Source organism: Streptomyces sp. NPDC002817, from assembly GCF_053592055.1.
Genome location: NZ_JBSFUY010000004.1, coordinates 204,313 through 314,492, shown reverse-complemented (window position 1 = coordinate 314,492; position 110,180 = coordinate 204,313). Strand labels below are relative to the sequence as shown.

Below are 110,180 nucleotides of genomic sequence, written 5' to 3'. Positions count from 1 at the left end.
CCGGAGTGCTGCTGGCGATGGGCCTGGGCCTGGTAGCCGCGGTCGTCTGCGGCCTCTGGAACGGCTTCCTGGTCGCCCGTATGGGCATCCAGCCGATCATCGCGACGCTGATCATCATGGTCGCCGGCCGAGGCGTGGCCCAGCTGATCACCGACGGCCAGATCATCACCATCAACAGCGAGCCGTACAAGCTGATCGGCGGCGGCTACTGGCTGACCCTGCCCTTCTCCATCTTCGTCGTGGCCGCGGTGGTGGCCATCACGGTGGCGCTGACCCGCCGCACGGCCCTCGGCCTGCTGGTCGAGTCCGTCGGCGGCAACGCCGAGGCCAGCCGCCTGGTCGGCATCCGCTCCCGTCGTATCAAGATCATGGTGTACGTCTTCTGCGCCCTGTGCGCGGGCATCGCGGGCCTGATGATCAGCTCCAACACCTCGGCCGCGGACGGCAACAACGCCGGCCTGTGGATCGAACTCGACGCGATCCTCGCCGTGGTGATCGGCGGCACCTCGCTGCTCGGCGGCCGGTTCTCGATCGGCGGCACGGTGGTCGGAGCCCTGGTCATCCAGACCCTGACCACCACGATCTACACGATCGGCGTCCCGACCCAGACCAACCTGGTCTTCAAGGCCGCCGTCGTCATCGTCGTCTGCCTCCTCCAGTCCCCGAAGTTCCGCGCCAAGGTCTTCGGCGCCCGCGCGAAGGCCGCGGCCCCTGCGGCGCCCGCCGCGGTCGCCGAGCCCGCCGACTCCGCTCCCAAGATGGAGGTGTCGTGATGAGTACGACCACCAAGACCCCCACGACGCCGCAGACCCGTACGCCGTCCAACGCCGCGCGCCTGCTCGGTGACCGGCGGCTGCCCGTCCTGGTCACGGCGGCGTTGTTCCTCGCGATGTACATCGGCGGACTGAGCCGCTATGTGAACTACGGCTTCGGTGACTCGCAGGTGTTCCTCAACCTGTTCATCGACAACAGCTATCTGCTGGTCGCCGCCGTCGGAGCCACCTTCGTCATCATGTCCGGCGGCATCGACCTGTCCGTGGGCTCGGTGATCGGCTTCACGACGATGCTCACGGCGTGGCTGGTGCAGGACGTGGGGCTGCCGCTGCTCGTCGTCGTCCCCATATCCCTGGGCGTGGGAGCGTTCGGCGGCTTCCTCATGGGCTATGTGATCCACAACTTCGAGATCCAGCCGTTCATCGTGACGCTGGCAGGCCTCTTCCTGTTCCGGGGCCTGTGCCTGGTGATCAGCAAGGAGTCGATCGCCATCACCGACTCGGCCGTGAGCAGTCTGGCCGAGACGCGGGTGCCGCTGGGCGTGGGGGACCTGTCGATCGGTGCCATCGTGGCCCTGCTCGTCCTCGCCGGGGCGTTCTACCTCCTCCACTACACCCGCTTCGGACGCCGGATCTACGCCATCGGCGGCAACGAGCAGTCGGCCCTGCTGATGGGCCTGCCGCTGGGCGGCACGAAGATCGCGGTCTACACGATGAGCGGCTTCTGCTCGGCCCTCGCCGGCCTGCTCTTCATGCTCTACATCCAGTCCGGCGACCCGCTGCACGCCGTGGGCATGGAGCTCGACGCGATCGCCGCGGTGGTCATCGGCGGCACGCTGCTGACGGGTGGTTCGGGTTATGTCGTGGGCACGCTGTTCGGCGTTCTCGTCCTGGGTCTGATCAAGAGCATCATCCAGTTCGAGGGCACGCTCAGCTCCTGGTGGACGAAGATCGCCACGGGTGTGCTGCTGTGCGCGTTCATCCTGATCCAGCGCGTCATGACGACCCGTAAGGAGACGTGAGCGGAGGGGGAGCCGGTCCGCTGCGGCGCGATGTCGCTTTCGATGCGATGAGGTGGGTTGAGGGCAGAACATCCTCAACTCGCCGCGCCGGAACGGCCGGTTCCCCACACAACCTTCACAGCTGCCTCTAGGAACGCCGCCGCTCAGGAACTTAATCTTCCCGCGTCATGGACTACTGCCTCCCGTGCCGAAGGCACCTCAACGGAGCCCTCGCCTGCCCGGGCTGCGGCACCTCAGCTCAACAACTCCACGCGTACGCGGCCCAGCCGCATGCCGCCGCCCAGCCGCATGCCGCCGCCCAGCAACAGCCGCAGCAGCTGCATATGCAGCAGCAGGCGGGTGCGGGGGCGTATGACGGCGGGTATGCGGGTGTGCCGTACGGGGACGGCCACGCGGGTGAGCCCCAGGTCGGCGGTGCGGAGAGTGGTGAACAGGCTGACGAGCGGGTCGAAGAGGCCGAGCCCGTGGGTGTGCCCGCGGGTGGTGGTCGGGCGGCGCGAAGACGTGCGCGGGGCCGGGGTGGCAGGGCTGCCGAAGTCGATGAGGAGCCCGAGGGCTACGACGACTCCGACGAGTTCGAGGACGACGACGAGGACGGTGCCGTCGGTGGCACGAGTCGCCGTGATCGCAAAGCGGCGGCGCATCGGCGTCGGCGCCGCCGGACCCTGCTGATCGCGGCGGGCTTCATACTCGCCGCCGGTGGTCTGAGCCTGGCGGAGCTCGGCATGGACGCTCCCGGCTCGTCGTCGACGCCTGCCGCGGCGGGGGGTGAATCGGCGGAGGGTGCGGCCGAGGCGGAGGCGAGCCAGACGGCCGAGCCGCTGACCGACGAGAACGGAACCGTCCCTTCGGTCTCCGAATCACCGGACGCCTCGACGTCCCCGTCGGCCTCGGCGTCGGAGTCCGAGGACGACAAGGACCCCGACAAGGACGCCCAGTCCGCGGCGGCCTCCGCCCCGAACCTCACCACATCCGCCCCGGCGGCAACGACCCCGGTGTCCTCTGCGCCCTCCACGTCGGACCCGACGACATCGGACCCGACAGCGGCCCCGTCCCCGACCGAGACGTGCGAACGCTTCCTGTGGTGGTGCACCTAGGCGGGTGGATACCCCCCGGTACGTCCCCTGCTCGCCGTTGCGCGAGTGTGGGTGGTGCCCCGTCTGGGGTCGCAGGAGACGGCTCTAGGGGCCGGCCGGCCCGCGTCTTTCAGCCCGTCCGGCGTTTGAGGACGAGGCCCTTCGGGCCGATGGGGGTCCAGGGGGCTCCGCCCCCTGGGAGCGGGGTCGAAGGGGCGGCAGCCCCTGGTGGATGGGACGGGTAGGGGCGGCGGGGGCGAGAAAAGCCCGGCGCGTGCCCCTCGTCTCAAGACCCCAGCATCCGCCGCAGCAGATCCCGGAAAACCGTCCGCTCCGCATCGGACAACCCCGCCAACGGCTCCCGGGCGAACCGCAGCGACTCCCGAAGGCTGCGGGCCACCGCCCGCCCTTCCTCCGTCACCGCCGCCAGCTTGACCCGACGATCCGCAGGATCAGGCCGCCGCTCCACCAGCCCCCGCGACTCCAGCCGATCCACGATCCCGGTGACATTGGACGGCTCGCATCGCAGCTTGTCCGCCAGCTTCCGCATCGGCAACGGCTCCAGCGACAGCAGACTCACCAGCCGAGCCTGCGCCCCGGTCAGCGCGTGCTCCGCCGCCGCCTCCTCGAAATCCGCGTAGAAACGGGCCACGACGTCCCCGATCAGCTCGACGACCTCAAGGGTCAGCGCATCGGGACGAGCGGTCTTCTGTGGTGTGGCCATGGCCCCAGCGTACCCCCATTACTTGACAACATGAAATATTCAGGAGCATGGTTGTTTCAGGTACTGAAGTAAATCTGAAAGGTTCCGTCATGATCAACCGCGAGTGGCACCTCCTCTCCCGCCCCGTCGGCTGGCCCAAGCCCGAGGACTTCGCCCTGGTCGAGGCGGAGATCCGGCAGCCCGCCGAGGGACAGGTCCTCGTACGGAACAAGTACCTGTCCGTCGACCCGTACATGCGCGGCCGCATGAGCGCCGCGAAGTCCTACGTCGCCCCCTTCGAGCTCGGCAAGGTGATGCAGGGCGGCGCGGTCGGCGAGGTCGTCGCCTCCGAGGCGGAGGGCATAGCCGTCGGCGACCACGTCCTGCACTTCGGCGGCTGGCGCGAGTACGCCACGTTCGACGCCGCGCAGGCCGTGAAGGTCGACCCGGAGGCCGCGCCCCTGTCGACGTACCTCGGCGTCCTCGGCATGACCGGCCTCACCGCCTACGCCGGCCTCCTGCGCACCGCCGTCTTCAAGGAGGGCGACAGCGTCTTCGTGTCCGGCGCGGCCGGTGCCGTCGGCAGCCAGGTCGGTCAGATCGCCAAGCTCAAGGGCGCCTCGCGCGTCATCGGCTCGGCCGGCTCCGACGACAAGGTCAAGCTCCTCGTCGAGGAGTACGGCTTCGACGCCGCCTTCAACTACAAGAACGGCTCGGTCAGCGAGCAGCTGCGCGCCGCCGCCCCCGACGGCGTCGACGTCTACTTCGACAACGTCGGCGGTGACCACCTGGAGGCCGCCATCGGTTCCCTCAACGAGGGTGGTCGCATCGCCGTCTGCGGCATGATCTCCGTCTACAACAGCACCGAGCCCGTCGCCGGCCCGAAGAACCTCGCCCGCCTCATCGCGACCCGCGGCCGCATCGAGGGCTTCCTGGTCAGCGACCACTACGACCTCCAGTCCCAGTTCGTCCAGGAGGTCGGCCCGTGGGTCGCCTCGGGCGCGCTGAAGTACCGCGAGACCGTCGTCGAGGGCATCGAGAACAACCTGGAAGCCTTCCTCGGCGTCCTGCGCGGCGACAACACCGGGAAGATGATCGTCAAGGTCTGACATCTTCTGTCGGTTTCCGGCATGCGGTAACTTCTTTCCGAAACCCGTCGTCGATCGTGGGCGCGAGCGCGGCGGACCTAGGAGGAAGACACCGCATGACCATCCAGCAGACCGACGTCCTCTACACCGCCGTCGCCACCGCCGAGAACGGTCGCGACGGCCGGGTGGCCACCGAGGACGGCAGGCTCGACGTCGTCGTGAACCCGCCCAAGGAGATGGGCGGCAGCGGCGAGGGCACCAACCCGGAGCAGCTGTTCGCCGCTGGCTACAGCGCCTGCTTCCAGGGCGCCCTCGGCGTCGTCGCCCGCCTGGAGAAGGCCGACATCTCCGGCTCGACGGTCACCGCGAAGGTCGGCATCGGCAAGAACGACGACGGCTTCGGGATCATCGTCGAGATCTCGGCCCGGATCCCGAACGTCGACGCCGAGACCGCCAAGGACCTCCTCGAGAAGGCCCACCAGGTCTGCCCGTACTCGAAGGCGACCCGCGGCAACATCAGCGTGACGCTGGTCTGACCCGTTCGTTGCGTACGACGGAGGCCGCACCCCTGGACGTGGGGTGCGGCCTTCTCGGTTGCCGTCGATCAGCTCGCCAGCGCCGCGGCGTGCACCGCCTTCACCAGCCGGTCGTTCTCCGGTGCCGCCCCGCCCGGGAAGGCGAGCCGGCGCCGGGTGTAACCGTAGGCGAGGCCGCTCCACGGGTCGGCGAAGGCCTGGGAGCCGCCCGCGCCGCTGTGCCCGAAGGTGCCGGCGCCCAGGAACGGGTGACGGCTGTCGGCGATCGCCTGGAAGCCCAGGCCGAAGGAGCGGTGCTGGCGGGCCACCAGGTCGTAGCCGGTGGAGTGGATCTGGCCGACCTCGGCGATCGTGTCCGGCTTCAGGAGCGGTGGCCGGTCGGCCATCTCGCTGATCGCCGCCGCGTACATTCCGGCGAGCCCGCGCGCGGCCGCCACCCCGCCCGCCGACGCCGGGCCCTTGGCGCGCACGGTACGGGAGTTGATGTACTCCAGCAGGTCACCCGGGTCCGGCACGTGTGCGTTGAACGCGATCGACGCCAGGGTGTGCGGGCCGGTGGCGGTGGCATCGATCTCGGCCTGCTGGACGGGGGTGGGGATCATCGGCTGCGCGGAGCGGTACCGCGGTTCCAGGGCCGCGGGCAGACCCAGATGGAAGTCCAGCCCGTACGGAGCCCGGATCCGCTCCTCCCACAGCTCCTGGATCGAGCGGCCCGTCGCCCGGCGTACGACCTCGCCGGTGAGCGCGCCGATCACCAGGGCGTGGTAGCCGAAGGCCGTGCCCGGGCGCCAGAACGGCCGCTGGTCGGCGAGGCGTTCGGCGATCGCCCGGTCGTCGGCCAGCTCGTCCCGGGTGAACCCGGCGTCGAGACCGACCAGCCCGGCCCGGTGCGTGATCAGCTCGCGCAGGGTCAGCGCACCCTTGCCCTCGGCCGCGAACTCCGGCCAGTAGTACGTCACCTTGCGGTCCAGTTCGAGCGTGCCGTCCTGGACGAGGAGAGCGGCCACGAGATGCGCGGCACCCTTCGTCGACGAGAACACGGCGTGGAGGGAGTCGGCGTCGTTGCCGTCGCCCGTCCACAGGTCCACGACCCTGCGGCCGTGGACGTACGCGCACAACTGGCCCTCGTAGTCGGGGCGTTCACCGGCCACGAACGCGGCGAACTCCTCGCGCACCGCCTCGAAGCCATCGGCGACGGTGCCGTGTATCTCCTGTGTCATCCGCTCTCCTTGACTGATCTACACCGCTAGCCGGCGCTGGCCATACTGAACAGCGCCCCTGCGACCTGCGGGAATTCCCCCTTCGGATGATCCCGGAAGAGGGGTTCGGTGCCGAAGAGGACCGACTGCGGACCGCTGACGACCGAGGGCTGTCCGGCTGCGGCCGAAGGTCCGCCGCTGCCGTCCGCCGACGGGCGCCAGTGCCCGGAGACGAGAGGGTTCCCGGTCGCGTACGACTGCTCCACGCGGACCTGCGGGCCGAGGTCCGTGAACCAGACGGGCGCGTACACGAAACCGTGCCCGGGAGCGCCGGCCGTCACCGGTCCCGAGTTCACCACCCGCACCACACCGTTGGCGTCCCCGTTGCCCTCGACCGGCTTCGCGGCCAGCAGGCCGGTGGCGGTGGCGAGTTCGGCTCCGGTGACGCCGCGCCCGACGAGACCGTGACCGGCGTCGAGGAAGGCGTCCAGGGCCGTGCGGGCGGACGTGGTGAGATCGCCGTACTCCAGCCCGGTGGACACGAACAGGACGTCCGCCGACGACCAGTCGAAGCCCGCGTTGGCGACGGCCGTCGAGACCGGGGTGACCTCGAAGTTCATCTCGCGCAGCGCGAAGAGCTCGCCGGGGGTCACGGCGGCGGCGACCCGGGTGCGGTGCAGTTCCTGGGCGCCGGTGAGGGTCGTCGCGTCGAAGGTCACGTCGTACGTCCGGGCCAGTTCGGCCGCCTTCTTCCGCGCCGACGCCGGGACGATCGCGCTGCCGCCGTCGGCCGTCCGCCGTACCGGAACACCTTGCTGGAGAAGGGAGTTGACGGCGGAGATCGCCTGCGGGTCGTCCAGGCGCAGCCGCAGGGCGCCGCGCGGGGCGACGTGACCGACGGCCGTGGCCTCGCCGATCGACCGCAGCGGCAGGCCCTTGAGGGTCCCGGTCGTCACCGGCTCCACCGTGGCGCCCCACAGCCGGCCCAGGCTCCAGCCCGAGATGTCGTACATCACCGAGACCTTGTCGCTGATGTCCCGTCCGTCGGCGAGCAGCACATTGGCCAGGCCCCGCTTGGGCTGGTGCATGTCGACGACGTACGAGCCCTTCGCGTACGTCTTTGCGCCGAGCCGGAAGGCGTGGCTCGCGCGGGTGACGCGGACGTCGTTGGCGAGGAGGTGGTCGACCAGCCGGGCGGTGGCGGTGGCCTTCGTGGTGCCGGGCAGGACGTAGGCGCGCGGGAAGGTGGTCGTGTAGACGTCCTCGGGGCCGATGCCGGGGACTCCGGGAACCGTCTCGGAGGAGACGGGGACCTGCGCGGCGCCCGTGGCCCCACGGCGGAAGACCTCGATCTGGTCGTTCACCAGCGCGGTGCGGTTGGCCCGGACGAAGTCGAGTGTGGCGCGGACGGCCGCACCGGCGACGTCCACGTTGACGGCCGAGCGGCGTCGCAGCTCCTCCACCGGCAGGCTGTTGTAGGCCGCGTTGTTCACCTGCAACGGGATCTCGACCGTGTGCGCGGCGACCGTGCCGTGGAAGGCCGCGTACTGCGGGGTGAAGATCGGGGGCCAGTCGTCCCAGCCCTCCTCCTGGTCCCGGAAGGGGATCTGCGCGGGCTGCACCCCGTCCTTCGCGGGCGTGTAGCCGAGGCCGTTGACGGCGGCCTCCATACCGAGGGCGTTGGCGTAGGTGTTCTTCAGGAAGAGGTCGTACTCGTAGTTCTCGCCGTGCGGGGGAGTGGTGGGCTCGATGAGGGTGCCGTTGACGTAGCCGTGCAGGTCGAGCATGACGGCGGGCTGCTTGTCGATCTCGATCCGCCGCATCGCCCGAACCTCGGGCTGCGAGGCGGTGACGAAGTCCCGGTTCATGTCGAAACCGTTGGCGTTGGCACGGGTGCCGGCGATACGGCCGTCCGGGTTGGCGGTGATGTTGAAGTAGAGCCGGGAGTGGGCGAGCAGGTCCCGGGTCCTGGCGTCCGTGGCGGTGGCGAGCTGCTCGATGAGCTTCAGGGAGGCGTCGGTGCCCTCCCACTCGTTGCCGTGGATGTTGTTGTTGAAGAAGACGGGCGCCTTGTAACCGGCCTTGATCTCGGGCGACTCGGCGGCCTGCGCGGGGGAGTTCTCGATCAGGTCGCGCATCCGCTCCTGGGCGCGGGCCTGGCGGACCGTCTCGGGCGCGGTGACGGTCACGAGGTAGAGCCGGTGTCCGCCGGCCGACCGTCCGGCGACCTCGACGCTGACGCGGTCGCCGAGGGCCTGTACGGCGTTCAGCTTCGGGGCGATCGCGTGGTACGGAGTGAGGCCGAGCTTGATGGACTTGTCGGCGGGGTTCTCGGGGTCGAGGGAGAGGACCTGCTCGCGGGGGTAGCCGCGGATCGCGCCACCGGTCACCTGTTCGTCGGCGAGGGCCCTCTTGGCGGCGCTCGCGGGGGCCTGTGCGGCCCGCTGGTCGAGTGGGGCCTCGTCCCGGGTGACGGGCGGTGCGGGTTCCGCGCCGGCCGTATGCGGGGTGAGCAGCAGTGAGCCTGCCGCGGTGAGGGCGAGGGTGGCGATCAGTACGGGTCTCGCGGGTGCGGTTCTCGTGGTGCGCACGCGTCGTACCTCCTCCGGGAGCTTCCTGAGATCGGTACGGCGACATGTACCTGTTCGACTCAACCGGAACAAGAGGGAGTTCGTGTCACGGATGCCCCGGATGGCGCATCCCGAGGGGTCCGGACGGGGCATGCTGAGCTCGGGACACCCGGCGACGGACCCGGCGACGGCGGCTTGTCAGGCGACGCGAGGAGAGCTCCTCATGGCACCGATCCCCCCTCTCCCCAGCAGGGAAGACGTACTGCGCATGGCGCGCAGCACCGGCGACATCACCGGCCAACTCCTGGACACGGCCGGGAACATCACCAAGATCGCGATCAACACCTTCGACCCCAGGGACGGTTCGGGTCAGGAGGTGCTGCGGGTCCTGCGCGAGACGACGGCGGAGCTGGCGGAGGCGAGCGCGTCGCCGCAGGCGCAGGAGGCGTTCTACCGGATCGTGGACACCCTGACCCGGCTCGGCACGAGCGGCGCTCCACTGGCCGTCCACCCGGTCAGCGAACCGGCCCAGGCCCTGCTGACGGCACTGGGCGACAGCCTGCTGCCGGTGCTGGACGCGGTGGAGCCGGCGGTGGAGGAGTTCGCGACCGCGCTGGGCGACCTGGTGGAGGCGATGTCCCCGCTGCTGCCCGCGGCGGCCGGGCTGGCGGCGGGCACCCTCCTCGCGTTGACCCCGGTGATCCGTACGGCGGCGGAGATCCTCCGCGATTCCTCCCCCGAACTCCGGCGCATCGCCGACGCGTTGACCGCGGCGCTGGCCCCGCTGATGCCGCTCCAGCTCGCCCTGGCGGAACGCGCGGCCGCCGCGGGCGCGGGCGTGGTCCGCGCTTCCCTCCAGCCCCTCGCCGACCTCACCGAAGCGGCGGCGGCGACCACCAAGGCGGCCCGTCCCGTGCTGATCGCCGGGGAAGAGCTGCTGGTGACGGGCCTTGAACAGCTCCAGCCGGTGCTGCTGGCCGGGGCGTCGCGTGCGGGCCGGGTGGCCCGGGCGGCGGCGGTACGGATACAGGCGGCGGTGAGTCCGGCGGACGAGCGGGGGGTCGTGGTGGCGGTGGTGCCGGGGTGACCGGAAGAGGGCCTCGCTGAGGGGGAGCGATCAGAACGGGGGGCCGGCGGACCACGGGTCGTCGGGGTCCGTCGGTGTGTGCCCCCGCACGACGGGCACGGTGGCCCTCCCGGTCAGGAGCGTGACGGCTTCCTCGACGCACCCTTGCAGGATCCTCACGTGCGCCAGGTCGGTCACGTGTCCGCCGGTGAGGGGCCCGGATTCCAGGAACTCGGCTGCTTCGTCGAGCCGCCCGAGGCCGATGAGGATCTTCGTGAGCTCCCCGGCCACGTACGAGTTGTCGGCGTCCGGATGGGCACGCAGTTCGGCGAGCGCCTGTTCCTGTCGGCCGGATCGGACCAGCAGTCCCACACGTTGCGGGAAGAACTCGGCCGGCATGCCGCCGTTCGCCTCAGCGATGGCGTCGATGACCGCGAGCGCCTCGTCGGCCCGCCCTTGGCCGGCCAGCAGGTTTCCCAGACCGTGGACGATCCAGTCGTCGCCGCACCCCGGCTCCGGCCGCAGCACCTCGATCGCCTCGTCGATCCGGCCGTTCCGCCGCAGCAGCTCGGCCGTCTCCCACGCGGCGTTGGGCGAGCCCTCGTCGACGAACGGCCGGAGCACGCCGACGGCTTCGTCCACGCGCCCCTGCTCTGCCAGCCACTTGGCCAGGCGATGGGCGGCGTCATCGCCCCCGTCCCCGGCGATGAACTCCCGCAGCTCAGTCTCCCGCCCGTGCCGCGCCAGCACGTCGGCGAGCTGCTCGACGACGTTGACGTACTTGCCGCCGCAGCACGTCACAGCAGGGCGCAGCAGGGCCACAGCCTCATCCACCCGTCCCTGCCGCTCCAGCACTCTGGCCGTCAGTTCCGTCGCGTTCCAGGCGTCGCCCCAGAAGGCGGGGCACTGGCAGCCGGCCTCGACAGGGGGCAGCAGCCCGGCCACCTCGTCGTCGCGCCGGTGGCCTTCGGTCAGCTCGACCAGGGCCTGGGCGTAGGACTGGTTGGCGGTGCGCGGGCCGAGCAGCGCGATCACCTCGTCGATCCGCCCCTGCCGGGCGAGTAGCTCCGCGAGCAGCGGCACCGCCCGCCACTCCCTGCCGTCCATGCGCGTACGGACGAGTGCGAGTGCCTCCTCCGGGCGCCCCCGTTCCTCCAGCAGCAGGGCCACGGTTCGCGCCGCGTCCCACCACCCGCTGTCGACGAACGGCCGCAGCACCCCGAGCGCCTCGTCCTCGTCGAGCAGCTCCGCCACCTTCCGCGCGCAGAACCAGTCCCCGTCCTCGGCCTGTCGCCGCACCTCGTCCACATGCCCGTGCTCCACGAGCAGCGAGACGATCCAGGTCGGTATCCACCCGTCGGAGGTCCGGGCGCGTCGGTCGAGTTCAGCGGCGTCCACGACCGGCAACCCTATCCCCGGCGCCCGATAGAGTTCCCCCATGCGCGATCTTGGGGTGGGCTTCACATATCTGCTGAAGGGCCAGCGGTGGGTGGCCCGGCACGGCAAGCAGTACGGCTTCGGGCTGATCCCGGGTCTGATCACCCTCGTCCTCTACGCGGCGGCGCTCGTCTCGCTCGCGGTATGGGGCGAGGACTTCGTCGGCTGGGCCACCCCCTTCGCCGACGACTGGTCCAGCCCCTGGCTCGGTCTCTTCCGCGGTTTCCTCACCGTCGTGCTGTGGGCCCTCGCCCTCCTCCTCGCGGTCCTGACCTTCACCGCGGTCACGCTCCTGATCGGCCAGCCCTTCTACGAGAGCCTCTCGGAGACGGTCGACCGCGATGTGTCGCCGGACGGCACCGCCCCCGAGTCCGGCCTCCCCCTCTGGCGCGAGCTGTGGATCTCGGGCCGTGACAGCCTGCGGATCGTGGTCCGTGCCCTGCTCTGGGCGGTCCTGCTCTTCGCCCTCGGCTTCATCCCGTTCGCCGGCCAGACCGTCGTCCCGGTGATCGGGTTCTTCGTCACCGGCTTCTTCCTCACCGAGGAACTCGCCGCCGTGGCCCTCCAGCGCCGCGGCGTCGAACTCCGCGACCGGCTCGCCCTGTTCCGCTCCCGCAAGACCCTGATCTGGGGCTTCGGCACCCCCCTCGCCGTGGCCTTCCTGGTTCCGTTCGTCGCGGTGTTCCTGATGCCGGGCGCGGTCGCGGGCGCCACTCTGCTGGCCCGCGAACTGCTCGGGGAAGAGACCCGCGAGGACTCGGACGACAACGACAACGACGTGGCGGGGATCACCTCTTGACCGAGATACTCGCCGTCGCCGTCATCACCGTCCTGGCCGTCATCGCCCCCGGCGCCGACTTCGCCATGGTTGTCCGCAACAGCTACCTCCACGGCCGCCGCACCGGCCTGCTCGCCGCGATCGGCGTCGCCGCCGGAGTCCTCGTGCACGTCACCTACACGATGCTCGGCGTGGGCCTGCTGATCGCCTCCTCCACCTTCCTGTTCACGGTGATCAAGCTGGTCGGCGCGGCCTACCTCGTCTACATCGGCGTCCGCACCTTCCGCACCCGCGGCGAGGTCCAGGTCGACCTGGAGACCACGTCGGACCTGACCCCGCTCAAGGCCCTGCGCGCCGGCTTCCTCACCAACGTCCTCAACCCGAAGACGACCCTCTTCGTCGTCTCGACCTTCGCCCAGGTCGTCAGCCCCGGCACCCCGGTCCACCAGCAGGTGGGCTACGGCCTGTTCATGTCGCTGGCCCACCTGCTGTGGTTCGGCGTCGTCGCGGTCTTCTTCTCGCACGACCGCATGCGCACCCTGATGCTCCGCGGGCAGAAGATCCTCAACAAGGTGATCGGCTCGGTCCTCGCCGGCCTCGGCGTCAGCCTCGCGTTCGCCCCGTCTCACTGACCGCCACGGTCACGATCGACCGCACCTGGGCGATGATGTCCAGCCGGTTCCGCACGAAGTCGGGGTCGGTGACCTCGGTGGTGTTGCCGGTGGCGAACTGCAGCACCGGCGTGTGCACATGGCCGCCGGGCAGTTCGTCGTGCAGCCCCGACCGGTCGCGCAACAGCGTCGCCCGGTAGGCGATCTCGTTCGACAGGTAGTCCCCACCGCCCCCGGCCCGGGCCGTCGACCCCTCCGTCGGCCCATCGGCCCGTACGACGGGTTCCGTCCCGCCCGCCGGGATCTCGGTCACGCTCGTGTTGTCGTACACGGGGAAGCGCCCGGTGCTCGCCGCCACGATCGCCTTGTACGGCAACGTCGTCGTCGTCCACTGCGGCTGCGAGCCCGGATCGGTGACGGGGACGGTCTCCTTCCGGGAGATGTTCTCGTTGTCCGGGAATCCGCCCCGCCAGGCCCCGTTGGTGCGCTCGATGTCGAACCGTCCGACCCGCCCCTGGCTGACCGTGGTGAAGAGGTCGACCTTCTTCAGATACGGCCGCAACGTCCGCTCCACCGTCCCCTGCGCGAAGTCCTGCCAGCGCACGGGGAACACGGCCGTCTCCACCCGCGCCGGCCCCTGTGCCGTCTCGATCACCGTGCCGTCGAGCGCGAGCGCGGTCGCCCCGGACGGATTGGAGATCCGGATGTCCCGGTCCAGCGTGAACGGATCGAACCCGGTGACGAGGATCCGCTTGATCCCCTTCCCGGACGGATACCGGATGGCGGTCTGCCCTCGCGAGGTCCGCTCCAACTCGCCGAGCAGCGCGGCCCGTTGCCTGTCACCCAGCCCGAACCCCGGCTCCCAGGTCCGCACCTGCCGCGTCATCCCCAACCGCGCCCAGTACAACGGCCGGTCGTCGTCCCGGCTCAGATCACCCCCGGCCGGTCCCCGCCCCTGCGCCCGGTCGACGGCCCGCTTCCACAGCGCGGATCCTTCGCGTACGACGATCCGGCGGGCCTGCGCATAGGTGCGCGCCGAGCCGAGCTCCCGCGCGAACTGCGGTGCCACGGAGTCGAATCCGGAGCGTCGCAGTATCTCCTGTGGCACGGCCTTGTCGAGCCGCAGTTCCTCGACGGTGGCGGTGGGAGCCGCCTCGGCGGCCTGGGGTATCGCGAGCCCGGCCATCAGGGCGAACCCGATCACACCGACTCGAACGCGTAGGGAATTCAAGGGAGTTCAGCCTTCCGTCGCCGTGGGGAGCGTGGTGGTGCCGACGGCGGCAGTATGCGTGACGGAAGTGGTCTACGCCATGGGGTGTGACCCGGTGGATCAGGAGGGGCTCATGAGCGCCATCAGCGCGAGTACCGGGATCACCTGGAAGGCGGCCGCTCCCCACAGCCGGGCGAGCAGCAGCGCGACGCCGATGGCCGCCACCACCGCGCACGCCGTGCCCAGTTCCGCCATCGGCGGCTCGTACGGCTCCTCGTTCCAGTTCGCCGCCCATCCGGCCCAGCCGGCGGCCCACCATCCGTAGGCCACGACAAGGAAGTCGACCGGAAGAAGCGCCAGTACCGTGACGGTGTTCTTCGCCTTCATGTCGATCATCCTGGTAGAAACAGGAGGGCGACCGCCTGAGTATCCGTACCTAACCCGGGATACGCCCGGCGGCCTCCCGCAGCGCCCCCACGAACGCCTCCACCGCGGGCGCCGGCGCCCGTCCCCGTGCCGTCGCCGCGTACACCGCCCGCGCCGGCGCCCCCTCGTCCAGTACCGGCAGCAGGGCGACGTCCGGCCGTACCGACTCCGCCGCCAGCGCCGGGACCAGCGTCACGCCGAGGCCCGCGGCGACGTAGCCCTGCTTGGCGGTCCACTCGGCGACGACATGTGCGACGCGCGGCCGGAAGCCCTGGCGCAGGGCCGCGTCCAGCAGCGTGCCCTCCGGGCGGGCGCTGCCGGAGATCCAGTCGGCGTCGGCGAGTCGGCCGAGGCGGACCGGACCGCCGTCCGCCAGCGGATGCGCGGCCGGGACGGCGACGTACAGGGACTCGTCGAGGAGGTGGTGGAGGACGTACGGCTCCAGCGGAGCGCCGCCCGTCGTGGACACCACCGCCAGGTCCAGATGCCCGGCGGCGAGCCGGTCCAGGAGGCCGGGGGTGAACCCCTCCTCGCGGGAGACCCGCACACGCGGATGGCGGTCGCGGAAGGCACCGAGCGCACGCGGCACCAGCGCCGCGTCGGCCGTGGCGAACGCCCCGAACCTCAGCCGTCCGCCCGCCACTTCGCGCAACGCCGCCAGCTCGCGCCCGGCCCCGTGCAGTGCCTCGACGACGGCCTCCGCGTGCGGCATGAGCACCCGGCCCGCCTCGGTGAGCCGTACGCCCCGCGGCAGTCGGTCGAAGAGCGGGGCCCCGCCCAGCGCCGACTCCAGCGAGGAGATCTGCCGGGACACCGCGGACTGGGTCCAGCCGAGGGTCCGCGCGGCGACCGTGAAGGAACCCTGGCGGGCGACTTCCAGGAAGGCGCGCAGCCAGACGGTGGAGAGATCGAGAGACTCATGCGGAGGCGGCATGGGACCCATGCTAGACATTCGCTTGTCGCATCGCAGGGGTGAACATAGCGTCGGTGCCATGGAGCACATCGCATTCCTCGGCCTGGGGCACATGGGCGCCCCCATGGCCCGCCGACTCCTCGTCGCAGGACACCCGTTGACCGTCTGGAACCGCACCGCCGAGAAGGCCGGACCGCTCGTAGCCGCGGGCGCCGGGCTCGCCGCCTCCCCGGCCGACGCCGTCCGGGACGCCGACGTCGTCATCACCATGCTCGCCGGCCCCGACGCGCTGGAGACGGTGGCAGGGGCCGCCGCGGAAGCCCTGCGGCCCGGCGTCCACTGGATCGAGATGTCGACCGTCGGCCCGGATGCCGTACACCGACTCGCGGCCCGACTGCCCGAAGGCGTCACCCTCGTCGACGCCCCCGTCATGGGCAGCACCGACAAGGCGGCCTCGGGTGCCCTCGGCATCCTCGCCGGCGGTGACACGACCGGCGTCGAGCACCTCCTCGCCCGCCTCGGCAACGTCACCCGCACCGGGCCCCTCGGCTCCGGCGCCGCCCTCAAGCTCGTCCTCAACTCGGCCGTCATCAGCGGGATCGCGGTGGTCGCCGAAGCCCTGCGGCTCGCCGACGCCCTCGGCCTGGACGGAGCCACGGCCCGCACCGCCCTCGCGAACGGCCCCCTCGCCGGAGTCGTCGCCCGCGCCCACGCCGAGGGCGTGCACTTCGACGCCACGCTCGCGGTGAAGGACCTCGACCTGGCCACGAAGACGGCACGACTGCCCGTCATCGAGGCCGCGTCGGAGCACTACCGCCGTGTCGCCGAACCCGGCGAGGACATCTCCCGGGCCGCGGCCCGCATCCGCACCGCCTGAACCCGCAGACAAGGGAGCCCCATGAAGGTCACCATCGACAGCCCCGCCTCCGCACCCCAGCCCCTGAGCCCCTACTACTCCCAGGTCGCCCGAGTCGAACAGGCCGACGGCGGCGCCCTGTTGTTCGTCTCCGGACAGATCGCCGAGGGGGAGACCCTCGCCGAGCAGAGCCGAGGCGTCTTCGAGACGATCGACGCCCTGCTGAAGGCCCACGGCGGCACCCTCACGGACGTCATCAACATCCGCACGTACCTCACCGACATCGACAGGCTCCAGGAATACGGCGCCGTACGAAGGGAGTTCCTCACCGGGACCCCGCCCACCAGCATGACCTTCGAGGTGCCGAAGCTGTTCCGGCCGGAGGCGCAGATAGAGGTGGAGGTGGTCGCCGCGGTCAGTCCAGGTTCTCGGGGCTCTCGGGGTTCTCGCCCAGCAGCCTGAGGAAGTCCCGGAACGCTCCCGGCATGTCCACCGACTCGGGGTCCAGGAGCCACTGGTACTGCAGCCCGTCCATGACCGCCACCAGCAACGGCGCCGTGCGCTCGGGCGTCAGCCCGTTCGGCAGCCGGTCCCCGTACTCGGCACGCAGCACCGCCGCCATGCCCTCGCGCACCTGCGCATAGCGCTCGGTGAAGTACGCGCGCGCCGGATGCCCGTCCGTCACGCTCTCGCCGAGCAGTGCCGAGAAGGTCTGGATGATGCCGGGCCGCATCGCGTTGTACTCGACGAGCGAGGCGAGCAGGTCGATCCGCCACTGGGTGTCCGGCACCGCGTCCCACTGGTCCCGCTCCTTGAGCACGGCGACCAACAGCGCTTCCTTCGTGGGGAAGTGGTGCAGCAGCCCTTGCTGGGTGAGCCCGACGCGCTCCGCGACGGCGGCGAGGCTCGCCCCGCGGTAGCCGCGCTCGGCGATCACCTCCAGGGCCGCCCGGACGATCTCCGCGCGCCGTTCCTCGCTCCTGACCCTGGCGTTCATGGGGTCACCGTACGGCATGACCGTATGCCCAATATAACGGCCAGATAACGAAACCTACCGGTCTACAGGTAACGGGTGCACGATGGGGGAACGGCACGGACCCGAAACCAGGAGGACCCCATGGCGGGCACCCGCTCCACCCCGGCGGACCAGGCGCGCGAGGCTGCCGTGGAGGCGGCCCTCGGCAAGCTCGACCTGGATGCGAAGGCCCGGCTGCTGGCCGGCCAGGACATGTGGACGCTGCCCACCCTGCCCGAGATCGGCCTCGAGTCCCTCGTCATGTCCGACGGGCCGATCGGCGTCCGAGGCGTGCGCTGGACCGCCGACGACCCCTCGATCGCGCTGCCGTCCCCGACCGCGCTCGGCGCCACCTGGGACCCCGAACTCGCTCGCCGCGCCGGTGCGCTGCTCGCCCAGGAGGCCCGCCGCAAGGGCGTCCACGTCCTGCTCGCCCCCACCGTCAATCTGCACCGCTCCCCGCTCGGCGGCCGCCACTTCGAGGCCTACAGCGAGGACCCGTACCTCACGGGACTCATCGGCGCGGGCTATGTGAACGGCGTCCAGTCCGGCGGAGTCGGCACCACCGTCAAGCACTTCGTCGCCAACGACGCCGAGACCGACCGCTTCACGGTCAACAACGTCGTCTCCGAGCGCGCCCTGCGCGAGCTCTACCTGCGGCCCTTCGAGCTCATCGTCGAGAACGCCCGCCCGTGGGGCATCATGACCGCGTACAACCAGGTCAACGGCGTGACGATGACCGAGCACCACCACCTCGTGAACGAGATCGCGCGCGGCGAGTGGGGCTTCGACGGCTACAACGTCTCCGACTGGATGGCCGCCCGCTCCACGAAGGGCGCCATCGAGGGCGGCCTCGACGTCGCCATGCCGGGCCCGCAGACCGTGTACGGCGAGGCCCTCGCCCAGGCCGTCCGCGACGGCGAGGTCGAGGAGGCCAAGGTCGACGAGGCGGTACGCAACGTCCTGCGGCTCGCCGCCCGCGTGGGCATCCTGGAGAGCGCCGAGCCGGCCGTCACCGAACTCCCCGACACCATCGACGGCGAGGCGCTGGCCCGCGAGATCGCCCGCCGCGCCTTCGTCCTGGTCCGCAACGAGGTACGCGACGGGAACAGCGCGCTGCCGCTGAAGCAGGGCACCGTGGCGTTGATCGGAGCCGCCGCCCGCGACGCCCGCGTCCTCGGCGGCGGCTCCGCCACCGTCTTCCCGCCCCGCATCGTCTCCCCGCTCGACGGCCTCACCGCCGCCCTCCCCGCGGGCACCCTCACCTTCGCCGTCGGCGCCGACCCCAACACCGAACTCGCGGTCGCCGACAAGGGGTTCACCCTGCGCGCCGTCTGCCGCGACATCGACGGCAACGTCATCGGCACCGGCAACGCCCCCAACGGCCAGATCCAGTGGATGGGCAACGACCTTCCCGAGGGCGTCACCCACGACACCCTCCACACCATCGAGCTGACCGGTACCTTCACCCCGCGCGACAGCGGCACCCACACCTTCGGCATCAAGGGCGTCGGCGCCTTCACCCTCACCGTCGACGGCACGACGTACCACGACGACCTCCAGCTCCCCGCCGACACCAGCGACCCCTTCGAGGCCTTCTTCGGCTCCCCGGTGCCCCACGGCGAGGTCGAACTGACCGCGGGCGAGCCGGTCGAGGTCTCCCTCACCCATGTCTTCCAGCTGCCCGAAGGCATCCCGTTCATGGTCATCGCCTTCGCGCTGGCCCACCAGGAGCCGCGGCGCGACGCCGACGAACTGATCGCCGAGGCCGTCGAGGCCGCCCGCAACGCCGACACCGCGGTCGTCGTGGTCGCCACCACCGACCGCGTCGAGTCCGAGGGCTTCGACCGGGGGGACCTCGAACTGCCCGGCCGCCAGGACGATCTCGTCCGCGCCGTCGCCGCCGCCAACCCGAACACCGTGGTCGTGGTCAACTCCGGCTCCCCGGTCGAACTGCCCTGGCGCGACGACGTCGCCGCCGTACTCCTGAGCTGGTTCCCCGGCCAGGAGGGCGGTGCCGCCCTCGCCGACGTCCTCACCGGCGCCCACGAGCCCGGCGGTCGCCTGCCCACCACCTGGGGCTCCCTGGACGCCGCCCCGGTCACCCGGGTGATCCCCGCCGACGGTGAACTCCCGTACACCGAGGACGTCTTCATCGGCTACCGCGCCTGGACGAAGGAGGGCCGCACCCCCTCGTACCCCTTCGGCCACGGCCTCGGCTACACCGACTGGACCTACGAGTCCGTCCAGGTCGAGGGCACCACGATCCGCGTCCGCCTCCGCAACTCCGGCGAGCGCACCGGCCGCGAGGTCGTCCAGGTCTACCTCGCCCCCGCCGACGCTCCCGGCCCCGACCGCCCCGAGCGCCTGCTGGCCGGATTCGCCGGCGTCGAGGCCGCGCCCGGCGAGAGCACCGAGGTCACCGTCGAGATCCCGCGCCGCGCCTTCGAGACATGGACCGGGGGAGAGGACGCGGAGGGCTCGTGGTCGTTTGTGAAGGGTTCGTACGAGATCCAGGTCGGCCGCTCGATCACGGACCGTCGCCTCACCGCCACGATTAACGTCTGATCCGGGATAAGTCTCCCCACGAGCAGCCCCGGCCCGGGACCTGACACCCGGGCCGGGGCTTGTCGCTTTCCGAAACCCTCGGCGGGGTCTCAGCGCGTGGAGAACGCGTACACCGTCTCCGACCGGAACACCTCGCCCGGCCGCAGCACCGTGCTCGGGAACTCCGGCCGGTTCGGGGAGTCCGGGAAGTGCTGGGTCTCCAGCGCGACACCCTCGCAGGGCGCGAAGGGCTCCTCCAGGTGGTCCGCGGTGTACAGCTGCAGGCCCGGCTCGGTGGTGGACACCGTCAGCACCCGCCCGGTGGAGGGGTCGTGCAGCTCGGCGACCTCGGCCGGCTCCTCGGTCACACCCTTGTCGAGCACGAAGTTGTGGTCGTACCCCGAGCCCACCTTCCGGCTCTCCCGGAAGTCGAAGTGCCCGCCGGTCACGTCCTGAAGCACCCCGGTCGGGATCCGGTCCGCGTCGACCGGAGTGAACCGGGAGGCGGCGATCCGCAGTTCATGGCCGCTCGCGTCCCCGGAGCCGGCCAGGTTGAAGTAGCTGTGGTTCGTCAGGGCGAGAACCGTCGGTGCGTCCGTCACCGCCTCGTACGCGATCCGCAGCGCACCGTCCGCGTTCAGCGTGTACGTCGCCGAGAGCTCCAGCCGGCCCGGGAAGCCCTCCTCGCCGTGCGGACTGACCCGGGAGAGCCGGATGCCGTGCTCGACGGGCGCCACGTCCCACACCCGCTTGTCGAAGCCGCGCTCGCCGCCGTGCAGGCAGTTCGGCGCGTTGTTGGGCGCCAGCGCGTACGTCACCCCGTCCAGCGGGAAGCGGCCGCCGGCGATCCGGTTCGCGTACCGGCCGATCAGCGCACCGAAGTAGGGCCCGGTGTGCGTGAGATATCCGTCCAGGTCCGCGAACCCCAGCACCACGTTCCCGGCGCTTCCGTCCCGGTCCGGGACCTCGGCGGACTGCACGATCCCGCCGTACGACAGCACCCTGACCCGCACGCCGGCCCGCTCCAGCGTCCAGCGGTGGACCGGGCTGCCGTCGGAAAGTGTGCCGAAGAGTTCGTTCATGTTCAAAACTCTAGGTCACGCCCTCTTGGCCGTGACCTCCCGGTAGGCGATCTCGGCCAGCCTGGCCTGCCCGTTCACACTCGGGTGGAACCAGTCGATATGGCTGAGCTGGTCCGTGCCGAACCGGAACTCGTACACCGCGCCCCCGTCGAAACGGCATCGCTCGTCCTTGGCGCAGACCTCCTCCAGGACCTTGTTGTACGCCTCCACCCGGTCCAGCACGGTGTCGCGCCGCTCGGTCGCCGCCGTGTCCACGGCATCCGCGTCGCCCAGCATCGACGGGCATATCCCGAGCTTCCACACCTGCTTGCCCATCGGGTTGGTGCGCCCCTCGGACCACAGCCGCTTCAGGTTCGGCACGCTCGCCACGTACACCTGCGCCTTCGGCGCCGCGTCGCGCAGGGTGCTCATCGCGTCCTCGAACTGTGCCCGGAAGTCGGCCACGGACGTCATCGCCGAGGTGGAGTCCCGGCACGCGTCGTTGGCCCCCGCCATCACCGTCACCAGCCCGGGCCGCTTCGCCGCGGCCTGCGCCATCTGCCCGGCCAGATCGGTCATCCGGGCCCCGCTGACCGCGTAGTTCCAGCTGTTGGAGGCCGCCTTCGCCGACCCCAGCAGCCGTACGGCGAGACTGTCGACCTCGGCGCGGCTGCCGGTCGCCCAGGAGGCCTCCGGGCAGTCCTGGAGGAGCGAACAGGCGTCGAAGCCGCGGGTGATGGAGTCGCCCACGGCGGCGAGGGAGGACGGACTGGAGTCCCAGGCGGGCGTCGTCGGACTGGGGGAGGGCTTCACTCTCTGCGCCTCGGTGCCCGAGCCGGACGGCGCCGACTCGTTGCCGCCGACGGCGTCACAGCCGGCGGCGCCCAGGACGGCCGCCGTCGCGACGGCGAGTACGGCACGCGAGCGGTGGCTTCGCTTCCGCATCCCTTTGGTGATCCCCTCGGTCGACATGCAATCCCCTGCGAACTTCGTCCCCCTCCATAACAACGCACGGGAGTTCCCGACCTTCGCCGCGCAACGGCTCACCCCCGTCCTAGCGTCCTGCCGGGTGAATGGCGGGCGTTTCACGGCACCGGGACCGACGGTACGTCACACTCCTTGCGCCGCCGCACGGTAGCCTCGCCATCAACGTGGCTGCCGCCACCACCGTTCCGTCCATTCGCACAATGGTCCCGCTCTGCCCGGAGGTCCCGGTGACGACACGTGGAGTTCTGTACGTGCACTCCGCGCCGCGCGCGCTGTGCCCACACGTCGAGTGGGCCGTCGCCGGGGTGCTCGGCACGCGCGTCAACCTCGACTGGATCCGGCAGCCGGCGGCCCCTGGCACCTGGCGCTCGGAGTTCTCCTGGAAGGGCGAGGTGGGCACGGCGTCGAAGCTGGCGTCGGCCCTGCGCGGCTGGCACCTGTTGCGCTTCGAGGTGACGGCCGAGCCCTGTCCCACCGCCGAGGGCGAGCGCTACAGCTGCACCCCCGACCTCGGCATCTACCACGCGGTGACGGGCATCCACGGCGACATCCTGATCCCCGAGGACCGACTGAGAGCGGCACTGGCCCGCTCACAGGGCGGCGAGACCAACCTGGAAGCAGAGATCGCCAAGCTCCTGGGCAAGCCGTGGGACGACGAACTGGAGCCGTTCAGATACGCGGGTGAGGGCGCCCCGGTGCGCTGGCTTCACCAGGTCGTCTAGGAATCCAGGCATGCCGAAGGGCCCCCATCGACCGGTGGGGGCCCTTCAGTTGCGTACGGAGGTCTCTCAGACCGTACGGAACGCCAGCACCACGTTGTGGCCGCCGAACCCGAACGAGTCGTTCAGCGCGGCGATACGGCCCTCGACGGGCAGCTTGCGCGCCTCACCACGGACGATGTCGGCGTTGGCCTCCGCCTCCGGGTCGAGGTTCTCGACGTTGATGGTCGGCGGGGCGAGACGGTTGTACAGGGCGAGGATCGTCGCCACGGACTCCACACCACCGGCGCCACCCAGCAGGTGACCCGTCATGGACTTCGTGGCGGACACCGCGAAGTGGTCGGCATCGTCGCCGAACACCTTGCGCAGCGCCTTCAGCTCGGCCACGTCACCGGCCGGCGTCGAGGTGGCGTGCGCGTTGACGTGCACGATCTCCGCCGGGTTCAGATCGGAGTTGTCGAGCAGGTTCTGCAGGGCCTGGGCGATACCGCGACCCTCCGGCTCGGGCTGCACGATGTCGTGGCCGTCGGCGGAGATGCCCTGGCCGACCGCCTCGGCGTACACGCGCGCACCGCGCTCGGCGGCGTGCTCCGCGGACTCCAGGACGATCACGCCGGCGCCCTCGCCGAGGACGAAGCCGTCGCGCGCGGTGTCGTAGGGACGCGAGGCGCCCTGCGGGTCGTCGTTGTTCTTGGACATCGCCATCATGTTGCCGAACGCGGCGATCGGCAGCGGGTGGATCGCCGCCTCCGTGCCGCCCGCGATGACGACGTCGGCGCGGCCGGTGCGGATCATCTCGATGGCGTAGCCGATGGCCTCGGCGCCCGAGGCGCACGCGGAGACCGGGGTGTGCACACCGGCGCGGGCGCCCACGAGGAGACCCACGTTGGCGGACGGGCCGTTGGGCATGAGCATGGGGACGGTGTGCGGGGAGACGCGGCGGACGCCCTTCTCCTTCAGCACGTCGTACTGGTCGAGCAGTGTCGTGACGCCACCGATGCCGGAGGCGATGACCGCGCCGAGGCGGTCGGCGTCGACGGCGGTGTCCTCACCGGCCCTGCCGGTGAAGCCCGCGTCGGCCCACGCCTCCTTGGCGGCGACCAGCGCGAACTGCGCCGACCGGTCCAGGCGCCGGGCCTGCGGCCGCGGGATGACCTCGGTCGGCTCCACGGCGACGGGCGCCGCGATACGGACGGCCTGGTCGGCCGCCCACTCCTGCTCCAGGGGCTTCACACCGGACTTGCCGGCGACCAGACCCTCCCAGGTAGAGGCTGCGTCGCCACCCAGCGGTGTGGTTGCGCCGATACCGGTGACGACCACGGTGCGATTGGTCGGGCTCACGGGAAATCTTTCTCCAACGATTACGAGGATTCAGCGGCGCCACCGCCGGGTGGCGGGGCAATGGACTGATCCGGGGATCAGCCCTGGTTCTTCAGGATGTAGTCGGTGGCGTCGCCGACCGTCTTGAGGTTCTTGACGTCCTCGTCCGGGATCTTGACGTCGAAGCGCTCTTCGGCGGCGACGACGACCTCGACCATGGACAGCGAGTCGACGTCCAGGTCGTCGGTGAAGGACTTGTCCAGCTGGACGTCCTCGACCGGGATGCCGGCGATCTCGTTGACGATGTCGGCGAGACCGGCGACGATCTCTTCCTGAGTGGCGGCCATGTGAGGCGCTCCTTCGTTGTTGTCCAGAGGGTTGGCAGTACGTTCCGGACCGGACCGTTGCTGATCCGGCACGGAGTGCCTAGGGGAGGGTAACGACAGTCGCGGCGTAGACGAGACCCGCCCCGAAGCCGATGACGAGCGCGGTGTCGCCGCTCTTCGCCTCGCCGGTCGCCAGGAGCCGCTCCATCGCGAGCGGGATCGAGGCGGCCGAGGTGTTGCCGGTGGTGCGTACGTCACGCGCGACCGTGACGGACTCCGGCAGCTTGAGTGTCTTCACCATCGAGTCGATGATCCGCTCGTTGGCCTGGTGCGGAATGAAGACGTCCAGTTCGTCCGCGGTGATGCCGGCGACGTCCAGCGCCTCCTTGGCGACCTTCGCCATCTCGAAGACGGCCCAGCGGAACACCGCCTGGCCCTCCTGTGTGATGGCGGGGAACTTGCCCGTGCTGTCGTACTCGGTCCACGCCACGGTCTGCTTGATCGTGTCGGACTTGTCGCCCTCGGAGCCCCACACGGTCGGGCCGATGGCCGGCTCCTGGGAGGGGCCCACGACGACCGCGCCGGCACCGTCACCGAACAGGAAGGCCGTGGCCCGGTCCTCCAGGTCGGTCAGGTCCGACAGCCGCTCGACACCGATGACCAGGACGTACTCCGCCGAGCCCTCGACGACCATGCCCTTGGCGAGGGTCAGGCCGTAGCCGAAGCCCGCGCAGCCGGCCGAGATGTCGAAGGCGGCCGCCTTGTCCGTGCCGAGCTTGTGGGCGATCTCGGTGGCGACGGCCGGAGTCTGCTTGAAGTGCGAGACGGTCGAGACGATCACGCCACCGATCTGCTCGGCGGAGATCCCGGCGTCGGCGATCGCCTTGCCGGACGCCTCGATCGACATCGCGGCGACGGTCTCCTCGTCGCTCGCCCAGTGCCGGGTCTCGATGCCGGAGCGCGAGCGGATCCACTCGTCGGACGAGTCGATCGTCTCGAGGATCACCTCGTTCGGCACGACCCTCGTCGGCCGGTAGCCACCGACACCGAGGATGCGCGCGTACGGGGCGCCCTTGCTGGGCTTGATCTTCGACATTGCTCTCTGGCTCCTTTTCAGGCGCTGTGCTCTGCGATGAGCTCGCGAGCAGCGTCGAGGTCGTCGGGGGACTTGAGCGCCAGCGTCTTCACGCCGGGCAGCGCGCGCTTGGCGAGACCGGTGAGGGTGCCGCCGGGGCACACCTCGACCAGCGCCGTGACACCGAGCTCCTTGAAGGTCTCCATGCACAGGTCCCAGCGGACCGGGTTGGCGACCTGGCCGACCAGACGCGCAAGGACCTCGGCGCCGGTGGCGACCGTCTGCCCGTCCTTGTTCGAGACGTAGGGGAGCTTCGGGTCGGCGGGCGTGAGGGCCTCGGCGGCCTTCGCCAGCGCGTCGACCGCGGGACTCATGTGGTGCGTGTGGAAGGCGCCGGCCACCTTCAGCGGGACGACCTTGCGGACGCCCTCGGGCTTGTCCTCGTTCAGCGCGGCGAGCTCCTCCATGGTGCCGGCGGCCACGATCTGGCCGGCGCCGTTCACGTTCGCCGGAGTCAGACCCAGCTTCTCCAGGTGCGCGACGCTCACCTCGGGGTCGCCGCCGAGCAGCGCCGACATCCCGGTCTCGGTGATCGCGGCGGCCTCGGCCATGGCCAGACCGCGCTTGCGTACGAGGGTCAGTGCGGCGGTGTCGTCGAGGACACCGGCGAAGGAGGCGGCGGTGATCTCACCGACGCTGTGGCCCGCGACGGCGCCCGGCGTCACGGCACCGAGTGCCGAGGCGGACAGGATTCCGGCGGCGACCAGCAGCGGCTGGGCCACCGAGGTGTCACGGATCTCGTCCGCGTCGGCCTGGGTGCCGTAGTGGGCGAGGTCCAGGCCGATGGCGTCCGACCACGCGGCGACGCGGTCGGCGGCACCGGGGAGTTCGAGCCAGGGGGTCAGGAAGCCGGGCGTCTGGGCGCCCTGGCCGGGAGCGACGAGTACGAGCACTCTCACACTCTCTCTTGTGGACGGGCACGGCCGCCCGTGGGGACAGGGACGAAGAACACGAGGGGGTTTTGTGGACCCCCGACAAAAGCCTAGAGCTGGATATCCCCGTCGACCAGACGCCCCAGGATGAGGGCGATCCGCAGCGTGAACGCGGATCGTACGTCGGAGGGTGACCAGCCGGTGACGTCAGTCACACGTCGAAGCCGGTAGCGCACGGTGTTGGGATGGACGAAGAGCATCCGGGCGGCGCCTTCGAGACTGCTCGCCTGTTCGAGATAGACCGAGAGCGTCTCGAGGAGAGCTGAACCGGCTTCCTCCAGTGGTCTGTAGATCTCCTCCACCAGCTGCTCGCGCGCGCTCGGGTCACCCGCGATGGCGCGCTCCGGAAGAAGATCGTCGGCCAGTACCGGGCGCGGGGCGTCCTGCCAGGCAGTACCGGCTTTGAGCCCTGCCGCGGCGGCCTGCGCGGAGCGGGTGGCGGCCAGCAGATCGGGTACGACGGGCCCGGCGACCACGGGTCCCGCGGCATAGGGCCCGATCAGCGACTTGGCGACGGCGAGCGGGTTGTCGCTGCCGCCGGCGATCACGACGAGCCGATCGCCGAGGACCCCGGTGAGCACCTGGAGCTTGGCGTGCCGGGCGGCCCTCCGAATGGCCTCGACGGTGAGCTCGGAGTCACCGTCGGGCGCGGTGCCGAGGACGACGCACACGTGCTCGGGCGCGTTCCAGCCCAGCGCGGCGGCCCGGCTGACGGCCCCCTCGTCGGCCTCACCGCTGAGCACGGCGTTGACGACAAGCGATTCCAGGCGGGCGTCCCAGGCACCGCGTGCCTCGGCGGCCTGGGCGTAGACCTGGGCGGTGGCGAAGGCGATCTCGCGGGCGTAGACGAGGAGGGCCTCGCGCAGGATGGACTCGTCACCGGGAGCGGCCACCTCGTCGATGGCGGACTCCATGACCTCGATGGTGGTGCGCACCATCTCCACGGTCTGCCGCAGTGTGATGGCCCGGGTCAGCTCGCGCGGAGCGGTGCCGAACACATCGGTGGAGATCGCCTGCGGGGCGTCGGGGTGCCGGAACCACTCGGTGAACGCGGCGATACCGGCCTGTGCGACCAGCCCGATCCAGGAACGGTTCTCCGGGGGCATGGCCCGGTACCACGACAGCGTCTCGTCCATCCGCGCGATGGCCTGCGCGGCCAGGGACCCGGCCGACTTCTCCAGCCGCTTCAGGGTCGCCGAGTGCGGATGGGAGTCACGTGCGAAGGCTTCGGTGTTGCTGGCTTCGGGTTCGGGCACGGGGACAAGACTGCCTTATCCGGACGTGAGTGCGCTCCGCCGGGTACCGGGTGAGGGCTACGGTGGGGTCCGTGATGGACGTACGGCGCGCCGCTGAGCGCTACCCAGGGGGCGATCCGGCGACCGGGATCGAGTCGTTCCACGCCTTCTCCTTCGGCCCGCACTACGACCCCGACAACCTTCGTTTCGGTGCGGTGATCGCCTGCAACGAGGAGCGGCTCGGCCCCGGCGCCGGGTTCGACGAGCATCCGCACAGCCACACCGAGATCGTGACGTGGGTGGTCGAGGGCGAGCTCACCCACCGGGACTCGACGGGCCACGAGACGACCGTGCGGGCCGGGGACGTGCAGCGCCTCAGCTCGGCCGCGGGCGTCCGCCACGTGGAGCGCAACGACGGCGAGACCCCCCTGACCTTCGTGCAGATGTGGCTGGCCCCTCTGGAGCCCGGCGGCGAACCGTCCTACGAGATCGTCCGCGGCATCGCCGACTCGACGCCGTACGCCGTCCCGGGGGCGGCGGCGATGCTGCACGTACGCCGGCTCGCGGTCGGTGAGCGGACGGCGGTGCCGGACGGTCGACACCTGTACGTCCATGTCGTACGCGGCGAAGTGCAGCTGAACGGCGAACATCTGCACCCAGGCGACGCGGCCCGCGTCACGAACGCCGAGGGCCTGGACACGGTGGGTCTGACGGCAGCGGAACTGCTGATCTGGGAGATGTCGGACCCCATCGGTTCGTGAGACGCCAGTTCTCGCCGCCCCTACCCAGGGGGCGCCGCCCCCTGGACCCCCGCTCCTCGAACGCCGGAGGGGCTGCATTCAGCGGACGAGGCTGACGCCGTCCCGACCCCCCACCCACCCGCCGGGGGCTTCGCTTCTCGACGCCGGTTCAGGCATCTCAGCCCGTCCGGCGTTTGAGGACGAGGCCCGTTCAGGGCCGAAGCGGGGGTCTGGGGGCGGCAGCCCCCAGGGAGGGGAACGGGTAGGGGCGGCGGGGGCGAGGAAAAGCGGCCTCAGCCCCGCAGGTCCGTGAGTACCGCGTCCGTGAAGGCCGGCCATGCCTCGATCGCCCAGGGGCCGAAGGCGCGGTCGGTGAGGGCTACGCAGGCCGCGCCCGCGACGGGGTCGATCCACAGGAAGGTGCCGGACTGGCCGAAGTGGCCGAAGGTGCGGGGGGAGGACGAAGACCCCGTCCAGTGCGGGGACTTGGAGTCACGGATCTCGAAGCCGAGCCCCCAGTCGTTGGGGCTCTGATGGCCGTACCCCGGCAGAACACCCTTGGTACCCGGGTACTGGACCGTCATCGCGTCCGCGACCGTACGGGGATCCAGCAGACGGGGCGCCTGGACCTCCGCGGCGAACCGGACCAGATCCTCGACCGTCGAGATCCCGTCCTTGGCCGGCGACCCCTCCAGCGAGGTCGACACCATGCCCAGCGGCTCCAGCACGGCCTGCCGCAGATATTCCGCGAACGCGATGTCCGTCGCCTTCGCGATGTGGTCGCCCAACTGCTCGAACCCGGCGTTGGAGTACAGCCGCCGCTCACCGGCCGGTGCCGTCACCCGGTGCTCGTCGAAGGCGAGCCCCGAGGTGTGCGCCAGCAGATGCCGCACCGTCGACCCCGTGGGCCCGGCGGGCTCGTCGAGCTCGATCGCACCCTCCTCGTACGCGACGAGCGCCGCGTACGCCGCGAGCGGCTTGGTGACCGATGCCAGCGGGAACCGGTGCCCGACAGGACCGTGCGTACCGAGCAGGGTCCCGTCCGCCCGCACGACGGCCGCGGCGGCGGTCGGAACGGGCCAGTTCTCGATCAGGGCGAGGCTCTTCAGCGACATGCCGTCGAGACTATGCCGGTCACAGTGCCAGCCGCATCGAGGGGTCCGGCTTGCGGACGAAGCCGAGGGAGGCGTAGAGCGGCTCGGCCTCCGCGGAGGCGTTCAGGTCGACGTGGGCGGCGCCCCGCTCGCGGAGCCACGTCAGCAGTTCCGTCATGCACGCCCGCGCGTAACCGCGACGGCGGGCGTCGGGGTCGGTCGCGACGCTGAAGACGTACCCGACCCGCCCGTGCGGATTGTCCGCCCGCCCGATCCGGTACTCCAGCGTCCCGGCCGCCATCGCCGCCGCTCCCGGCCGCTCCGGATGATCCACGACGAACACCGCGAAGTCCCCGTCCGGGTCCGCCAGCCGCTCCTTGAGGGCGGGCAGTGATCCGGCATGCCAATGGGCGGACGGGTCGGTGCCGGCCATCGAGTCGATCATCACCTGCCGGAGCCGCAGCACTTCCCCGGCGTCCTCGGCCCTGGCACGTCGTACGAGACTCATGTCCCGCACGCTAGCCACCCCGCCCGGTCGACGTCCCGCGAATTCTTACCGGTTTCGCTTGCTTGGAGTGCACTCCAAGGTCATAGCGTTGAGGTCATGACGGTGATGGAGACCACCACGACGGGTACCAGGACCGACAGCTGCAGCGCCCCGCCGCACCCGCACCGGCGCCCCCAGGGCCAGGACAGCTACACGATCAGCGAGGTCGTCGCCTTCACCGGGCTGACCGCGCACACGCTGCGCTGGTACGAGCGCATCGGCCTGATGCCGCACATCGACCGCTCGCACACCGGTCAGCGCCGCTACAGCAACCGCGACCTGGACTGGCTCGACTTCGTCGGCAAGCTCCGGCTCACAGGGATGCCGGTCGCCGACATGGTGCGCTACGCGGAACTGGTCCGCGAGGGCGACCACACCTTCGGCGAGCGCTTCGAACTGCTGGAGTCGACCCGCCGGGACGTTCTGACCCGGATCACGGAACTGCAGGACACGCTCGCCGTGCTCGACCGGAAGATCAGCTTCTACGCCGATGCCGGTCACCGCTACGAAACGGAGAAGGCCGGATGACCGACAGCAGGATCCCGACCGCACGACTGGGCGCCGACGGCCCCGAGGTGGGGGTGCAGGGCCTGGGCTGCATGGGTATGAGCTTCGCGTACGGCCCCGCGGACACGGGCGAGTCCCGGGCGACCCTGGAGCGCGCGCTGGAGCTGGGCGTCACGCTGTACGACACGGCGGACATGTACGGCGCCGGGGAGAACGAGAAGTTCCTCGCCCCGTTCTTCCAGGCACACCGGGACGAGGTGGTGATCGCCACCAAGTTCGCCCTGGCGATCTCGCCGGACGACCCCACCCGGCGGATCATCCGCAACGACGCGCCGTACGTCCGTCAGGCCGTCGAGGCCAGCCTGAAGCGACTCGGCGTCGACGTGATCGACCTCTACTACATGCACCGGCGCGATGTGGACGTGCCGATCGAGGAGACCGTCGGCGTCATGGCCGAGCTGATCCGCGAGGGCAAGGTCAAGCACCTGGGGCTGAGCGAGGTCACGGGCACGGAACTGCGTACGGCCCAGGCGGTGCACCCGATCGCGGCGGTGCAGTCGGAGTGGTCGCTGTTCAGCCGCGACATCGAGACGGGTGTCGTTCCGGCCGCCCGCGACCTGGGCGTCGCCCTCGTCCCGTACTCCCCGCTGGGCCGAGGCTTCCTGACCGGCTCCTTCGCCAACGCCGACAAGGATCTGACAGCCGACGACTTCCGCCGCCAGCAGCCCCGCTTCACCGGCGACAACGCGGCCGCGAACGCGGCCCTCCTGGACCCGATCCGCACGATCGCCGAGGCCCACGGTGCCTCCCCGGGCCAGATAGCCCTGGCCTGGGTCCAGCACCAGGCCGACGCTCACGGCCTGACGGTCGTCCCGATCCCGGGCACGACGAAGGTCAGCCGGATAGAGGAGAACACCGCGGCGACCAGGATCGAACTCACGCAAGAGCAGCTGGCGTTGCTGGAGCCGATCGCAGGCAAGGTGGCAGGCGACCGCTACGCAGACATGACGTTCACCTCTGCCGGACGTGAGTAGAACGTCCCAGGGGCGCGGGGAACTGCGCGAGCAACCCCCACGACCCGCAGTCGACGCACTACCTCAGAGCTCCGCCAGCAACTCCGCCTTCTTCACGGAGAACTCCTCATCCGTGACAAGCCCCGCCTGGTGCAGCTCCCCCAGATGACGAATGCGCTCGGCGATGTCGGCCGGATCGCGCCTCGGCGCACTGGCCGGCACCGCCGCGACAGGCCCCCGCTCCCGAACCGCCGCCAAGACCGCCGCAGCGAACGGCAACGACTCGTGCACCGGCCCGTACCCCAGCCCGAACACCACGGCGGCCGGATCCTGGTCGGCCTGCACCGGCTGCCCGTCACCGTCCCGCGGGATCAGCCGCAGATGCCCCTCGAACACCTCGGGCGAGCGCCATTCCACCCCACCGAGGTCGGTGACCGGGAAACTCTGGTCGCCGGCCTTCCACTTCGCCGAGGACGCGCCCGTCCAGAACCACCGGAAGTGCACGGTCTTCCCGTCGAAGGACGCCTTCCCGTCGTACGCCTTGAAGGACAGCGGCACTTCGGGCGCCGGCACCAGAAACCGCTCGGCCGGCTCACCGTCGTCCGGCTTCAGCAGGGCACGCAACTCGTCGGCGTAGTACTCGGCGAGCACCTCCCGCTCGGCGGGCAGCACGAGGCGGTACGGATCGCACCCTTCCTTGAGCTGCCCCGCGGCCGCCTCCATCAACGGATCGGCGCCGGGGCGGGGTTCGGCGCGCAGCACCACCGTGCCGCGCTTGCCGGGGGTCAGTGTCACGCCGGACAGTGCCGAGAGGGGGATCCGTCGCTCTCCCAGGGACTGGAAGAGCTTGGGTGTTCGAATCCCCCGTTCGTAACGGATGATGACGGAGTCGGACTCGAACTCCCAGGCGGCATGAAATCCGGCCAGTACGTCACCCATGCGGCTCATCGTATGCGGCACGAGCTCCTCCGTCGCCTCCCTGCGCAGACCGCAATTCCTGCGTCTCTACGCGCGTCAGCCCGCCACGGTGCCGGACAAACCGGCGCGGCAGGCTTCGTCGTCCTTGGCACAGTGCACCGAGCGATATGCGCCGACGCCGATCTCGGCGAAGTTCAGCAGGCTCTCGGTGCCCGGCTCGAAATAGCCGCTGTGCCCCTTCGCGTCCTCCGCCGAAAGCACCCGTGCCCCGAACGCGGAGGACACCGGGTCGGCACCGTGGCCCAGGCCGCCGAGTTCCAGGTACGGCACGTCCTGGATCCAGTCGTCGGCGTCCCGCATCGCCCACACCTGGGCCGAGGTGTGCAGCTGGGCGGCGTTGGCGACCCGCATCCCGGGGCTGCCGGCCACCGCGATGTCGGCCACCCGCTCCGGCAGGGTGTGCGCGGCGACCCCGCACACCACCGAGCCGTAGCTGTGGCAGAACAGGGAAACGGGCGTGCTGCCGGGCAGCGCCCGCACCAGTGCGTTCAGCCGGACGGCACCGCCCTCGGCGCGCGTCGCGGTCGCCGAGTCGAGGCCGAGGCCGCCGGGGGCGGTGTAGTCGGCCCAGGCGATGACGGCCGTACGCGTCGAGGGGCTCGCCGCCTTCTCCGCGGCGTACAGCGACTTGGCCATGCCGACCGGGGCCGAGTACTTGCGGGAGGTGCGCTGGAAGGTGAGCAGATCGGTGTCGACGCCGGGGACGACGACCGAGATCCGCTGCGCCTTGTTCAGATCACCGAAGACCTCGGCGACCCGCCCGGAGCCCTCCGGGTCGAAGGCGAGGATCTTGCGCTTGCTGTTCATCAGCGCCTCGAAGCGCTGCATACGGTGGCCCGCCTGGCGTTGCCCGTCGGCCGAGAGCCGGCTGTCGTGCATGCGTTTCAGCTCGACCTTGCGGGCCTGGCCGAGCGCGATGCGGTTGGCGCGGTAGCGCAGGTCGACGGGGGCGCCGTTCATGTTGCCGACCGCGAGGGGATAGCGGCGGGCGAGGGCGGAGCGCTGCTGAGCGGTCAGCGAGGCGAAGAAGCGCGAGAGCGCGGCGGAGGTCGAGTCGTCCGGGTCCGGCAGCCGGTGTCCGCCTATCCGGCCGTGCTCCCAGGAGCTGAGCGAGCTCTGGAGCGGGGTCGTGTTCCGCTGGTTGCGCAGGGCGGTCCAGCCGGTGGTCGCGAGCATCACGAACACCACGGCCAGCGCGAGCAGTGTGCGCCAGACGTTCAGTTGGGGAGAGGTGTCGAAGGAAGTCACTGAAAGGACACACTAGGAGAACGAGAGGGTCTCGCGTTAACCGAGTGACAGAGGTCACGTTTCGGTGTATGTGGCGATGACCTCAGTGTGTTCGCCAGTTCTCCGTCAGTGCTGGACCCACCTGTTCGAGATACGAAACGGTGAGCGTCCGCATCGCGTCCAGGCTGAAGTCCGCGGCCGCGCTCCACTGCCGTTCCGTCACCCGCATCACCCCGCTGAAGACGGCCACCGCGAGCCGCGGCCGCGGGTCGGCCGCCACGTCGAGGCCCTCGCGCTCGGCGATCACGCGCGCCAGGGTCTCCTCGACCTCCATGGAGCGTCGCAGATGGGCGGCGAGCAGCACCGGCGTCGACTCGATCACCCGGTACATCTGCAGGTAGAGCTCCACGGGTACGACGGACTCGATGACGTCGTTGAGCGAGTCCCAGCCCTCCAGGACCGCCTGACGCATCGCCTCCAGCGGCGCCTCGTGCGGCGGCCGCTCGCGCACCGCCTCGATGAAGTGCACCACGGCCATCTCCACGACGGCGAGGGCGGCCTCCTCCTTGTTCGCGAAGTAGCGGAAGAAGGTGCGCTGCGAGACCTCGACGGCTTCCACGATGTCGTCGACGGTCGTCCCGTCGTAGCCCCGGGTGGTGAACAGCTCGAGGGCGGCTCGGATCAGAGCCTCTCGGGTGCGCTGCTTCTTGCGGTCGCGCAGGGTTTCCATGCTGTGTCAGTTACCGACTTATGAAACTGTTTGTCAACTGTCAGTGGCTGTCACTAGCCTCGACGTATGACTAGTCAGACCACGCTCGACAAGACGGGGCCGGGGGACGGCAGGCCGGCCGCCCCGTCAGAGGGGGCGCGGGCCTCAGGGCTGCGCGGCCACCCCTGGTTCACCCTCATCACCGTCGCCGTAGGCGTCATGATGGTGGCCCTCGACGGCACCATCGTCGCCATCGCCAACCCGGCCATCCAACAGGACCTCGGCGCCACCTTCGCCGAGGTGCAGTGGATCACCAACGGGTACTTCCTCGCCCTCGCGGTCTCCCTGATCACCGCTGGCAAGCTCGGTGACCGCTTCGGCCACCGCCAGACCTTCCTGATAGGCGTGGTCGGCTTCGCGGCCGCCTCGGGTGCCATCGGCCTGTCCGACAGCATCGCGTTCGTCGTGACCTTCCGGGTGTTGCAGGGTCTGTTCGGCGCCCTGCTGATGCCGGCCGCGCTCGGCCTGCTGCGGGCGACCTTCCCGGCCGAGAAGCTCAACATGGCCATCGGTATCTGGGGCATGGTCATCGGTGCCTCCACCGCGGGCGGCCCGATCCTCGGCGGTGTCCTCGTCGAGCACGTCAGCTGGCAGTCGGTGTTCTTCATCAACGTGCCGGTCGGCATCCTCGCCGCGGTCCTGGGCGTCGTGATCCTGCTGGACCACCGCGCCGAGAACGCCCCGCGCTCCTTCGACATCCTGGGCATCGCCCTGCTGTCGGGCGCGATGTTCTGCCTGGTCTGGGCCCTCATCAAGGCCCCGGCGTGGGGCTGGGGCGACGGACAGACGTGGACCTTCATCGCCGCGTCGCTCCTGGGCTTCGGACTCTTCGCCTTCTGGGAGACCAAGGTGAAGGAGCCGCTGATCCCGCTGGGCCTGTTCCGTTCGGTCGCGCTGTCCGCGGGTGTGGTCCTGATGGTCCTCATGGCCATCGCCTTCATGGGCGGCCTGTTCTTCGTGACGTTCTACCTCCAGAACGTGCACGGGATGAGCCCGATCGACGCCGGCCTCCACCTGCTCCCGCTCACCGGCATGATGATCGTCGGCTCCCCGCTCGCGGGCGTGATGATCACCAAGCTGGGCCCGCGCATCCCGCTGGCCGGCGGCATGGCGGCCACCGCCATCGCCATGTACGGCATGTCGACGCTGGAGACGGACACCGGCAGCGCCGTGATGTCCCTCTGGTTCGCCCTGCTGGGCCTGGGCCTCGCCCCGGTCATGGTCGGCGCGACCGAGGTCATCGTGGGCAACGCACCGCTGGAGCTCTCCGGTGTCGCCGGCGGTCTCCAGCAGGCCGCGATGCAGATCGGCGGCAGCCTCGGCACCGCCGTCCTGGGCGCCGTGATGGCGTCGAAGGTCGACAGCGACCTCGCCGGCAACTGGAAGGACGCGGGACTGCCGCCGCTCACCGCGGCCCAGGAGGCCCAGGCCTCCGAGGCGGTCCAGGTCGGTATGCCACCGGTCGCCAAGGGCACCCCGGAGGCGATCGCCGCGAAGATCACCGACGTCGCGCACGACACCTTCATCTCCGGCATGAGCCTGGCGTCCCTGGTCGCCGCCGGAGTCGCCGCCATCGCCGTCTTCGTCGCCCTGCTCACCAAGCGCGGCGAGAACGCGGAGGCGGGCGCGGGAGTGGGCCACGTCTGACGGGTCCTGTCCCGTCGGGGTTTCCGCAGGTCGAAACTGACGGGATTTCAGGCGACTTCGCCTATCAGGGTGAAGACGCTAAAGATTCCTCGCCCCCGGTACGCGCCGCAGGTCACAGTTAGTCAAGCCCTCCGCACGGCAGTGCATATGCCGCGGAGGGCGGCCGGTGCTGCGGCGCGCTGCCGGAGGGGGGCGGCGCGCCGCAAGGCCGGAGGATTGAGCCCCGCAGCGGGGGTACTCGCCCTCTCGAACCCAATCTGCCTAGGGGTTCAGGGAGTTGTTGGAGATGGCGGGTTTCGGAAACGGCACGCGCACGCGCAGGCACCCCCGCTCACGTGGCCGGACGTGGTCACGGACCGGGCCGGATCGCGCGACGCTCGGAATCGTCGGTGTCATCTGTGCGGTCGCGGGGTTCTTCGTACTGGGGATCATCCTCGGCCCGATCGCGATCGTGGCCGGCTGGCTCGGAATGGGCCGTAGCTGGACGGGCTCCCGCCCGGTGGCGGCCCTGGTCGCCGTCGTACTGGGCGCCATAGACACGCTCCTGGCCGTCATCTGGCTGGCCGGAGCGGCATCCCCCGGAAGCGGCATGTTCTGAGCCGGGGGGAGTGAGGGGAGGGCCCCCGGTGGATGGGCCGGGGGCCCACCTCAGTGTCTGACCGACTGCTGCTCCTGCAACGCGGTCACCTGGGCCCGCAGGGCCTTCACTTCCTCGGTCAGCGCGACGATCGCCTCCGTCTGGCGCCGCTCCTCCACGTCGTCCTTCTCGAAGCGGGCGATGAACCAGGCCGCGATGTTCGCGGTGACGACACCGAGCAGCGCGATGCCGGAGAGCATCAGTCCCACCGCGATGATCCGGCCCAGTCCGGTGGTCGGCGCGTGGTCCCCGTACCCCACGGTCGTCATCGTGGTGAACGACCACCACACCGCGTCACCCAGCGTCCGGATGTTCCCGTCCGGCGAGTCCCGCTCCACCGAGAGCACCGCGAGCGAACCGAACATCAGCAACCCGACCACCGCGCCCGCGACATACGTCGTCAGCCGGATCTGCGAGGCCATCCGCGCCCGCCGCTGCACCAGCAGCAGTGTGGCGACGACCCGCAGCAGCCGCAGCGGCTGAAGCAGCGGCAGCAGCACCGCACACAGGTCCAGCCAGTGCCGACGGACGAACCTCCACCGGTCCTGCGAGAGCGACAGCCGTACGAGGTAGTCGACGGCGAACGCCCCCCACACCCCCCACTCGACCGCCGTGCACACGGTCGTGAGCGGCCGGCCGGCCGTGTCCGCCACGATCGGCACGGCATAGGCGACCGCGAACAGCACCGCGAGCGCCATCAGAGGCCGCTGGGTCAGGCGTTCCCAACGGACCTGCGCCGGTTGTTCCTTCATGAGCGCATCGTAAAGAAGCGGTAAGGGCGGTGGGGCCATGAGCCCCACCGCCCTTCACATCACCGCGTTGCCTACGCGTCGCCTCCGGCGGCGCCCGGGTCGGCCGCCGACACGTCGAGCAGCTGGTACCGGTCGATGGCCTGCTTCAGCACGGACCGGTCGACCTTGCCCTCCCGGGCCAGCTCGGTCAGCACGCCCACCACGATCGACTGCGCGTCGATGTGGAAGAACCGCCGCGCAGCGCCCCGGGTGTCCGCGAAGCCGAACCCGTCCGCGCCCAGCGACTGGTACGTCCCCGGCACCCAGCGCGCGATCTGGTCCGGCACCGCCCGCATCCAGTCGGACACGGCGACGAACGGCCCCTGCGCACCCGACAGCTTCCGCGTCACGTACGGCACCCGCTGCTCCTCCTCGGGGTGCAACAGGTTGTGCCGCTCGACGTCGACCGCCTCGCGCCGCAGCTCGTTCCAGGAGGTCGCCGACCAGACGTCCGCCTTGACGTTCCACTCCTCGGCGAGGATCTTCTGCGCCTCGATGGCCCACGGCACGGCGACACCGGACGCGATGACCTGCGCCGGGATGGTGCCCGAAGTGCCCTCGCGGTAGCGGTGGATGCCCTTGAGGATGCCCTCGACGTCCACGTTCTCCGGTTCGGCCGGGTGCTGGATCGGCTCGTTGTAGACGGTGAGGTAGTAGAAGACGTCCTCACTGTCCGGGCCGTACATCCGCCGCAGACCGTCCTGCACGATGTGCGCGATCTCGAAGCCGTACGCCGGGTCGTAGGCGACACAGCCCGGGTTGGTCGAGGCGAGCAGCTGCGAGTGGCCGTCGGCGTGCTGCAGACCCTCACCGGTCAGAGTCGTACGTCCGGCGGTCGCACCCAGGACGAAACCGCGCGCCAGCTGGTCGGCCATCTGCCAGAACTGGTCGCCAGTGCGCTGGAAACCGAACATCGAGTAGAAGACATAGACCGGGATGAGCGGCTCGCCGTGCGTGGCGTAGGCCGAGCCCGCCGCGATCAGCGAGGCCGTGCAGCCCGCCTCGGAGATGCCGTCGTGCAGCATCTGGCCCGTCGGCGACTCCTTGTAGGCGAGGAGCAGATCGCGGTCCACGGCCTCGTACTGCTGGCCGAGCGGGTTGTAGATCTTCGCACTCGGGAAGAAGGAGTCCATACCGAAGGTGCGGTACTCGTCCGGCGCGATCAGTACGAACCGCTTGCCGAGTTCCTTGTCCCGCATGAGGTCCTTGAGCAGTCGTACGAAGGCCATGGTGGTGGCGATCGACTGGTGCCCGGAACCCTTCTTCACGGTCGCGTACGTCTTGTCGTCCGGCAGCGCGAGGGGCTTCGCGCGCACGACACGGGTGGGGACGTAACCGCCGAGCGAGTTGCGGCGGTCGTGCATGTACTGGATCTCCTCCGAGTCCCGGCCCGGGTGGTAGTACGGCGGGGCGCCGGACTCCAGCTCCTGGTCGGTGATCGGGATGTGCAGCCGGTCGCGGAAGCCCTTGAGGTCGTCGACCGTCAGCTTCTTCATCTGGTGCGTGGCGTTGCGGCCCTCGAAGTTCGGACCCAGCGTCCAGCCCTTGACGGTCTTGGCGAGGATGACCGTGGGCTGGCCCTTGTGCTCGACGGCCGCCTTGAACGCCGCGTAGATCTTCTTGTGGTCGTGACCGCCGCGTCCCAGGTGCAGGATCTGGTCGTCGGTCATGCCCTCGACCATCGCGCGCAGCCGCTGGTCGTCACCGAAGAAGTGCTCGCGGATGTAGGAGCCGGACTCGGTGGCGTACGTCTGGAACTGGCCGTCCGGAGTGGTGTTCATCCGGTTGACCAGCAGGCCGTCGCGGTCCTGCGCGAGCAGCGGGTCCCAGGAACGGTCCCAGACCAGCTTGATGACGTTCCAGCCGGCGCCCCGGAAGACCGACTCCAGCTCCTGGATGACCTTGCCGTTGCCGCGCACCGGCCCGTCCAGGCGCTGAAGGTTGCAGTTGACGACGAAGGTCAGGTTGTCCAGGCCCTCACGCGCGGCGATGGTCAGCTGGCCGAGCGACTCGGGCTCGTCCATCTCGCCGTCGCCGAGGAAGGCCCACACATGCGACTTGGAGGTGTCGGCGATCTCGCGCGCGTGCATGTAGCGGTTCATCCGCGCCTGGTAGATCGCGCCGATCGGGCCGAGACCCATCGACACGGTCGGGAACTCCCAGAAGTCCGGCATCAGCCGCGGGTGGGGGTACGAGGACAGTCCGTACGGCGCCTTCGACTTCTCCTGGCGGAAGGCGTCCAGGTTCTGCTCGCTGAGTCGGTCGAGCAGGAACGCGCGGGCGTAGATGCCCGGTGAGGCGTGGCCCTGGAAGAAGACCTGGTCGCCGCCGTCGCCCTCGTCCTTGCCGCGGAAGAAGTGGTTGAAGCCGACGTCGTAGAGCGACGCGGAGGAGGCGAAGGTGGCGATGTGGCCGCCGACGCCGATCCCGGGCCGCTGGGCGCGCGAGACCATCACCGCGGCGTTCCAGCGGGTCGCGTTCAGGACCTTCCGCTCGATCTCCTCGTTGCCCGGGAAGAACGGCTCCGCCTTGGTCGGGATCGTGTTGACGTAGTCCGTGCTGCGCATCTCAGGCACGGCCACGCGCTTCTCACGGGCCCGCTCGATCAGCCGCAGCATCAGGTAGCGGGCCCGCTCGCGGCCGCGCTCGTCCACGGCGGCGTCGAGGGAGTCGAGCCACTCCTGGGTTTCCTCGGGATCGAAGTCAGGAACCTGACTCGGAAGGCCGCCAATGATGATCGGATTGCGATCGGATCCGGAAGCCACGCTGTTCCTTCGCTGTCAGAGGGCTGTTTTCCATGGGTATGCGGGATGTCTGCACCGCTCCCCATCGTGTACCTCGGAAAAGCAAACGTCATCTCTACTGATTGGTAACCAGGGCTCTTCACGGGTTCCTCGAGCTTCACTCGGGTTCCTAATGCCGCAAACCGGGCAGAACGGTGTGGTGTAGGTCACTTATGGCCACAATCGTGTGCCTGGAGTTGCGGTGACACGGCCAGGAACGTCACCGTTTCGGCGGTCTGAACGGCCGGGTACTTGCGCGATCCGTCCCGCCCGTGTGGACTACGGCCAATGCTTCGCGCACGCGCGTGGCTGAGTTATTCCCGAAACATGATCAGGAGGCAACCCGTGAGCGCGACCGCGGACCACGCGGAGGAGCGGACGAACCCTGCCGCAAGGCTGGGGTTCCAGCCCGAGCAGGTGGTCCAGGAGATCGGCTACGACGACGACGTCGACCAGGAGCTCCGCGAGTCCATTGAGGAAGTCATCGGCAGCGAGCTGATGGACGAGGAATACGACGACGTCGCCGATGCCGTAGTGCTTTGGTTCCGCGACGACGACGGCGACCTCACCGACGTACTGGTGGACGCCACCACGTACATCGAGGAGGGCGGCTCGATCCTGCTGCTGACGCCGAAGACCGGCCGCGACGGCTACGTCGAGCCCAGCGACATCTCCGAAGCCGCGACGACGGCGGGGCTCTCCGCCTCCAAGAGCGTCAGCGTCGGCAAGGACTGGAGCGGCAGCCGGCTGGTGACGCCGAAGGCAGCCAAGTCCAAGCGGTGACCCTCCGCTAGTCATTACCGGACGGGCTGAGTTCCACTCAGCCCGTCCGTCAGTCTGTCGTGATCGCTGCGTAGGGTGTTCTCACCCGAACAGTCCACCCGAGAGGGATTCACGACGATGGCGATCCAGGCCGGCGAAAAGGCCCCCGACTTCGAGCTCAAGGACAACCACGGTGCGACCGTGAAGCTGTCGGACTTCCGCGGCAGCAAGAACGTCGTCCTGCTCTTCTACCCCTTCGCCTTCACCGGGGTGTGCACCGGCGAGCTCTGCGAGCTGCGCGACAACCTGCCGCAGTTCTCCGACCGCGACACCCAGCTGCTCGCCGTCTCCAACGACTCCATCCACACCCTGCGCGTCTTCGCCGAGCAGGAGGGCCTGGAATACCCGCTGCTCAGCGACTTCTGGCCGCACGGCGAGGTCTCGCGCGCCTACGGCGTCTTCGCCGAGGACAAGGGCTGCGCGGTCCGCGGCACCTTCGTCATCGACAAGGAGGGCGTGGTCCGCTGGACCGTCGTCAACGCCCTTCCGGACGCCCGTGACCTGAACGAGTACGTGAAGGCACTCGACACCCTGTGATTGTTAGGTTCCAAGCCCTGCGTAGGGCGGGAACCCGTCACTAGGATCGACTCGTTGATCCGGTATCAAACGCATGGCGGGGCTCCCCGCCCCTGGACACCAATGGAGGACTCGTGGGAGTCAGCCTCAGCAAGGGCGGCAACGTATCGCTGACCAAGGAGGCCCCCGGCCTGACTGCGGTCATCATCGGTCTCGGGTGGGACGTCCGCACCACGACCGGCACCGACTTCGACCTGGACGCCAGCGCGCTGCTGATCGACGGCTCGGGCAAGGTGAGCAGCGACGCGAACTTCGTCTTCTTCAACAACCTGAAGAGCCCCGACGGCTCGGTCGAGCACACCGGCGACAACATCACCGGTGAGGGCGAGGGCGACGACGAGCAGATCAAGGTCAATCTCGCGGGCGTCCCGGCCGAGATCGAGAAGATCGTCTTCCCGGTCTCGATCTACGACGCCGAGAACCGCCAGCAGTCCTTCGGCCAGGTCCGCAACGCGTTCATCCGCGTCGTGAACCAGGCCGGCGAGGCGGAGATCGCGCGCTACGACCTCTCCGAGGACGCGTCCACCGAGACGGCGATGGTCTTCGGCGAGCTGTACCGGCACGGAGCGGAGTGGAAGTTCCGCGCCATCGGCCAGGGCTACGCCTCGGGCCTGCGCGGCATCGCGCAGGACTTCGGCGTGAACGTCTGAGCCGTTCCACCCGCACCACCCACCCCCAGGTGCCCCACCGATTGCGTGCGGCGCCTGGGGGTCCCCCTCTGGGGGAGCGCAGGACCACCTAGGAAGCAGTACACGGGGAGGGACCAGCATCATGGGCGTCACGCTCGCCAAGGGAGGCAACGTCTCCCTGTCCAAGGCCGCACCCAACCTCACTCAGGTGATGGTCGGGCTCGGCTGGGACGCACGCTCCACCACCGGAGCCCCCTTCGACCTCGATGCCAGCGCATTGGTCTGCAACAGCGGACGGGTCATGGGGGACGAGTGGTTCGTCTTCTACAACCAGCTCAAGAGCCCCGACGGCTCGGTGGAGCACACCGGCGACAACCTCACCGGTGAGGGCGACGGCGACGACGAGTCGATCCTGATCGACCTCTCCAAGGTGCCGGCCCAGTGCGACAAGATCGTCTTTCCGGTCTCGATCCACGACGCCGACAACCGGGGCCAGACCTTCGGGCAGGTCAGCAACGCCTTCATCCGCGTGGTGAACCAGGCCGACGGCCAGGAACTCGCCCGCTACGACCTCAGTGAGGACGCCTCCACCGAGACCGCGATGATCTTCGGCGAGGTCTACCGGTACCAGGGCGAATGGAAGTTCCGCGCCGTCGGGCAGGGGTACGCGTCAGGCCTGCGGGGCATCGCGCTCGACTTCGGGGTCAACGTCTCGTAACGCGATATGAGCAAAAACCGGGGCCCGGTGGGGTACGGAGGGGGGCCGACTAGACTCCGCTTCAAAGTTCGGTAAAAAGCCGAGTACGGCAGCGGGGGAGACCCGTACATACAGGATTGGGTAGCCAGTGGTTCTGAAAACCTTCGGCTGGTCGTTCGCGGTCACCGCGCTCGGCCTCGTAGCGGCGGTCTTCTACGGGGGGTGGACCGGGTTCGGCATCGTGGCGATCCTCTCCATCCTCGAGATCTCGCTGTCCTTCGACAACGCGGTGGTCAACGCCGGAATCCTGAAGAAGATGAATGCCTTCTGGCAGAAGATCTTCCTCACCATCGGTGTCCTCATCGCCGTGTTCGGCATGCGACTGGTGTTCCCGGTCGTGATCGTCGCCGTCAGCGCCAAGATCGGGCCGATCGACGCGGTCGACCTCGCCCTCAACGACAAGGATCACTACCAGGAGCTCGTGACCGACGCCCACCCGTCGATCGCCGCTTTCGGTGGCATGTTCCTGCTGATGATCTTCCTCGACTTCATCTTCGAGGACCGGGACATCAAGTGGCTCGCGTGGCTGGAGCGCCCGCTCGCCAAGCTCGGCAAGGTCGACATGCTGTCGGTCTGCATCGCGCTCGTCGTCCTGCTCGTCACCGCCATGACCTTCGCCACCCATGCCCACCAGCACGGCGGCGCGCACGTCGACAAGGCAGAGACGGTTCTGCTCTCCGGTATCGCGGGTCTGATCACATACATGATCGTCGGTGGTCTCTCCGGCTACTTCGAGGACAAACTCGAAGAGGAGGAGGAACGCGAGCACGAGGAGGAGGAAGAGGCGGCACGCTCCGGCAAGCCGCGCTCGGCCGTCGCGCTCGCCGGCAAGGCCGCGTTCTTCATGTTCCTCTACCTCGAGGTCCTCGACGCGTCCTTCTCCTTCGACGGAGTGATCGGCGCCTTCGCCGTCACCAACGACATCGTGCTGATGGCGCTGGGCCTGGGCATCGGCGCCATGTACGTCCGTTCGCTGACCGTGTACCTGGTCCGCCAGGGCACCCTCGACGACTACGTCTACCTGGAGCACGGCGCCCACTACGCGATCGGTGCGCTGGCCGTGATCCTCATGATCACCATCCAGTACCAGATCCACGAGGTCATCACCGGCCTCGTCGGTGTCGTCCTGATCGCCTGGTCCTTCTGGTCCTCCGTACGCCGCAACAAGCGGCTGGCGGAAGCCGAGGGAAAAGCGGCGGGCTCGGACGAGAAGACTGAGGTCTCGTCCGGGGTGTGACCCGGCCTCGGGTGAGGAACGCTCTGAGCGGGGCGGCGTCGACTCCTCGACGCCGCCCCGTCGGTCTTTGACGTGAACGTGGGGGCGGGAACATGGGCTTCTTGGACGGACTCTGGCGCGGCCGCGCGGCCGACTTCGACTCGGGCAACGCGGCGACCAACTCGATCGTGCTGACCAAACGGCACGACCGGGTCTCCCTCAAGGAGCAGGGCGCCGAGACGGGCCATCTGCGCATCAACCTCGCCTGGCGGATGCGGACCTCCGACTTCGGCGGCTCACAGCGGGAGAGCCTGCTCAGGCACCCCTTCAGGGCGCTCAAGCCGCCCGAGGTGATGGGGCACAGCCAGAGCATGGTCAACGTCGACCTCGACCTGGGCTGCCTGTACGAGCTGGCCGACGGCACGAAGGGCGTCGTGCAGCCCCTCGGCGGGTTCTTCGGTGACGTCAACTCGGCGCCGTACGTGAAGCTCAGCGGGGACGACCGGTTCGGGTCGGCGTCCGGGGAGACGATCTACGTCAACCTCGACCACAAGGACGCCATTAAGCGGATCCTGGTGTTCGTCTACATCTACGACCAGACGCCGGCGTTCGACCGTACGCACGCGATCGTGACGCTGTATCCGAGCAACGGGCCGCGCATCGAGATAGGCCTCGACGAACGTCACCCCCAGGCCCGCTCCTGCGCCGTCGTGATGATCGAGAACGTCAAGGGCGAGATCGTCGTCCGGCGTGAGGTGAAGTTCGTCTACGGGTTCCAGGCGGAGCTGGACCGGTTGTACGGGTGGGGGTTGCAGTGGGGGCGGGGCTTCAAGACCAAGGCGGAACGCTGACACCGAGTCCTGGCCGCTTCGCCTGAGAGCTCGGGGCGCATGGTCCGACGGCGGCCGCTGGTTGATCGCGCGGTTCCCCGCGCCCCTGGGATGTTCTCGTCAGCGCCCGATGAACTGGGGGCCCTGCGGGGGCAGCCGGAAGTCAGGGTCCGGGGAGACCGTGACCGGGGTCTGGGGGTAGCCGTAGGCGGGCTGGCTGGTCGGCTGCGGGTAGCCGTACGCCGGCTGGGTCGGCGGCGGGGACTGGGGGTAGCCGTAGGACGGCTGGGGCGGGACCGCTGTCGTGGGCTGTTCCGGGGGCAGGGGCTGGGAGAACTCCGGGGCCGGCTCCTGTGCCGCCGCCTCGGACTCGTCCACCGAGATGCCGTAGTCGCCGGCCAGGCCCTTCAGGCCGTCCGAGTAGCCCTCGCCCAGGGCACGGAACTTCCAGCCGTCCCCGCGCCGGTACAGCTCCCCGCAGATCAGCGCGGTCTCGCGGCCGGTCTCCGGCTTGATGTCGAAGTAGGCCAGCGGCTCACCGTCGGCGACCGCGGCGTCGTACAGCAGGATGCGCAGGCCCTGCACGCGGTCGAAGGTGACGTCCTCCGCCGATGCGACCAGGAGAATCTGACCGACGCCGGACTCGACACCGGTGAGATCTGTCTGGATCGTGTCGGTGAGGCCCTCGGCGACACGCTTCTTGCCGAGGCGCCAGACCTTCCCGGAGGGGTGCCGGGGCTGGTTGTAGAAGACAAAGTCCTCGTCGGAGCGCACACGACCGCCGGGGCCGAGGAGCAGCGCCGAGGCGTCGACATCCGGGACCCCCTGCCCGGGCGTCCAGCGCACCACGGCGCGCACCGTGGTGACTTCGAGCGGGACGTTCGACCCCTTCAGCATGGCGTGCGTCATGCGGTCATCCTGCCCTCTCGGTCCTGGTCACGACAACGCGGGGGTGCGGGTTCCGCAAGGAAATCCGACCCGGTCGTGCGCGCCTGCGTTACTTGAAGTTCATGCCCGATGGGAACCCCTGACATGGGTTTGTACGTACTATTACCGGCCACCTGTGAACCGTTCACAGGAGGGTCCAGCCGCCACGGGGGAGTCATATGCGTCATTTCGGGCACATCGCCCCTGAGGTGCGTCAGCGCCTCTTCCACCAGGAGCCGTGCGAGTTCGACGCGGACTCCTCGGCCCGGCTGCTCTCCGCGGCCCTGGGCGCCACGCTCTACAGCCCGGCCACCAGGCCGCGGCTCGCCGACGACATCCTGAAACAGGTCGGGCGTGGCGTGGTCTCGATGGTGCTGTGCCTGGAGGACTCGATCGGCGACGAGGACGTCGTGGACGCCGAGGAGAACCTCGTACGACAGTTCACGGAGCTCGCCGAGCGGGCGGCCGATCTGCCGCTGCTCTTCATCCGGGTCCGCCACCCCGAGCAGATCCCCGACCTCGTCCAGCGGCTCGGCCCCGCGGTCCGGCTGCTGTCCGGGTTCGTGCTGCCGAAGTTCACCGAGGAACGCGGCATCCCCTTCCTGGAGGCGCTCTCCGGCGCCGAGGCGGCGAGCGGGCGGCGACTGTTCGCCATGCCGGTGCTGGAGTCGCCGGACCTGATGTACCGCGAGTCGCGGGTGGAGACCCTCGAGGGCATCGCCCGCGCGGTCGACAAGTACCGGGACCGGGTGCTGGCGCTCCGCCTCGGTGTGACCGACTTCTGCTCCTCCTACGGCCTGCGCCGGGCCCCCGACATGACCGCCTGGGACGTCCAGATCGTCGCCTCCGTGATCGCCGACGTGGTGAACATGCTGGGTCGGGCCGACGGCACCGGCTTCACGGTGACCGGGCCGGTCTGGGAGTACTTCCGCGTCCAGGAGCGCATGTTCAAGCCGCAGCTGCGCCGCAGCCCCTTCCTGGAGGGCCAGGCCGAGGAACTGCGCGAGGCGCTCATCGAGCACGCCATGGACGGGCTGCTCCGCGAGATCTCCCTCGACCAGGCAAACGGTCTGATGGGTAAGACTTGTATTCACCCCTCGCACGTGCTTCCCGTGCACGCACTGTCGGTGGTCAGTCACGAAGAGTTCAGTGACGCGGCGGACATCCTGCGCCCGGAGCGCGGCGGCGGGGGAGTGCTGCGGTCGCAGTACACGAACAAGATGAACGAGGTGAAGCCGCACCGGGCCTGGGCCGAGCGCACCATGCTGCGCGCCGAGGTGTTCGGGGTGGCCAACGAGGACATCGGCTTCGTGGAACTGCTCGCCGCCGGAATCCCCGACTGAGCCGCACAGCGGCTGGGTCGGATACACACAAGGGACGCATGAACAACGCAGTGAACAACGAGGTGCCTGGCGGGATCTGGTCCGGAACCTGGGTCGCCGAGCGGCTCGGGGTCGAACTCCTGGGCGACGACAAGCTGACCGACCTGCTGGGCCTCGCCCTGCGCCGCAACCCCAAGCGGGCCCATCTGCTGGTCTCCAACGTGCTCGGCAAGCACGTCCCGCAGTCCCCGTCCGTGGTGTACGGCCACGGCTTCGCCCTCGGCCGCAGGGTCAGGGACCTCCTGGGCGTCGAGGAGGCGGCCCGCGCGGTCGTCCTCGGCTACGCGGAGACCGCGACCGGCCTCGGCCACTCCGTCGCCGACGGCGTCGGCCTCGCCCCCTACCTCCACTCCACCCGCCGCCCGGTCGCCGGCGTGGCCACGGCGGGCGGCTTCGAGGAGTCCCACTCCCACGCCACCTCGCACCTGCTGCTCCCGGAGGACCCGGCCCTGCTGGTCGGCAACGGCCCGCTGGTCCTGGTCGACGACGAGTTCTCCACGGGCAACACGGTCCTGAACACCATCAGGGACCTGCACGACCGGTACCCGAGGGGCCGGTACGTGGTCGTGGCCCTGGTCGACATGCGCTCGACGGCGGACGCGGGGCGCCTGGAGGAGTTCGCGCGGGAGATAGGCGCGAGGGTGGACCTGGTGGCGGCGGCGTCGGGGACGGTACGGCTGCCGGACGGGGTACTGGAGAAGGGGCAAGCACTGGTCGCGGAGCACCAAGACGCCCTAGGGGCGCGGGGCTGTGTTGAATCTGCGGCTACCGCCGCGCGGGCGCGACAAGCCCCCACCGGCCCGCAGCCGACACACAACGCAACCCGAGTCGACCTGCACTGGCCCCACGGCCTCCCCGACGGCGGCCGCCACGGCTTCACCCCCCCACACCGAATACGCCTGGAAACCGCCCTCCCCGCGATGGCCGCCCGCCTGGCAGAGGCCCTCCCGGCAAACGCCCGCCGCGTCCACATCCTCGGCTTCGAAGAGCTGATGTACGCCCCCCTCAGACTCGCCCGCGAGCTGGAACAGATCACCGACGCCGAGGTCCGCTACTCCACCACCACCCGCTCACCCGTCCTGGCCGTCGACGACCCGGGCTACGCGATCCGCACCCGCATCGCCTTCCCGGCCCACGACAACCCCGCGGACGGCCCCGGCGAGCGCTACGCCTACAACATCGCCGGCGCCGACTTCGACGCGATCGTCGCGGTGATCGACTCCACCGCCGACACCGCGGAGCTGCACGCCCCCGACGGCCTGCTCGCGCAGCTGCACGCGCACACCCCGCAGGTGCTGCTCGCGGTCGTCCCCTCCTACGTCCCCGAGCCCCTGTACGTCCCCGAAAGGCCCCCGATGCTGCCCGAGCCCCTCCGCGGCCCCGCCTTCTCCTCGTACGCCCCGGAAGACGTCGGCTGGCTGCTCCAGGACCTCTCGGACGTGACCCTTGAGGCACCGACCGAGGAGCGCGAGGAGGCCATCCAGAGCGGCGGCGCGCACTACGCGGAGTCGCTGCCGGTGGAGTACCAGCCGAGCGAGCAGTACCAGCAGCTCTTCCACACCGCGCTGGACGGGTCCGCGGCGCGGCTCGCGCAGGCGGTCGGCGCGGTCACCGAGATCGTCCTCGCGGAGCGCTCGCCCCGCCCGGTCCTGGTCTCCCTCGCCCGCGCCGGCACCCCCGTCGGTGTCCTGATGCGCCGCTGGGCCCAGTTCAGGCACGGCCTGGACCTGCCGCACTACGCCGTCTCGATCGTGCGCGGCCGTGGCATCGACGCCAACGCGCTGCGCTGGCTGGCCGCCCACCACGACCCGGCCGACGTCGTGTTCGTCGACGGCTGGACCGGCAAGGGTGCCATCACCCGTGAACTGGCGGACGCCGTCAAGGAGTTCGAGGCGTCCGACGGCATCACCGGCTTCGACCCGGAGATCGCCGTACTGGCCGACCCGGGCTCGTGCGTGCAGACGTACGGCACCCGCGAGGACTTCCTCATCCCCTCCGCCTGCCTCAACTCCACGGTGTCCGGCCTGATTTCGCGCACCGTGCTGCGCGCGGACCTCGTCGGCCCGAACGACTTCCACGGCGCGAAGTTCTACCGCGAACTCGCCGGCGCCGACGTCTCGGTGGAGTTCCTCGACGCCGTCGCCGCCACCTTCCCGGAGGTCGTGGACGCGGTGGACGGCCAGACCAAGGAGCTGCTGTCGAGCGACCGCAGCCCGACCTGGGAGGGCTGGGCGGCCGTCGAGCGGATCAGCGAGGAGTACGGCATCCACGACGTGAACCTCGTCAAGCCCGGTGTCGGTGAGACCACCCGGGTGCTGCTGCGCCGGGTGCCGTGGAAGATCCTGGCGCGGGCCGGCGCGGGCGCCGACCTGGACCACGTACGCCTGCTGGCCGAACAGAGAGGTGTCCCGGTGGAAGAGGTCGACGAACTCCCGTACACCTGCGTGGGGTTGATCCACCCCAAGTACACGCGGGGCGCGACGGGCGCCGACGGCAAGGCGGTGAACGTCTGATGCCGGTGCTGGTGGCGAGTGACCTCGACCGTACGCTCATCTACTCCTCCGCGGCCCTCGCGCTGACCATGCCGGACGCGCGGGCGCCCCGGCTGCTCTGCGTCGAGGTGCACGAGAGCAAGCCGCTGTCGTACATGACGGAGACGGCCGCCGGACTGCTGGCCGACCTCGGCGACGCGGCGGTGTTCGTGCCGACGACCACGCGGACCCGGAAGCAGTACCAGCGCATCAACCTGCCGGGCCCGCCCCCGAAGTACGCGATCTGCGCCAACGGCGGGCATCTGCTGGTGGACGGTGTGACGGACGCGGACTGGCACGCGCGCGTGCAGGCCCGGCTGGCCGACGAGTGCGCGCCCCTGGACGAGGTGCGCGAGCACCTGCTGCGGACGGCCGACCCCGTGTGGGTGCGCAAGCACCGGGTCGCCGAGGACCTCTTCGCCTACCTCGTCGTCGAGCGTGAACTGCTGACCGAGGACTGGGTGAAGGAGCTCGCGGTGTGGGCGGAGAACCGCGGCTGGACGGTCTCGCTCCAGGGCCGCAAGATCTACGCCGTCCCGAAGCCGCTGACCAAGAGCGCCGCCATGCACGAGGTCGCCCGCCGCACCGGCGCGGAGCTGACGCTGGCCGCCGGTGACTCCCTCCTCGACGCCGACCTGCTGCTCGCCGCGGACCAGGCCTGGCGGCCGGGCCACGGTGAGCTGGCCGACGAGGACTTCACCGCTCCGACGATCAGCGCGCTGCCGGAGCGGGGCGTGCTGGCGGGGGAGCGGATCCTGCGGGAGTTCCTCAGGGCGACTCGGACACCTCGCTAGACGTGGGCCGCCGCAGCAGTCGTACGGCCAGGAAGGTCACGACTGCTACGGCGGCGAGCGCGAGGACGATCTTCGAGTACGTGGACACCACGTCGGTGACCTGGGTCCAGTTGGCGCCCAGCGTGTAGCCCGCCATCACGAACGCCGTGTTCCACAGCGCGCTGCCCAGCGTGGTCAGGCCGAGGAAGACGGGCAGCGGCATGCGCTCGACGCCGGCCGGGACCGAGATCAGACTGCGGAAGATCGGGATCATCCGGCCGAAGAAGATCGCCTTGGTGCCGTGCCGCAGGAACCAGGCCTCGGTCTTCTCGATGTCGCTGGTCTTCACCAGCGGCAGCCGCGCCGCGATCGCCACCGTCCGGTCACGGCCGAGCAGCGCGCCGACGCCGTACAGGGCGAGCGCGCCGATCACCGAACCGGCGGTCGTCCACAGCAGGGCGGCCCACAGGTTCATCTGCCCGGTGCTCGCCGCGAACCCCGCGAGCGGCAGGATGACCTCGCTGGGCAGCGGTGGGAAGAGGTTCTCCAGGGCGATGGCCAGGCCGGCGCCGGGCGCGCCGAGCGTGTCCATGAGTCCGTTGATCCACTGCGGTGCGGCTGTCATGCCGCCCACGGTAGGAAACCGCAGCTGAAGGTTTCCTGAAGCCGCTGTCCGTCAGCCGCAGCAGCCCCCGCCGCAGCAACCGCCGCCGCCTCCGCCGGAGCGGGGCGCCTGGGCCGGAGCGGAGGCCGAGCCGCCGACGGCCACCGTCGACAGGAGCTTCACGGTGTCGTCGTGGCCGGCCGGGCAGTCCGCGGGGGCGGCGGACTCCGCCATCGGACGGCTCAGTTCGAACGTGTCGCCGCAGGTCCGGCAGCGGTACTCGTAGCGAGGCATGCGCACAGGTTAACCGGCGGCGGCCGACGGCTGTAGAGGCGTCAGTGCCCCGCCCCGCGCTCCTCCCGGATCTGCGACACCACCCGCGCCACCGTCTGCCGCACCGCCTCCGTCTCCGTGAGGAAGTGCCAGTAGTCCGGGTGGCGGCCCTCCAGCGTGCCGATCGCCCGCTCCAGCCGGGCCACGGAGTCGTCCAGGGGGCGGGCGTGACGCGGATCGGGGGTGTTCCGGCCCGTCATGGCCAGCCGCTGCGCGTCGCGGATCGCGAACCGCGTCCGGTCGATCTCCTGCTGGGGGTCCTTCTGTACGGCGTTCAGGCGCCGCAGCCGGTCGCCCGCCGCGGAGACGGACTCGTCGGTGCTGTTCAGCAGGGCTCGTACGGTCGACAGCAGGGCGGTCGCGTCCGGCCAGCGCTGCTCGTCGCGGGCGGCGCGGGCCTCCGTGAGCTTGCGCTCGGCCTGGCGTACGTTCTCCGTGGCCTGGTCCGGGACCTGCTGGAGGTCCTGCCAGCAGGCCGCGGTGAAGCGCCGCCGCAGCTCGCTCAGGACCGGGTCGACCTGGCCCGCGCGGGTGGTGAGGGCCTGGGCGCGGGTGCGCAGGGAGACGAGCCGGTGGTCGATCTCGGCGGCCTTCTCGGGCAGCCGCTCGGACTCGACCCGGACCGCCTCGGCCTCCCGGGCGACGCGCTCGGCGCGCTCCAGGGTGTCCGGGACGCCGTGCTGCCCGGCGCCCTGGTTCAGCTTGGTCAGTTCGGGGCCGAGGGCGGCGAGCCGGGCGGCGAGGTCGTCGGCCTTCAGGCCCGACTGCCGTACGGCGTCAAGGGCGTTGGAGGCGGCCAGCAGTCCCTGCCTGGCCCGTTCGACGGCGGGAGCGAGGCGGGCCAGCTGGGTCTCGGCCTTGCCGAGGAGCGGACCGAGGCTGTCGCCGAAACGGTCCAGCTCCCGCTTGACGTTGGCGAGCTCGTCCTTGGCCTTGGTGAGCTCGGTGCGTGCGCGTACGGCGACCGACGCCTCCAGGTCGTCACGGTCGAGGTCGTGCGCGTCGACGGCCTCGATGTACTGGTGACTGGCCTCGTCGATCCGCCTGCTGATCGCCTCGAAGTCGGCGACCGCGCGCCGGGCGGCGGGGGAGTCGTCGACCGCGGTGATCGTCTCTATCGAGATCCGCAGATCGCGCTGGGCGGTGTCGAGCTCGTAGAACGCGGCCGCGGCGGCGTCCTTCGCGGCCTGCGCCTCGGCCCGCTGGCTCTCGGAGCGCCCCCCGAACCAGCGCCGGGTGCCGCCGCCGGCGAACGCGGCCGGCAGCGCGAGGGCGGCGACCAGTGGCAGGGCGATGAGAGTGAGCGTGTCGCGCAGCGCATGATGTGCGCGCGGCTTCGACGGCGAGTACGGCTGCGCTGGTGTCGCCGTCACATCCCTCTCCCGTGCTGTGTCCGTCCTGGCCCGGTGTCATTCTCCCACCGGTTAAGGACGAACACACGGGCCCGTTAGTTCGCGGTCCGGACCGTGACTTTGCCGTCGCCGGTGCGGGCGGTGATGACATGGGAGCTGGAGTCGGCCCGCGGCACGGACACATCCACCCCGCCGTCGCCGGTCTGGGTGGTCACCCTGTACGTGGCTTCGGGGACGTCGATGGTCACGGAGCCGTCGCCGCTCCTGGACTCCACGCGGTCCGGGACGGCGCCCAGTTCGAGGTGGACGGAGCCGTCGCCGGTCTGGGAGCGCACGTCGCGCGAGGTGACGTCGGCGCGCACGGACCCGTCGCCGGTCTTCAGGTCGAGCGGCCCGCTGGAGTCGGTGACATGCACCGATCCATCACCCGTACGAATGCTCAGCGCGTCCTCGAATCCCCTGGCCCGCACACTCCCGTCCCCGTCCTCGACCTTCACGGAGACACCGCGCGGGACCTCGATGCGGTGCTTGGCCGCGCAGTCGGCGACCACGCCGGTGCACTTCATCCGCAGCTTCAGCGTGTCGTCCGTCATCGACCAGGTGACCTTCGGGTCCTTGCCGAGGGCGACCGTGCCCTGGAACCAGCGGGTGACCTCGATCCGGCCCGCCTTGTTGTCGTCGGCGGCGATGATCTCCAGCGCCGAGTCGTCGGAGTCGATGGTCAGCGTCTTCCCCTCCAGCGCGAACGACCGCTGGTCCGGATCCTTGTCGTCCCCGGCGGAGGCACCGCAGGCGCTGACGCCCGCGATGAGAACGACGGCGCTTGCGGCGAGGACCATGCGAGCGGTGGCGGTGCGTGCCATTGGGATCTCCCCCTGAGCCAGAATGATGAGGCTCTTCGACCGTACGGAGCGGGGCGCCGCCGCGGGATCCGGGACGCTCCCGGATCCGGGGTGGGGAAAACCCCCGGGTCGACCCTGAGATCCGGCTCCCGCGATACGCGTTTGCAGGACACGGCCCCGGGCAAGGTAGTCTGTCGACTCGTCCTGAGCGCGGATGTTCGGGACCCGGGTGCGTAGCTCAGGGGTAGAGCGCCTGCCTTACAAGCAGGATGTCGGCGGTTCGAAACCGTCCGCGCCCACCATGTGTACGGCCCCTCGGAGTGATCTCCGGGGGGCCGTTTCCGTGCTCGGAGTCCGCTAAGAGTCCACATCCGCGTGCTTCAGCTTCATACGGGCGTCCACGCGTTCGCCGCCCGTGACCTCCGCCCAGAAGCGGTGGCCGGTGATGAAGACGGCGAGTTCGTGTTCGCGCTGTCTGAGCTTTTCGACCTCGGCCTGTTCGTCGGGTGTCCAGCCGGGGGAGGCGGGGCGTTCCACCTTGCGCCAGCCTGCGGTGTCGCTGAAGCCGTCCAGAGGCTCGACCGACCAGGGCAGCCGCTTGAGCAGGGCCGACAGCTCGGCCCGGACCTGATGCAGCTCCTCCTGACCGGCGAGGAGGTCACTCGGAAAGTCGTAGGTCGTAGCCACGGCGCAATGCTACGCCTGTTCGATTTAGGGGTGCGAGTTTCTGGGGGTAGTTCATGTGTTCGGGCGAAGGGGATCTGAGAAGATCACCGGAACCGTACGAGCGCAGGGGTAGGGGACATGACCGTTCTGGTGTTGGCGGGCGTTCTGGCGCTCGCCGTCTTCGGGTGTGTGTGCGTGGTGTGGGCGGAGCGCGGCGGACCGACCTGGGTCCGCGCCGTGGCGGCCGTGACGGTCGGCCTGGGCAAGATGCTGGAGAGCTCGGGGAAGAAGAGGGGCGGGGGCTCGTCGTCCGGCGGCGACGACTGACGAACTCGTCGCCGCCGTGGGAAACGGCCCCGCGCCCCTGACGTCAGTGACCGGCGTCCCTCAACTCCCGTACCAGGCGCGTCGCCACCGGAACCGGTACCCCGTGATGGGCCGCCGCGCGGAGCAACGCGTCGCCGATCGCGTCCAGTTCGAGGGGGCGGCCGGCCTCGGCGTCGCGTTGCATGGAGGACTTGGTCTGCGGAGGGAACGCGTCGTAGCGGGCCAGGGCCTGGGCCGGGTCCGTCGGGGCGCCAGAGGCACGGCTCACCGCGGCCGTCTCCTCGACCAGTGCCGTCAGTTCCTCGCGGTGGCGGGTGCGTACGTCGCCCAGGGGGAGCGCGTACCGCGTGGTGAGGAGGGCGAGCGGGGCCAGGAACGACATCTTGGCCCACAGCGCCGCCGTCTCGTCCGCCAGCACCCGGGTGGTCGGGCCGGCAGTGCCCAGAGCGTCCGCCAGCGTCTCCAGGCGCTCCTTCGCCACCCCGTCGCCGGTCAGGTCGATCTCCGCGAACGGGCTGCCGTGCACGATCTCGCCCGCTGCCACCCGCGTCGACTCCACCCGGATCACCGCCGGGGCCACCACGTCCTCGCGATAGCGGGCCCGCAGCGTCGCCGGATGCTCCACACCGTTCAGGAACGGCACCAGAAGCGCGTCGCCCAGCGCGGCGGGCGGAACGCGGTCCAGGGCGGCCTCGAGTGCCGTGTGCTTCACCGCGACCAGGCAGACGTCCACCGGCACCCGCAGCTCGGTGTCCGCCTCCACCTCGGCCGTGAAGTCCCCGAACAGACCGCTGCGGACCCGGATCCCGGACGCCCGCAGGGTCGCGGCCGTCTCGTCCCCGGCCAGGCAGATCACCCGGTGCCCGGCCCGCGACAGCAGTCCGGCGAGCAGGCCGCCGATGCCGCCCGGGCCCAGCACGGCCACGGTCAGTTTCTCGTCGTGCGTCATCACGCGAAGTCCCTTCGTCGGTCGGCCCCTTGAGTGGTGGCCGCCTCGGAACGGATCATCGCAGACGTCACAGTCGTACGGACTCCCCGGGCGCCAACAGGTGCAGCCGCTCCGTCAGTCCGGCCTCCACGAAGGCCTTCGTCAGCGTCGGTCCGTCCTGTGTGAAGTGACCCCAGTGCTCGAAGTGCAGCGGTACGACATGCGGGGCACCCAGGATCTTCGCCGCCTCCGCAGCCTGCTCGCTGGTCAGGGTCAGCGTCGCGTCCGGTACGAGGGGAGTGCGTGCCGCGCCCGCGAACAGCAGCGCCACGTCGAAGGGGCCCTCGCGGTCGGCGATCTCCCGGACCCGGTCGAGAGAGGCGTTGTCGCCGCTGACGTACACCTTGGGCAGGCCCTCCCCGGACAGTACGAAGCCGGTGACCTCGCCGACGAAGGGCTCGGAGCCCTCGGGTCCGTGCAGGGCGGGGACAGCGGTGACGCGTACGCCGCCCACCTCGGCGCTCTCCCACGCGGGCAGGGCGCGGACGGGGGCGCCCAGGCGGTCGTGGGCGGAGGCCGTCGACAGGGCGAGGGGGACACCGGCGAGGTAGGCGCGGCCCGCGGTGTCCAGGTTGTCGGGGTGCTGGTCGTGGGAGAGCAGGACCGCGTCCACCGGGCCGAGGTCCGCCGCCGAGGTCACCGGGCCCGTCGTCTTCACCAGCGCGCGGGAGCCGATGGGGTACTCGCCGGGCGCGTCGAAGGTCGGGTCGGTGAGGAGACGCAGGCCCCCGAGAGACAGAACGGCGGTCGGGCCGCCGACGTAGGAGATCTCCACTGTCGTCATGCTCCACACAATTCCGCGGACGCCCGGCGCTATTCCCCGGCCGGGGCGAGACTGGGGGTATGTGCCGCAGCATCAAGACCCTTCGCCCGCCCGCGTTGCCCGAGGAGGCGACGGAGGACGAGATCCGTGCCGCCGCCCTCCAGTACGTACGAAAGGTGTCCGGCTTCCGGGCACCGGCCGCACACAACAAGGAGGTCTTCGAGCGGGCGGTAGCCGCGGTGGCCGAGGCCACGGCCGAGCTATTGGCCGACCTCGAGGTCCGAGGCACCGCCGCGCAACGCGCCGGGTAGCCGGTCAGCCGGGCCGTCGGCGGCTCGGCAATCGGCGGATCCGCCTCACACCCGCCGATCCCTCACGCCATGAGTCGGCGGGCGCGCGGCGCTATGCCGGCTGGCGGCGCATCACGAATGCCGCTCCGGCCCCCGCGGCGAACAGGGCCAGTACCGAGACGCCGGTGGCCAGCCATGTCGTGCCCAGCCACTGGGCGCCGTAGTAGCCGAGGGCGACGCTGTACGCCGCCCAGGCCAGGCCCGCGAGGGCGGACCAGGGGAGGAACTCCCGGACGCGGCGGTGGGCGGCGCCCGCGACGAAGGAGACCACCGAGCGGCCGGCCGGTGCGAAGCGGGCGAGGACGACCAGGGGGCCGCCGCCGTGGGCGAGGGCGGAGCCGAGACGTTCCTGCGCCGAGGTGAGGCGGCGGGAGCGGGCGATGGCCCGGTCCAGGCGGGCGCCGCCGCGCCAGGCCAGCCGGTACGCGACCAGATCGCCGAGCACCGAGGCCGTCGCGGCGACCAGGGTGAGCAGCAGAAGGTCGGGGACCTCGCCGGGGACCTTGCCGGTCGCCGCTCCGGTGCCCGCAGCCGCTGCCGTGGCGGCCGTGATGACCAGAACGCCGCTCGGCAGGACCGGCAGGAACACGTCCAGCAGCACTGACGCGGCCACCATCGCGTAGATGATTCCTGGGCTGCCTGTCAGCAGGCCCGTACTCCCGAGACTCTCGAACACCGTCACTCCCCGTTTTCCCCCGTAACAGCCCTACAGCGTACGCCCGAGGTGTGACAGGAGATTCATGGGGGGCGCGTGTGTTCGGCACAGCATGTTCACCCGGCCGACACGTCCCGGCGCCCGCCCCCACGCGGGGACGGGCGCCGTCGGGTGCGGGTGTGGCTCAGGCGGCCACGGGTGACTGGTCCGAGGCCGGCCGCTCGGCGGCGGCCGAGCGCTTCTGCAGCAGCTGGTCGAGCCCGAAGGCGCCGGAGCCGGTGAAGACCAGCAGCAGGAAGGCCCAGCAGAACATCGCCGCGCCCTCACCGCTGTTCTCGATCGGCCACAGGGCGTTCGGCTGGTGCACCTTGAAGTACGCGTAGGCCATCGCGCCCGAGGCGATGAACGCGGCGAAGCGGGTGCCCAGGCCGATCAGGACGAGGGAGCCGCCGACGAGCTCGATCGCGGCCGCGTACCAGCCGGGCCAGGTGCCCAGCTCCACGGTGCCGCCCTTGCCGTCCGCGCCGCCGAGCACTCCGAAGAGCGCGACGGCGCCGTGGCTGGTGAAGAGCAGTCCGACGACGATGCGGAACAGGCCGAGGACGTACGGCTGGGCGCTGTTGAGGCGTCCGGTCATGTGGGGGGTACTCCTACGGTCGTGCCGGTCCCTGGGGGGACCGGTCGGGGGACGGAACCGAGCGAGCACCCCACGGTAGGTCGGACTATTCGATGCTTACAAGTTCAACATTTGGCCATGGCTTTGCTTCCGTTTGGCGTTCCGTTCCTGCTGTAGTCGCACGTAGGGCCGCTCTCGCCACCGCGTCGGCGTCCGAAAGCATGACCGAATCCACACCCGGACGCGCGCCCGCCGCGGTGACCCAGTGCACACCCTCCGTCGGCACCCCGAACGCGAACCTCCTTGTGTGCGCGTGCCCTTGACGGTCAATCAGGCGATATGGGCGGGGTGTCACGTCCAGCCCGCCGGTCTCGTAACCGTCGACCGAGTGCGGCCGGCACTGTCCGGTCTTCAGCAGCCGGGCGAGAAGTCCGTCGGCCGTGCGCCGCAGATCCGGTTCCGGAAGCCGTGCCTCTATGAGCGTCGTCACGCGTACGCCGGACCCGTGGACCTCGGGCGAGTGCGCCACCCAGGCCCCGTCCTCCGCCCGGACCTCCAGGCGTGGCCCGAGCACCTCCACCACACCCGCCTCCACCAGCGCCACCAGCTCCTCGATCCGGCGCCGGGGCGGGCCGATGGACAGGAAGGCGTTGAGCGGGGTGTACCAGCGGTCGAGGTGGTCCCGACGGGAGGCGCCGGCGATACCGCCGTGGTCGACGGTCAGCCGGAGTTCGTTGCGCAGGTCGCGCAGCACGTCGAGGGCTGCCTTGAGCGGGCCGTCCGCGTTGCCGAGGGCGGCCTGTGCGGCGTCCTCGCGCAGATGCGCCAGCAGCCACTCGCGCCACCGCCCGGGGTGGGTGAAGCCGCGCCCCGTGTACGGGCGGGAGATCCGGTCCCAGCTCCAGCGGTCGGCGTCCGGGACGCCGAACTCGTCGAGGATCAGCGCCTCTCGGGGATCGCGGTGGGGGACGGCGAGGAAGCGGTCGGCGAGGTCCGGTCGCCGTACGAGCGCCGCGTAGTAGACCGTCTCCACCTCCTTCGCCACCAACGGCCATATCTCGGCGAGGAAGTCGGGCGCCTCACCCGAGTCGGCACGCTTGCGGAAGCCCGCTATGACCTCCGGCGTCAGGACGAGCGGGGTGTGACGGCCGTAGGGCCCCTTCGCGTTGTCGCCACGGGCCTGGTAGGGGACGCCGCGCCGGGACCCGGCGTACAGACGGGGCTCGCGGCCGGAGGGGACGTACCGCAGCCCACGCCGATCGCGCTCGAAACGGCCGCCGCGGCCGGTCGTCAACAGGGCCGTGTGATCGAAGAAGTTGAGGCCGAGACCGCGCAACAGCACCGGTTCGCCCGGAGAGACGGGGGAGAGGTCGACGTCGGCCGGGTTGGCGGGCGGGACGTGAAGCAGGCCGTGGGTCTCGGGGTACGACGAGACGGTCCGCTGCGCCGCGTCGGGGACGGCCGGCAGATGGCCCTGGGCGAGGACGACGGCGGACAGGCCGGTCAGTTCACGGCCGTCGTCGAGGGTGAGGACCTGACGGCCGTCGGGGGCGTCGTCGAGCCGTAGCGCACGGGCCGGGTGCGTCCGTATCCGGACACCGGGCGGCGCCTCGCGCACCGTACGGGCGAACACCCACTCCAGATAACGGCCGTAGTGGGCGCGGGTCGGATACTCGTCCGGGCCCAGCTCGCCGGCCGCCCACTCGTGCAGGCTGGGGCCGGGGCGGACGGGTCCGGAGCAGTCGACGCTCTCGTCGGTGAACAGGGTCACCTGACAGGCCACGGTGTTCATCAGGAGGTCCGCCGGCTGTGCGGTGCGCCAGACGCGGCCGGCGCCGGGCGGTGCCGGGTCGACCACGTGGACGGTGAGCCGGGCGCCGGGCGGGAGCAGTTCCGGCGCGGAGGCGCAGAGGCGTTCCAGGACGCTGGTCCCGCGTGGTCCGGCGCCGACCACGGCGACGGAGACGGGCACGCAGGCCGTGGTCGGTGCGGACAAAACGGGGACTCCCGGGCGTGTGGGGGCGCTTGGCAGCAGACCGTCCATCGGAAGCGGACGGTCCGCCTCATCATGCCTGCCGCGCGCCGGCCGGGCGTCAGGTACCCCGGACTACGCGTTGCCGGTGGCGATGGAGAGCCACGGTGTCCAGGTCGAACAGTTCTCCCAGCCGATGTCGTCGGAGTAGTCGCGCAGACACACCTTGATTCTGACCTTGTAGTCCTCGTCGAAGTTGTAGTTGCACTGCTCCCGGCCGCTGAACGCGCCGCCGGTGGCCTTGCACTCCCCGTCGCGGCCGTAGTTGGTCTCCCAGCGGGTGACCACGCTCTTGCTGTCCTCCCCGATGTCGTTCGCCATGATCCAGTCGCCCTCGGCCTGGAAGGCGCCCTCACCCGCGTTGTCGGAGGTGTACGCGTGCTGCGGCCAGCCGGACGGGTACCAGGTGCCGGCGTGCGCCGGTGCGGCCATCAGGGCGATGCCCGCGCCGGCGGCGGCGAACGAGATGCTGATCTTCTTCAACAAGGCTTGTCCTTCGAGCAGTTGGGCCGTAGGTGGGGGCCCAAGGTCGAGTGAGCATATGTTCGACTGCGCGCCTGCTGAAGATGCAATTGTGCCCAACTCGCCCTTCTCAAGACTCACTTGTGCACTGTGCGGTCACTTCTCGCTCAGCACCGACTCCGACACCACGGCCAGCCGCGCCTTCCCGCCCCGCGCGGCTCGCGCCTGCTCCAGCCGCAGTCCTGCCGAACGCCCGCGCAGGGTCAGCGTCATGAGCTGGTTGCCGAACCAGGGGCCGCCCGTCCGCCGCCAGTCCACCGACGGCTGCGGACAGGCACCGTGTCCGGCGAACCGGCGCCCGAGAAAGCGGCCCACCGCGCTCCACCCGAAGCGGAAGCCGAGCTGTATCGACAGCGGTATCGAGTTGTGGACGGGGGAGCAGGTCAACTGCAGCACCCGCGCGTCGGGCCCGCTCCCCTCCGGCCACCTCGGCTCGGCGATGTAGGCGTGATGGACGTCGCCCGACAGCACGCACACCGTCGCCGGCGCGTCAGGGCCCGACCCCGCCTCCGCGATGAGCTCCACCAGCGCCTCGAAGGACGCCGGGAACGCCGCCCAGTGCTCCAGGTCCGCCCGCCGCCGCAGAGCCTCCCCGAACCGGGCCCAGCGCGCCCCGCGTTCGCCCCGGCAGAGCGCCGCGTTCCACGCCTCGGCGTCGTGCACCAGATGCGGCAGCAGCCAGGGCAGCGAGGTCCCGATCAGGAGATGGTCGTACGACCCCGGCCCGTCCAGCACCTGCTCGCGCACCCATCGCGCCTCACCGGGGTCGAGCATCGACCGGTTCTCCTCGTCGAGGACCCGTGCCGCCCGGCTGTCGACCATCACGAGCCGCACACGCCCGAAGTCCCGCCGGTAACTCCAGCGCACGGAGGCCGGGTCGACGTCGGCCCTGCAGGCGAAGGCACGCAACTCGTCGGTGCCGTCCGGGGTTTCGCGTACGGCGGCGTAGAGCGGGTCGGAGTCGAGCTCCGCCGGGGACAGGTTCCCGAGGTGCTGATGCACCCAGTACGACATCAGCCCGCTCAGCACCCGCTCCCGCCACCACGGGGTGGCCCGCATGTCCTCCACCCAGGCGGCGGAGGTGTTCCAGTCATCGATCACGTCGTGATCGTCGAAGATCATGCAACTGGGCACGGTGGACAGCAGCCACCGGATCTCGGGATCGAGCCAGGACTCGTAGTAGAGGTGGGTGTACTCCTCGTAGTCCGCGACCTCGCTGCCCGGCGGATCGCTCAGATCCCGGCGCGCGGCGAGCCAGCGGCGGGTCGCGGGGGAGGTCTCGTCGGCGTAGACCTGATCACCCAACAGCAGCAGCACGTCCGGCCGTTCACGGTCCGGGTCGGTCGCGATCCGGGCCGCCAGGGTGTCCAGGGCGTCGATGCCGACGGGGTCCGGCTCGCCGTGGGGCGGGGCGGCCCAGCGGCAGGACCCGAAGGCGACGCGGACGGTGTCGCCGTCGGCCGGCGTGCGGATGACGGAGTCCGGGAACGGGGAGTCGGGCAGCGGCCACACCCGCACTCCGTCGAGCAGCACCTCGTACGACGACGAGGTCCCCGGTGTCAGACCGGTGACCGGAACCAGGGCGTAGTGATGGCCTGAGACCTGAAAGGTCTGGGTCTCACCGCCCGCCCCGCCCGCGCAGCGCACCTCGGCGGCGCACGGACGGCTCGCCTCGACCCATACGGTCGCGGACGAGCCGTCGGCGTACCTGAGCAGCGGTCCCAACCGAAGTTCGGCCACGTGATCCTCCTCCGTCGTCCCGTACGGTACGGAACGACGGAGGCCGACGGGGAGGTTCCGTCACCGAATCGTCAGCAGTTGGCCAGGTAGCTGGTGAGCGCGCTCTTCTCCGCGGAGTCCACGGACAGGTCGTAGTAGTACTTCACCTGGACCCAGGCGCGGACGTAGGTGCAGCGGTACGAGGTGACCGACGGCATCCACTCGGCCGGGTCCTGGTCGCTCTTGGCCTGGTTGACGTTGTCCGTGACGGCGATGAGCTGCGGACGGGTCAGGTCGTTGGCGAAGTTCTGGCGCTGGGTGGAGGTCCAGCTGTCGGCGCCGGAGTCCCAGGCCTCGGCCAGCGGTACCAGGTGGTCGATGTCGAGGTCGGAGGCGGCGGTCCAGGTGGCGCCGTCGTAGGGGGAGTACCAGGTGCCGCTGGTGGCGGCGCAGGCGGAGCTGGTGACGACGTTCGTACCGTCCCGCTTCAGGACCGTCTCACGGGTGTTGCAGGTGCCGGAGATGGTGATCCAGTGGTTGAACAGGTCGCGGTCGTAGCCGGTGCGGTCCTCCGTCGCCACGGTGAGGGAGGCGAGGTAGGTGCGGGCGGTGGCGGCGCTGACCGGGGTGGGGAGGGCGGCGGAGGCGGTCGGACCGTTGAAAAGTCCGACCGAGGCTATGAGACCGGTGAGCGCCGCGAGTATGCTGAGCCGTCGACGCGCGTAGAACTTCGCCATGCGAACTCCCTTTGAGGGGTGGGGGTGTTGGAGCGCGAGCGAGGGAACTCTCGCGGCTCCGCGTTGCGGGGAGGTATGCGTTGGGTTAGAAGTTAGTGACGCGTACATGACACGACAAGGTTTACGGCGAAACGATCTCGTATGATTGACGGAGTTGAAGGGGAGTAGCTCTTCGCCGGACCGTCGACATACTGCTCAGCTCGTCTGAGCCGGCGCCCGGAGGCAGGTCATCCGTGACCGGCCGGCGAGACCTTCGGCCAGTAGTGCACTGACTGTGTGCTGCCGTGCCGAGGTGTCGTGTCGCAGTAACACTCTCGGTGGGGCAGCCCCGACCGATTGAGGAACCTTGATCAGCTTCACCGTGACGGCCGTCGTCTTCGGCGTCGTCTTCCTCGCAGAGTTGCCGGACAAGACCGCGCTGGCGGGTCTGGTCCTGGGCACCCGCTATCGCGCGTCGTACGTCTTCGCGGGCGTCGCGGCGGCCTTCGCCCTCCATGTGGCGCTGGCCGTGGCGGCGGGCAGCGTGCTCACGCTGTTGCCGCAGCAGATCGTGCACGCGATCACGGGCGTGCTCTTCCTGGGCGGTGCCGCGGTGCTGCTGATGAAGAAGGACGAGGACGAGGACGAGATCCGGCGCCCGGAGAACCAGTCCTTCTGGAAGGTCGCGGGAGCCGGCTTCATGCTCATCCTGGTCGCGGAGTTCGGCGACTTGACGCAGATCATGACGGCGAATCTGGCCGCCCGCTACGACGATCCGCTCTCCGTCGGTCTCGGTGCGGTGCTCGCGCTCTGGGCGGTGGCCGGGTTGGGCATCGTCGGTGGAAAGGCGCTGATGAAGCGGGTGCCGTTGCGGTTGATCACGAAGGTGGCGGCGCTGCTGATGCTGGGGCTCGGGCTGTGGAGTCTGTGGGAGGCGGTCACCGGGTGAGCTGAACGGTGGGTGAACAGTTTCGGGATGCGCTGGCGCAAAGCGGGTCTGGTTTTGTACCGTAGAGAAACAAAGTGGCTCCCCGCCCGTTCTCCCTGACCGGCGGGTGGGGGCCGCCTTGTCCCTCCGGGTCACCCCCGGTCCCCGTGCCTTGGAGCTGCCGATGACGGCCACCGCCGTGCCCACCGTGCTGACCGCCCGCGCCCTCCTGCTCGACATGGACGGCACCCTTGTGAACTCCGATGTCGTCGTCGAGCGCTGCTGGCGGCGGTGGGCGTCGCGGCACGGGCTGGACGGCGACGAGGTCATGAAGGTCGTCCATGGGCGGCAGGGGTACGCGTCGATGGCGTTGCTGCTGCCGGATCGGCCGATGGAGCAGAACCACGCGGACAACGCGGTGATGCTCGCCGAGGAGACGGCGGACATGGAGGGCGTGGTGGAGATACCGGGGGCGTCGGAGTTTCTGGCGTCCCTGCGTGGTGTGCCGCATGCGCTGGTGACGTCGGCGGATGTCGCCCTCTCCACGGCGCGGATGGCTGCGGCCGGTCTGCGACTGCCGGACATCCGGATCACCGCCGAGTCCGTGGGCGCGAGCAAGCCGGATCCGGAGGGCTTTCTGAAGGGGGCCGCGGAACTGGGGCTGGCGCCCGAGGACTGTGTCGTCTTCGAGGACTCCGGGGCGGGGATCGCCGCGGGGCGCGCTGCCGGGATGCGTGTGGTCGGGGTCGGGGCGCGGGCCGACTTCTACGACCCGGACGTGGTCGTCCGCGACCTGACCCAGGTCCGTGTGGAGCCCGCGGTGGACGGGACGATACGGCTGTACGTCCGCTAGGCCGGTGCCTGGGCTGGTCTGGGGCCTTTTTCGCCCCCGCCGCCCTTACCCGTTCCCATCCTCCAGGGGCTGCCGCCCCTTCGACCCCGCTCCCAGGGGGCTCCGCCCCCTGGACCCCATCGGCCCGAAGGGCCTCGTCCGCAAACGTCGGACGGGCTGAAAGACGCGGGCCGGCCGGCCCCTAGAGCCGTCTCCTGCGACCCCAGGCGGGGCACCGCCCGCACTCGCGCAACGGCGAGCAGGGGACGTACCGGGGGGTGTCCGCCCGCAGCGTCGGGCGACCGACCAACCGCACTGCCCCGGTACACAGCACCGCCCGACCGAGGACGGACACCCCCGGTGCGGCACCGACCCCCGACGAACCGTCAGGCGCGACGCGCGCCCCCCACCGGACCGTCAGGGGCCGCCACAGGCATCCCACCCACTCGTCGTCAGACGCTCACGGCTCCTGTGTCTCCGACTCCAGTAGCTCCCGCGTCGCCAGGTCGTACACCCCGTACTCGGCCGCCTGGATTCCCCGTGCCCACTGGTACCGGGTCACCGCGTCCTCGACGCCCTCGTTGTAGTGGCCGCTCGCCTTGCGGGTGTAGAGGTCCAGTTGGGTGAGGCGGAGTTCCAGTTCGGTGACCTCGTCGCCCTGGGAGCCGCGGCGTAGCACCGGGGGCGTGCTTTCGCGGGCGTCGGAGGAGTCGTCGGCTGTGGTTGAGGCGGCGGCGGAGGTTGTGGGGGAGGCCGTGGGGGCCGTTGAGCGGGACGGGGTCGGGGAGGCGCTTGTCGGGGACGGGGACGGCGGCGGTGACGGGCTGGTGGAGGCCGGCGGCGCCGGGAGCGCCTTGGTGGGGCGGGGGGCCGTCGTGGTGGGGGACTGGGACGCCGCTCCCGTTGTCGGTGGCGCGTCCGGGACGCTCGCCCGTACCTCCTCCGGCAACGCTCCGTTCCGGGTGGGCGTGTCGTACGAGAACAGTCCGCTCGCCAGCCCGGCCGCCGCGATCACCCCGACGAGCCCGCCCGCCGCGCTCAGCAGGACCGTGCGGCGGGGGCGGTGGCGCGGTTCGTCGTCGAAGTCGGTGGGGTCGGCGTCCGCGCCTTCCCGTCCCGCCCCCTCGAACAGGCTCAGGTCCCTCGTGGTGGGCGCCGGGCCCGGCACGGGACGCAACTGCATCGTCACGTCGGCCGCCCCGGGTGCCGCTCCGGTCGCGGACCCGGCCGCCGCCTCCCCCTCCAGCTCCACGTAGGGACGTATGCGCAGCGGGTCAAAGTCCTCCGCCGCGGCCGCCTCCGCCGTACGCGCGTCGCGCAGGGCGTCGGACGCCCGTTGCGTGCACCCGCACGACGGCGTGTTGTCGGTCCCTCTCGGTGCCCCGCACTCCGGGCACAGATGGCCATTCGATTCCGCCATGTGTTCGTCCCTCCCCTCGCGAACTCCAGAGATTATGCAGACCCCCTCCACACTCCCGACCCATAAGCCCCCGGAATGCCGGATTCCACCAGGACTCAACAGGCCATAAACGGTCACACCGACCACGATGGAGATGTAACGAGACCGTCGGGAGGTCTTCATGGCCGCGGATGCGGACGGTATGACGGGGGATGTGCGAGACCCTCGAGACGGAGCAGGGGACCAAGCCGGGGACGGAACACCCGGCCAGACGCCCGGCGCGGTACGAGGCCAGGCGCAGGACTCCCACGTGTCCGGCAACGTCCTCGTCTCGATCGGCGCCCTGCTCCTCGGCATGCTGCTCGCCGCCCTGGACCAGACCATCGTCTCCACCGCGCTGCCCACCATCGTCAGCGACCTCGGGGGCCTGGAGCACCTGTCATGGGTGGTCACCGCGTATCTGCTCGCCTCGACCGCCGCGACCCCGCTGTGGGGCAAGCTCGGCGACCAGTACGGCCGGAAGAAGCTGTTCCAGACCGCGATCGTGATCTTCCTGATCGGCTCGGCGCTGTGCGGCATGGCGCAGAACATGCCGCAGCTGATCGGGTTCCGGGCGTTGCAGGGGCTCGGCGGCGGTGGGCTCATGGTGCTGTCGATGGCGATCGTCGGCGACATCGTCTCGCCGCGCGAACGCGGGCGGTACCAGGGACTGTTCGGCGCGGTCTTCGGGGCGACCAGTGTCCTCGGCCCGCTCCTCGGCGGGCTGTTCACCGAACACCTCAGCTGGCGCTGGGTCTTCTACATCAACCTCCCCGTAGGCGTCGTGGCCCTCGCCGTCATCGCCACCGCGCTGCGCATCCCGCGCAAGGCGACGCAGCACGTCATCGACTACCTCGGCACCTTCCTCATCGCCTCCGTCGCGACCTGCCTGGTCCTGGTGGCGTCCCTCGGCGGCACCACCTGGGGCTGGGGCTCGCCGCAGATCGTCGGCCTGGCGGTGCTCGGCGTCGTACTCGCCGTGGTGTTCGTCGCCGTGGAACGGAGAGCGGCCGAACCCGTCCTCCCGCTCAAGCTCTTCCGCATCCGCACGTTCACGCTCTCCGCGGTCATCAGCTTCATCGTGGGCTTCGCGATGTTCGGCGCGATGACGTACCTGCCGACGTTCCTCCAGGTCGTGCAGGGCGTCAGCCCGACCATGTCCGGTGTGCACATGCTGCCGATGGTGGCCGGAATGCTGCTGTCGTCGACGGCGTCCGGGCAGATCGTCAGCCGTACCGGACGCTGGAAGGTGTTCCCGGTCGCGGGTACCGGTGTCACCACCATCGGTCTGCTCCTGCTCCACCGACTGGACGAGAACAGCTCGACCGGGGAGATGAGCACGTACTTCTTCGTGTTCGGTCTGGGCCTGGGCCTGGTGATGCAGGTACTGGTGCTCATCGTGCAGAACGCGGTCTCGTACGAGGATCTGGGCGTCGCCACCTCCGGCGCGACCTTCTTCCGGTCCATCGGGGCCTCCTTCGGCGTCGCCATCTTCGGCACGGTCTTCGCGAACCGCCTCGGCGACAAGCTCACCGCGGCCTTCCGCGGCGCCGAACTCCCGCCGGGCGCCTCGGTGGACGCGCTGGAGTCCGATCCGCGGGGCATCACGGAGCTGCCGGGCGCGCTCCAGCCGCCCGCGGTGCACGCATACGCCTCGTCCATCACCGACGTCTTCCTGTACGCCGCGCCGGTCGCGCTCGTCGGCTTCGTGCTGGCCTGGTTCCTCAAGGAGGACCGGCTGCGTGGCTCGGTCACAGCGCCGGACCTCACCGAGACGCTCGCCAGCAATCCGGTGGAGCGGTCGTCGTACGACGAGGTGTGCCGGGCGCTGTCGGTGCTCGGTACGCGGGAGGGGCGGCGGGAGATCTACCGGACGATCACCGAACGGGCGGGGTACGACCTGCTGCCGGGCGCGAGCTGGCTGCTGCTGCGGATCAAGAAGTACGGCTGGACGGAGCCGTCCCTCCTCGCCGAACGCAGCTCCGTTCCGCTGCACGTCATCATGGCCGCCGCCCGCCAGGTCGAGGAACGGAGCCTGGCCCGCCGCGACGGCCTCGACCTCGTCCTGACCGACACCGGCCACGAGGTCGCCGACCGCCTCGCCCAGGCCCGTGAGGAGTCCCTGGCGGAGCTCCTCGGCGACTGGTGGGGCCCGGACCGCCCCACGGACCTGGACCGCCTCGTGAAGGACCTCAACGCCGAACTCTGCGGATCGGACCGCGAACAACCCCACAACGGCTCGACGAAGCACCTCGGTTGACCCCTTCACGACCGTCAGCCTCGTGACGAACCCACGCGGCCGGCCTCCGGCGGTCTGCGCGGGTGAGCGGCACGGCTCCCCACCGCCTCTTGGCGATCCCTCTCGTTCGGTCTCCGGCGGCCCGTGCGGCCGAGTGACGGGCCATGGAGCGCCACGGGGGTTCGCGGGCCGGACGGCCCCCTACAGCCTCTTGGTGAACCAGTGCTCCGCGTACTGGTCGTCGTTGTGCGGTTCGGTCTCCTCGTAGCCGAGGCGCGCGTACAGTGCACGGGCCTCGGTGAGGTCGTTGCGGGTGTCGAGGATCAGGCGGGTGGCGCCCAGGTCGCGGGCGGTGGTCTCGGCGGCGCGGACGAGGAGTGGGCCGCCGCCCTTGCCGCGGAGTTCCTCGCGGACGTAGACCCGCTTCAGCTCGGCGGTGTCGACGTCCAGGAGGCATACGCCCGCGGTGCCGGCGGGCTCACCGTCGTACCGGGCCACCAGCAGCCGCCCCTTCGGCGGGGTGAGTGCGGACCAGTCCGCGCGGGTGACCTCCCGCTCCAGCTCCTCCGGCTCGGTGCGCCGCCCCTCGTGCAGGAGGTAGTAGCGGTCGCTGACCTCCGTGTAGTACGCCCGCCAGAGCGCGGCGGCGACGGGGGAGTCGTAGGGCTCGGGGGCCACGGTCCAGGAAGTCATGCGGCCCATTCTCGGGATGTGCGCCAGGCCGACCGCAAGCGAATATGCGTGGCCTCCGGCGAGTCCAGCACCTGCGTCTTGCGCCACTCGACGAGCTGGTCGGGGAGGCCGTCGAAGAGCCGGCGGCCGTTGCCGAGGAACACGGGGACGATGTGCAGCCACAGCTCGTCGAGCAGCCCTGCCCGGATGAACTGCTGCACCAGGTCGGCACCGCCCGCTTCCCGGGCCGGCTTCAGGGCGCGCTCGGGGCCTTCCGTGACGAAGTGGAAGGTGGTGCCGCCCTCCTTCACGAGGGACTCCCGCGGATGGTGGGTGACGACGTGGACCGGCATGCCGAAGGGCGGGTCGTCGCCCCACGCGATCTCGCCGGTGATGTACATGCCGTGCCCCATCACCACCGCGCCCGGCCGTTCCACCCTCCCCCGCTGCCTGAATGGCGTGGGGACCCCCATCGCGAGCAGCTCGTCCTCGGGCCGGCCCGTCCCGCCCTTCGTCCCCTGCATACGGCGGAAGGTGCGCAGCCCGTGAATTCACCGGCGCAGCCGCTCCCCGTCGATGCCCAGCGGATGCTCGCGTCCCGAGTCGGGACCCGCGAGGTGTCCGTCGAGCGACACGGACAGCTGTGCCATGACCTCACCCATGACGACCTCCTCGATTTCCTCTGTGCCCCGCGTCGATCGGGCCCCTGGCGGATCGACACGTCGGCGCGGCGGACAACGGGCTGGTTTGAGGTGTCCGCGCATGGCTACCCGGTAGCCATGTCAACAGGCCTGATCATCGCTCTGATCGTGATCGTTGTGGCCGTCATTGCCGTGGCGGCCGTTTTTGCCCGGCGTGCCCGGGGGCCGCAGCGCGGCCGGAGTCTGAAGCGGCGCTTCGGCCCCGAGTACGACCGGGCCGTGTCCCGGCACGACGGGGACCCACAGGCAGCCGAGCGGGAGCTCGCCGAACGTGTCGAGAGGCACGGTTCGTTGCGCGAGCGGCCGCTGGAGCCGGCGCAGCGCCAGCAGTACGAGGCCCGCTGGACGGCCGCCCAGGAGCGCTTCGTCGAGTCGCCGCGGGAGGCCGTGGCCGAGGCGGACCAGCTGCTCGCCGACCTCGCCGGAGCCAAGGGGTTCCCGGACGGCGGGCAGTACGACGAGCAGCTCGCCGCACTGTCCGTGCACCACGCGGACCATGTGCACGGCTACCGGCGTGTGCACCACGCCGCCCATCCGCGCGGGGGTGAGGCACAGGACGGCGGCCGGGACGGCACCGAGGAGATGCGCGAGGCCATGGTCGAGGCCCGGGCCCTGTTCGAGGACCTGGTGGGCCACGACGGCCGGCACCGGGAGCCGTCCCGGACGGCCGAGCGGGGGGAGAACACACCCGAGCACGAGCAGTACGAGGAGTCCGACGGCGGGAGCCGGCCCGCCCGTACCGACAGCCGCGGCCATCTGCCGTGGGCATCCACCCGGCGTCACGCGAAGGGGAGTTGAGTGACATGACGGACGCGACGACCGGCCAGGGCGCCGACGGCGCACGGCGCGGCGAGAACCAGGGCGCCGACGGCGCACGGCGCGGCGAGAAGATGACAGGCGGCCCGGCAGGACGTGCCTACGGGACGGACGGCCGGCCGAAGGGCCCCCAGGGCGAGGGGAACGCTCCCCTCGTGGCGGGCCACGACACGCGCGACACCTCCGGTACCGAGCGGCGCGACACCTCCGGCACCGAGCGGACCGCGAAGGGCGATGGCTCGGGGTCAGGTTCGGCGTCACCGCTCGTCGCCGGTCCCGCCGGCCACGAGGCGGCGGCCAAGGGCCAGGAGTCAGCGGCCAAGGGTCAGGAGTCAGCGGCCAAGGGCGAGGGTTCCCACCGCAGCCGGCTGCTCCCGCACGACGAGTGCGACAAGCTCTCGCTGCGGCTCCAGCACGCGGTCGCCGGGTTCGTCGACGAGCCCCGGAACGCCGTCGAGGAGGCCGACCACGTGATGGAGGAGGTCGCCTCCCGTGTCACGGACGCCATGACGCAGCGCCGCCGCACCCTGCGCACGTCCTGGCAGGACGGCGAGGACAAGCACGCGGACGCCGGTGACACCGAGCAGCTCCGCCTCGCCCTGCGCGACTACCGCGAGCTGGCGGACCGGCTACTGCACCTCTGACCCACCCGCCGCCGCGCGGCGTTCCCGCCACTGCCGTACGACGTCCTCGACGTCGTACGGCTTTTTTCCGAGCGGAGGGCCGGGCGGCGGCCTGAACATCATCTCGCGGATCTTGACGTTGACGTCCGTGATCAGCTTCCGGACGATCCGCTCCGAGGGTGCCGCGAACGCGGCGGCGAGGGTGTCCTCGGCCTCCCTGCGCAGGGCCAGTGCGGGCGGCAGCACGGCGAGACCCTCGCGGGCCATCTTGCGCCTGATCCACCAGAGTTCGTCGTACGGGGTGTCGAGATCGGCGGGCAGGGGCTCGCCCACGCCGGGGAGTCGGTCGAAGTCGCCGCGGCCCTGCGCGTCTTGGATCTGCTTGTCGACCCAGGACTCGAACGGGACGCCGGGTGGCTTTCGCTCGGTCATGAGTCCATTGTGCCGGACGCGGAATGGCCGGGCGATTTATCATGCGGCCGCTGTGCAAGCACAATTGCACAGGGACATTTCAGCAACTGCACAAGGGAGCGCACGTGCTCGAACTCACCATGGCCGCCGTAGCCGCGGCGGAGGAGGGTGCCACGGCCGGCATGCAGATGGCCGACGCGCCCAGTGATCCGGGCGCCGTGCTGCGAGTGGGCCGGGACAAGTCCGTGTGCCGCCTCTCGACGCCCGACGACTGGCTGTTCGTCTCCCGGGTCCATCTGGAGTTCCTGTGCGGCCCCGAGGGCGGCTGGCAGGTCACCTGGCTCCAGGGCTCGCAGCCCGAACCGTCCTCCGAGGTGCACCTGGTGGTCGGCCAGTACGCGCAGCCGCTCGTCTACGGCGGGACCATCCCGCTGCCCAGGGGCGGCAACGGCGAGATCGTCATCCGGGACCGCACCGCCCCCCGTACCGTCAACGTGGGTTTCTACCACGAGGCTTGATCTTCACGGGCCCCGCAGCGGGGCTACGCCAGCACCCGCGCCAGCGCGAAGCCGTCGTAGCCCTTGCTGCCCACCGTCTGGATCGCCGTGCCGCTCAACCTCGGGTGGGAGCCGATCAGTTCGATCGCGGCCCGGGTCCCGGTGACGTCCGGGGCCGTGCTGCCGGAGTCGGCGACGCGGCCCCCGCGTACGACGTTGTCGACGATGATCAGGCTGCCCGGGCGGGTCAGCTCGAGGGCCCACTCCAGGTAGTGCGGGTTGTTGTCCTTGTCGGCGTCGACGAAGACGAGGTCGAAGGGGGCCGGAGCCTCGTCGGCCAGCCGGGGCAGCGACTCCAGGGCCGGGCCGACGCGGATCTCGACGAGCTTGTCGAGGCCGGCCCGCGCGATGTTGCGGGTCGCGACCTCGGCGTGCCGGGGGCTGTACTCCAGCGAGACCAGCCGGCCGTCGGCGGGCAGCGCGCGGGCGAGCCAGATGGTGCTGTAGCCGCCGAGGGTGCCGATCTCCAGGATGTTCCGGGCGCCCTGGATCTGGGCGAACAGCTGGAGGAGCTTGCCCTGCGGGGCGGTGACGGCGGCCTGCGGGAGTGCGGCCGCCTCGCTGTCGCGCACGGCGGCGGCCAACGCGTCGTCGTCGGGCGTGAGATGGGCGGTGAAGTAGTCGTCGACGTCGTCCCAGATCTTCGACTCGCTCATGCGACCTGTGCCTTTCGTATCGCTAGTTGACCGGCCGGGGTGGGTGCAGCGGCTTCGGTGGGATCACCGGGCGCCGGGAGCGCCGTACGGCGAGCAGGACCGCGGCCGTGACGACCAGCGCGAGAGAGCCGACGACCGTCAGCAGCCATGCCGGGACCCCGGCCACCTTGCGCAGCCGGTCCTCGTAGATCACCTGCTGGAACGCGGTGTCGGACGCCGTCCGGCGCAGCACGTGGTCGCCGTCGATCAGGGCCGGGGTCGGGAACTCCTGGCCCACGGCGGTCAGGAACGGTGTGCCCTGCGCGAGCTCGGCGAGCGGGCCGGACTTCGCGGTCACCCGGCCGGCGAAGGTGACCCGGGGCCGCTCCCCACCGATCCCGGAGGCGGGCTCCATGCGGTGCGGGGCCAGGACGTACAGACCCAGCGACTGCGGGGTCCGCGCGAGGCGGGACAGCCGCATCGGGTAGACCGGCTTGTCGGCGGAGAAGGTGAGGTGGAGCGGGTCCAGGGCGCCGCGCAGGGCGGTGCCGGAGGTCTCGGGGGCCAGTCGCACCGCCACGTACTCCCAGCGGTCCTGGACGTAGGGCTCGAGTGCGGTGCTGAGGCGGGGCGGGAGGGCGAAGCCGTTGGAGTTCAGCCAGCTGCCCAGCGCGTTCGGGTCGGTGGCGGTCAGCCGGGCCACGTCGAAGGGGCCGAGCTTCTGGCGGCCGACCACGCCCACGGGCGGCTCGGCGCCGACCCCGGCGCCCGGTGGTGGCGCACCGGTCTCGGGGCCGCCGTCGCCGGAGACGAGCGGCCAGTCGCCGTCCTGGGGCCAGAAGTGATAGCGCGTGCGGTGCACGGGCGCGGTCGCCGCGTCCAACTCGTCGAAGAGGGCCGGATCGCCGAGCTTGACGGTCGCCCTACGGGGTACCGGCATGACCCAGGCGGCCCGGTCGCTGTCGCCTTCCACCGTCAACCGCATCACGATCTGTTCCTGGGTGCCGTCCCAGCGCACGACGGACACCTCGCGCGACACGCCGACCCGCCGGGCGGTGTCCGGGATCAGGGCGCCGCAGCCGCACGCGTAGGCCGGGGCGACGAGCGAGCCGATCTGGGTGGCGAGTAATGCCAGAACGACCGAGAGCACGCGCCGACGCGCCCGCCCTCGTAGGAAACCGACCATTTCCCCAGACCCCTCCGCCGTACCGTCGACGGCTTCAGACGGTAGTACGGCGGGAGCATACGGTTCCGTTCCGTCCCGCGCCGTAAGTGATCCACGTCGCGCCCGGCAGAGCGGAGCGACCGGCCGCGGACTATCGTCATTCGGACAAAAGCAGTACGGACGTCAGGTGAGGCGGGGGCAGCCTGCGTCTCTCTCCGGGGGTGATGCGAGCCTTGATTAAGGTTCGCAAAGCAGCCCTCACGCATCCAATGCGTGGGAAAACGGGGCGGGAGGCCTACGAGGCGTGGCGAATGCGGAACACAGCGGAGCGACGGACGCCGAGACGGTGAGGGCACGCCTGCGCGTGGCCCGCCTGGGACTGTGGCTGATCGCCGCGATACTCGCTGTCCGGCAGGTGGCCGTCGTCCTGAGCACCCCCGACGGCGAGCGGCTGACCGATCTGGAGACCTGGGTCGGCCCGGACGGCGTCCTGCATGTGAAGGGCTCGCTGTACGACTCGACCCTGTTCACCGGTACCCCTTTCGGGGGGCTTGTTCTGAAGCCGTTGACACGTGCCGCCGAGCAGGCTCTCGGCTGGGGCTGGACCTTCGGCACGCTGCTCCTGGTCGTCGCCCTCGGCCTCGTCGCCGCGCGGGCGCTTCCTCATCCGGTGAACAGACGTACGTCGCTGCTGGCCGCGCCGGTCGCGATCAGCCTGCTGATGCTGTCGCTGCCGGTCCGGAACACGCTGTATCTGGGACAGACGAGCATCATGCCGGTGCTCCTGGTGCTGGTCGGCTGCTTCGTCGTCCGAGGACAACGAGCGGGCGGCGTACTGATCGGCGTGGCCGCGGCGCTCCAGCCGACGGTGCTGCTGTTCGCGCCGCTGCTGTGGTTCACGGGCCGGCGCCGGGCCGGGCTGTCGGCCGGCGTGACGTTCGCCGCGTGCACGGCGCTCGCGTGGCTGGCGATGCCGCACGACTCGTACACCTACTGGGTCCACCACGTGGCGGGCACGGGGCTCGGCGGCGCGGCGGACGGCCTCGCCAACCAGTCGCTGCACGGCGCGCTGCTGAGGGCGGGCCTGTCCGGGCCGCTGGAGATCGCGCTGTTCCTCGTGCTCGGCGCGGCGGTGGCGGTGCTGGCCCTGCGCCGGGCGGTGCGCTACGCCCACGACGGGCAGTTGCTGCTCGCGGTCGCGATCACGGGCTGCGCGGCGATCCTGATCTCGCCGACGACCTGGCAGCACCAGTTGCTGTGGGTGCTGCTCGCGGTGGTCGGGCGGGTCGGGAAGCGGGCGTCGGACCGGTATGTGTGGCCGGTGGCGGTGGTGCTGGTGATGACGCTGCCGACGAAGATGATGCTGCCGAACATGGCGTCGCTGTACCCCTTGCGCGACAACATCGTGCTGCTGGCGGCCCTCGCGGCGGCGACCGTGATCCCGTTCCTGTCCCGCACCTCGCCGCACTACCGAACCCCGATTCCCGCGGAGTACGCCGAGCCGGTCCCGACCCGCTTCAGGCGGGTGCCGCTGCTGCCGTTCCTGAAGCGGGTGCTGACCCGCCCGAACCTGCTCCTCGAACTCCTGCTGATCCGGGTGACGTACGCGGCCTACCAGAAGGTGCGGCTGGCGGCGACGGGCGGCAGCAACTCGGAGGGCCGGGCGCGGGCGGAAGCCCACGGGCAGCAGATCCTCGATCTGGAGCGCTGGCTGCACCTCGACATCGAGCACTGGGCCAACCACGCGGTGGTCGAGGTCGCTTGGCTGCGCGACTTCTTCGACTTCTACTACACGTCCTTCCACTTCGTGGTGCCGCTGTCGGTGCTGGCGGTCCTGTACTGGCGCCGCCCGGTGGACTACCGCTGGGCCCGCGCCTCACTGGGCTTCGCGACGCTGCTGGCCCTGGTCGGCTTCTGGCTCTACCCGTTGGCCCCGCCCCGGCTCATGCCGTCGCTGGGCATCATCGACACGGTCCACGGCGTCCAGGACTTCTCCAAGCCGGACTACGGCACCCTGACCGCCCTGACGAACCAGTACGCCGCGATGCCGTCCCTGCACTTCGGCTGGTCGCTGTGGTGCGGTCTGGTCATCGCGATCGTCGCCCCGAAGTGGTGGCTGAAGTCCCTGGGCCTGCTGCACCCGCTGTTCACGGTGACGGCGATCGTGGCGACGGGCAACCACTGGGTCCTGGACGCGGTGGGCGGCGCGCTGGTGGTGGGCGGCGGCTTCGGGCTGGCTTATCTGTTCCAGGGGCCGCGGGCGCGTACGACGGTGGCGGTGGCGGTGGGCGCCAAGGAGGAACCCGTGGCGGCGGGCCTCGGGGGAGGCAGGAGCGGGGCGTAGGGATGGGGGTGCTCCCTGCCTCCCCCGGGTCTTTGGACGGGCCGACGGCGCCGGGAAGCCGTCGGCCCGAGTAGGGGTTGGCGCGGTCAGCCCACGCTCACCTGGAGTTCCTTCACGCCGTTGATCCACGCGGAGCGCAGTCGGCGGGGGTCGCCGGTCAGATGGAGGCCGGGCATGGCGTCGGCTATGGCGTTGAAGATCAGGTTGATCTCCATGACGGCCAGGGACTTGCCGAGGCAGAAGTGCGGGCCGCCGCCTCCGAAACCGAGGTGGGGGTTGGGGTCGCGGGTGATGTCGAAGGAGTCCGGGTTCTCGAAGACGTCCGGGTCGTGGTTGGCCGAGGCGTAGAAGATGCCCACCCGGTCGCCCTGCTTGATCTTCTTGCCGCCCAGCTCCGTGTCCTGCGTGGCCGTGCGCTGGAAGCTGACCACCGGGGTCGCCCAGCGGACGATCTCCTCCGCGGTCGTCGCCGGGCGTTCGCGCTTGAACAGCTCCCACTGGTCGGGGTGGGTCAGGAAGGCGTGCATGCCGTGGCTGATCGCGTTGCGGGTGGTCTCGTTGCCCGCGACCGCCAGCGCGAGGACGAACATGCCGAACTCGTCCGAGCCCAGGTTGCCTTCGTCCTCCGCCGCCACCAGCGTGGTCACGATGTCCTTCGCCGGGCACTTCTTGCGGTCGGCGGCCATGTTCATGGCGTAGGCGATGACCTCCATCGCCGCCTCCTGGCCGACCTCCTCGGTGATCGCGTACTCGGGATCGTCGTACGAGATCATCCGGTTCGACCACTCGAAGATCTTGAGGCGGTCCTCCTGCGGGATGCCGATCAGCTCGGCGATGGCCTGGAGGGGGAGTTCGCAGGCGACCTGGGTGACGAAGTCGAAGGAGCCCTCCTGGGCGAGGGCGCCCTGGACGATGCCCTGGGCCCGGGCGCGCAGGGTGTCCTCCAACGCCCGGATCGAGCGCGGGGTGAAGCCGCGCTGGACGATCTGGCGGACACGGGTGTGCTCCGGCGGGTCCATGTTGAGGATGATGAGCCGCTGGGCGTCGATGGCGTCGCGCTCGATGCGCTCGTTGAAGCGGATGATCGCCGTGTTGAGCATGGACGAGAACAACTCGGGGTGCGTGGAGACGAACTTGACGTCCTCGTGGCGGGTGACGGCCCAGTAGCCCTCGTCCTGGAAACCGGCGACATTGTCCGACTGGGCGATCCAGTGGACCGGTTCCGTCCGGCGCAGTTCGGCGAACTCCGGTAGTGGTACGCGCTGTTGCAGCATGTCGGGGTCGGTGAGGTCGAACCCGTCGGGGAGCGCTGGACAGGTCATGGGCAGCTCCAGCCGTGTTCCGGCAGTCTTCTGACGGTCCATCAGTTCGTGTCGTGAACGTAGTAACCGGTTCTAGAAGTAGCAAGAGGCGTGCACGACTCTTGCGGGGACGGACTCGGTGTCAGCAGACTGCCTGTGGAACTAGAACACGTACTAGTTCCGCGTGGCGGGCCGGGCCGGGACGCCCCCGCGCCGCGCGGGTACGGAGGAGAGGAACTCCCCATGGCCGCGGAACCCGTGATCGTCGAAGCCGTACGCACCCCCATCGGCAGGCGCGGCGGCGCGCTCGCCAACCTCCACCCCGCCTACCTGCTGGGCGAGACCTACCGTGAACTCCTCGGCCGCACCGGCATCCCCGCCGACTGCGTCGAGCAGATCGTCGGCGGCACGGTGACCCACGCCGGCGAACAGTCCATGAACCCCGCGCGCACGGCCTGGCTGACGATGGGTCTGCCGTACGAGACGGCGGCGACGACCGTCGACTGTCAGTGCGGCTCCTCGCAGCAGGCCTCGCACATGACGGCGAACCTCATCGCGGCGGGCGTCATCGACGTCGGCATCTCCTGCGGCGTCGAGGCGATGTCACGGGTGCCGCTCGGGTCGGGGTCCAAGCACGGGCCGGGGAAGCCGTTCCCCGACGAGTGGAACGTCGACCTTCCCAACCAGTTCGAGGCGGCGGAACGGATCGCCCGCCATCGGGGCCTGACGAGGGAGAACGTCGACTCGCTGGGCCTCATCTCGCAGGAGCGGGCCGCTGTCGCCTGGAGCGAGGAGCGCTTCAAGCGCGAGACGTTCGCCGTGCAGGTACCGACGACGGAGGACGAGCAGCACGCCGGGCAGGGCATGTGGCGGCTGGTGGACCGGGACGAAGGGCTGCGCGACACCTCCATGGAGGCACTGGCGGGCCTGAAGTCCGTCATGCCCACCGCCATCCACACGGCGGGCAACTCGTCCCAGATCAGCGACGGCGCGGCGGCGATCATGTGGGCCTCGAAGCGGATGGCGCGGGCGCTGAAGCTGCGTCCGCGCGCCCGGATCGTCGCCCAGGCGCTGGTCGGCGCCGACCCGCACTTCCACCTCGACGGACCGATCGACGCGACCAAGGCGGTGCTCGGGAAGGCCGGGATGTCCCTCAAGGACATCGACCTCGTCGAGATCAACGAGGCCTTCGCGTCCGTGGTGTTGAGCTGGGCGCAGGTCTTCGAGCAGGACCTGGAGAAGGTGAACGTCAACGGCGGCGCGATCGCGCTCGGGCACCCGGTGGGCGCGACCGGGGCCCGGCTCATCGCCAGCGCGCTTCATGAACTGGAGCGTGTGGACAAGGAGTTCGCGCTGGTGACGATGTGTGCGGGGGGTGGCCTCGCCACCGGCACGATCATCCAGCGGATATAGGCTCGACAGAGGTTGACGTGGCCTGATCAACTTGCCCGATGTTTCTCAACCTCATCCTCCGCGTCCTGCCCTTCTACCTCCGCGAACCGCTGGTCATCGGCATCTGCCTCACCATGGCCGGCGCGTGCTTCTACTGGTTCGTCCAGGTAGGGGGCTTGGGCAGGGGCGGCTTCGGGCTGCTGTTCCTGGCGATCGCCGTCCTGCGTGCGTATCTCTTCCGCAAGGAGTGGAGAGCGCACCAGGCGGCGAAGGCGGGGGGTGTGGTCAGACCGCAGGTGTAGCGCCGCTCCAGGAGACGAAGTGGTGGAAGGCGGCGGGGGTGATGGTGAGGATCGGTCCCGTCGGGTTCTTCGAGTCGCGGATGGCGATGGTGGGGGGTGCTTCGGCGATCTCTACGCAGTTGCCGCCCTGGTCGCTGCTGTGCGTGGACTTGCGCCAGGCGAGCTGGCCGGACGGCGCGCATTCAATGCAGTTGCCGCCTTGGTCGCCGCTGTAGCTGGACTTACGCCAGTTGCTGATCTCCATAGCGTTCCTCCATCACACGCCGGATCATTGCCACCGACTCTTTGAGGGAGAGTGCGGCAGCCTGCAGATGATCGTAACGGAGTGTGCAGTCATTGACCGTGTCCGGATTCGCGGTCGGATGCGCGCTGTTGTAGCCCTCGGTGTAGACGATGGTCGGGTCGCTGGCGAAACGGTAGACGTCGAACGAGCCTTGCATGCCTGCGTGAGCTCCGGCCGTGAACGGCAGGATTTGGATGTTGATCCGGGGGTTGGTCTCGAAAGCCAACAGGTCGGCCAGTTGGCTCCGCATGGTGTCTGGGCCGCCCATGTTCTGGTAGAGCGCGGACTCGCTCAGCACCGCCCAGAAGACGGGCGGCTTCTCCTTCTCGAAGATACGCCGACGTGCGAGCCGCACAGCGGTGCGGTCGTCGAGGTTGGTGGCGTCCAGCGCGCTGAGCACGGCGCGGGCGTAGCCCTTGGTCTGAAGGAGGCCGTGGATCATGTGCGTTTCGAAGGAGTAGATCTCGATGGCCCGCGCCTGAAGTTCGGCCACCTGCTGGAACCAGGCCGGGAGTTGGCTCCGCAGCACCAGGTCGACGAGCCGGGACAACAACCCGTCTGTCCCCAGCGCCACATCCACCCGCTCGCTGAACTCCGGAGTCGGCACCTTCCTCGCCGTCTCGATCTGCCCCACCAGTGACGCGGTGTAATTGACGATGTCCCCGAGCTGCTTCTGCGTCAGCCCTGCCGCCTCCCGCAGTCGCCGCAACTCGAAGCCGTAGTAGTCGAGCGGCGAGGCCCCCGGGTCGAGGGCGTTGATGTGCGTCACGAACTGCCCCCACTGCAGAGCTGGTTGTGTTCGGCCTGTAGCCCAGCGTAGTCGCGCCAGTTCAGGCTCGTACCGTGAACGCATACTTTCCCCCCATCCTCCTGGGTCCCCTCTCCACCCAGTACCGCATGCGCCTCACCGTGGGCGAACACTCGGCCCGGTACATCCGCCGTATCGTCCGCTCGCTGCTCACCGACTGGGAGCTGGCCGAGCTGACCTACGCCGTGGAGCTCGGGGTGACGGAGCTGGTCGCCAATGTCGTACGGCATGTTCCGGGCCGGCGGTGTGAGGTGGTGGTGCTGCGTCAGGTGGCCGGGGTGCGGGTGGAGGTGGCGGACGGGTGTGTTCAACGGCCGCTACCGCGCGGTGAGTTGTCGCCGGACGCGGAAGGGGGGCGTGGGCTGCTGCTCCTGGAGGCGGTCGTGGACAAATGGGGTGTGACGGGGGTGCCCGGGGGTGGGAAGGTCGTGTGGTTCGAATGCGGAGCGTCCGCGACTGTGTGTTGAAGGACGGGGTGGGTGGGGGAGTGATCCGGTCGGCGGAGGAGTTCATCGCTCTGTGCGAAAGCGACAACCTCGATGAGCAAAGACGGGCGAGTTTGGAGCCGGCCTCTCTGGAGGTGTGGACGGAGATCGTCGAGCGCTACCCGGATGCTCGGGTCTGGGTGGTGTACAACAAAACGATTCCGCTGGAGATCCTTCGCGTGCTGGCGAGCGACCCCGACTCCGCCGTGAGAAGCGCCGTGGCCATGAAGCGCAAACTGACTCCCGACATCCTGGAGGGCATGGCGGCCGACTCGGACGAGTCCGTCAGATTGCAGGTCGCCCGCCACCGGCGGACTCCACGATCCGTGCTGGAGAGGCTCCTGGCGGACGACTGGAGCGAAGTGCGGAAGCTCGCGCGCGATCGGATCGAGAACGACGACCGATCCGCATCCTCGGGCTGACCCGGCCGATGAGTTTCCTCCGCTGCCGCGGTCAGCACTGTCGGTAGAGGCGAGGAGGAGGTGTCCGCGATGGGCGGATCGGCGGGGCAGGAAGCGTTGGAGCGGCTGGGGGTGCTGGTCGGGGAGTGGGCGGTGGAGGCCGATCTTCCCGGGGCGGCCGGGCCTCCGGCGCGGTGTGTGTTCGCGTGGGATCTGGACGGGCGGTTTCTGGTGCAGCGGACCGAGATCCCGATCGAGGGGGCGCCGGACAGCATGGCGGTCATCGCCGTCGATCCGGAGTCGGGGGCGTACACGTACCACTACTTCGACACACGCGGTGTCGTACGGACGTATGCGATGAGCTTCGACGGTGAGGAGTGGCGGCTGCTGCGCGAGAGGGCGGACTTCTCGACGCTGTCCTTCCGGCAGCGGTTCGTCGGGCGGGTGGAAGGTGATGTCATCCGGGGAGCCTGGGAGCTGGCCAAGGATCAATCGGCGCCGTGGGAAAGGGACTTCGGGCTCGTCTTTCGGAGGAGTCGGTGACGGGGCGCGGTGAGGCCGCGCGGGGGATCGTCGACGGGATCCGGTACATGGTGCTGGCCACCGCCGACGCGGACGGGCGGCCGTGGAGTTCGCCCGTCTACTTCGCGCACGAGGGGTACCGGGAGTTCTTCTGGGTGTCCTCGCCGGAGGTCACGCATTCACGGAACATCGCGGTACGGCCCGAGGTGGGGATCTCGGTCTTCGACTCGTCGGTGGCGATCAGTACCGGGCAGGCGGTGTACATGGCCGGTGTGGCCGAGGAGGTCGTGGACGAGGCGGCGGCCGAGCATGCGCTGGAGGTCTTCTCCCGGCGTTCCGTGGAGCACGGGGGTCGGGTCTGGACCCTCGACGACGTGCGGGGCGACTCCGGGATCAGGCTGTACCGGGCGGTGGCCGACGGTCACTCGATGCTGGCGAAGGACGGCAAGCCGGATCACCGGGTGCCCGTCGACCCGCTGCGGCCGTGATGAGGACGGCCAGCAGGTCGGCGAGTGCGAGGGCGCCCTCGGGGTCGCCGGCGCGGCGGCGGATCCGGCGCACGGGGCCGACCTGGTCGAGGGAGGCGCCGGCCCGGGCCAGGACGAAGGTCAGAGTGAGGAACGCGGAGCGGGCGTTGCCGTCGTCGTGAGGGAGGAGTTCGCGGGGCATCGTAGGAATGCTCTGTCACCCGGAGTCCCCGCCTCAACCCCATATGGGCTCCCGAATATGGTCTCCGCATGGAGGACGAGACGGAGACCGTCTGCCGGGTCTGTGGCCATGACGGCTACGAGGTGTTCTGGGAGGACGGCTGGCCCACGGCGGAGATCTGCTCGTGCTGCGGCAACGAGTCCGATGTCGGGGACAACAGCGTCCTGGGACTGCGGGGCTATCGCGGCTACTGGGTGGGGCAGGGCGCCCCGTGGAGCAGTCCGTCGGCGGAGCGCAGGCGCAGGAGCGAGGGCTGGGATCTGCTGCGGCAGCTGGCGAACATTCCACCGCGGGGGCGCTGAGCCGGTCCCCGAAGGCAACGGCCTTCTCCCCTACTCCCGCCCCGACGTCACCACCGCCAGCACTCCCACCAGTACGGCCGTGACCAGCAGCGGGATGCCCAGCCCGTGGTGGAGCACCAGCCACGCGCCGAGCGCGGCGCCCACCACCATCGCGACGACCGCGGCCGAACGGCGGGGAGAGCGTGTCCCCGGCCCGCCGCCCACGCGGGAGTCCGCGGCGAGGCCCGTCAGGGTCATGGTGAGGACGGTGGTCGTGATGTCGGGGACACCGAGTCTGCGGACCGTGGCGTTGCGCAGCCCCATCGCGAAGGCCGTGACCGCGATGAGGGTGTAGACGGTGGCCGTGTCGTCGGGCGCGACGAAGGCGACCGCCGCGGACGCGCCCAGCAGGGCCGCCTCCGCGGCGAGGGTGAGACGGGCCCACCTGCGGCGGGAGCCACGGCCGAGTCGTACGGCGATCCGGCCGCCCGCGGCCGCGCCCACCACGAACGAGGCGAGCGACGTCACGGTGTGCGGCACCGAGAAGCCGGGGGCGCCGGCCGCGGCGAAGCCCAGCACCACCACGTTGCCGGTCATGTTCGCGGTGAAGACGTGGCCGAGGCCGAGATAGCTGACGGCGTCGATCAGACCGCTGACCAGGGTCAGCGCGAGCAGTACCGGCACCAGGCGGAGCCCGCGGTCCTCGGGGGCGGACTCCGTGGGCTCCTCAGTCTCTGTGCTCACCGGCCCAGTGGACCATGAGCGCTCCCTGAACGACGAAGGCGGCGGCCCCCTCGTGGGAGGGGGCCGCCGCCTTCGTACGTCAGTCTGCTGTCAGTCGGCTCAGTACCAGCCGTTGGCCTGCCAGAACGCCCAGGCGCCGGTCGGGCTGCCGTAGCGCTCGTTCATGTACTTCAGGCCCCACTCGATCTGGGTCTCGGCGCTGGTCTTCCAGTCGGAGCCGGCGGAGGCCATCTTGGAGCCCGGCAGGGCCTGGACCAGGCCGTAGGCGCCGGAGGAGGCGTTGGTGGCGTCGACGTCCCAGCCGCTCTCGTGCTCGACGATCTTGCTGAACGCGTTGTACTGGGCGGCGTTCGGGATCATCTGATGAGCGATGGACTTGGCCTCGGCGGCCGAGGAGGTGGTGGCCGCCTGAGCGGGCGCCGCGGTCAGCACCAGACCGGCGGTGGCGGCGGCCATCGCGACGGTGGTGATGGCCTTCTTCGGGGAAGCGATGCGGCGAACGATGCGGGAGACGGACACGGAGAACCTTTTCTTCGGGGACAGGGAGTCGCGGGTATGTCGTGACCGTGTTGAGCGGCTCTGACATGCGTTGGCGCCGAGGCCCGTGGGGCGGGTCGGCGCCGTGCGACGTTGTCCAGATAAACAGGCTCGGAGTGCGTCCGCAATGACCCCTTTTGCTAGTTGTGGTCGTATGTGCGGCGGGAGGGGGTGGTGTGATCTGGCTCTCAAAGCGCAGGTCAGAGGCCGTTATGGCGTGGACATGGCGTCCGAAATGTACTACTAGAGCGGTTAGTTCGTGATGTGGGTCATGTGGGGTGCTTCACCGCTCAACGAGGTTCGAATGTGACCGCGGTCTCGAACGCCGCGCGCCGGGTGGCTCTGCGTAGCGCCCTGAGCACGGCCGGACCGAGCAGGAAGGTCAGGACGACCGTGCACACCGCCCGGCCCAGGTCCCAGCCGAGGGACGTGGCCAGGCAGTAGGCGACGAAACGGGCCAGGTTCTCGGGGACCGGGTCCCCGGGGACGAAGGCGATGTTCGAGGCCAGCGCGCCCATGAAGGGCCAGCCCGCGAGGTTCATCGCCGTGCCGTAGGCGAAGGCCGCCGTGAAGCCGTACAGGGCGAGCAGTCGCAGCTCCGCCCGCCCGCGGACCCGGCCCGGCAGCAGGCCCGCGCCCATCGTGAACCAGCCCATCGCCATCATCTGGAACGGCATCCACGGGCCCACCCCGCCCGTCAGCAGCGCCGAGGCGAACATCGTCGTCGAGCCGAGCGCGAACCCGAACCCGGGGCCGAGCACCCGGCCGCTCAGCACCATCAGGAAGAACATCGGCTCGATCCCGGCGGTCCCGGCGCCGATCGGCCGCAGCGCGGCGCCGGTCGCGGCCAGTACGCCCATCATCGCCACCGCCTTCGGCCCCAGCCCCGCCTCCGAGATCGCCGCCCCGACCACGGCGACCAACAGCAGCAGCAGCCCCGCGAACAGCCACGGCGCGTCCTGCGTGTGCGTCCCGACCTGAGAGGTCGGCGGCGCGAGAAACGGCCACCCGAAGGCGACGACACCGACGGCCCCGGCGAGGGCGAGGGCGGCGATGGAGCGGGGGCCGAGGCGGATGGCCTTCACGGTCTTCACGCGAGGCCCCCCTCGACGCCCGCCTTGAGTGCCTCCCGTACCTGCGCCACGGTGAGCCACTTCTGTGGGGCCAGGATCTTGCTGACCTGGGGGGCGAAGGAGGGGGAGGCCACGATGACGTCCGTTGCCGGGCCGTCCGCGATCACTTCGCCGTCGGCGAGCAGGACGACCCGGTGGGCGATCTCGGCGGCCAGTTCCACGTCGTGCGTGGCCAGCACGATGGCGTGGCCCTCGGCGGCGAGCGCCTTGAGGAGAGTGACCAGCCGGGCCTTCGCCGCGTAGTCCAGACCGCGGGTCGGCTCGTCGAGAAGGAGCAGGGGAGGACGGGCGGTGAGCACGACGGCCAGGGCGAGCGCGAGCCGCTGGCCCTCGGAGAGGTCGCGGGGGTGAGTGTCGTCGCTCACGCCCGGGAGAAGCTCCGAGACGAGGGTGCGGCAGGTGCCGGGGGCGGCGCCCGCGTCGGCGTCGGCGGCGGTGCATTCGGCGGCGACCGTGTCGGTGTAGAGGAGGTCGCGCGGCTCCTGCGGTACGAGGCCCACGCGGCGTACGAGGTCTTTGGGGGCCGTGCGGTGCGGTACGGCTCCGCCTGCCCGCACGGAACCGGAGGAGGGTTCGACGAGGCCGACGAGGGTGTTGAGCAGCGTGGACTTGCCGGCGCCGTTGCGGCCCATGAGGGCGATGGTCTCGCCGGGGGCGATGGTGAGGGTGACGTTCTGGAGGGCTTGGGTGTGGGCTCGGCGGACCGAGAGGGCGTGGACTTCGGCGATGTGGGCGGATGGGGGGAGAGAAGTGGGGGTGCGTGTGAACCAGCGGCGGCGGGTGGGGGCGCCCCATAGCCCGGGGGGTTTGGGCTGTTGGCGGGTGCGGGTTTGTTGCGGCTGGTCGCGCAGTTCCCCGCGCCCCTGAGCTGCGGCTTCTGGACCTGCGTTCAGACGCGCCCGTAGGTCTCCTGCCCTTCGGCGCGCGTCCCTCACTGTCAGGGGAAGGGGGGACCAGCCTGACAGGCGGCCCAGGTCCACCACCGGCGGGTACACCGGCGATACGGCCATGATCTCGGCGGGGGAGCCGAGGATCGGGGGCGTGCCCGGGCCCGGCAGGAGGGCGACCTGGTCGGCGTACTGGATGACCCGCTCCAGGCGGTGCTCGGCCATCAGGACCGTCGTCCCCAGATCGTGGACCAGGCGCTGGATGACCGCGAGGACCTCCTCCGCGGCGGCCGGGTCCAGCGCGGAGGTCGGTTCGTCGAGGACGAGGACCTTGGGGTGCGGGGTGAGGACCGAGCCGATCGCCACGCGCTGCTGCTGGCCGCCGGAGAGGGTGGTGATGGGGCGGTCGCGGAGGTCGGTCAGACCCAGGAGGTCCAGGGTCTCCTCCACACGGCGGCGCATCACGTCCGGTGCGAGGCCCAACGACTCCATGCCGTAGGCGAGTTCGTCCTCGACCGTGTCCGTCACGAAGTGGGACAGCGGGTCCTGGCCCACCGTCCCCACCACGTCGGCGAGTTCACGCGGCTTGTGCGTACGGGTGTCACGGCCGGCCACCGTGACGCGGCCGCGCAGGGTGCCGCCGGTGAAGTGCGGGACGAGACCGCAGACGGAGTTGAGGACGGTCGACTTGCCGGTGCCGGACGGCCCCACGAGCAGGACGAGTTCACCCTCGGGGACCTCGAAGTCCACGCCCCGGACGGTCGGTTCGGCCGCCCCGTCGTACGTCACGGAGACATCCTCGAAGCGGATCACGACGGCTCCTCGTGGGGGACGCGGGGGACGTTCGGGGCGATGAAGGCCGGGAGCAGTCCGACGAGGATCGCAGCCGCTGGCCAGAGGGGCAGGGTGGGGGCCACCGGCGGGATCACACCGGGGTGCAGGGCGGCGGGGTCCGTCGCGGCGGCGAGGGCCAGCGCCACCGCCACCACCGCGCCGGAACCGGCGACGAGCAGCGCGCGCGCGTTCCAGCGGTCCGGGCGGTAGCGGGTGCGCGGGGTGCGCCGCCCGCCGAGGCGCAGGCCGGCGAGGGCGGCGACCGCTCCTCCGAGGAGCACGGGCATGCCGTACGTGCCGCCTTCGGCGGTGAGCAGGCCGTACGTTCCCGCGCAGATGCCGAGCAGACCGCCGAGGGTGAGCGCGGTCGTCGTACGGCGGACACGGGACGGGACGTCGGCGGTACGGCCGTACCCGCGCGCGTCCATCGCGGCGGCGAGGGCGACGGAACGCTCGAGGGCGCCCTCCAGGACCGGGAGTCCCACGTGCAGCAGACCCCGGATGCCCTTGTCCGGACGGCCGCGCAGCCGGCGGGCGGCGCGTACGCGCTGGACGTCGGCGATGAAGTGGGGCGCGAAGGTGAGGGCGACGACGACCGCCACGCCGATCTCGTAGAGGGCGCCCGGCAGGGACTTGAGGAGCCGGCTCGGGTTCGCGAGGGCGTTCGCAGCGCCCACGCAGATGAGGAGGGTGGCCAGCTTCAGTCCGTCGTAGAACGCGAAGAGGAGCGTCTCGCCGGTGACCTTGCCGCCGAGCCGGATGCCCTGCGCCCAGTCGGGGAGGGGGAGTTCGGGGAGGGTGACGATCACATGGGTGCCGGGGAGGGGGGAGCCGAGGGTGACGGCGAAGACGAGGCGGATGAGGAGGACGGCGAGGGCGAGCTTGACGAAGGCGGAGTAGGAGCGGGACCAGGGGGCGTCGGGGCGACAGGTCATCACGACGTAGGCGGAAGTGGCGATGAGGAGGGCGTGCAGGAGGGGGTTGGTGGTGCGGGTGGCCGCGACACCGAGGGAGAGGGCCCAGAGCCACCAGGCGGCGGGATGCAGGTTCCGCGGCCGCGCAAGGTCAGCGCGCATTCCTGCGCCGCCTCGCCTGCCACACCGCCGCCGCGCCCAGGGCCGCCACGGCGGCCGCCCCCGCGAACAGGCCCACCGAGGGGCCGCTGTCGGAGTCCTTCTTCCCTGCGGCCGTCGTCTGGCTGGACGTCGGCTTCCTCCCTCCCGCCACCTGCTCCCCGCACCCCGTCTCCGGATACCCGGCGATGGCACACAGCAGCGCGTTCGTGCCGTACCGCAACGGCTTCGCCACCGTCGCCAACGCCTCCGCCGTCGTCGCGTCCTGCGACACCACCGCGCAGGCGGTACGTGTCGCGGGCGGGGTCTCGCCGGAGGGCGCGTCCTGTGCCGTCCCGAAGTCGACGACCAGCGCCACCCGCTTCTTGCCTTCCGCCGCCGGGGTCTTGCCACAGATCGTCGCGAAGGACGCCGTGCCACGGGGCTTCGTCGCGTCCGCGGAGTCCTCACTGACGGCGAAACGGAACCCCTGCACGTCGCCGTCGGCGGGGACGGCGGTGGCGGGGCCCTGCGTGGCGTAGGTCCAGGCGGTACCGGTGCGGTCCCAGAAGGACCAGTAGCGGTAGCCGGCGGCGTGGGCGGCCTGGGTCGCGCCGGTCAGGAGGACCAGGGCGGCCAGCAGCGGTGCGAGGGCTCGGCGGATCACGGCTGCTGCTTCTTCTTGCGGCCGCTGATCAGGAAACCGACACCGATGCCGCCGACGAGGCCGACCCCGACGACCCACCAGACGCTGACGCCCTCGTCGTCCTTCTCGGCCGCCTCGTCGTCCGCCCCCGGGGACGCGCTCTCGGCGGCGGAGGGCACCTTCTCGGGCGTGGGGCCGGTCGCGTTGAGCAGCTTCACCAGGTCCTGGCCGCCGAAGTCCCGTGCGTCGAAGGCGTCCGCCTCGGCGGCGAGGATCAGCTGCGCGTACGCGGCCGGACCGCTCTGCTGGGCCCACTGCTCGAAGTTGGCCTCCAGCCAGCGCACGCTGTCGGCCGCCTTGTCACCCTGTCCGGCGGTGGCGAGGGCGAGGACCGCGTCGGCGGTGTTGCCGTAGTCGGGCTGGTCCTCGGAGCCGGGCAGCGCCGATGTGAGGTGCCCGTCCTTGGCCAGGGCCTTGACGAGGTAGGCGGCACCGTTCTCCGCGCCCTGCTCCGGGTCGGTGGCGTCCTTGCAGGTCAGGGTGGTGCCGGTGGGCTTCTCGGGCGCCCCGGCCAGTCCCTTGCCCAGCGCGCCCACCACGGCCGCCGCCGTCGCGTCCGCGTTGGCCGCGAGCTTGCCCTTCTTGTCCGGCTGGTAGGCGAAGGCGCCCCCGCCGTCCCCGGCGCAGGGCAGGGCGAACGTCAGCAGGGCGTCGTACGGGGACTTGCCGCCCTGCACGACAGCGGCAGGCTTCTCGCCGGCCGCCGTGAGCGCGCCGATGACCACGGACGTGGAGTTCGCGTCGCTGGCCCCGCCCGGGGTGTAGCCCCAGCCGCCGTCCTTGTTCTGCACCGACTTCAACCAGGTGACCGCCTTGCCCGTCGCGGTGTCGTGCCCGCCGAGCGCGGCCAGGGCCTGGACGGCGGCGGCCGTGCTGTTGGTGTCGATCAGGAGCGCCGGGGCACAGGCCTTGGCGGTGTCGGCGCGGAAGGGGGCGAAGGCGCCGTTCGCGCACTGCTGGCCGGTCAGCCAGTCCACCGCTCCGGCGGCCGGTACGACACCCACCGTGTCCTGCGCGAGCAGGGCGAGCGACTGCCGCCACACCCCGTCGTACGTCGGATCCCCACCCCCGTACAACCCCTCCGGTATCACCACCGACGGCGACGGGGAAGGACTCGCGGCGACGGCCGGCGCGGCCGTCCCGATCACTGCGGTGGCGGCCAGGACCGCGGCGCTGCGGCGGACGTTCATGATCGGCGGGTGCCTCTCCCTGCGAGGGAGCCAGGCAGCACGGGACATCCCGGCGGCTCGGCTCCGTATACCTCGACGGTGCCGCGCACCGGCCGGTTGCCGGTGCACGTGAGCCGGTCACAAGTACCGACACGGGGCGATCCGGCTCGCCGCCCCCGGCAGGAGACGGCTCACGGTTGCGGGTCAGCGCCGGAATTGCACCGGCTTCCCCCCGTACGGGTGTGATGACGACCCGGCCACTCTACCGGCCCGTAGGAAAGCCCCTGGGGGGTGGCTGTGAGCCCGGTAGGTTCCCGGCATGGGGATCATCACGGGGAGACTGATCGGCTCGGGGCGGGCCTCGGACGTGTACGAGATCGACGACGCGTGGGTGCTGCGGCGCGCTCGGGACGCCTACAGCGACGCGCTCGTCGAGGCGGCCGTCATGGAGCGGGTGCGCGGGCACGGGTATCCGGTGCCGCGGGTGCGCGTCGAGGACTGCTCGTCCACCGAGCTGGTGATGGAGCGGCTGCACGGGCCGACGATGCTGGGGGCCTTCGCCGCCGGACGGATCGACGCGCGGGAGGCCGGGCACGTACTGGCCCGTCTCCTGCGGCAGCTGCACGCCCTGCCCGGCCGTGTCGTCCACCTCGACCTGCACCCGGACAACGTCATGCTCACCCCCGCCGGGCCCTATGTCATCGACTGGGCCAACGCCGAGGAGGGCGACCCCGGTCTCGACTGGGGTATGTCGGCGGTGATCCTCGCCCAGGTCGCGGTGGGGGAGGAGGCGTTCGCCGAACCGGCGCGCGCGATGCTGGCCACGCTGCTCGCCGATCCGTCGTCCTTGACCGACGACGGGCTGGCGGAGGCGCGGCGCCGACGGGCGGTCAATCCGACGATGAGCCGGCGGGAGGTCGAACTCCTTGGGGACGCCGAGGACTTGATCCGGTCACTGATCTGATCGGGTTCGTTCGTCAAGTGGCGCGACACGGCCGCTTCCGGTGATCACTCCGTCCGGTTCGGTCGGACGGAGTGGGCGGGTGGCGCCACGGTCAGACTGTTGCCGTGCCCAGCGAGAAGACTCTCCTCGGGAACCTGCCGCCCGATCCCCGCGGCTTCGTCGGACGACAGGACGAACTCGGCTGGCTCGCTGAGAAGTTGGAGCCCGGTGGCGGCACTCGTCTGGTGACCCTCGTCGGTGTGGGAGGGGTGGGCAAGACGCGGTTGGCGCTGCGGGCGGCGGAGCGGGTGGGGGCGGTGTACCCCGACGGGGTGTGGCTGGTGGAGCTGTCGCCGGTGAGGGCGGCGGGCCAGGTGCCGCTCGCGGTCATGGAGGCGGTGCGGCTGTCCGACCAGTCGGCCGGGTCGGTGGCCGGGGCTCTCGGCGACTGGATGGCGGACAAGCGGCTGCTGCTGATCCTCGACACCTGCGAGCACCTGCTGGCGGACTGCGCGGTGTTGGTGGCAGACCTGCTCGCCGGCGCAGCCGGGCTGCACGTCCTCGTCACCAGCCGTGAGCCGCTGGACCTGCCGGGGGAGCGGACGCTGGAGGTCGACCCGTTGCGGGTGACGGACGCCGAGACCCTGTTCGTCCAGCGCGCGGGCCTCGTCCTCGACACCACCGCACGGCGCCAGGTGGCCGACATCTGCCGCAGCCTCGACGGCATTCCGCTCGCCATCGAACTGGCCGTCGCCCGGCTGGCGCTGTACTCATTGGACAAGCTCCATGAGTTGCTCTCCGACCGGCTGCGCTCCCGCTTCGACGTGCTCACCCGGGACGAACGAAGTGTGGACGGTCCGCCCCGCCACTGGACGCTGCGGACCACGATCGGCTGGAGCCATGAGCTGTGCGCCCCGCTGGAACGCCTGCTGTGGGCACGGCTGTCGGTGTTCGCGGACACGTTCACCGTTGCTGCCGCGACCTGGGTCTGCGCGGGCGGCCCGCTGCGGGCCGACCGGGTCGCGGAGGTGTTGATGCACCTGGTCCGGCAGTCGATCGTGCTGCGCCATCCGACGGACCTGGACCGCTTTCGGCTCCTCGACACGGTGCGTGAGTACGGCGCCGACTGGCTGCGGGAGCTGGGCGAGGGGGACGCCGTACGGCTGCGGCACCGGGACCACTACCGGCGGTTCGCCCGGGAGGCGTGCGCGGACTGGAACACCAGCCGTCAGGTGGCCTGGTGCGAGCGGGTCCTCGCCGAGCACGCCAACCTGCGGGCCGCCATGGACCGCGCACTGGAGGAACCCGCCGGTCGCGCCGCGCTGGAGATGGCCGGAACCATCGGGTTCCTGTGGCGGCACTGCGGCATGATGCGCGACGCCGCCCGCTGCCTCGACCTGGTCCTCGCCGCCGAGCACGAACCCGGAGCGGACCTCGTGCGGGCACTGTGGTCGCGTTCGGCGGTGGCGATCAACCAGGGCGACCTGGACCCCGCGTGCCGGTGGGCGACGCGCTGCGCCGACGCGGCACGGGAGCAGGGCGATCCCACCACGATCGCGGCCACGGCCTACGTCACCGGCAGCACGGCGGTCCTCACCGGCCGCACGGCCGAGGCGATCGACCTGCTGTCGGCCGCCCCTCGGCTGCCGCTCGGGGCGGACTGGCAGGGGTCGGCACAGCTCCAGATCCGTATGGCGCTGTGCTTCGCGCACTTGCTGACCGGCGCGATCGACGAGGCGCGCGAGGTGGCCGAGCAGGCTCGTGCGGACAGCGTTCGATGTGGAGAGCAGTGGGGGAGGCCTGTCATCGACGGTCTCATCGCCCAGACCGACTTGGCGCGTGGGGATGTCGAGGCGGCACAGGCCAACGCCCGGGCCGGGGTGGTCGGGAGCCGGCTGACGCACAACACCGTGGGCACGGCCCTCACCTTCGACTGGCTGGTCGCCGCCGTGGTCGCGGGCGGCGACAGCCGACGCGCCGCCGGCCTGGAGGGCATCAGCCGGCGCCTCTGGGAACGCGTCGGGCGTGCCCAGGTGAACTCGCCCCACCTCATCGCCGCCCGCGAGGCCCGCGAACGCCTCCTCCGCGACCGCCTCGGCGACCAGCTGTACGAGGAGGCGTACGCGCAGGGCATGGCGATGCCGTACGACGAAGGCCTCGACTACGCGCTCAGCTGAGGCGTCGGCCCCCCGAACGGCAGATGCAACGCCCGCGACGCCAGCAGCCAACTCCCGTCGGCCGAACGCCGGAACGTGTCCTCGTAGTGCCCGACCTGGACCGGCGCCCCCGGCGGCACGATCCCGCCGTGGAACCCGTCGACCCGGTACGTGGTGAAGTACGAGGTCGCCGTCGCCGTCGCCGTGTCCGAGGAGGCCACCGTGACCAGGACGTTGGACATCACCCGCCGCGACAACCGGTCCTCGGGCCGGGACCCGAAGTACTCCCGCAGCGCCTCGCGCCCGTCGAACCGCCGCCCGTCGCCCGGCGCGGGCCACTCCCAGCTGCCGTCCTCGGTGAACAGTTCGGCCACGGAGCCCGGGTCCCCGATGTCGAGCCGACGGACGAAGTCGAGGATGAGCCGTTCGCAGGCGCGCTCGGCGAGGAGTTGCTCCAGAGGGTCCATGGACCAGTGGTACCAGGGGCGGATCATGACCCGCGACCCGGGTCACACCGCGACGTAGGTCACCGGCTCACTCCCGGCCACGGCCTCCGCCCGCCCCAACTTCACCAGGCGCCGCAGGTGCGCCTCGGCCTCCGAGACCGCGATGGTGCGTGATCCGTAGGGGATTTGGTCCCACGGACGGTTCCACTCCATGCGCTCGGCGAGCTGCCACGGGGTGAGGGGTTCGACCAGCAGCGTCAGCAGGTCGGTGAGGCGTTCCTCGTGGTGCGTGAGCAACTCCCGTACGCGGGAGGCCGCGTCGGTGAAGACGTGCTGGTGGGCGGGGAGGACCTCGGCGGGGGCGAGACGGCCGACGCGTTCGAGGGAGTCGAGGTAGTCGCCGAGCGGGTCGGTGACGGTGGCGTCGTCCGGGTCCTCGTACAGGCCGATGTGCGGGGTGATCTCGGGGAGCAGGTGGTCGCCGGAGAACAGGCGTCCGTTGCCCGGGAGCCGGGCGGGGTGGGTCTCCTCCAGGTGGAGGCAGACGTGGCCCGGTGTGTGGCCCGGCGTCCAGATCGCGCGCAGACGGCGGCCCGCCAGGTCGAGGAGTTCGCCGGGGACGATCTCACGGTCGGGGACGGCGGGGGAGAAGCCGGGGAGCTTCCGGGAGCGGGCGGTGCGCAGGGGCGCCACATGGGACTCCGGGGCGCCGGCCGCCTCCAGCTTGGCCGTCATATAGGAGAACCAGCGCTCCGAGCGGGTCTCGCGGGTGCGGCGGACGATCGCCGCGTCCGCCGCGTGCATCGCGATCCAGGCGCCGGAGGCCTCGCGGACCTTGCCCGACAGACCGTGGTGGTCGGGGTGGTGATGGGTGATCACCACGCCGTGGACCTCGGTCGCCGAGGTGCCGCAGGCCCGCAGCCCTTCGGCGAGCGTGTCCCAGGACTCCGGGTCGTCCCAGCCGGTGTCGACCAGCACCGGACCGCGGTCGGTGTCGACGACGTACACCAGCGTGAAGCCCAGCGGGTTGTCGGGGATGGGGACCCGGATCGACCGGACGCCTCCGCCGTGGTCGCCGACCTGTGGCATGAGCTGAGTCATGGGCTCCCCCTGTCGCCGCGTTCTCGCCACTATAACTAGAACGCGTTTCGATGGGAGCCCAAGTCACCCTTCAGCCTCGGCGCAGCTGTGAGCTCTGTGGACTCCTCCGAAGGGAACTGGTATCAGTTCCCGTATCTGATGAACCGTCAGAGTCAGTCCCGGGGAGGCAGTCGCCATGACCGAGCTCGTGGAACACGGACAGCTGTTCATCGGCGGGGAGTTGACCGACCCCCTGGGCAAGGACGTCATCGAGGTGATCTCCCCGCACACCGAGGAGGTCATCGGAAGGGTGCCGCACGCCTCGGCCGAGGACGTGGACCGGGCGGTCGCCGCGGCGCGCAAGGCGTTCGAGGAGGGACCCTGGCCGCGGATGACGCTCGACGAGCGCATCGAGGTCGTCTCCCGTATCAAGGACGGCATCCTCACCCGGCACGAGGAGATCGCCCGCGTGATCTCCTCCGAGAACGGCTCGCCGTACTCCTGGAGCGTCCTCGCGCAGGCGCTCGGCGCGATGATGGTGTGGGACGCGGCGATCACGGTCGCACGGAACTTCACGTACGAGGAGCAGCGCGACGGCGTCCTCGGCAAGATCCTGGTCCGGCGCGAGCCGGTCGGTGTCGTGGCGGCCGTGGTCCCGTGGAACGTCCCGCAGTTCGTCGCCGCCGCCAAGCTCGCGCCCGCGCTGCTCACCGGCTGCACGGTGGTGCTGAAGCCGTCGCCCGAGTCGCCGCTGGACGCGTACATCCTCGCCGAGATCACCCGCGAGGCCGGGCTGCCGGAAGGTGTGCTGTCGATCCTGCCCGCCGACCGGGAGGTCAGCGAATACCTGGTCGGGCACCCGGGCGTGGACAAGGTCTCCTTCACCGGGTCGGTGGCGGCCGGCAAGCGCGTGATGGAGGTGGCGTCGCGCAATCTGACGCGCGTGACACTGGAGTTGGGCGGCAAGTCGGCGGCGGTCGTCCTGCCGGACGCGGACATCGAGACGTCCGTCCCCGGGATCGTGTCGGCGGCCTGGATGAACAACGGCCAGGCGTGCGTGGCCCAGACCCGCATCCTCCTGCCGCGCTCGCGCTACGACGAGTTCGCGGACGCCTTCGCCGCCGCTGCGAGCGCCCTGGTCGTCGGCGACCCGCTGGACCCCGCGACGCAGGTGGGCCCGCTGGTGGCGCGGCGCCAGCAGCGCAGGAACCTCGACTACATCCGCATCGGCCAGGAGGAGGGCGCCAAGATCCTCACGGGCGGCGGCCGCCCGCCGGGCCTGGACCGCGGCTGGTACGTGGAGCCCACCCTCTTCGGCGACGTCGACAACTCCATGCGGATCGCCCGCGAGGAGATCTTCGGCCCGGTCATCTGCCTCCTTCCCTACGGCGACGAGTCCGAGGCCCTGAAGATCGCCAACGACTCCGACTACGGCCTCTCCGGCAGCGTCTGGACGGCCGACGTGGCGCACGGCATCGACATCGCCCGCCAGGTCCGTACGGGCACCTACTCCGTGAACACCTTCAGCCTCGACATGCTGGGCCCGTTCGGCGGCTACAAGAACTCCGGTCTGGGGCGGGAGTTCGGCCCCGAGGGCTTCGGCGAGTACCTGGAGCACAAGATGATCCACCTCCCGGCCGGCTGGGAGGGATGACCGGCCATGGGTGACCGCTGGCAGGTCGAGGTCGACCGCTCCATCTGCATCGGCTCGGCCCAGTGCATCCACCACGCCCCCGACGGCTTCCACCTCGACACCGGCCGCCAGTCCCACCCCGTCGAACCGGAGACGGACGCCAACGAGAAGGTCCTGGCGGCCGCGGAGAGCTGCCCGGTGGAGGCGATCATGATCACGCTGCTGGGAAGCGGGGAGCCGGTGTTCCCGCCGGAGGAGTAGGGGCTTACGCTCCAGCGGTCGTCACAGGACCGAACCGGGCAGGGGAACGTGCACAAGAGCGAGGCCAGGCAGCTGATCGAGCAGGCGTACCAGGCCTGGGACGCCGAGGCGTGGCTGCGCGCCGCCGAGCTCTTCGAGCAGGTGCTCGCCCATTTCCCGGACGAGGAGCCGAGCGCGGAGTGGTGGTACGACGCCGCGCTCGCCCACAAGTTCCTGCGCAACTGGCAGAAGGCGTACGAGCTGGGGCGCGAGGCCGCCGCCCGCGCCCCGCGCGGTGAGGGCGAACCGGCGTTCTGGAACCTCGGGATCGCGGCGACGATCCTGCGGGAGTGGGCGACGGCACGGGACGCCTGGGCCGGATTCGGCATCGAACTCCCCGACGGGGAGGGCGAGATCGAGGCCCGCCTCGGGAACGCGTGTGTACGCCTCGACACCGGCGGACAGCAGGAGGTCGTGTGGATCGAACGGCTCTGCCCGACGCGCGGCCGGGTGGTCAACGTGCCCGTCACCGGAGGGCGGCGGTACGGCGAGATCGTCGTCCACGACGGCGTGCCGAACGGCGAGCGGATCGTCGACGGCACGACGTACCCCGTCTTCGACGAGCTGCTGCTCTTCGAGGCCTCCGAGGTGCCCACCCTGGAGGTCACGGTGAACGCGGGCGAGCGGGCCGACCTGGAGGCGCTCCTCGTCCTGTTCGCCGAGCACGGCTACGGCGCCGAGCCCGCCAGCTCCGTACGCATGCTGTGCGCGTGCTGCAGCGAGGGCACGCACCAGCAGGAGCGGAGTGCCGAGGCGGGTGCCCAGTCGGTCTCGCTGGCCGCCCCGCCGGAGGAGGCACGGCGGTTGCTGGAGCTGTGGGCCGGGGAGGCCCTGATCGGGCGGAGCTGGAGCAGGCTGGAGCCGGTGGGCTAGTTCTCCGGTGCCGTCAGGTCGATCAGCTTGCACACCGTCTCGATGTCGATCTTCACCTGGGCGATCGAGGCGCGGCCCGAGAGCCAGGTGATCAGGGCCGAGTGCCAGGTGTGCTCGATGACGCGGACCGCGGAGAGCTGAACCGGGGTCGGGTCCTCGATGCCCATCGCGTCCAGGATGATCACCGTGGTCTGGCGGGAGACCTGGTCGACCTCGGGGGAGACGCTGCGGTCGGCGAAGGTGAGGGCGCGGACCATCGCGTCGGCCAGGTGGGGCTCGCGCTGGAGTGCGCGGAACGCGCGCATCAGGGTCTCCGCCACCCGCTCGGCCGCCGTCTCGCCCTGCGGCGGCTTCTTCCGCAGGGTGCCGTGCATGTGCTCCAGCTGGTCCTGCATCGTGGCGACCAGCAGATGGATCTTGGACGGGAAGTAGCGGTAGAGCGTGCCCAGCGCCACCTGCGAGGACTCCGCGACCTCCCGCATCTGCACCGCGTCGAAACCGCCCCGGCTCGCCAGCTGCGCGCTCGCGTGCAGGATGCGGCGACGACGGGCCTCCTGCCGCTCCGTGAGGGGCGCAGAGGCGGGGCGCTGGGTGATGGCTTCCGCAGGCATGGGTCCCGTCCGTGACAGTCGGTGAGGGCGAGTGATCACACAGCATGTCAGGGGTGTCAGTGGTGGCGTGAATCACCTGATCCACTGCTCACAGTGCCCCTACCTGCCGGTAGATTCAGAGCCTCTTGAACGATCAAGTCTGAAACTTGTTCTAGATTAGCGTCCCGGCGTAATCTCGCGGGAAACAGCAGGGAGAAGGGGGCCCGGAGTGACCGCTGAGGCCAGTCGGGCGGCGGGTTCCCAGGAGGACCCGGCCGCGGACGGCGAGCGACCGCTCAACATCGCACTCCTCACCTACAAGGGAAACCCGTTCTGCGGCGGCCAGGGCGTCTACGTCCGCCACCTCTCCCGCGAACTGGCCCGCCTCGGCCACCACGTCGAGGTCATCGGCTCCCAGCCCTATCCCGTCCTCGACGAGGGCGACGACATCGACGGCCGACTGAGCCTCACGGAGCTGCCGAGCCTCGACCTGTACCGGTCCCCGGACCCCTTTCGCACCCCCAAGCGCGACGAGTACCGCGACTGGATCGACGCCCTCGAAGTGGCGACCATGTGGACCGGCGGCTTCCCCGAGCCGCTGACGTTCTCCCTGCGCGCCCGCCGCCATCTGCGCGCCCGGCGCGGCGAGTTCGACGTCGTGCACGACAACCAGACGCTGGGATACGGCCTCCTGGGCGACATCGGCGCCCCCCTGGTCACGACGATCCACCACCCCATCACCGTGGACCGCCAGTTGGAGCTGGACGCTGCCGAGAGCTGGGGCCAACGCCTGGCCAAGCGGCGCTGGTACGCCTTCACCCGCATGCAGAAGCGCGCGGCACGCAGGCTCCCGTCGGTCCTCACCGTCTCCGGCACCTCCCGCCAGGAGATCGTCGACCACCTCGGCGTCCGTGACGACCGCATCCACGTCGTCCACATCGGCGCCGACACCGACCTTTTCTCGCCGGATCCCACGGTGGCCGTGGTTCCCGGCCGGATCGTCACCACGTCCAGCGCCGACGTCCCGCTCAAGGGCCTGATCTTCCTGGTCGAGGCCCTCGCGAAGGTCCGCACCGAGCACCCCGACGCCCACCTCGTCGTCGTCGGCAAGCGCGCCGAGGACGGCCCCGTCGCCCAGGCCATCGAGCGCTACGGCCTCGAAGGCGCCATCCGCTTCGTCAAGGGCATCACCGACGCCGAACTGGTCGACCTGGTCCGCTCGGCCGAGGTCGCCTGCGTGCCGTCCCTCTACGAGGGCTTCTCCCTCCCCGCGGCGGAGGCCATGGCCACCGGCACACCGCTGGTCGCGACGACCGGCGGCGCGATCCCGGAGGTCGCGGGCCGCGACGGGGAGACCTGTCTGGCCGTACCGCCGGGGGACTCCGGGGCCCTCGCGACCGCCCTGAGTCGACTGCTCGGCGACCGTGACCTCAGGGCGCGGCTCGGACTCGCGGGACGTGAGCGGGTACTGGCGCGGTTCACCTGGGCCCGGGCCGCCGAGGGAACGGCGGCCCGGTACCGCGAGGCGATGGCCCTCCCGCCCGCGGCCACGCACGCCGGCCGCGTCGCACCCGCGGCCGAAGAAGTTGTTGACGTTGTATCCGATCGCGAAAGCAGGGCCACGTGCTGACCGTCGACTTCTCCCGGTTCCCGCTAGCCCCGGGCGACCGCGTCCTGGACCTCGGCTGCGGAGCCGGCCGGCACGCGTTCGAGTGCTACCGGCGCGGCGCGCAGGTCGTGGCGCTGGACCAGAACGCCGAGGAGATCCGCGAGGTCGCCAAGTGGTTCGCGGCGATGAAGGAGGCCGGCGAGGCCCCCGAGGGCGCGACGGCCACCGCGATGGAGGGCGACGCCCTGGCGCTGCCGTTCCCCGACGAGTCCTTCGACGTCGTGATCATCTCCGAGGTCATGGAGCACATCCCGGACGACAAGGGCGTACTCGCCGAGATGGTCCGGGTGCTGAGGCCCGGCGGCCGGATCGCCATCACCGTCCCGCGCTACGGCCCCGAGAAGGTCTGCTGGACCCTGTCCGACGCCTACCACGAGGTCGAGGGCGGCCACATCCGCATCTACAAGGCGGACGAGCTCCTCGCGAAGATCCGCGAGGCCGGCCTCAAGCCGTACGGCACCCACCACGCGCATGCCCTGCACTCGCCGTACTGGTGGCTGAAGTGCGCGTTCGGCGTCGACAACGACAAGGCGCTGCCGGTGAAGGCGTACCACAAGCTGCTGGTCTGGGACATCATGAAGAAGCCGCTGGCGACGAGGGTCGCCGAGCAGGCCCTCAACCCCTTGATCGGCAAGAGCTTCGTGGCGTACGCGACCAAGCCGCACCTGCCTTCCGTGGATGCTCGGTGACCACTCCCCGCACCGAACACCTCGTCCTGTCCGGGGTCCTCACCGCCGAGCAGGCCGCCGCGACCGTCTCCGGCGTCCTCGCCGTGCAGCGCGAGGACGGGGCGATCCCGTGGTTCCGCGGTCACCATCTCGACCCCTGGGACCACACCGAGGCCGCGATGGCCCTGGACGCGGCGGGCGAGCACGAGGCCGCCGAGCGGGCGTACGACTGGCTGGTCCGGCACCAGAACGAGGACGGTTCCTGGTACGCGGCCTACCAGGACGGGGCGTTCGACGACGTCACCGACCGGGGCCGGGAGACGAACTTCGTCGCCTACATAGCCGTAGGCGTGTGGCACCACTACCTCTCGACGGGCGACGACACCTTCCTCGACCGCATGTGGCCGACGGTCCACTCGGCGGTGGAATACGTCCTGCGGCTCCAGCAGCCCGGCGGCCAGATCGGCTGGAAGGGCGAGGACGACGGCACGTTCACCACGGACGCGCTGCTGACGGGTTCCTCGTCCATCCACCACGCCCTGCGGTGTGCGCTCGCGATCGCGGAACAGTGCGAAGAGCCGCAGCCGGACTGGGAGTTGGCGCTGGGCATGCTGCGGCACGCCATCCGCCGCCACCCCGAGCGGTTCCTGGACAAGGACCGCTACTCCATGGACTGGTACTACCCGATCCTGGGCGGCGCGCTCACGGATGCGGAGGCCAAGTCCCGTATGGAGACGGACTGGGACCGGTTCGTCGTACCCGGGCTCGGGGTGCGGTGCGTCGTCCCCAACCCGTGGGTGACGGGAGGCGAATCCGCCGAACTCGCCCTCGCGCTCTGGGCGATGGGCGAGTCCGACCGAGCGCTGGACATTCTCCAGTCGATCCAGCATCTGCGGGATCCGGAGAGCGGGCTGTACTGGACCGGGTACGTCTTCGACGACGGCGCCATCTGGCCCCAGGAGCTGACCACTTGGACGGCCGGGTCGCTGCTTCTGGCGGTCGCCGCGCTGGGTGGTCATGAGGCTACGTGCGCCGTGTTCGGCGGGGACCGTCTGCCGAGCGGGTTGGACCCGGACTGCTGCGCCTGAGAGCTCGGGTGGTTCGGGCGCGGGGCGGGGCGAGGGTTCGTGGTGGCTTGTCGCGCAGTTCCCCGCGCCCCTAAGTCGCTTCAGTGGCGGTGGACTCGATTCGCGATCGCGTGTCCGATGAACAGGTAGACCACTGCCGCCAAGCCGTACCCAGCCACCACCCTTGCCCACGCCTCGTCGAACGTGAACAGGTCGTGGCTCCAGCCCGCCAGCCAGCGAGCCGCGTCGTGGATGAACTGCACGAAGTCGTTCGCGCGGTTCGCGTCCAGCAGGTACATCACGATCCAGAGGCCCAGGATGAGGGCCATGATGTCGGCGACGATCGCTATGACCGTGCCGGCCGAGTTGGCACCGCTATATCGAGAGGACATAACCATCGGGTTGCCGCTCATTCCTGTATGAAACCCGAACGGGTTCGACGTACCGGTGGATCGTGAAGCCGTGACAGGCGGGGAAGTTCGAGAGCGGCGCGGACGGCAGGAAGCCGGCGTTGGTCAAGGCCGGCCTCGCCGGGACCTTCGCCTGCAACCGCCTCAAGGCCGCCGCCCACAACGCCGGGGGCGACCCCACCCTCGCCAAGGCGTCGCGCCCTCACTGCTGGCATCTTCGACGACGTCATCAACCAGGTGCAGGATGCCGCGAATTGCGCGGGCGCGGAGGTCACGGAAAAAGTGCCGTCGGCGTCCGAGCTCACGGGTTGAGCTCGGCCAGCACCCGCAGCGACTCCCGGTCCGGTGACAGCGCCAGGAGGTCCGTCACCGGGCCCTTGCGCCACAACTCCAGGCGTTCGGCGATGCGTTCGCGAGGGCCGACGAGGGAGATCTCGTCGGCGAAGGCGTCGGGGACCGCCAGCACCGCCTCCTCGCGGCGGCCTTCGAGGAAGAGGCGCTGGATGCGGCGGGCCTCCTCCTCGTATCCCATGCGTGCCATCAGATCGGCGTGGAAGTTGCGGGCCGCGTGGCCCATGCCGCCGATGTAGAAGCCGAGCATGGTCTTCACGGGGAGCAGGCCCTCGCGTACGTCGTCGCAGACCCGGACCTGGGCCATGGGGGCGACCAGGAAGCCCTCCGGGGCGTCGGAGAGGGAGGCCTCGTAGACCTCGGGGCGGGTGGGGGACCAGTAGAGGGGGAGCCAGCCGTCGGCGATGCGGGTCGTCTGGGCGACGTTCTTCGGGCCCTCGGCGCCGAGGAGGATCGGGAGATCGGGGCGCAGGGGGTGGGTTATCGGCTTCAGGGGCTTGCCCAGGCCGGTCGCGTCCGGACCCGTGTAGGGGTGGGAGTGGAAGCGGCCGGCGAGTTCGACGGGGGCCTCGCGCCTGAGGACCTGGCGTACGACGTCGACGTACTCGCGCGTCGCGGTCAGCGGTGACTTCGGGAACGGGCGGCCGTACCAGCCCTCGACGACCTGTGGGCCGGAGAGTCCCAGGCCGAGCATCATGCGGCCCCCGGAGAGGTGGTCCAGGGTGAGGGCGTGCATCGCCGTCGTGGCCGGGGAGCGGGCCGCCATCTGGGCAACCGCCGTGCCCAGCTTGATCCTTGAGGTCTGGGCCGCGATCCAGGTCAGGGGCGTGAAGACATCCGAGCCCCAGGACTCGGCCGTCCACACGGAGTCGTAACCGAGCCGCTCCGCCTCCTGCGCCAGCGGTACGTGGTCGGGATTGGGGCCGCGACCCCAGTAGCCGAGTGCGAGACCGAGCCGCATAGCCGCCTCCTGACGGTGTGTCAGTTCACCGGTCGAGGGAGGTGACTGTACGACAACGGCCCCCCGCCCGGAAGGGCGAGGGGCCGTGCGTTGATGTCGCTTCGGGATCAGCCGCGCTGGATGCCCGAGGTGTCCTGCAGCACGCCGCGACGGCCGTCCTGCGTCTGCGCGACCAGGTTCGCGCCGCGCTGCTCGACGGCCAGGTACCAGGTGCCCGGGGCGAGTTCGGCGATCGGCGACTGCGAGCCGTCCTCAGCGAAGAGAGGGCGTGCCACCGGCACCGCGAACCAGAACGGGGAGAAGTCCCCGGCCGGCTGGGGCGCCTGAGGCTGCGGCTGGCTCGGACCGGGCTGCGGCTGGCCGCCGTACGGCTGACCCGGCTGCGGCTGGCCACCGTAGGGCTGCGGCTGACCCGGCTGCGGAGCGCCCGCGCCCGGGTAGCCGTAACCGCCGGGCGGCTGGGCGCCGTAGGGCTGGGGGGCGACGGGGCGGGGGGCCGGGACGAGGGCGGCCTGGAGGGCGGGGACGAGCGGGGTGGCGATGGCGCCACCGGCCAGGACCAGGGCGGCGATGAAGCCGAGGATGAGACCGGCGGCGGCGCTGGAACCGTCGCTGATGTCCACCAGGGTCCAGAACAGGCTCCACGTGACGAGCACGGCGAACGCCGCGCCCACCGTCCCGAGGTCCAGACCGGCAACCTTGCGCGGCTGCGGCAGGAGGTGGTTGACGACGATCAGCGCGGCGCCGATGACACCGCCCATGTACGTGCCGAGGCCGTAGCCGAGGTTGTCCCACGCGGTGACGGAGATACTGCTGTACCCGTCGACGGTGTAGAACTTGAGGAACGACGAGATGAAGAGCAACACCGCTGCTCCGATCACCACGCCGTCGCCTCGAGTGAGGGAGCGGATATTCACTTCAGTCGGTCCTTCGTCTGTTGTCTCGTCGTCGGCATCGCTGGAGGCGTCGCTGTCACCATGTCGCCGTCAGGCCCCGGTGTGAAGCGCGGGGGTGGCCCCTCATCGTAAAGACGACCTTATCGTCCGCCCGACGAAGCTGTCCGCAGAGATCAACCCGCGAACCACTACCCGCGCAGGAAACTCACAATCCCCTCAGAGATCCCCTGCGCCGCCTTCTGCCGCCAGGCACCGCTGGTCAACTGTGCCGCGTCCTTGGTATCGCGCATGTTGCCGCACTCGATGAACACCTTGGGAACCGTTGACAGATTGAGACCGCCGAGGTCCTTACGCGTGACCAGCCCGGTGCCGTCGCCGACATAGTTGGAGGGGGCGCTGCCCGTGACGCGGACGAAGTTGCCGGCGATGCGCTCGCCGAGTTCGGCGGAGGAGGCGACGATCGGGCCGGTGTCGGCGCCGCCCGCCTTGACCTTGCCGGGGAGGATGACGTGGAAGCCGCGCCGGCCGGCGCCCGCGCCGTCCGCGTGGATCGACACCACGGCGTCCGCGTCCGCCTTGTTGCCGATGCTCGCCCGCTCGTCGATGCACGGGCCGAACGTCCGGTCGCCGTCCTGCGTCAGCTTCACCGTGGCGCCCTGCTTCTCCAGCAGGGTGCGCAGACGGTGGGCCACGTCGAGGGTGAACTTGGCTTCCGCGTAACCGGAGTTGGTGGACGTGCCTGTCGTGTCGCACTCCTTCCAGCCGGTACCGATGTTCACCTTCTTGTTGATCTCGGCCGTGTGCTGGAAGTTGTTCGGGTTGTGACCCGGGTCGATGACGACGACCTTGCCCTTGAGGGGGCCGGAGGCGGCGGGTGCCGAAGTGGTGGGGGTGGGGCTCGGCTTCTCGTCGTCGGGCGCGGAGGTCGAGGATGTTGAGGGCGTCGAGGACGCCGTAGGAGAGGCGGGCGCGCTCGACGACGACGTCGGTGTCCCCACCGCCTCCTCGGAACCTCCACCGGATCCGCCCACCGTCTCGTACACCAGCCACCCGAGCAGCGCGCCCGGGACGAGCGCGGCGACCGCGACGGTGAGGGGGCGGCGCCGGGAACGGCGGGGCTGGGGAGGATCGAAGTCCGGGCCTACGTACGACACGACAGCCACCCTAGCGGCGGGTCACCGGCACGGCAGGCCGGTGGCCGCCGAGCGGGCCGCTTCATCCGAACGGCACCGTCGGTGTCGCTCACGGCTGGGTGGTATGCCGAGAATCGCCCATGAGTTCATATATGCGTGTCATGGCGAGCGTCCTCACCGCTGTCTCCGTCGCCGGGGCGGTCGTACTGGGAGCGTCGCCGACCCAGGCCGCCGCGTTCCCCTGCGCGCCGCCGGAAGACGTCTGTGCCGTCGACTACGTCTACGGCCAGCCGGGCGTCGGCACGGGCAACGTCATCCAGATCCCGGTCGACATCGACTTCAACGTGAAGCCCTGAGACCCGCGGCGCCTCAGATCCCCGCACCCACCCGCCGCAGCACCCGCAGCGTCCCCGTGACGGAGATCTCCGTGAACGCCCCCGACTCCAGCGCCCGCAGATAGATCCGGTACGGCGCCTGGCCGGTGAACTCGTCCTTCGGGTCCGGGTGCACGTCGTGGATGAGGAGGAGTCCGCCCTCCGCGACGTGGGGCGCCCAGCCCTCGTAGTCGGCGCTCGCGTGCTCGTCGGTGTGGCCGCCGTCGATGAAGACGAGGGCGAGGGGGGAGCTCCAGATCTTCGCGATCTGCGGGGAACGGCCGACCAGGGCGACGATGTGGTCCTCCAGGCCCGCCCTGTGCAGGGTGCGGCGGAACGTCGGCAGGGTGTCCATCAGGCCGATCTCGGGGTCGACCGTCCCGGGGTCGTGGTACTCCCAGCCGGGCTGCTGCTCCTCGCTGCCGCGGTGGTGGTCGACGGTCAGCGCGGTGACGCCGGCCGCGCGGGCCGCGTCGGCGAGCAGGATCGCCGAACGGCCGCAGTACGTGCCGACCTCCAGGAGCGGCAGCCCGAGAGTGCCGGCCTCGACCGCCGCCGCGTAGAAGGCGAGGCCCTCGTCCACCGGCATGAATCCCTTCGCCGCCTCGAACGCGGCCAGGATCTCGGGCTTGGGTGCCGCGGTCATGGGCGGGGGCCTTCCGGTCGTACGTGTCTCTGGGCGCCCCATGGTGCACCACACCCCCGCCACGGGGGCGACGGGGGTGTGGTGGGCCGGGAGGCCGAGTCCCTGGAGCCGTCCGACCTCCCACGCCCGGCACGGCACTGCTCGACCTGCTCTCCGCCCGGTTTGCGCAGGCGCTGGAGGCGGCGGAAGCCCTCTCGCCGGGGACCTGTCAGCGGGCGCTGACCATGCGCATCAAGGCGTTCATGCGCCAGAAACTGCAAGACCCGGCGCTGAAGCCGCCCGTGACAGCGGCCGCGCATCACGTCTCGGTGAGTTACCCGCACCGGCTCTTCCGGCAGGACTCCACCGGAGAAACGGTCGCGGCCCGGATCCGCAGTCGGCTCCTGGCGGGCGCCCCCCGCGATCTGGTGGACCCCGCGCCCCTCGGACTTCACCCGTGCCTTCCGTGGCGCGTACGCCCTCTCGCCCCACGAGTACCGCGTACGGGCGCAGTCCGCGCGCGAGCCGGGACAGGAGCGATATGGAGCAATTGTGGAGCTGGTGGGGAGCCGTTGTGGACGCTGTGACAACACGCCTGTGGACTCGCAGCTAACGACAGCACCGGGAGTCGCCCCGCATTGTGATCGGCGGGGGTGATCGTCATGGCGGTTTCACCGCGAGGGCACAGGGGCTGCACAGGTATCGGATTCTGAGTTTTCGGTGACCTCTCCCATGCCCTTCGGCCGCCTTTCATCTTCCCTTCGCATCTTGCGTGAACCGATTCTCATCGCTGCTCAACCCGCACTTTTCTCCTGCCCGTTCACAGCAATCAGGGGACACGAATGCGCTTACGCACGAAGAAGGACGACTCGCACAAGGACGACCCGCAGAAGAACGCGGGCTTCCGGAGACGGAGAGCCCAGAGGACGGCCGCGGTCATCGCTCTGATGACCCTCGGTCTCGGCGCGCTCGGCACTGCTCCGGCCCAGGCGGACGCGTCAGCCACCGGGCGACAACTGGACTACCAGGGACACCGGTTCACCGTGCCGAGCTCCTGGGAGGTGGTCGACCTCGCGAAGACCCCGAACGCCTGCGTGCGATTCGACCGGCACGCGGTGTACCTCGGCCGTCCCGGCGCCGACCAGGACTGTCCCAGCCACCTCGTGGGACGCACCGAGGCCCTGGTCATCGAGCCGGCCGACAACCCGGCGGATCGGCGGGGCACGGTGGCCGAGCCCGTCGAGCGCGAGTACCGCGCCAAGGCGGCCAAGGTGAGCGTCACGGCGACGTACGGCACGGACCCGGCGCTCGTCCGGAGCATCCTGGGCGGAGCCGGGATCCCGGCGACCGCTCCCCGCACCCAGGAACCCGCCGAGACCGGGGCGCCCTCGTCGTCCGCCCCGCTTCTCACCGCGCAGGCCGACGCTCTGCCGGCGACCGCCACCAACTTCACCGGCAAGGGCTTCGACGCCTGTGCCGCCCCCTCCTCCGCCGCCATGAGTGCCTGGCAGACCAGTTCGCCCTACAGTGCGGTCGGGATCTACATCGGCGGCTCGCAGCGCGCCTGCAGCCAGCCCAACCTCACGGCGAGCTGGGTGCAGCAACAGGCCGACGACGGATGGCGGTTCATCCCGATCTACGTCGGCACGCAGGCCTCGGGCATCACCTCGCCCGCCAACCAGGGCATCAGCGCCGCCAACGCCGCCATCAGCGACGCCGTCGCGCTCGGGTTCAGCCCCGGTTCGACGCTGTACTACGACATGGAGGCATATGCCTCGTCGCTCAGCTCCAAGGTGCTGGCCTTCGAGTCCGCCTGGACCGAGCAACTCCACTCCCGGGGCTACCACTCCGGGATCTACAGCAGCAGCGGCTCCGGCATCAAGGACCTGGTCGACAACTACAACGGCTACACCATGCCAGACGTCATCTTCGACGCGCTCTGGAACGGTGTCGCGGACACCGCCGACCCGGTGGTGCCCAGCTCACGCTGGAGCAACCACCAGCGGATCCACCAATACTCGGGCGGCCACAACGAGACCTGGGGCGGTGTCACGATCAACATCGACCAGGACTATCTGGACGTCCAGATCTCCACGGCCGCGGCTCCGCATGGCCGGGTGTGGGACCGGTCCAGGCCGGACGGCGGCCCCTGGGACACCAACGCCGAACTGATCGACACCAACGACGCGATCAACTCGGTTTCCGCGTCCGCACTGCCCAACGGCACGGTCCACGTCCAGAGCCTGGTCGGCGGCGAGATCTGGGACCGCACCCGGGCCGCCAACGGCACCTGGAGCAACGCGACGAAGATCGACGCCCACGGCGCCATCACCGACATCGCCTCCGCCGCCCTGCCCGATGGCACCCTGCACGTCCAGGCCGTCGTCAACGGTGAGATCTGGGACCGTACCCGGGCCGCCAACGGCACGTGGAGCAACGCCACACAGATCGACGCGGGCGGCGCGGTCACCGACGTGGCCTCCGCGGCCCTCCCCAATGGCACCCTGCACGTCCAGGCCCTCGTGAACGGTGAGATCTGGGACCGTACGCGGGCCGCCAACGGCACTTGGGGCGGCAGCACGATGATCGACGGCAACGGCAGCATCAAGGACGTCGCCTCCGCGGCGCTGCCCGACGGCAGCCTGCATGTGCAGGCCCTCGTCGCCGGTGAGGTCTGGGACCGTACCCGTTCCGAGAGCGGCGCGTGGAGCAACTCGACGAAGATCGACGCGGGTGGAGCGGTGAAGCAGATCTCCTCGGCCGGCCTGCCCAACGGTGACCTGCACGTCGAGGCCGTCGTCAACGGCGATGTCTGGGACCGCGTCCGCAAGGGCACCACCGGCAACTGGTCCGTCAGCAGCCTGGTCGACAACAACGGCGCCATCTTCGGCACCTACGCCACCGCCACTCCGGACGGCACCCTCCACGTCGGCACCAACGCCTGACCGACGTCTCTCACCACACCTCATTCGCCAACTCCCTTAGGAGAACTGTGTCCTTCAGCATGCTCAAAAACCGTGGCAGATCCGCCGCGGTCGGCATGGCCGTCGTGGCGGCGAGCCTCCTGGGCGCCGTCCAGACCGCCGGTGCGGCCCCCGCGGGGGGCGTGTCCGCCGCCGCGGACGCCGACCACGGCAGCAGCGGGCAGGGCCCGGTCACCCCGGTGACCGGCAGCGCCTCCGACAGTCGGGCCGCGGCCGTGGCCTCCCCGGCCATCACCCGCGACGAGGTCATCCGCCGGGCAAAGAGCTGGGTCGGGATCGGCCTCGACTACAACCAGTCCGGCTACTACCAGGGCTGGCGCACGGACTGCTCCGGCTATGTCTCGATGGCCTGGAACCTGGGCTCGTCCCTCACCACCAACACGTTCATTCCGGAGGACGTGGCGGAGTGGAGCACCAAGGACAGTCTGAAGACGGGCGATGTCCTGCTCAACGAGGCCAGCGGCAGCAGCGGGCACGTGGCCCTCTTCGACTCGTGGACGGACTCCACCCACACGGAGTACATGGGCTACGAGTTCACCGGCTCCGGCGTCCACTACCGCCCTATCCCGTACCCGTACTTTTCGGGGTACGGAACCTTCAAGCCCGCGCGGCTGAAGAGCATCGTCGGTGAGACGAGTCGGCCCGCCGGGCGGGTCTGGGACCGCTCGCGTCCGGACGGCGGCCCCTGGGACGCCACCGCCGACCTGATCGACGCGGGCGGCGCCGTCAACGCGGTCTCGGCGTCCGGCCTGCCCAACGGCACGATGCACGTCCAGGCGCTGGTCAACGGTGAGATCTGGGACCGCACCCGCGCCGCCAACGGTACCTGGGGCGCCTCGTCGAAGATCGACGCCAATGGCAACATCAGTGACGTGGCCTCCGCCGGCCTGCCCGACGGCACCTTGCACGTCCA

At 70.5% G+C, this 110,180-nt stretch carries 113 protein-coding genes, 1 tRNA gene and 2 pseudogenes (2 of these 116 only partly in view); 56 read left to right on the top strand and 60 right to left on the bottom strand.

The genetic code is table 11. The features are described 5' to 3' along the window. The 4 genes and pseudogenes from ACWD3I_RS10485 to ACWD3I_RS10470 all read left to right on the top strand — a co-directional run. Positions 1-773 carry the 3' portion of an ABC transporter permease gene (locus ACWD3I_RS10485; RefSeq protein WP_365393736.1) on the top strand. It extends 313 nt beyond the left edge of the window, so 773 of the gene's 1,086 nt are visible here — the last part of the coding sequence; its start codon lies beyond the left edge, outside the window; its stop codon occupies positions 771-773. Beyond that, complete coding sequence (yjfF, locus tag ACWD3I_RS10480; protein WP_365393735.1) at positions 773-1,795, top strand: galactofuranose ABC transporter, permease protein YjfF; 1,023 nt, start codon at positions 773-775, stop codon at positions 1,793-1,795. Before ACWD3I_RS10485 ends, yjfF begins: the two co-directional genes overlap by 1 nt. A gap of 167 nt (positions 1,796-1,962) precedes the next feature. Next, positions 1,963-2,262: pseudogene (locus ACWD3I_RS10475) on the top strand (SCO2400 family protein); the annotation flags it as partial. A gap of 258 nt (positions 2,263-2,520) precedes the next feature. Beyond that, on the top strand, positions 2,521-2,892 hold the full coding sequence (locus ACWD3I_RS10470) for a hypothetical protein (protein ID WP_365393733.1): 372 nt from the start codon (positions 2,521-2,523) through the stop codon (positions 2,890-2,892). 265 nt (positions 2,893-3,157) lie between these two features. On the opposite strand, the gene ACWD3I_RS10465 is transcribed toward ACWD3I_RS10470, so the two are convergent. After that, positions 3,158-3,595, bottom strand: a complete 438-nt coding sequence (locus tag ACWD3I_RS10465; RefSeq protein WP_365393732.1) for a MarR family winged helix-turn-helix transcriptional regulator — start codon at positions 3,593-3,595, stop codon at positions 3,158-3,160. Between the two features lie 89 nt (positions 3,596-3,684). Between ACWD3I_RS10465 and ACWD3I_RS10460 the strand changes: the two genes are divergently transcribed. Beyond that, positions 3,685-4,683, top strand: coding sequence for an NADP-dependent oxidoreductase (locus ACWD3I_RS10460; RefSeq protein WP_365393731.1), 999 nt, complete (start codon positions 3,685-3,687; stop codon positions 4,681-4,683). A 95-nt stretch (positions 4,684-4,778) separates the two neighbouring features. Further along, a complete protein-coding gene (locus ACWD3I_RS10455) occupies positions 4,779-5,198 on the top strand; it encodes an organic hydroperoxide resistance protein (protein WP_365393730.1) in 420 nt (139 codons plus the stop codon). Positions 5,199-5,266: 68 nt separating this feature from the next. On the opposite strand, the gene ACWD3I_RS10450 is transcribed toward ACWD3I_RS10455, so the two are convergent. Together ACWD3I_RS10450 and ACWD3I_RS10445 are read right to left on the bottom strand one after the other, a co-directional pair. Further along, on the bottom strand, positions 5,267-6,418 hold the full coding sequence (locus ACWD3I_RS10450; RefSeq protein ID WP_365393729.1) for a serine hydrolase domain-containing protein: 1,152 nt from the start codon (positions 6,416-6,418) through the stop codon (positions 5,267-5,269). 26 nt (positions 6,419-6,444) lie between these two features. Beyond that, positions 6,445-8,988, bottom strand: a complete 2,544-nt coding sequence (locus ACWD3I_RS10445; protein ID WP_365393728.1) for a M14 family zinc carboxypeptidase — start codon at positions 8,986-8,988, stop codon at positions 6,445-6,447. Between the two features lie 202 nt (positions 8,989-9,190). Here ACWD3I_RS10445 and ACWD3I_RS10440 point away from each other — a divergent pair, with 202 nt between their 5' ends. After that, a complete protein-coding gene (locus ACWD3I_RS10440) occupies positions 9,191-10,054 on the top strand; it encodes a hypothetical protein (protein WP_365393727.1) in 864 nt (287 codons plus the stop codon). Between the two features lie 30 nt (positions 10,055-10,084). Here the strand turns inward: ACWD3I_RS10440 and ACWD3I_RS10435 are convergent, their stop codons facing one another. Next, on the bottom strand, positions 10,085-11,431 hold the full coding sequence (locus ACWD3I_RS10435) for a tetratricopeptide repeat protein (protein WP_365393726.1): 1,347 nt from the start codon (positions 11,429-11,431) through the stop codon (positions 10,085-10,087). Between the two features lie 40 nt (positions 11,432-11,471). On the opposite strand from ACWD3I_RS10435, the gene ACWD3I_RS10430 reads away from it, so the two are divergent. Beyond that, positions 11,472-12,269, top strand: coding sequence for an EI24 domain-containing protein (locus tag ACWD3I_RS10430; RefSeq protein WP_365393725.1), 798 nt, complete (start codon positions 11,472-11,474; stop codon positions 12,267-12,269). Continuing rightward, on the top strand, positions 12,266-12,880 hold the full coding sequence (locus ACWD3I_RS10425; RefSeq protein ID WP_267016013.1) for a LysE family translocator: 615 nt from the start codon (positions 12,266-12,268) through the stop codon (positions 12,878-12,880). The genes ACWD3I_RS10430 and ACWD3I_RS10425 overlap by 4 nt, the downstream gene beginning before the upstream one ends. On the opposite strand, the gene ACWD3I_RS10420 is transcribed toward ACWD3I_RS10425, so the two are convergent. From ACWD3I_RS10420 to ACWD3I_RS10410, 3 genes are all read right to left on the bottom strand, one after another. Further along, entirely contained in the window at positions 12,852-14,090 is a 1,239-nt protein-coding gene (locus tag ACWD3I_RS10420; protein WP_365393724.1) for a pyroglutamyl-peptidase I family protein, read from the bottom strand. The genes ACWD3I_RS10425 and ACWD3I_RS10420 overlap by 29 nt on opposite strands. Positions 14,091-14,189: 99 nt before the next feature. Continuing rightward, the gene (locus ACWD3I_RS10415; RefSeq protein ID WP_365393723.1) at positions 14,190-14,456 is read right to left on the bottom strand and encodes a hypothetical protein; all 267 of its coding nucleotides are present in this window, start codon (positions 14,454-14,456) and stop codon (positions 14,190-14,192) included. A gap of 49 nt (positions 14,457-14,505) precedes the next feature. Beyond that, the gene (locus ACWD3I_RS10410; RefSeq protein WP_451084064.1) at positions 14,506-15,438 is read right to left on the bottom strand and encodes a LysR family transcriptional regulator; all 933 of its coding nucleotides are present in this window, start codon (positions 15,436-15,438) and stop codon (positions 14,506-14,508) included. A 49-nt stretch (positions 15,439-15,487) separates the two neighbouring features. Between ACWD3I_RS10410 and ACWD3I_RS10405 the strand changes: the two genes are divergently transcribed. After that, entirely contained in the window at positions 15,488-16,285 is a 798-nt protein-coding gene (locus ACWD3I_RS10405; RefSeq protein WP_365393721.1) for an NAD(P)-dependent oxidoreductase, read from the top strand. 21 nt (positions 16,286-16,306) lie between these two features. Then, positions 16,307-16,726, top strand: a complete 420-nt coding sequence (locus ACWD3I_RS10400; protein ID WP_365393720.1) for a RidA family protein — start codon at positions 16,307-16,309, stop codon at positions 16,724-16,726. Here the strand turns inward: ACWD3I_RS10400 and ACWD3I_RS10395 are convergent. After that, the gene (locus tag ACWD3I_RS10395) at positions 16,680-17,279 is read right to left on the bottom strand and encodes a TetR/AcrR family transcriptional regulator (protein ID WP_365393719.1); all 600 of its coding nucleotides are present in this window, start codon (positions 17,277-17,279) and stop codon (positions 16,680-16,682) included. The two genes, ACWD3I_RS10400 and ACWD3I_RS10395, sit on opposite strands and share 47 nt — an antisense overlap. A gap of 102 nt (positions 17,280-17,381) precedes the next feature. On the opposite strand from ACWD3I_RS10395, the gene ACWD3I_RS10390 reads away from it, so the two are divergent. Continuing rightward, positions 17,382-19,847: a glycoside hydrolase family 3 protein gene (locus ACWD3I_RS10390; RefSeq protein ID WP_365393718.1), complete on the top strand. Its 2,466-nt coding sequence runs from the start codon at positions 17,382-17,384 to the stop codon at positions 19,845-19,847. 89 nt (positions 19,848-19,936) lie between these two features. On the opposite strand, the gene ACWD3I_RS10385 is transcribed toward ACWD3I_RS10390, so the two are convergent. Continuing rightward, positions 19,937-20,908: an aldose epimerase family protein gene (locus ACWD3I_RS10385; protein WP_365393717.1), complete on the bottom strand. Its 972-nt coding sequence runs from the start codon at positions 20,906-20,908 to the stop codon at positions 19,937-19,939. Between the two features lie 15 nt (positions 20,909-20,923). Further along, the gene (locus ACWD3I_RS10380) at positions 20,924-21,832 is read right to left on the bottom strand and encodes an SGNH/GDSL hydrolase family protein (protein ID WP_365393716.1); all 909 of its coding nucleotides are present in this window, start codon (positions 21,830-21,832) and stop codon (positions 20,924-20,926) included. 269 nt (positions 21,833-22,101) lie between these two features. Between ACWD3I_RS10380 and ACWD3I_RS10375 the strand changes: the two genes are divergently transcribed. Further along, entirely contained in the window at positions 22,102-22,596 is a 495-nt protein-coding gene (locus ACWD3I_RS10375) for a DUF3145 domain-containing protein (RefSeq protein ID WP_361540205.1), read from the top strand. Positions 22,597-22,662: 66 nt separating this feature from the next. On the opposite strand, the gene fabF is transcribed toward ACWD3I_RS10375, so the two are convergent. The 5 genes from fabF to ACWD3I_RS10350 form a co-directional block, all read right to left on the bottom strand. Next, positions 22,663-23,934 (bottom strand): beta-ketoacyl-ACP synthase II, encoded by a 1,272-nt coding sequence (gene fabF, locus ACWD3I_RS10370; RefSeq protein ID WP_365393715.1) that lies wholly within the window; start codon positions 23,932-23,934, stop codon positions 22,663-22,665. 77 nt (positions 23,935-24,011) lie between these two features. Continuing rightward, on the bottom strand, positions 24,012-24,260 hold the full coding sequence (locus tag ACWD3I_RS10365; protein WP_019067091.1) for an acyl carrier protein: 249 nt from the start codon (positions 24,258-24,260) through the stop codon (positions 24,012-24,014). Positions 24,261-24,339: 79 nt separating this feature from the next. Continuing rightward, positions 24,340-25,335 (bottom strand): ketoacyl-ACP synthase III, encoded by a 996-nt coding sequence (locus ACWD3I_RS10360; protein ID WP_365393714.1) that lies wholly within the window; start codon positions 25,333-25,335, stop codon positions 24,340-24,342. A gap of 17 nt (positions 25,336-25,352) precedes the next feature. Further along, positions 25,353-26,267 carry an ACP S-malonyltransferase gene (locus tag ACWD3I_RS10355; protein WP_365393713.1) on the bottom strand — a complete coding sequence of 305 codons (915 nt, stop codon included), beginning with the start codon at positions 26,265-26,267 and terminating at the stop codon, positions 25,353-25,355. Positions 26,268-26,356: 89 nt separating this feature from the next. Beyond that, on the bottom strand, positions 26,357-27,562 hold the full coding sequence (locus tag ACWD3I_RS10350) for a PucR family transcriptional regulator (RefSeq protein ID WP_046259152.1): 1,206 nt from the start codon (positions 27,560-27,562) through the stop codon (positions 26,357-26,359). A 74-nt stretch (positions 27,563-27,636) separates the two neighbouring features. Between ACWD3I_RS10350 and ACWD3I_RS10345 the strand changes: the two genes are divergently transcribed. Then, on the top strand, positions 27,637-28,302 hold the full coding sequence (locus ACWD3I_RS10345; RefSeq protein ID WP_365393889.1) for a pirin family protein: 666 nt from the start codon (positions 27,637-27,639) through the stop codon (positions 28,300-28,302). 272 nt (positions 28,303-28,574) lie between these two features. On the opposite strand, the gene ACWD3I_RS10340 is transcribed toward ACWD3I_RS10345, so the two are convergent. Beyond that, positions 28,575-29,396 carry a serine hydrolase domain-containing protein gene (locus ACWD3I_RS10340; RefSeq protein ID WP_365398373.1) on the bottom strand — a complete coding sequence of 274 codons (822 nt, stop codon included), beginning with the start codon at positions 29,394-29,396 and terminating at the stop codon, positions 28,575-28,577. A 19-nt stretch (positions 29,397-29,415) separates the two neighbouring features. Then, positions 29,416-29,883 (bottom strand): GNAT family N-acetyltransferase, encoded by a 468-nt coding sequence (locus ACWD3I_RS10335; RefSeq protein ID WP_365398370.1) that lies wholly within the window; start codon positions 29,881-29,883, stop codon positions 29,416-29,418. Positions 29,884-29,979: 96 nt separating this feature from the next. On the opposite strand from ACWD3I_RS10335, the gene ACWD3I_RS10330 reads away from it, so the two are divergent. Together ACWD3I_RS10330 and ACWD3I_RS10325 are read left to right on the top strand one after the other, a co-directional pair. Beyond that, positions 29,980-30,450: a MerR family transcriptional regulator gene (locus ACWD3I_RS10330; protein ID WP_046259149.1), complete on the top strand. Its 471-nt coding sequence runs from the start codon at positions 29,980-29,982 to the stop codon at positions 30,448-30,450. Beyond that, entirely contained in the window at positions 30,447-31,463 is a 1,017-nt protein-coding gene (locus tag ACWD3I_RS10325; protein WP_365398366.1) for an aldo/keto reductase, read from the top strand. The genes ACWD3I_RS10330 and ACWD3I_RS10325 overlap by 4 nt, the downstream gene beginning before the upstream one ends. Positions 31,464-31,526: 63 nt before the next feature. On the opposite strand, the gene ACWD3I_RS10320 is transcribed toward ACWD3I_RS10325, so the two are convergent. From ACWD3I_RS10320 to ACWD3I_RS10310, 3 genes are all read right to left on the bottom strand, one after another. Further along, on the bottom strand, positions 31,527-32,390 hold the full coding sequence (locus tag ACWD3I_RS10320; protein ID WP_365398379.1) for a DUF4429 domain-containing protein: 864 nt from the start codon (positions 32,388-32,390) through the stop codon (positions 31,527-31,529). 66 nt (positions 32,391-32,456) lie between these two features. Next, positions 32,457-33,668 (bottom strand): alpha/beta hydrolase, encoded by a 1,212-nt coding sequence (locus tag ACWD3I_RS10315; protein ID WP_365398363.1) that lies wholly within the window; start codon positions 33,666-33,668, stop codon positions 32,457-32,459. A gap of 82 nt (positions 33,669-33,750) precedes the next feature. Then, entirely contained in the window at positions 33,751-34,377 is a 627-nt protein-coding gene (locus ACWD3I_RS10310; RefSeq protein ID WP_365398360.1) for a TetR family transcriptional regulator, read from the bottom strand. 66 nt (positions 34,378-34,443) lie between these two features. Here ACWD3I_RS10310 and ACWD3I_RS10305 point away from each other — a divergent pair, with 66 nt between their 5' ends. Together ACWD3I_RS10305 and ACWD3I_RS10300 are read left to right on the top strand one after the other, a co-directional pair. Next, entirely contained in the window at positions 34,444-36,063 is a 1,620-nt protein-coding gene (locus ACWD3I_RS10305; RefSeq protein ID WP_365398356.1) for an MFS transporter, read from the top strand. A 286-nt stretch (positions 36,064-36,349) separates the two neighbouring features. Next, positions 36,350-36,661, top strand: coding sequence for a small hydrophobic protein (locus ACWD3I_RS10300; protein ID WP_365398353.1), 312 nt, complete (start codon positions 36,350-36,352; stop codon positions 36,659-36,661). Positions 36,662-36,711: 50 nt separating this feature from the next. Here ACWD3I_RS10300 and ACWD3I_RS10295 read toward each other — a convergent pair whose 3' ends face one another. Together ACWD3I_RS10295 and aceE are read right to left on the bottom strand one after the other, a co-directional pair. Further along, the gene (locus ACWD3I_RS10295; protein ID WP_365398350.1) at positions 36,712-37,452 is read right to left on the bottom strand and encodes a potassium channel family protein; all 741 of its coding nucleotides are present in this window, start codon (positions 37,450-37,452) and stop codon (positions 36,712-36,714) included. Positions 37,453-37,523: 71 nt separating this feature from the next. After that, a complete protein-coding gene (aceE, locus tag ACWD3I_RS10290) occupies positions 37,524-40,256 on the bottom strand; it encodes a pyruvate dehydrogenase (acetyl-transferring), homodimeric type (RefSeq protein WP_365398347.1) in 2,733 nt (910 codons plus the stop codon). A gap of 363 nt (positions 40,257-40,619) precedes the next feature. On the opposite strand from aceE, the gene ACWD3I_RS10285 reads away from it, so the two are divergent. From ACWD3I_RS10285 to ACWD3I_RS10260, 6 genes are all read left to right on the top strand, one after another. After that, entirely contained in the window at positions 40,620-41,057 is a 438-nt protein-coding gene (locus tag ACWD3I_RS10285; protein WP_046259140.1) for a DUF3052 domain-containing protein, read from the top strand. A 117-nt stretch (positions 41,058-41,174) separates the two neighbouring features. Beyond that, positions 41,175-41,633 (top strand): peroxiredoxin, encoded by a 459-nt coding sequence (locus ACWD3I_RS10280; protein ID WP_046259139.1) that lies wholly within the window; start codon positions 41,175-41,177, stop codon positions 41,631-41,633. Positions 41,634-41,746: 113 nt separating this feature from the next. After that, entirely contained in the window at positions 41,747-42,322 is a 576-nt protein-coding gene (locus tag ACWD3I_RS10275) for a TerD family protein (protein ID WP_046259138.1), read from the top strand. A gap of 121 nt (positions 42,323-42,443) precedes the next feature. Beyond that, positions 42,444-43,019, top strand: a complete 576-nt coding sequence (locus tag ACWD3I_RS10270) for a TerD family protein (RefSeq protein WP_365398342.1) — start codon at positions 42,444-42,446, stop codon at positions 43,017-43,019. Positions 43,020-43,146: 127 nt separating this feature from the next. Continuing rightward, positions 43,147-44,295 carry a DUF475 domain-containing protein gene (locus tag ACWD3I_RS10265; protein WP_365398339.1) on the top strand — a complete coding sequence of 383 codons (1,149 nt, stop codon included), beginning with the start codon at positions 43,147-43,149 and terminating at the stop codon, positions 44,293-44,295. A 92-nt stretch (positions 44,296-44,387) separates the two neighbouring features. Then, positions 44,388-45,125 (top strand): TerD family protein, encoded by a 738-nt coding sequence (locus ACWD3I_RS10260; RefSeq protein WP_365398337.1) that lies wholly within the window; start codon positions 44,388-44,390, stop codon positions 45,123-45,125. A gap of 99 nt (positions 45,126-45,224) precedes the next feature. Here the strand turns inward: ACWD3I_RS10260 and ACWD3I_RS10255 are convergent, their stop codons facing one another. Beyond that, on the bottom strand, positions 45,225-46,013 hold the full coding sequence (locus tag ACWD3I_RS10255; RefSeq protein WP_365398334.1) for a TerD family protein: 789 nt from the start codon (positions 46,011-46,013) through the stop codon (positions 45,225-45,227). Between the two features lie 197 nt (positions 46,014-46,210). Here ACWD3I_RS10255 and ACWD3I_RS10250 point away from each other — a divergent pair, with 197 nt between their 5' ends. Genes ACWD3I_RS10250 through ACWD3I_RS10240 form a run of 3 tightly spaced genes read left to right on the top strand, consistent with a single transcriptional unit; the run spans position 46,211 to position 50,738 of the window. Further along, a complete protein-coding gene (locus ACWD3I_RS10250; RefSeq protein WP_365398331.1) occupies positions 46,211-47,374 on the top strand; it encodes an HpcH/HpaI aldolase/citrate lyase family protein in 1,164 nt (387 codons plus the stop codon). Between the two features lie 38 nt (positions 47,375-47,412). Next, entirely contained in the window at positions 47,413-49,926 is a 2,514-nt protein-coding gene (locus tag ACWD3I_RS10245) for a phosphoribosyltransferase (RefSeq protein WP_365398328.1), read from the top strand. Continuing rightward, on the top strand, positions 49,926-50,738 hold the full coding sequence (locus tag ACWD3I_RS10240) for an HAD family hydrolase (RefSeq protein WP_365398325.1): 813 nt from the start codon (positions 49,926-49,928) through the stop codon (positions 50,736-50,738). The genes ACWD3I_RS10245 and ACWD3I_RS10240 overlap by 1 nt, the downstream gene beginning before the upstream one ends. Here ACWD3I_RS10240 and ACWD3I_RS10235 read toward each other — a convergent pair. The 4 genes from ACWD3I_RS10235 to ACWD3I_RS10220 all read right to left on the bottom strand — a co-directional run bounded on the left by ACWD3I_RS10235 (position 50,713) and on the right by ACWD3I_RS10220 (position 53,869). Continuing rightward, entirely contained in the window at positions 50,713-51,342 is a 630-nt protein-coding gene (locus ACWD3I_RS10235; protein WP_365398322.1) for a DedA family protein, read from the bottom strand. The genes ACWD3I_RS10240 and ACWD3I_RS10235 overlap by 26 nt on opposite strands. Before the next feature lie 51 nt (positions 51,343-51,393). After that, positions 51,394-51,615 carry an FmdB family zinc ribbon protein gene (locus ACWD3I_RS10230; RefSeq protein ID WP_046259209.1) on the bottom strand — a complete coding sequence of 74 codons (222 nt, stop codon included), beginning with the start codon at positions 51,613-51,615 and terminating at the stop codon, positions 51,394-51,396. Between the two features lie 41 nt (positions 51,616-51,656). Further along, complete coding sequence (locus ACWD3I_RS10225; protein ID WP_365398318.1) at positions 51,657-53,027, bottom strand: hypothetical protein; 1,371 nt, start codon at positions 53,025-53,027, stop codon at positions 51,657-51,659. A gap of 74 nt (positions 53,028-53,101) precedes the next feature. Continuing rightward, complete coding sequence (locus tag ACWD3I_RS10220; RefSeq protein ID WP_365398315.1) at positions 53,102-53,869, bottom strand: DUF4097 family beta strand repeat-containing protein; 768 nt, start codon at positions 53,867-53,869, stop codon at positions 53,102-53,104. Positions 53,870-54,075: 206 nt separating this feature from the next. On the opposite strand from ACWD3I_RS10220, the gene ACWD3I_RS10215 reads away from it, so the two are divergent. Continuing rightward, positions 54,076-54,150, top strand: a tRNA-Val gene (locus tag ACWD3I_RS10215). Positions 54,151-54,205: 55 nt separating this feature from the next. On the opposite strand, the gene ACWD3I_RS10210 is transcribed toward ACWD3I_RS10215, so the two are convergent. Further along, complete coding sequence (locus ACWD3I_RS10210) at positions 54,206-54,535, bottom strand: hypothetical protein (RefSeq protein ID WP_365398312.1); 330 nt, start codon at positions 54,533-54,535, stop codon at positions 54,206-54,208. Positions 54,536-54,652: 117 nt separating this feature from the next. Here ACWD3I_RS10210 and ACWD3I_RS10205 point away from each other — a divergent pair, with 117 nt between their 5' ends. Continuing rightward, positions 54,653-54,841, top strand: a complete 189-nt coding sequence (locus ACWD3I_RS10205; RefSeq protein WP_365398309.1) for a hypothetical protein — start codon at positions 54,653-54,655, stop codon at positions 54,839-54,841. A 43-nt stretch (positions 54,842-54,884) separates the two neighbouring features. Here ACWD3I_RS10205 and ACWD3I_RS10200 read toward each other — a convergent pair whose 3' ends face one another. Both ACWD3I_RS10200 and ACWD3I_RS10195 read right to left on the bottom strand, forming a co-directional pair. Continuing rightward, the gene (locus ACWD3I_RS10200; protein WP_365398306.1) at positions 54,885-55,790 is read right to left on the bottom strand and encodes a ketopantoate reductase family protein; all 906 of its coding nucleotides are present in this window, start codon (positions 55,788-55,790) and stop codon (positions 54,885-54,887) included. 67 nt (positions 55,791-55,857) lie between these two features. Further along, the gene (locus tag ACWD3I_RS10195; protein WP_365398303.1) at positions 55,858-56,613 is read right to left on the bottom strand and encodes an MBL fold metallo-hydrolase; all 756 of its coding nucleotides are present in this window, start codon (positions 56,611-56,613) and stop codon (positions 55,858-55,860) included. A gap of 59 nt (positions 56,614-56,672) precedes the next feature. Between ACWD3I_RS10195 and ACWD3I_RS10190 the strand changes: the two genes are divergently transcribed. Next, a complete protein-coding gene (locus ACWD3I_RS10190; protein WP_266893094.1) occupies positions 56,673-56,903 on the top strand; it encodes a DUF2277 domain-containing protein in 231 nt (76 codons plus the stop codon). 91 nt (positions 56,904-56,994) lie between these two features. Here the strand turns inward: ACWD3I_RS10190 and ACWD3I_RS10185 are convergent, their stop codons facing one another. From ACWD3I_RS10185 to ACWD3I_RS10160, 6 genes are all read right to left on the bottom strand, one after another. Continuing rightward, positions 56,995-57,618 carry a DedA family protein gene (locus ACWD3I_RS10185; protein WP_365398299.1) on the bottom strand — a complete coding sequence of 208 codons (624 nt, stop codon included), beginning with the start codon at positions 57,616-57,618 and terminating at the stop codon, positions 56,995-56,997. A 163-nt stretch (positions 57,619-57,781) separates the two neighbouring features. Then, positions 57,782-58,234 (bottom strand): DoxX family protein, encoded by a 453-nt coding sequence (locus ACWD3I_RS10180; protein ID WP_365398296.1) that lies wholly within the window; start codon positions 58,232-58,234, stop codon positions 57,782-57,784. A gap of 85 nt (positions 58,235-58,319) precedes the next feature. Then, positions 58,320-60,257 (bottom strand): FAD/NAD(P)-binding protein, encoded by a 1,938-nt coding sequence (locus ACWD3I_RS10175; protein ID WP_451084063.1) that lies wholly within the window; start codon positions 60,255-60,257, stop codon positions 58,320-58,322. Positions 60,258-60,320: 63 nt separating this feature from the next. Further along, positions 60,321-60,728: a hypothetical protein gene (locus ACWD3I_RS10170; protein ID WP_365398290.1), complete on the bottom strand. Its 408-nt coding sequence runs from the start codon at positions 60,726-60,728 to the stop codon at positions 60,321-60,323. A 135-nt stretch (positions 60,729-60,863) separates the two neighbouring features. Further along, complete coding sequence (locus ACWD3I_RS10165) at positions 60,864-62,507, bottom strand: alkaline phosphatase D family protein (RefSeq protein WP_365398288.1); 1,644 nt, start codon at positions 62,505-62,507, stop codon at positions 60,864-60,866. Positions 62,508-62,578: 71 nt separating this feature from the next. After that, on the bottom strand, positions 62,579-63,223 hold the full coding sequence (locus ACWD3I_RS10160; protein WP_365398285.1) for an HNH endonuclease family protein: 645 nt from the start codon (positions 63,221-63,223) through the stop codon (positions 62,579-62,581). A 346-nt stretch (positions 63,224-63,569) separates the two neighbouring features. Between ACWD3I_RS10160 and ACWD3I_RS10155 the strand changes: the two genes are divergently transcribed. Continuing rightward, positions 63,570-64,151, top strand: coding sequence for a TMEM165/GDT1 family protein (locus ACWD3I_RS10155; RefSeq protein ID WP_365398282.1), 582 nt, complete (start codon positions 63,570-63,572; stop codon positions 64,149-64,151). A gap of 163 nt (positions 64,152-64,314) precedes the next feature. Continuing rightward, positions 64,315-64,983 carry an HAD-IA family hydrolase gene (locus ACWD3I_RS10150; RefSeq protein WP_365398279.1) on the top strand — a complete coding sequence of 223 codons (669 nt, stop codon included), beginning with the start codon at positions 64,315-64,317 and terminating at the stop codon, positions 64,981-64,983. 439 nt (positions 64,984-65,422) lie between these two features. Here ACWD3I_RS10150 and ACWD3I_RS10145 read toward each other — a convergent pair whose 3' ends face one another. Beyond that, on the bottom strand, positions 65,423-66,382 hold the full coding sequence (locus ACWD3I_RS10145) for a peptidoglycan-binding domain-containing protein (protein WP_365398276.1): 960 nt from the start codon (positions 66,380-66,382) through the stop codon (positions 65,423-65,425). Positions 66,383-66,542: 160 nt separating this feature from the next. Here ACWD3I_RS10145 and ACWD3I_RS10140 point away from each other — a divergent pair, with 160 nt between their 5' ends. Continuing rightward, the gene (locus ACWD3I_RS10140; protein WP_365398273.1) at positions 66,543-68,660 is read left to right on the top strand and encodes an MDR family MFS transporter; all 2,118 of its coding nucleotides are present in this window, start codon (positions 66,543-66,545) and stop codon (positions 68,658-68,660) included. Positions 68,661-68,840: 180 nt separating this feature from the next. Here ACWD3I_RS10140 and ACWD3I_RS10135 read toward each other — a convergent pair whose 3' ends face one another. Together ACWD3I_RS10135 and ACWD3I_RS10130 are read right to left on the bottom strand one after the other, a co-directional pair. Next, positions 68,841-69,332, bottom strand: coding sequence for a GNAT family N-acetyltransferase (locus tag ACWD3I_RS10135; protein ID WP_451084062.1), 492 nt, complete (start codon positions 69,330-69,332; stop codon positions 68,841-68,843). Continuing rightward, complete coding sequence (locus ACWD3I_RS10130; RefSeq protein ID WP_365398267.1) at positions 69,329-69,835, bottom strand: dihydrofolate reductase family protein; 507 nt, start codon at positions 69,833-69,835, stop codon at positions 69,329-69,331. Before ACWD3I_RS10130 ends, ACWD3I_RS10135 begins: the two co-directional genes overlap by 4 nt. A gap of 255 nt (positions 69,836-70,090) precedes the next feature. On the opposite strand from ACWD3I_RS10130, the gene ACWD3I_RS10125 reads away from it, so the two are divergent. Both ACWD3I_RS10125 and ACWD3I_RS10120 read left to right on the top strand, forming a co-directional pair. Further along, a complete protein-coding gene (locus tag ACWD3I_RS10125; protein WP_365398264.1) occupies positions 70,091-70,810 on the top strand; it encodes a hypothetical protein in 720 nt (239 codons plus the stop codon). A 5-nt stretch (positions 70,811-70,815) separates the two neighbouring features. Then, a complete protein-coding gene (locus ACWD3I_RS10120; protein ID WP_365398260.1) occupies positions 70,816-71,472 on the top strand; it encodes a hypothetical protein in 657 nt (218 codons plus the stop codon). Here ACWD3I_RS10120 and ACWD3I_RS10115 read toward each other — a convergent pair. Next, positions 71,458-71,883 (bottom strand): DnaJ family domain-containing protein, encoded by a 426-nt coding sequence (locus ACWD3I_RS10115; protein WP_365398257.1) that lies wholly within the window; start codon positions 71,881-71,883, stop codon positions 71,458-71,460. The two genes, ACWD3I_RS10120 and ACWD3I_RS10115, sit on opposite strands and share 15 nt — an antisense overlap. 104 nt (positions 71,884-71,987) lie before the next feature. Between ACWD3I_RS10115 and ACWD3I_RS10110 the strand changes: the two genes are divergently transcribed. Next, positions 71,988-72,380, top strand: coding sequence for a hypothetical protein (locus ACWD3I_RS10110; RefSeq protein WP_365398254.1), 393 nt, complete (start codon positions 71,988-71,990; stop codon positions 72,378-72,380). Positions 72,381-72,403: 23 nt separating this feature from the next. Here the strand turns inward: ACWD3I_RS10110 and ACWD3I_RS10105 are convergent, their stop codons facing one another. Together ACWD3I_RS10105 and ACWD3I_RS10100 are read right to left on the bottom strand one after the other, a co-directional pair. Next, entirely contained in the window at positions 72,404-73,075 is a 672-nt protein-coding gene (locus ACWD3I_RS10105; protein ID WP_365398251.1) for an O-methyltransferase, read from the bottom strand. A 22-nt stretch (positions 73,076-73,097) separates the two neighbouring features. After that, positions 73,098-74,240: a DUF2330 domain-containing protein gene (locus ACWD3I_RS10100; protein WP_365398248.1), complete on the bottom strand. Its 1,143-nt coding sequence runs from the start codon at positions 74,238-74,240 to the stop codon at positions 73,098-73,100. Between the two features lie 283 nt (positions 74,241-74,523). Here ACWD3I_RS10100 and ACWD3I_RS10095 point away from each other — a divergent pair, with 283 nt between their 5' ends. Next, a complete protein-coding gene (locus tag ACWD3I_RS10095; RefSeq protein ID WP_365398245.1) occupies positions 74,524-76,563 on the top strand; it encodes a bifunctional glycosyltransferase 87/phosphatase PAP2 family protein in 2,040 nt (679 codons plus the stop codon). Positions 76,564-76,649: 86 nt separating this feature from the next. On the opposite strand, the gene ACWD3I_RS10090 is transcribed toward ACWD3I_RS10095, so the two are convergent. Beyond that, positions 76,650-77,885 (bottom strand): cytochrome P450, encoded by a 1,236-nt coding sequence (locus ACWD3I_RS10090; protein ID WP_365398242.1) that lies wholly within the window; start codon positions 77,883-77,885, stop codon positions 76,650-76,652. Positions 77,886-78,107: 222 nt separating this feature from the next. Here ACWD3I_RS10090 and ACWD3I_RS10085 point away from each other — a divergent pair, with 222 nt between their 5' ends. Further along, complete coding sequence (locus tag ACWD3I_RS10085; protein ID WP_365398238.1) at positions 78,108-79,277, top strand: steroid 3-ketoacyl-CoA thiolase; 1,170 nt, start codon at positions 78,108-78,110, stop codon at positions 79,275-79,277. Positions 79,278-79,315: 38 nt separating this feature from the next. Further along, complete coding sequence (locus ACWD3I_RS10080; protein ID WP_046263443.1) at positions 79,316-79,558, top strand: hypothetical protein; 243 nt, start codon at positions 79,316-79,318, stop codon at positions 79,556-79,558. Here the strand turns inward: ACWD3I_RS10080 and ACWD3I_RS10075 are convergent. Together ACWD3I_RS10075 and ACWD3I_RS10070 are read right to left on the bottom strand one after the other, a co-directional pair. Then, positions 79,542-79,802: a DUF397 domain-containing protein gene (locus ACWD3I_RS10075; RefSeq protein WP_365398235.1), complete on the bottom strand. Its 261-nt coding sequence runs from the start codon at positions 79,800-79,802 to the stop codon at positions 79,542-79,544. The genes ACWD3I_RS10080 and ACWD3I_RS10075 overlap by 17 nt on opposite strands. Further along, the gene (locus tag ACWD3I_RS10070; protein WP_365398232.1) at positions 79,780-80,610 is read right to left on the bottom strand and encodes a helix-turn-helix domain-containing protein; all 831 of its coding nucleotides are present in this window, start codon (positions 80,608-80,610) and stop codon (positions 79,780-79,782) included. Before ACWD3I_RS10070 ends, ACWD3I_RS10075 begins: the two co-directional genes overlap by 23 nt. Before the next feature lie 74 nt (positions 80,611-80,684). On the opposite strand from ACWD3I_RS10070, the gene ACWD3I_RS10065 reads away from it, so the two are divergent. From ACWD3I_RS10065 to ACWD3I_RS10045, 5 genes are all read left to right on the top strand, one after another. Then, positions 80,685-81,116 carry an ATP-binding protein gene (locus ACWD3I_RS10065; protein ID WP_365398229.1) on the top strand — a complete coding sequence of 144 codons (432 nt, stop codon included), beginning with the start codon at positions 80,685-80,687 and terminating at the stop codon, positions 81,114-81,116. Then, positions 81,089-81,556 carry a hypothetical protein gene (locus tag ACWD3I_RS10060; RefSeq protein ID WP_365398226.1) on the top strand — a complete coding sequence of 156 codons (468 nt, stop codon included), beginning with the start codon at positions 81,089-81,091 and terminating at the stop codon, positions 81,554-81,556. Before ACWD3I_RS10065 ends, ACWD3I_RS10060 begins: the two co-directional genes overlap by 28 nt. Positions 81,557-81,625: 69 nt before the next feature. Next, positions 81,626-82,078 (top strand): hypothetical protein, encoded by a 453-nt coding sequence (locus ACWD3I_RS10055; RefSeq protein ID WP_365398224.1) that lies wholly within the window; start codon positions 81,626-81,628, stop codon positions 82,076-82,078. Next, positions 82,075-82,545 carry a pyridoxamine 5'-phosphate oxidase family protein gene (locus tag ACWD3I_RS10050; protein WP_365398221.1) on the top strand — a complete coding sequence of 157 codons (471 nt, stop codon included), beginning with the start codon at positions 82,075-82,077 and terminating at the stop codon, positions 82,543-82,545. The genes ACWD3I_RS10055 and ACWD3I_RS10050 overlap by 4 nt, the downstream gene beginning before the upstream one ends. A 249-nt stretch (positions 82,546-82,794) precedes the next feature. After that, complete coding sequence (locus ACWD3I_RS10045) at positions 82,795-83,067, top strand: hypothetical protein (RefSeq protein WP_365398218.1); 273 nt, start codon at positions 82,795-82,797, stop codon at positions 83,065-83,067. Between the two features lie 30 nt (positions 83,068-83,097). Here the strand turns inward: ACWD3I_RS10045 and ACWD3I_RS10040 are convergent, their stop codons facing one another. From ACWD3I_RS10040 to ACWD3I_RS10010, 7 genes are all read right to left on the bottom strand, one after another. Next, a complete protein-coding gene (locus ACWD3I_RS10040; protein ID WP_365398215.1) occupies positions 83,098-83,790 on the bottom strand; it encodes a YoaK family protein in 693 nt (230 codons plus the stop codon). A gap of 99 nt (positions 83,791-83,889) precedes the next feature. Then, positions 83,890-84,309, bottom strand: a complete 420-nt coding sequence (locus ACWD3I_RS10035) for an aggregation-promoting factor C-terminal-like domain-containing protein (RefSeq protein ID WP_307031552.1) — start codon at positions 84,307-84,309, stop codon at positions 83,890-83,892. Between the two features lie 308 nt (positions 84,310-84,617). Next, complete coding sequence (locus tag ACWD3I_RS10030) at positions 84,618-85,421, bottom strand: ECF transporter S component (RefSeq protein WP_365398212.1); 804 nt, start codon at positions 85,419-85,421, stop codon at positions 84,618-84,620. Beyond that, positions 85,418-87,160 (bottom strand): ABC transporter ATP-binding protein, encoded by a 1,743-nt coding sequence (locus ACWD3I_RS10025; RefSeq protein ID WP_365398209.1) that lies wholly within the window; start codon positions 87,158-87,160, stop codon positions 85,418-85,420. The genes ACWD3I_RS10030 and ACWD3I_RS10025 overlap by 4 nt, the downstream gene beginning before the upstream one ends. Continuing rightward, on the bottom strand, positions 87,157-88,257 hold the full coding sequence (locus ACWD3I_RS10020) for an energy-coupling factor transporter transmembrane component T (protein WP_365398206.1): 1,101 nt from the start codon (positions 88,255-88,257) through the stop codon (positions 87,157-87,159). The genes ACWD3I_RS10025 and ACWD3I_RS10020 overlap by 4 nt, the downstream gene beginning before the upstream one ends. Further along, positions 88,247-88,900, bottom strand: coding sequence for an SCO2322 family protein (locus ACWD3I_RS10015; RefSeq protein WP_365398203.1), 654 nt, complete (start codon positions 88,898-88,900; stop codon positions 88,247-88,249). The genes ACWD3I_RS10020 and ACWD3I_RS10015 overlap by 11 nt, the downstream gene beginning before the upstream one ends. After that, entirely contained in the window at positions 88,897-90,129 is a 1,233-nt protein-coding gene (locus ACWD3I_RS10010) for a prenyltransferase/squalene oxidase repeat-containing protein (RefSeq protein WP_365398200.1), read from the bottom strand. The genes ACWD3I_RS10015 and ACWD3I_RS10010 overlap by 4 nt, the downstream gene beginning before the upstream one ends. 298 nt (positions 90,130-90,427) lie before the next feature. On the opposite strand from ACWD3I_RS10010, the gene ACWD3I_RS10005 reads away from it, so the two are divergent. Together ACWD3I_RS10005 and ACWD3I_RS10000 are read left to right on the top strand one after the other, a co-directional pair. Then, positions 90,428-91,072, top strand: a complete 645-nt coding sequence (locus ACWD3I_RS10005; protein WP_365398197.1) for a phosphotransferase — start codon at positions 90,428-90,430, stop codon at positions 91,070-91,072. A gap of 104 nt (positions 91,073-91,176) precedes the next feature. Then, complete coding sequence (locus tag ACWD3I_RS10000; protein WP_365398194.1) at positions 91,177-93,228, top strand: ATP-binding protein; 2,052 nt, start codon at positions 91,177-91,179, stop codon at positions 93,226-93,228. Here the strand turns inward: ACWD3I_RS10000 and ACWD3I_RS09995 are convergent. Together ACWD3I_RS09995 and ACWD3I_RS09990 are read right to left on the bottom strand one after the other, a co-directional pair. Further along, positions 93,213-93,674, bottom strand: a complete 462-nt coding sequence (locus ACWD3I_RS09995) for a nuclear transport factor 2 family protein (RefSeq protein ID WP_365398191.1) — start codon at positions 93,672-93,674, stop codon at positions 93,213-93,215. The genes ACWD3I_RS10000 and ACWD3I_RS09995 overlap by 16 nt on opposite strands. A 42-nt stretch (positions 93,675-93,716) precedes the next feature. Then, positions 93,717-94,742: an MBL fold metallo-hydrolase gene (locus ACWD3I_RS09990; protein WP_365398376.1), complete on the bottom strand. Its 1,026-nt coding sequence runs from the start codon at positions 94,740-94,742 to the stop codon at positions 93,717-93,719. 187 nt (positions 94,743-94,929) lie between these two features. On the opposite strand from ACWD3I_RS09990, the gene ACWD3I_RS09985 reads away from it, so the two are divergent. The 3 genes from ACWD3I_RS09985 to ACWD3I_RS09975 are packed head-to-tail and all read left to right on the top strand — an operon-like array spanning position 94,930 to position 97,539. Next, positions 94,930-96,387, top strand: coding sequence for an aldehyde dehydrogenase (locus ACWD3I_RS09985; protein ID WP_365398188.1), 1,458 nt, complete (start codon positions 94,930-94,932; stop codon positions 96,385-96,387). Between the two features lie 6 nt (positions 96,388-96,393). After that, a complete protein-coding gene (locus ACWD3I_RS09980) occupies positions 96,394-96,627 on the top strand; it encodes a ferredoxin (protein ID WP_365398184.1) in 234 nt (77 codons plus the stop codon). A 48-nt stretch (positions 96,628-96,675) separates the two neighbouring features. Then, positions 96,676-97,539 (top strand): tetratricopeptide repeat protein, encoded by an 864-nt coding sequence (locus ACWD3I_RS09975; protein WP_365398182.1) that lies wholly within the window; start codon positions 96,676-96,678, stop codon positions 97,537-97,539. Here ACWD3I_RS09975 and ACWD3I_RS09970 read toward each other — a convergent pair. Beyond that, the gene (locus tag ACWD3I_RS09970) at positions 97,536-98,150 is read right to left on the bottom strand and encodes a TetR family transcriptional regulator (RefSeq protein WP_365398179.1); all 615 of its coding nucleotides are present in this window, start codon (positions 98,148-98,150) and stop codon (positions 97,536-97,538) included. The two genes, ACWD3I_RS09975 and ACWD3I_RS09970, sit on opposite strands and share 4 nt — an antisense overlap. 208 nt (positions 98,151-98,358) lie before the next feature. On the opposite strand from ACWD3I_RS09970, the gene ACWD3I_RS09965 reads away from it, so the two are divergent. From ACWD3I_RS09965 to ACWD3I_RS09955, 3 genes are read left to right on the top strand one after another with little or no spacing between them, the layout of a single operon-like run. Beyond that, positions 98,359-99,759, top strand: a complete 1,401-nt coding sequence (locus ACWD3I_RS09965) for a glycosyltransferase family 4 protein (RefSeq protein ID WP_365398176.1) — start codon at positions 98,359-98,361, stop codon at positions 99,757-99,759. Further along, entirely contained in the window at positions 99,753-100,487 is a 735-nt protein-coding gene (locus ACWD3I_RS09960) for a class I SAM-dependent methyltransferase (protein WP_365398173.1), read from the top strand. Before ACWD3I_RS09965 ends, ACWD3I_RS09960 begins: the two co-directional genes overlap by 7 nt. Continuing rightward, positions 100,484-101,554 (top strand): prenyltransferase/squalene oxidase repeat-containing protein, encoded by a 1,071-nt coding sequence (locus ACWD3I_RS09955; protein WP_365398170.1) that lies wholly within the window; start codon positions 100,484-100,486, stop codon positions 101,552-101,554. Before ACWD3I_RS09960 ends, ACWD3I_RS09955 begins: the two co-directional genes overlap by 4 nt. Positions 101,555-101,634: 80 nt before the next feature. Here the strand turns inward: ACWD3I_RS09955 and ACWD3I_RS09950 are convergent, their stop codons facing one another. Then, complete coding sequence (locus tag ACWD3I_RS09950) at positions 101,635-101,925, bottom strand: hypothetical protein (RefSeq protein WP_351689881.1); 291 nt, start codon at positions 101,923-101,925, stop codon at positions 101,635-101,637. 41 nt (positions 101,926-101,966) lie between these two features. Here ACWD3I_RS09950 and ACWD3I_RS09945 point away from each other — a divergent pair. After that, positions 101,967-102,255: pseudogene (locus ACWD3I_RS09945) on the top strand (hypothetical protein); the annotation flags it as partial. Here the strand turns inward: ACWD3I_RS09945 and ACWD3I_RS09940 are convergent. From ACWD3I_RS09940 to ACWD3I_RS09930, 3 genes are all read right to left on the bottom strand, one after another. Then, a complete protein-coding gene (locus tag ACWD3I_RS09940) occupies positions 102,245-103,255 on the bottom strand; it encodes an LLM class F420-dependent oxidoreductase (RefSeq protein WP_365398167.1) in 1,011 nt (336 codons plus the stop codon). The pseudogene ACWD3I_RS09945 and the gene ACWD3I_RS09940 sit on opposite strands and share 11 nt — an antisense overlap. A gap of 107 nt (positions 103,256-103,362) precedes the next feature. Further along, entirely contained in the window at positions 103,363-104,139 is a 777-nt protein-coding gene (locus tag ACWD3I_RS09935) for a DUF5336 domain-containing protein (protein WP_365398165.1), read from the bottom strand. A gap of 200 nt (positions 104,140-104,339) precedes the next feature. Continuing rightward, positions 104,340-105,305 carry an N-acetylmuramoyl-L-alanine amidase gene (locus ACWD3I_RS09930; protein ID WP_365398162.1) on the bottom strand — a complete coding sequence of 322 codons (966 nt, stop codon included), beginning with the start codon at positions 105,303-105,305 and terminating at the stop codon, positions 104,340-104,342. Positions 105,306-105,424: 119 nt separating this feature from the next. Here ACWD3I_RS09930 and ACWD3I_RS09925 point away from each other — a divergent pair, with 119 nt between their 5' ends. After that, a complete protein-coding gene (locus tag ACWD3I_RS09925) occupies positions 105,425-105,640 on the top strand; it encodes a chaplin family protein (protein WP_365398159.1) in 216 nt (71 codons plus the stop codon). Positions 105,641-105,653: 13 nt separating this feature from the next. Here the strand turns inward: ACWD3I_RS09925 and ACWD3I_RS09920 are convergent, their stop codons facing one another. Next, positions 105,654-106,304, bottom strand: a complete 651-nt coding sequence (locus tag ACWD3I_RS09920) for a class I SAM-dependent methyltransferase (RefSeq protein ID WP_365398156.1) — start codon at positions 106,302-106,304, stop codon at positions 105,654-105,656. Positions 106,305-107,125: 821 nt separating this feature from the next. On the opposite strand from ACWD3I_RS09920, the gene ACWD3I_RS09915 reads away from it, so the two are divergent. Continuing rightward, entirely contained in the window at positions 107,126-109,228 is a 2,103-nt protein-coding gene (locus ACWD3I_RS09915) for a glycoside hydrolase domain-containing protein (protein ID WP_365398153.1), read from the top strand. Positions 109,229-109,287: 59 nt separating this feature from the next. Then, on the top strand, positions 109,288-110,180 hold the 5' portion of the coding sequence (locus ACWD3I_RS09910) for a hypothetical protein (RefSeq protein WP_365398150.1). 568 nt of this gene lie beyond the right edge of the window; the window shows 893 of its 1,461 coding nt (coding positions 1-893); the start codon lies at positions 109,288-109,290; its stop codon lies beyond the right edge, outside the window.

Bases quoted from the DNA above. Each gene is read 5' to 3' on its own strand.
- ACWD3I_RS10365 (WP_019067091.1), bottom strand. From the start codon at position 24,260: ATGGCCGCCACTCAGGAAGAGATCGTCGCCGGTCTCGCCGACATCGTC.
- ACWD3I_RS10130 (WP_365398267.1), bottom strand. From the start codon at position 69,835: ATGCAGGGGACGAAGGGCGGGACGGGCCGGCCCGAGGACGAGCTGCTC.
- ACWD3I_RS10055 (WP_365398224.1), top strand. From the start codon at position 81,626: ATGGGCGGATCGGCGGGGCAGGAAGCGTTGGAGCGGCTGGGGGTGCTG.
- ACWD3I_RS10415 (WP_365393723.1), bottom strand. From the start codon at position 14,456: ATGAAGGCGAAGAACACCGTCACGGTACTGGCGCTTCTTCCGGTCGAC.
- ACWD3I_RS09985 (WP_365398188.1), top strand. From the start codon at position 94,930: ATGACCGAGCTCGTGGAACACGGACAGCTGTTCATCGGCGGGGAGTTG.
- ACWD3I_RS10410 (WP_451084064.1), bottom strand. From the start codon at position 15,438: ATGGGTCCCATGCCGCCTCCGCATGAGTCTCTCGATCTCTCCACCGTC.
- ACWD3I_RS10460 (WP_365393731.1), top strand. From the start codon at position 3,685: ATGATCAACCGCGAGTGGCACCTCCTCTCCCGCCCCGTCGGCTGGCCC.
- ACWD3I_RS10235 (WP_365398322.1), bottom strand. From the start codon at position 51,342: ATGACAGCCGCACCGCAGTGGATCAACGGACTCATGGACACGCTCGGC.
- ACWD3I_RS10150 (WP_365398279.1), top strand. From the start codon at position 64,315: ATGACGGCCACCGCCGTGCCCACCGTGCTGACCGCCCGCGCCCTCCTG.
- ACWD3I_RS10135 (WP_451084062.1), bottom strand. From the start codon at position 69,332: ATGACTTCCTGGACCGTGGCCCCCGAGCCCTACGACTCCCCCGTCGCC.
- ACWD3I_RS10330 (WP_046259149.1), top strand. From the start codon at position 29,980: ATGACGGTGATGGAGACCACCACGACGGGTACCAGGACCGACAGCTGC.
- ACWD3I_RS10115 (WP_365398257.1), bottom strand. From the start codon at position 71,883: ATGACCGAGCGAAAGCCACCCGGCGTCCCGTTCGAGTCCTGGGTCGAC.
- ACWD3I_RS09920 (WP_365398156.1), bottom strand. From the start codon at position 106,304: ATGACCGCGGCACCCAAGCCCGAGATCCTGGCCGCGTTCGAGGCGGCG.
- ACWD3I_RS10250 (WP_365398331.1), top strand. From the start codon at position 46,211: ATGCGTCATTTCGGGCACATCGCCCCTGAGGTGCGTCAGCGCCTCTTC.
- ACWD3I_RS10090 (WP_365398242.1), bottom strand. From the start codon at position 77,885: ATGACCTGTCCAGCGCTCCCCGACGGGTTCGACCTCACCGACCCCGAC.
- ACWD3I_RS10305 (WP_365398356.1), top strand. From the start codon at position 34,444: ATGACTAGTCAGACCACGCTCGACAAGACGGGGCCGGGGGACGGCAGG.
- ACWD3I_RS10380 (WP_365393716.1), bottom strand. From the start codon at position 21,832: ATGCGGAAGCGAAGCCACCGCTCGCGTGCCGTACTCGCCGTCGCGACG.
- ACWD3I_RS10470 (WP_365393733.1), top strand. From the start codon at position 2,521: ATGGACGCTCCCGGCTCGTCGTCGACGCCTGCCGCGGCGGGGGGTGAA.
- ACWD3I_RS10190 (WP_266893094.1), top strand. From the start codon at position 56,673: ATGTGCCGCAGCATCAAGACCCTTCGCCCGCCCGCGTTGCCCGAGGAG.
- ACWD3I_RS10400 (WP_365393720.1), top strand. From the start codon at position 16,307: ATGAAGGTCACCATCGACAGCCCCGCCTCCGCACCCCAGCCCCTGAGC.
- ACWD3I_RS10145 (WP_365398276.1), bottom strand. From the start codon at position 66,382: ATGGCGGAATCGAATGGCCATCTGTGCCCGGAGTGCGGGGCACCGAGA.
- ACWD3I_RS10280 (WP_046259139.1), top strand. From the start codon at position 41,175: ATGGCGATCCAGGCCGGCGAAAAGGCCCCCGACTTCGAGCTCAAGGAC.
- ACWD3I_RS10295 (WP_365398350.1), bottom strand. From the start codon at position 37,452: ATGAAGGAACAACCGGCGCAGGTCCGTTGGGAACGCCTGACCCAGCGG.
- ACWD3I_RS10440 (WP_365393727.1), top strand. From the start codon at position 9,191: ATGGCACCGATCCCCCCTCTCCCCAGCAGGGAAGACGTACTGCGCATG.
- ACWD3I_RS09915 (WP_365398153.1), top strand. From the start codon at position 107,126: ATGCGCTTACGCACGAAGAAGGACGACTCGCACAAGGACGACCCGCAG.
- ACWD3I_RS09970 (WP_365398179.1), bottom strand. From the start codon at position 98,150: ATGCCTGCGGAAGCCATCACCCAGCGCCCCGCCTCTGCGCCCCTCACG.
- ACWD3I_RS10390 (WP_365393718.1), top strand. From the start codon at position 17,382: ATGGCGGGCACCCGCTCCACCCCGGCGGACCAGGCGCGCGAGGCTGCC.
- ACWD3I_RS10120 (WP_365398260.1), top strand. From the start codon at position 70,816: ATGACGGACGCGACGACCGGCCAGGGCGCCGACGGCGCACGGCGCGGC.
- ACWD3I_RS10270 (WP_365398342.1), top strand. From the start codon at position 42,444: ATGGGCGTCACGCTCGCCAAGGGAGGCAACGTCTCCCTGTCCAAGGCC.
- ACWD3I_RS10075 (WP_365398235.1), bottom strand. From the start codon at position 79,802: ATGGAGATCAGCAACTGGCGTAAGTCCAGCTACAGCGGCGACCAAGGC.
- ACWD3I_RS10430 (WP_365393725.1), top strand. From the start codon at position 11,472: ATGCGCGATCTTGGGGTGGGCTTCACATATCTGCTGAAGGGCCAGCGG.
- ACWD3I_RS09925 (WP_365398159.1), top strand. From the start codon at position 105,425: ATGAGTTCATATATGCGTGTCATGGCGAGCGTCCTCACCGCTGTCTCC.
- ACWD3I_RS10385 (WP_365393717.1), bottom strand. From the start codon at position 20,908: ATGAACGAACTCTTCGGCACACTTTCCGACGGCAGCCCGGTCCACCGC.
- ACWD3I_RS10300 (WP_365398353.1), top strand. From the start codon at position 36,350: ATGGCGGGTTTCGGAAACGGCACGCGCACGCGCAGGCACCCCCGCTCA.
- ACWD3I_RS10060 (WP_365398226.1), top strand. From the start codon at position 81,089: ATGCGGAGCGTCCGCGACTGTGTGTTGAAGGACGGGGTGGGTGGGGGA.
- ACWD3I_RS10175 (WP_451084063.1), bottom strand. From the start codon at position 60,257: ATGGACGGTCTGCTGCCAAGCGCCCCCACACGCCCGGGAGTCCCCGTT.
- ACWD3I_RS10005 (WP_365398197.1), top strand. From the start codon at position 90,428: ATGGGGATCATCACGGGGAGACTGATCGGCTCGGGGCGGGCCTCGGAC.
- ACWD3I_RS10340 (WP_365398373.1), bottom strand. From the start codon at position 29,396: ATGTCGCTGAAGAGCCTCGCCCTGATCGAGAACTGGCCCGTTCCGACC.
- ACWD3I_RS10260 (WP_365398337.1), top strand. From the start codon at position 44,388: ATGGGCTTCTTGGACGGACTCTGGCGCGGCCGCGCGGCCGACTTCGAC.
- ACWD3I_RS10125 (WP_365398264.1), top strand. From the start codon at position 70,091: ATGTCAACAGGCCTGATCATCGCTCTGATCGTGATCGTTGTGGCCGTC.
- ACWD3I_RS10220 (WP_365398315.1), bottom strand. From the start codon at position 53,869: ATGGCACGCACCGCCACCGCTCGCATGGTCCTCGCCGCAAGCGCCGTC.
- ACWD3I_RS10335 (WP_365398370.1), bottom strand. From the start codon at position 29,883: ATGAGTCTCGTACGACGTGCCAGGGCCGAGGACGCCGGGGAAGTGCTG.
- ACWD3I_RS10140 (WP_365398273.1), top strand. From the start codon at position 66,543: ATGGCCGCGGATGCGGACGGTATGACGGGGGATGTGCGAGACCCTCGA.
- ACWD3I_RS10230 (WP_046259209.1), bottom strand. From the start codon at position 51,615: ATGCCTCGCTACGAGTACCGCTGCCGGACCTGCGGCGACACGTTCGAA.
- ACWD3I_RS10160 (WP_365398285.1), bottom strand. From the start codon at position 63,223: ATGGCGAAGTTCTACGCGCGTCGACGGCTCAGCATACTCGCGGCGCTC.
- ACWD3I_RS10180 (WP_365398296.1), bottom strand. From the start codon at position 58,234: ATGACCGGACGCCTCAACAGCGCCCAGCCGTACGTCCTCGGCCTGTTC.
- ACWD3I_RS10465 (WP_365393732.1), bottom strand. From the start codon at position 3,595: ATGGCCACACCACAGAAGACCGCTCGTCCCGATGCGCTGACCCTTGAG.
- ACWD3I_RS10325 (WP_365398366.1), top strand. From the start codon at position 30,447: ATGACCGACAGCAGGATCCCGACCGCACGACTGGGCGCCGACGGCCCC.
- ACWD3I_RS09940 (WP_365398167.1), bottom strand. From the start codon at position 103,255: ATGCGGCTCGGTCTCGCACTCGGCTACTGGGGTCGCGGCCCCAATCCC.
- ACWD3I_RS10345 (WP_365393889.1), top strand. From the start codon at position 27,637: ATGGACGTACGGCGCGCCGCTGAGCGCTACCCAGGGGGCGATCCGGCG.
- ACWD3I_RS10450 (WP_365393729.1), bottom strand. From the start codon at position 6,418: ATGACACAGGAGATACACGGCACCGTCGCCGATGGCTTCGAGGCGGTG.
- yjfF (WP_365393735.1), top strand. From the start codon at position 773: ATGAGTACGACCACCAAGACCCCCACGACGCCGCAGACCCGTACGCCG.
- ACWD3I_RS10240 (WP_365398325.1), top strand. From the start codon at position 49,926: ATGCCGGTGCTGGTGGCGAGTGACCTCGACCGTACGCTCATCTACTCC.
- ACWD3I_RS10205 (WP_365398309.1), top strand. From the start codon at position 54,653: ATGACCGTTCTGGTGTTGGCGGGCGTTCTGGCGCTCGCCGTCTTCGGG.
- ACWD3I_RS09980 (WP_365398184.1), top strand. From the start codon at position 96,394: ATGGGTGACCGCTGGCAGGTCGAGGTCGACCGCTCCATCTGCATCGGC.
- ACWD3I_RS10200 (WP_365398306.1), bottom strand. From the start codon at position 55,790: ATGACGCACGACGAGAAACTGACCGTGGCCGTGCTGGGCCCGGGCGGC.
- ACWD3I_RS10045 (WP_365398218.1), top strand. From the start codon at position 82,795: ATGGAGGACGAGACGGAGACCGTCTGCCGGGTCTGTGGCCATGACGGC.
- ACWD3I_RS10245 (WP_365398328.1), top strand. From the start codon at position 47,413: ATGAACAACGCAGTGAACAACGAGGTGCCTGGCGGGATCTGGTCCGGA.
- ACWD3I_RS10195 (WP_365398303.1), bottom strand. From the start codon at position 56,613: ATGACGACAGTGGAGATCTCCTACGTCGGCGGCCCGACCGCCGTTCTG.
- ACWD3I_RS10020 (WP_365398206.1), bottom strand. From the start codon at position 88,257: ATGCGCGCTGACCTTGCGCGGCCGCGGAACCTGCATCCCGCCGCCTGG.
- ACWD3I_RS10100 (WP_365398248.1), bottom strand. From the start codon at position 74,240: ATGGTCGGTTTCCTACGAGGGCGGGCGCGTCGGCGCGTGCTCTCGGTC.
- ACWD3I_RS10080 (WP_046263443.1), top strand. From the start codon at position 79,316: ATGTTTCTCAACCTCATCCTCCGCGTCCTGCCCTTCTACCTCCGCGAA.
- ACWD3I_RS10310 (WP_365398360.1), bottom strand. From the start codon at position 34,377: ATGGAAACCCTGCGCGACCGCAAGAAGCAGCGCACCCGAGAGGCTCTG.
- ACWD3I_RS09995 (WP_365398191.1), bottom strand. From the start codon at position 93,674: ATGGACCCTCTGGAGCAACTCCTCGCCGAGCGCGCCTGCGAACGGCTC.
- ACWD3I_RS09950 (WP_351689881.1), bottom strand. From the start codon at position 101,925: ATGTCCTCTCGATATAGCGGTGCCAACTCGGCCGGCACGGTCATAGCG.
- ACWD3I_RS10360 (WP_365393714.1), bottom strand. From the start codon at position 25,335: ATGTCGAAGATCAAGCCCAGCAAGGGCGCCCCGTACGCGCGCATCCTC.
- ACWD3I_RS10455 (WP_365393730.1), top strand. From the start codon at position 4,779: ATGACCATCCAGCAGACCGACGTCCTCTACACCGCCGTCGCCACCGCC.
- ACWD3I_RS10320 (WP_365398379.1), bottom strand. From the start codon at position 32,390: ATGAGCCGCATGGGTGACGTACTGGCCGGATTTCATGCCGCCTGGGAG.
- ACWD3I_RS09990 (WP_365398376.1), bottom strand. From the start codon at position 94,742: ATGCCACAGGTCGGCGACCACGGCGGAGGCGTCCGGTCGATCCGGGTC.
- ACWD3I_RS10085 (WP_365398238.1), top strand. From the start codon at position 78,108: ATGGCCGCGGAACCCGTGATCGTCGAAGCCGTACGCACCCCCATCGGC.
- ACWD3I_RS10105 (WP_365398251.1), bottom strand. From the start codon at position 73,075: ATGAGCGAGTCGAAGATCTGGGACGACGTCGACGACTACTTCACCGCC.
- ACWD3I_RS10405 (WP_365393721.1), top strand. From the start codon at position 15,488: ATGGAGCACATCGCATTCCTCGGCCTGGGGCACATGGGCGCCCCCATG.
- ACWD3I_RS10395 (WP_365393719.1), bottom strand. From the start codon at position 17,279: ATGCCGTACGGTGACCCCATGAACGCCAGGGTCAGGAGCGAGGAACGG.
- ACWD3I_RS10010 (WP_365398200.1), bottom strand. From the start codon at position 90,129: ATGAACGTCCGCCGCAGCGCCGCGGTCCTGGCCGCCACCGCAGTGATC.
- ACWD3I_RS10255 (WP_365398334.1), bottom strand. From the start codon at position 46,013: ATGACGCACGCCATGCTGAAGGGGTCGAACGTCCCGCTCGAAGTCACC.